Origin of the sequence: Microbacterium sp. BH-3-3-3, from assembly GCF_001792815.1 — a bacterium.
Classification (GTDB): domain Bacteria; phylum Actinomycetota; class Actinomycetes; order Actinomycetales; family Microbacteriaceae; genus Microbacterium.
In genome coordinates this window covers 2,737,264-2,849,288 of the sequence record NZ_CP017674.1, presented here as the reverse complement: position 1 = coordinate 2,849,288, position 112,025 = coordinate 2,737,264, and the positions used below count along the sequence as shown (strand labels likewise).

The 112,025-nt window shown below is 71.0% G+C and carries 109 protein-coding genes and 3 tRNA genes (2 of these 112 only partly in view); 38 read left to right on the top strand and 74 right to left on the bottom strand.

The window, feature by feature from the left end; translation table 11 throughout:
• Together cydD and cydC are read left to right on the top strand one after the other, a co-directional pair.
• Nucleotides 1–1,130 carry the 3' portion of a thiol reductant ABC exporter subunit CydD gene (gene cydD, locus BJP65_RS13130; protein WP_083285849.1) on the top strand. It extends 559 nt beyond the left edge of the window, so only the last 1,130 of its 1,689 coding nucleotides appear in the window; its start codon lies beyond the left edge, outside the window; the stop codon is at nt 1,128–1,130.
• The gene (cydC, locus tag BJP65_RS13125) at nt 1,127–2,851 is read left to right on the top strand and encodes a thiol reductant ABC exporter subunit CydC (RefSeq protein WP_083285848.1); all 1,725 of its coding nucleotides are present in this window, start codon (nt 1,127–1,129) and stop codon (nt 2,849–2,851) included. The genes cydD and cydC overlap by 4 nt, the downstream gene beginning before the upstream one ends.
• A gap of 79 nt (nt 2,852–2,930) precedes the next feature.
• Here cydC and BJP65_RS13120 read toward each other — a convergent pair whose 3' ends face one another.
• The 6 genes from BJP65_RS13120 to BJP65_RS13095 form a co-directional block, all read right to left on the bottom strand.
• A complete protein-coding gene (locus tag BJP65_RS13120) occupies nt 2,931–3,188 on the bottom strand; it encodes a hypothetical protein (RefSeq protein WP_070409431.1) in 258 nt (85 codons plus the stop codon).
• A 13-nt stretch (nt 3,189–3,201) separates the two neighbouring features.
• Complete coding sequence (locus BJP65_RS13115; RefSeq protein WP_181015934.1) at nt 3,202–4,071, bottom strand: DUF2599 domain-containing protein; 870 nt, start codon at nt 4,069–4,071, stop codon at nt 3,202–3,204.
• A gap of 191 nt (nt 4,072–4,262) precedes the next feature.
• Nucleotides 4,263–5,306, bottom strand: a complete 1,044-nt coding sequence (locus BJP65_RS13110; protein WP_070410011.1) for a sulfate/molybdate ABC transporter ATP-binding protein — start codon at nt 5,304–5,306, stop codon at nt 4,263–4,265.
• Complete coding sequence (gene modB / locus BJP65_RS13105) at nt 5,303–6,082, bottom strand: molybdate ABC transporter permease subunit (protein WP_070409429.1); 780 nt, start codon at nt 6,080–6,082, stop codon at nt 5,303–5,305. The genes BJP65_RS13110 and modB overlap by 4 nt, the downstream gene beginning before the upstream one ends.
• On the bottom strand, nt 6,079–6,858 hold the full coding sequence (modA, locus tag BJP65_RS13100; RefSeq protein WP_070409428.1) for a molybdate ABC transporter substrate-binding protein: 780 nt from the start codon (nt 6,856–6,858) through the stop codon (nt 6,079–6,081). The genes modB and modA overlap by 4 nt, the downstream gene beginning before the upstream one ends.
• Before the next feature lie 304 nt (nt 6,859–7,162).
• Nucleotides 7,163–7,558 (bottom strand): molybdopterin-binding protein, encoded by a 396-nt coding sequence (locus BJP65_RS13095; protein WP_055838769.1) that lies wholly within the window; start codon nt 7,556–7,558, stop codon nt 7,163–7,165.
• A gap of 109 nt (nt 7,559–7,667) precedes the next feature.
• On the opposite strand from BJP65_RS13095, the gene moaA reads away from it, so the two are divergent.
• The 5 genes from moaA to BJP65_RS13070 are packed head-to-tail and all read left to right on the top strand — an operon-like array spanning nt 7,668 to nt 11,644.
• Nucleotides 7,668–8,894: a GTP 3',8-cyclase MoaA gene (gene moaA, locus BJP65_RS13090; protein WP_083285847.1), complete on the top strand. Its 1,227-nt coding sequence runs from the start codon at nt 7,668–7,670 to the stop codon at nt 8,892–8,894.
• A complete protein-coding gene (locus BJP65_RS13085; protein ID WP_070409427.1) occupies nt 8,891–9,661 on the top strand; it encodes a HesA/MoeB/ThiF family protein in 771 nt (256 codons plus the stop codon). Before moaA ends, BJP65_RS13085 begins: the two co-directional genes overlap by 4 nt.
• A gap of 29 nt (nt 9,662–9,690) precedes the next feature.
• On the top strand, nt 9,691–10,914 hold the full coding sequence (gene glp, locus BJP65_RS13080; RefSeq protein ID WP_070410009.1) for a gephyrin-like molybdotransferase Glp: 1,224 nt from the start codon (nt 9,691–9,693) through the stop codon (nt 10,912–10,914).
• Nucleotides 10,911–11,411 (top strand): cyclic pyranopterin monophosphate synthase MoaC, encoded by a 501-nt coding sequence (gene moaC / locus BJP65_RS13075; RefSeq protein WP_055938566.1) that lies wholly within the window; start codon nt 10,911–10,913, stop codon nt 11,409–11,411. The genes glp and moaC overlap by 4 nt, the downstream gene beginning before the upstream one ends.
• Nucleotides 11,408–11,644, top strand: a complete 237-nt coding sequence (locus tag BJP65_RS13070) for a MoaD/ThiS family protein (protein WP_055838773.1) — start codon at nt 11,408–11,410, stop codon at nt 11,642–11,644. Before moaC ends, BJP65_RS13070 begins: the two co-directional genes overlap by 4 nt.
• A 36-nt stretch (nt 11,645–11,680) precedes the next feature.
• Here the strand turns inward: BJP65_RS13070 and BJP65_RS13065 are convergent, their stop codons facing one another.
• From BJP65_RS13065 to BJP65_RS13045, 5 genes are all read right to left on the bottom strand, one after another.
• Complete coding sequence (locus tag BJP65_RS13065) at nt 11,681–12,133, bottom strand: helix-turn-helix transcriptional regulator (RefSeq protein WP_070409426.1); 453 nt, start codon at nt 12,131–12,133, stop codon at nt 11,681–11,683.
• Nucleotides 12,134–12,144: 11 nt separating this feature from the next.
• Nucleotides 12,145–12,825, bottom strand: a complete 681-nt coding sequence (locus BJP65_RS13060) for a hypothetical protein (protein ID WP_070409425.1) — start codon at nt 12,823–12,825, stop codon at nt 12,145–12,147.
• Between the two features lie 26 nt (nt 12,826–12,851).
• Nucleotides 12,852–13,280 carry a molybdenum cofactor biosynthesis protein MoaE gene (locus tag BJP65_RS13055; protein WP_055838775.1) on the bottom strand — a complete coding sequence of 143 codons (429 nt, stop codon included), beginning with the start codon at nt 13,278–13,280 and terminating at the stop codon, nt 12,852–12,854.
• The gene (locus BJP65_RS13050; protein ID WP_070409424.1) at nt 13,277–13,759 is read right to left on the bottom strand and encodes a molybdenum cofactor biosynthesis protein B; all 483 of its coding nucleotides are present in this window, start codon (nt 13,757–13,759) and stop codon (nt 13,277–13,279) included. The genes BJP65_RS13055 and BJP65_RS13050 overlap by 4 nt, the downstream gene beginning before the upstream one ends.
• A 78-nt stretch (nt 13,760–13,837) precedes the next feature.
• Entirely contained in the window at nt 13,838–15,436 is a 1,599-nt protein-coding gene (locus BJP65_RS13045; RefSeq protein ID WP_070410008.1) for an SDR family oxidoreductase, read from the bottom strand.
• Nucleotides 15,437–15,637: 201 nt separating this feature from the next.
• On the opposite strand from BJP65_RS13045, the gene BJP65_RS13040 reads away from it, so the two are divergent.
• On the top strand, nt 15,638–17,107 hold the full coding sequence (locus BJP65_RS13040; protein WP_055938575.1) for an MFS transporter: 1,470 nt from the start codon (nt 15,638–15,640) through the stop codon (nt 17,105–17,107).
• A 215-nt stretch (nt 17,108–17,322) separates the two neighbouring features.
• On the opposite strand, the gene BJP65_RS13035 is transcribed toward BJP65_RS13040, so the two are convergent.
• The 3 genes from BJP65_RS13035 to BJP65_RS13025 all read right to left on the bottom strand — a co-directional run bounded on the left by BJP65_RS13035 (nt 17,323) and on the right by BJP65_RS13025 (nt 21,424).
• On the bottom strand, nt 17,323–19,278 hold the full coding sequence (locus BJP65_RS13035) for a helicase HerA-like domain-containing protein (protein ID WP_070409423.1): 1,956 nt from the start codon (nt 19,276–19,278) through the stop codon (nt 17,323–17,325).
• Between the two features lie 10 nt (nt 19,279–19,288).
• Nucleotides 19,289–19,990 carry a phosphatase PAP2 family protein gene (locus tag BJP65_RS13030; protein WP_055938579.1) on the bottom strand — a complete coding sequence of 234 codons (702 nt, stop codon included), beginning with the start codon at nt 19,988–19,990 and terminating at the stop codon, nt 19,289–19,291.
• A gap of 96 nt (nt 19,991–20,086) precedes the next feature.
• Nucleotides 20,087–21,424 carry a multidrug effflux MFS transporter gene (locus BJP65_RS13025; RefSeq protein WP_181015933.1) on the bottom strand — a complete coding sequence of 446 codons (1,338 nt, stop codon included), beginning with the start codon at nt 21,422–21,424 and terminating at the stop codon, nt 20,087–20,089.
• A gap of 232 nt (nt 21,425–21,656) precedes the next feature.
• Here BJP65_RS13025 and BJP65_RS13020 point away from each other — a divergent pair, with 232 nt between their 5' ends.
• Nucleotides 21,657–22,364: a DUF3105 domain-containing protein gene (locus BJP65_RS13020; RefSeq protein ID WP_055838789.1), complete on the top strand. Its 708-nt coding sequence runs from the start codon at nt 21,657–21,659 to the stop codon at nt 22,362–22,364.
• Nucleotides 22,364–23,035 (top strand): DUF305 domain-containing protein, encoded by a 672-nt coding sequence (locus BJP65_RS13015; RefSeq protein WP_070409422.1) that lies wholly within the window; start codon nt 22,364–22,366, stop codon nt 23,033–23,035. Before BJP65_RS13020 ends, BJP65_RS13015 begins: the two co-directional genes overlap by 1 nt.
• Nucleotides 23,036–23,514: 479 nt before the next feature.
• On the opposite strand, the gene BJP65_RS13010 is transcribed toward BJP65_RS13015, so the two are convergent.
• From BJP65_RS13010 to BJP65_RS13000, 3 genes are all read right to left on the bottom strand, one after another.
• Nucleotides 23,515–24,492: a carbohydrate ABC transporter permease gene (locus tag BJP65_RS13010; protein WP_070409421.1), complete on the bottom strand. Its 978-nt coding sequence runs from the start codon at nt 24,490–24,492 to the stop codon at nt 23,515–23,517.
• Entirely contained in the window at nt 24,489–25,685 is a 1,197-nt protein-coding gene (locus BJP65_RS13005) for a carbohydrate ABC transporter permease (RefSeq protein WP_055839543.1), read from the bottom strand. Before BJP65_RS13005 ends, BJP65_RS13010 begins: the two co-directional genes overlap by 4 nt.
• Nucleotides 25,686–25,962: 277 nt before the next feature.
• A complete protein-coding gene (locus tag BJP65_RS13000) occupies nt 25,963–27,294 on the bottom strand; it encodes an ABC transporter substrate-binding protein (RefSeq protein ID WP_055838797.1) in 1,332 nt (443 codons plus the stop codon).
• A gap of 238 nt (nt 27,295–27,532) precedes the next feature.
• Between BJP65_RS13000 and BJP65_RS12995 the strand changes: the two genes are divergently transcribed.
• The gene (locus tag BJP65_RS12995) at nt 27,533–28,543 is read left to right on the top strand and encodes a LacI family DNA-binding transcriptional regulator (RefSeq protein WP_055938591.1); all 1,011 of its coding nucleotides are present in this window, start codon (nt 27,533–27,535) and stop codon (nt 28,541–28,543) included.
• A 51-nt stretch (nt 28,544–28,594) separates the two neighbouring features.
• On the opposite strand, the gene BJP65_RS12990 is transcribed toward BJP65_RS12995, so the two are convergent.
• The 5 genes from BJP65_RS12990 to BJP65_RS12970 form a co-directional block, all read right to left on the bottom strand.
• Nucleotides 28,595–32,764, bottom strand: coding sequence for an ExeM/NucH family extracellular endonuclease (locus tag BJP65_RS12990; RefSeq protein ID WP_258027474.1), 4,170 nt, complete (start codon nt 32,762–32,764; stop codon nt 28,595–28,597).
• Between the two features lie 264 nt (nt 32,765–33,028).
• Nucleotides 33,029–33,415, bottom strand: coding sequence for a 50S ribosomal protein L7/L12 (gene rplL, locus BJP65_RS12985; protein ID WP_055838803.1), 387 nt, complete (start codon nt 33,413–33,415; stop codon nt 33,029–33,031).
• Between the two features lie 38 nt (nt 33,416–33,453).
• A complete protein-coding gene (gene rplJ, locus BJP65_RS12980; protein WP_055838805.1) occupies nt 33,454–33,969 on the bottom strand; it encodes a 50S ribosomal protein L10 in 516 nt (171 codons plus the stop codon).
• Nucleotides 33,970–34,388: 419 nt separating this feature from the next.
• Nucleotides 34,389–35,240 carry a hypothetical protein gene (locus tag BJP65_RS12975; protein WP_156784896.1) on the bottom strand — a complete coding sequence of 284 codons (852 nt, stop codon included), beginning with the start codon at nt 35,238–35,240 and terminating at the stop codon, nt 34,389–34,391.
• Between the two features lie 296 nt (nt 35,241–35,536).
• Complete coding sequence (locus BJP65_RS12970) at nt 35,537–35,938, bottom strand: hypothetical protein (RefSeq protein ID WP_156784895.1); 402 nt, start codon at nt 35,936–35,938, stop codon at nt 35,537–35,539.
• A gap of 103 nt (nt 35,939–36,041) precedes the next feature.
• Between BJP65_RS12970 and BJP65_RS12965 the strand changes: the two genes are divergently transcribed.
• The 4 genes from BJP65_RS12965 (at nt 36,042) to BJP65_RS12950 (ending at nt 40,116) form a co-directional block, all read left to right on the top strand.
• Nucleotides 36,042–36,722: a YqaJ viral recombinase family protein gene (locus tag BJP65_RS12965; protein WP_070409418.1), complete on the top strand. Its 681-nt coding sequence runs from the start codon at nt 36,042–36,044 to the stop codon at nt 36,720–36,722.
• 95 nt (nt 36,723–36,817) lie between these two features.
• Nucleotides 36,818–38,515, top strand: a complete 1,698-nt coding sequence (locus BJP65_RS12960; protein ID WP_070409417.1) for an MDR family MFS transporter — start codon at nt 36,818–36,820, stop codon at nt 38,513–38,515.
• A 4-nt stretch (nt 38,516–38,519) separates the two neighbouring features.
• On the top strand, nt 38,520–38,984 hold the full coding sequence (locus BJP65_RS12955) for a MarR family winged helix-turn-helix transcriptional regulator (protein ID WP_070410006.1): 465 nt from the start codon (nt 38,520–38,522) through the stop codon (nt 38,982–38,984).
• A 112-nt stretch (nt 38,985–39,096) separates the two neighbouring features.
• A complete protein-coding gene (locus BJP65_RS12950; RefSeq protein ID WP_070409416.1) occupies nt 39,097–40,116 on the top strand; it encodes an NADP-dependent oxidoreductase in 1,020 nt (339 codons plus the stop codon).
• Between the two features lie 2 nt (nt 40,117–40,118).
• Here the strand turns inward: BJP65_RS12950 and BJP65_RS12945 are convergent, their stop codons facing one another.
• Entirely contained in the window at nt 40,119–41,006 is an 888-nt protein-coding gene (locus BJP65_RS12945) for a LysR family transcriptional regulator ArgP (protein ID WP_070409415.1), read from the bottom strand.
• A gap of 69 nt (nt 41,007–41,075) precedes the next feature.
• Here BJP65_RS12945 and BJP65_RS12940 point away from each other — a divergent pair, with 69 nt between their 5' ends.
• Complete coding sequence (locus BJP65_RS12940) at nt 41,076–41,741, top strand: LysE/ArgO family amino acid transporter (RefSeq protein ID WP_070409414.1); 666 nt, start codon at nt 41,076–41,078, stop codon at nt 41,739–41,741.
• Between the two features lie 47 nt (nt 41,742–41,788).
• Nucleotides 41,789–42,064, top strand: coding sequence for an acylphosphatase (locus BJP65_RS12935; RefSeq protein WP_070409413.1), 276 nt, complete (start codon nt 41,789–41,791; stop codon nt 42,062–42,064).
• On the opposite strand, the gene BJP65_RS12930 is transcribed toward BJP65_RS12935, so the two are convergent.
• From BJP65_RS12930 to rplK, 6 genes are all read right to left on the bottom strand, one after another.
• Nucleotides 42,061–43,104 carry a nitronate monooxygenase family protein gene (locus BJP65_RS12930; protein WP_070409412.1) on the bottom strand — a complete coding sequence of 348 codons (1,044 nt, stop codon included), beginning with the start codon at nt 43,102–43,104 and terminating at the stop codon, nt 42,061–42,063. The genes BJP65_RS12935 and BJP65_RS12930 overlap by 4 nt on opposite strands.
• Before the next feature lie 9 nt (nt 43,105–43,113).
• Complete coding sequence (locus tag BJP65_RS12925; RefSeq protein WP_070409411.1) at nt 43,114–43,923, bottom strand: amino acid ABC transporter ATP-binding protein; 810 nt, start codon at nt 43,921–43,923, stop codon at nt 43,114–43,116.
• Complete coding sequence (locus BJP65_RS12920) at nt 43,910–44,575, bottom strand: amino acid ABC transporter permease (RefSeq protein WP_055838837.1); 666 nt, start codon at nt 44,573–44,575, stop codon at nt 43,910–43,912. The genes BJP65_RS12925 and BJP65_RS12920 overlap by 14 nt, the downstream gene beginning before the upstream one ends.
• A gap of 129 nt (nt 44,576–44,704) precedes the next feature.
• A complete protein-coding gene (locus tag BJP65_RS12915) occupies nt 44,705–45,511 on the bottom strand; it encodes an amino acid ABC transporter substrate-binding protein (RefSeq protein ID WP_055838840.1) in 807 nt (268 codons plus the stop codon).
• A gap of 175 nt (nt 45,512–45,686) precedes the next feature.
• Nucleotides 45,687–46,379: a 50S ribosomal protein L1 gene (gene rplA, locus BJP65_RS12910; protein WP_055838843.1), complete on the bottom strand. Its 693-nt coding sequence runs from the start codon at nt 46,377–46,379 to the stop codon at nt 45,687–45,689.
• Between the two features lie 11 nt (nt 46,380–46,390).
• A complete protein-coding gene (gene rplK / locus BJP65_RS12905) occupies nt 46,391–46,822 on the bottom strand; it encodes a 50S ribosomal protein L11 (protein WP_055838847.1) in 432 nt (143 codons plus the stop codon).
• A gap of 391 nt (nt 46,823–47,213) precedes the next feature.
• Between rplK and BJP65_RS12900 the strand changes: the two genes are divergently transcribed.
• Complete coding sequence (locus BJP65_RS12900) at nt 47,214–48,173, top strand: hypothetical protein (protein WP_156784894.1); 960 nt, start codon at nt 47,214–47,216, stop codon at nt 48,171–48,173.
• 157 nt (nt 48,174–48,330) lie between these two features.
• Here BJP65_RS12900 and nusG read toward each other — a convergent pair whose 3' ends face one another.
• From nusG to gabT, 8 genes are all read right to left on the bottom strand, one after another.
• A complete protein-coding gene (nusG, locus tag BJP65_RS12895) occupies nt 48,331–49,467 on the bottom strand; it encodes a transcription termination/antitermination protein NusG (RefSeq protein ID WP_055838853.1) in 1,137 nt (378 codons plus the stop codon).
• Nucleotides 49,468–49,527: 60 nt separating this feature from the next.
• Entirely contained in the window at nt 49,528–49,803 is a 276-nt protein-coding gene (secE, locus tag BJP65_RS12890) for a preprotein translocase subunit SecE (protein WP_055838856.1), read from the bottom strand.
• Nucleotides 49,804–49,845: 42 nt separating this feature from the next.
• A tRNA-Trp gene (locus tag BJP65_RS12885) sits at nt 49,846–49,918 on the bottom strand.
• Nucleotides 49,919–50,088: 170 nt separating this feature from the next.
• On the bottom strand, nt 50,089–51,450 hold the full coding sequence (locus BJP65_RS12880) for an NAD-dependent succinate-semialdehyde dehydrogenase (RefSeq protein WP_070409410.1): 1,362 nt from the start codon (nt 51,448–51,450) through the stop codon (nt 50,089–50,091).
• 22 nt (nt 51,451–51,472) lie between these two features.
• Entirely contained in the window at nt 51,473–53,032 is a 1,560-nt protein-coding gene (locus BJP65_RS12875; RefSeq protein WP_055838862.1) for an APC family permease, read from the bottom strand.
• Nucleotides 53,029–53,901, bottom strand: coding sequence for a universal stress protein (locus BJP65_RS12870; protein WP_070409409.1), 873 nt, complete (start codon nt 53,899–53,901; stop codon nt 53,029–53,031). The genes BJP65_RS12875 and BJP65_RS12870 overlap by 4 nt, the downstream gene beginning before the upstream one ends.
• Entirely contained in the window at nt 53,898–55,358 is a 1,461-nt protein-coding gene (locus tag BJP65_RS12865) for an NAD(P)/FAD-dependent oxidoreductase (protein WP_070409408.1), read from the bottom strand. The genes BJP65_RS12870 and BJP65_RS12865 overlap by 4 nt, the downstream gene beginning before the upstream one ends.
• A gap of 96 nt (nt 55,359–55,454) precedes the next feature.
• On the bottom strand, nt 55,455–56,804 hold the full coding sequence (gabT, locus tag BJP65_RS12860; RefSeq protein ID WP_156784893.1) for a 4-aminobutyrate--2-oxoglutarate transaminase: 1,350 nt from the start codon (nt 56,802–56,804) through the stop codon (nt 55,455–55,457).
• Nucleotides 56,805–56,896: 92 nt separating this feature from the next.
• On the opposite strand from gabT, the gene BJP65_RS12855 reads away from it, so the two are divergent.
• A complete protein-coding gene (locus BJP65_RS12855; RefSeq protein ID WP_070409406.1) occupies nt 56,897–58,432 on the top strand; it encodes a PucR family transcriptional regulator in 1,536 nt (511 codons plus the stop codon).
• A 74-nt stretch (nt 58,433–58,506) separates the two neighbouring features.
• Here the strand turns inward: BJP65_RS12855 and BJP65_RS12850 are convergent, their stop codons facing one another.
• Genes BJP65_RS12850 through BJP65_RS12825 form a run of 6 tightly spaced genes read right to left on the bottom strand, consistent with a single transcriptional unit; the run spans nt 58,507 to nt 63,464 of the window.
• A complete protein-coding gene (locus tag BJP65_RS12850) occupies nt 58,507–59,361 on the bottom strand; it encodes a MurR/RpiR family transcriptional regulator (protein WP_070409405.1) in 855 nt (284 codons plus the stop codon).
• Nucleotides 59,348–60,175: a phosphonate ABC transporter, permease protein PhnE gene (gene phnE / locus BJP65_RS12845; RefSeq protein WP_070409404.1), complete on the bottom strand. Its 828-nt coding sequence runs from the start codon at nt 60,173–60,175 to the stop codon at nt 59,348–59,350. The genes BJP65_RS12850 and phnE (BJP65_RS12845) overlap by 14 nt, the downstream gene beginning before the upstream one ends.
• Nucleotides 60,172–60,966, bottom strand: coding sequence for a phosphonate ABC transporter, permease protein PhnE (gene phnE, locus BJP65_RS12840; protein WP_070409403.1), 795 nt, complete (start codon nt 60,964–60,966; stop codon nt 60,172–60,174). The genes phnE (BJP65_RS12845) and phnE (BJP65_RS12840) overlap by 4 nt, the downstream gene beginning before the upstream one ends.
• Nucleotides 60,963–61,781 carry a phosphonate ABC transporter ATP-binding protein gene (gene phnC, locus BJP65_RS12835; RefSeq protein WP_055838883.1) on the bottom strand — a complete coding sequence of 273 codons (819 nt, stop codon included), beginning with the start codon at nt 61,779–61,781 and terminating at the stop codon, nt 60,963–60,965. Before phnC ends, phnE (BJP65_RS12840) begins: the two co-directional genes overlap by 4 nt.
• The gene (phnD, locus tag BJP65_RS12830) at nt 61,778–62,752 is read right to left on the bottom strand and encodes a phosphate/phosphite/phosphonate ABC transporter substrate-binding protein (RefSeq protein ID WP_070409402.1); all 975 of its coding nucleotides are present in this window, start codon (nt 62,750–62,752) and stop codon (nt 61,778–61,780) included. Before phnD ends, phnC begins: the two co-directional genes overlap by 4 nt.
• A 25-nt stretch (nt 62,753–62,777) precedes the next feature.
• A complete protein-coding gene (locus BJP65_RS12825; protein ID WP_070409401.1) occupies nt 62,778–63,464 on the bottom strand; it encodes an HAD family hydrolase in 687 nt (228 codons plus the stop codon).
• Between the two features lie 124 nt (nt 63,465–63,588).
• Between BJP65_RS12825 and BJP65_RS12820 the strand changes: the two genes are divergently transcribed.
• Entirely contained in the window at nt 63,589–64,212 is a 624-nt protein-coding gene (locus BJP65_RS12820; RefSeq protein WP_070409400.1) for an amino acid deaminase, read from the top strand.
• 650 nt (nt 64,213–64,862) lie between these two features.
• A complete protein-coding gene (locus BJP65_RS12815; protein WP_258027473.1) occupies nt 64,863–65,540 on the top strand; it encodes an endonuclease domain-containing protein in 678 nt (225 codons plus the stop codon).
• 214 nt (nt 65,541–65,754) lie between these two features.
• Here BJP65_RS12815 and BJP65_RS12810 read toward each other — a convergent pair whose 3' ends face one another.
• Nucleotides 65,755–67,233 carry an XRE family transcriptional regulator gene (locus BJP65_RS12810; protein WP_070409398.1) on the bottom strand — a complete coding sequence of 493 codons (1,479 nt, stop codon included), beginning with the start codon at nt 67,231–67,233 and terminating at the stop codon, nt 65,755–65,757.
• A 129-nt stretch (nt 67,234–67,362) separates the two neighbouring features.
• Between BJP65_RS12810 and aceA the strand changes: the two genes are divergently transcribed.
• Both aceA and aceB read left to right on the top strand, forming a co-directional pair.
• Entirely contained in the window at nt 67,363–68,679 is a 1,317-nt protein-coding gene (aceA, locus tag BJP65_RS12805; RefSeq protein WP_070409397.1) for an isocitrate lyase, read from the top strand.
• Nucleotides 68,680–68,919: 240 nt separating this feature from the next.
• Nucleotides 68,920–70,533: a malate synthase A gene (gene aceB, locus BJP65_RS12800; protein ID WP_374754286.1), complete on the top strand. Its 1,614-nt coding sequence runs from the start codon at nt 68,920–68,922 to the stop codon at nt 70,531–70,533.
• Nucleotides 70,534–70,620: 87 nt separating this feature from the next.
• On the opposite strand, the gene BJP65_RS12795 is transcribed toward aceB, so the two are convergent.
• Complete coding sequence (locus tag BJP65_RS12795; RefSeq protein ID WP_070409395.1) at nt 70,621–71,916, bottom strand: chloride channel protein; 1,296 nt, start codon at nt 71,914–71,916, stop codon at nt 70,621–70,623.
• Nucleotides 71,917–72,095: 179 nt separating this feature from the next.
• Here BJP65_RS12795 and BJP65_RS12790 point away from each other — a divergent pair, with 179 nt between their 5' ends.
• Entirely contained in the window at nt 72,096–73,295 is a 1,200-nt protein-coding gene (locus tag BJP65_RS12790) for a pyridoxal phosphate-dependent aminotransferase (RefSeq protein WP_055838909.1), read from the top strand.
• Nucleotides 73,296–73,441: 146 nt separating this feature from the next.
• Here the strand turns inward: BJP65_RS12790 and BJP65_RS12785 are convergent, their stop codons facing one another.
• The 4 genes from BJP65_RS12785 to BJP65_RS12770 form a co-directional block, all read right to left on the bottom strand.
• The gene (locus tag BJP65_RS12785; protein WP_070409394.1) at nt 73,442–74,578 is read right to left on the bottom strand and encodes a UDP-N-acetylmuramate dehydrogenase; all 1,137 of its coding nucleotides are present in this window, start codon (nt 74,576–74,578) and stop codon (nt 73,442–73,444) included.
• A complete protein-coding gene (locus BJP65_RS12780) occupies nt 74,578–74,982 on the bottom strand; it encodes a MaoC/PaaZ C-terminal domain-containing protein (protein WP_070409393.1) in 405 nt (134 codons plus the stop codon). Before BJP65_RS12780 ends, BJP65_RS12785 begins: the two co-directional genes overlap by 1 nt.
• Complete coding sequence (locus BJP65_RS12775) at nt 74,979–75,428, bottom strand: MaoC family dehydratase N-terminal domain-containing protein (RefSeq protein ID WP_055838919.1); 450 nt, start codon at nt 75,426–75,428, stop codon at nt 74,979–74,981. Before BJP65_RS12775 ends, BJP65_RS12780 begins: the two co-directional genes overlap by 4 nt.
• Nucleotides 75,429–75,495: 67 nt before the next feature.
• Nucleotides 75,496–76,293, bottom strand: coding sequence for a sulfite exporter TauE/SafE family protein (locus BJP65_RS12770; protein ID WP_055838922.1), 798 nt, complete (start codon nt 76,291–76,293; stop codon nt 75,496–75,498).
• 351 nt (nt 76,294–76,644) lie between these two features.
• Between BJP65_RS12770 and BJP65_RS12765 the strand changes: the two genes are divergently transcribed.
• Nucleotides 76,645–77,280, top strand: a complete 636-nt coding sequence (locus BJP65_RS12765) for an NADPH-dependent F420 reductase (protein ID WP_070410005.1) — start codon at nt 76,645–76,647, stop codon at nt 77,278–77,280.
• A 79-nt stretch (nt 77,281–77,359) separates the two neighbouring features.
• Here the strand turns inward: BJP65_RS12765 and BJP65_RS12760 are convergent, their stop codons facing one another.
• From BJP65_RS12760 to BJP65_RS12735, 6 genes are all read right to left on the bottom strand, one after another.
• On the bottom strand, nt 77,360–78,520 hold the full coding sequence (locus BJP65_RS12760) for a cystathionine gamma-synthase (RefSeq protein WP_055838927.1): 1,161 nt from the start codon (nt 78,518–78,520) through the stop codon (nt 77,360–77,362).
• Complete coding sequence (locus BJP65_RS12755; protein WP_070409392.1) at nt 78,517–79,521, bottom strand: pyridoxal-phosphate dependent enzyme; 1,005 nt, start codon at nt 79,519–79,521, stop codon at nt 78,517–78,519. Before BJP65_RS12755 ends, BJP65_RS12760 begins: the two co-directional genes overlap by 4 nt.
• Nucleotides 79,522–79,649: 128 nt before the next feature.
• A complete protein-coding gene (locus BJP65_RS12750) occupies nt 79,650–80,498 on the bottom strand; it encodes an SDR family oxidoreductase (RefSeq protein ID WP_070409391.1) in 849 nt (282 codons plus the stop codon).
• A gap of 69 nt (nt 80,499–80,567) precedes the next feature.
• A complete protein-coding gene (locus BJP65_RS12745) occupies nt 80,568–80,888 on the bottom strand; it encodes a hypothetical protein (RefSeq protein WP_055838936.1) in 321 nt (106 codons plus the stop codon).
• A complete protein-coding gene (locus tag BJP65_RS12740) occupies nt 80,885–81,457 on the bottom strand; it encodes a hypothetical protein (protein WP_070409390.1) in 573 nt (190 codons plus the stop codon). Before BJP65_RS12740 ends, BJP65_RS12745 begins: the two co-directional genes overlap by 4 nt.
• 4 nt (nt 81,458–81,461) lie before the next feature.
• Entirely contained in the window at nt 81,462–82,004 is a 543-nt protein-coding gene (locus tag BJP65_RS12735; protein ID WP_070409389.1) for an RNA polymerase sigma factor, read from the bottom strand.
• Between the two features lie 122 nt (nt 82,005–82,126).
• On the opposite strand from BJP65_RS12735, the gene BJP65_RS12730 reads away from it, so the two are divergent.
• From BJP65_RS12730 to BJP65_RS12710, 5 genes are all read left to right on the top strand, one after another.
• Nucleotides 82,127–82,555, top strand: coding sequence for an Asp23/Gls24 family envelope stress response protein (locus BJP65_RS12730; protein WP_055838946.1), 429 nt, complete (start codon nt 82,127–82,129; stop codon nt 82,553–82,555).
• Between the two features lie 130 nt (nt 82,556–82,685).
• Nucleotides 82,686–83,528, top strand: coding sequence for an NAD(P)-dependent oxidoreductase (locus BJP65_RS12725; protein ID WP_070409388.1), 843 nt, complete (start codon nt 82,686–82,688; stop codon nt 83,526–83,528).
• Nucleotides 83,529–83,701: 173 nt separating this feature from the next.
• Entirely contained in the window at nt 83,702–83,956 is a 255-nt protein-coding gene (locus BJP65_RS12720) for a hypothetical protein (protein ID WP_055938680.1), read from the top strand.
• Between the two features lie 75 nt (nt 83,957–84,031).
• Nucleotides 84,032–85,441 (top strand): NAD(P)/FAD-dependent oxidoreductase, encoded by a 1,410-nt coding sequence (locus BJP65_RS12715; RefSeq protein WP_258027472.1) that lies wholly within the window; start codon nt 84,032–84,034, stop codon nt 85,439–85,441.
• A 12-nt stretch (nt 85,442–85,453) separates the two neighbouring features.
• On the top strand, nt 85,454–86,083 hold the full coding sequence (locus BJP65_RS12710) for a TetR/AcrR family transcriptional regulator (RefSeq protein WP_070409386.1): 630 nt from the start codon (nt 85,454–85,456) through the stop codon (nt 86,081–86,083).
• A 58-nt stretch (nt 86,084–86,141) separates the two neighbouring features.
• On the opposite strand, the gene BJP65_RS12705 is transcribed toward BJP65_RS12710, so the two are convergent.
• Nucleotides 86,142–87,461: an MFS transporter gene (locus BJP65_RS12705; protein WP_070409385.1), complete on the bottom strand. Its 1,320-nt coding sequence runs from the start codon at nt 87,459–87,461 to the stop codon at nt 86,142–86,144.
• 124 nt (nt 87,462–87,585) lie between these two features.
• Here BJP65_RS12705 and BJP65_RS12700 point away from each other — a divergent pair, with 124 nt between their 5' ends.
• Nucleotides 87,586–87,978, top strand: coding sequence for a PaaI family thioesterase (locus tag BJP65_RS12700; RefSeq protein ID WP_070409384.1), 393 nt, complete (start codon nt 87,586–87,588; stop codon nt 87,976–87,978).
• Nucleotides 87,979–88,062: 84 nt separating this feature from the next.
• Here the strand turns inward: BJP65_RS12700 and BJP65_RS12695 are convergent, their stop codons facing one another.
• On the bottom strand, nt 88,063–88,998 hold the full coding sequence (locus tag BJP65_RS12695) for an aldo/keto reductase (protein WP_070410004.1): 936 nt from the start codon (nt 88,996–88,998) through the stop codon (nt 88,063–88,065).
• Nucleotides 88,999–89,120: 122 nt separating this feature from the next.
• Between BJP65_RS12695 and BJP65_RS12690 the strand changes: the two genes are divergently transcribed.
• The gene (locus tag BJP65_RS12690; protein ID WP_070409383.1) at nt 89,121–89,318 is read left to right on the top strand and encodes a zf-TFIIB domain-containing protein; all 198 of its coding nucleotides are present in this window, start codon (nt 89,121–89,123) and stop codon (nt 89,316–89,318) included.
• A 40-nt stretch (nt 89,319–89,358) separates the two neighbouring features.
• Here BJP65_RS12690 and BJP65_RS12685 read toward each other — a convergent pair whose 3' ends face one another.
• From BJP65_RS12685 to BJP65_RS12670, 4 genes are all read right to left on the bottom strand, one after another.
• On the bottom strand, nt 89,359–90,525 hold the full coding sequence (locus BJP65_RS12685; protein WP_070409382.1) for a thiolase family protein: 1,167 nt from the start codon (nt 90,523–90,525) through the stop codon (nt 89,359–89,361).
• 1 nt (nt 90,526) lies between these two features.
• A complete protein-coding gene (locus BJP65_RS12680; RefSeq protein WP_070409381.1) occupies nt 90,527–91,174 on the bottom strand; it encodes a 3-oxoacid CoA-transferase subunit B in 648 nt (215 codons plus the stop codon).
• Nucleotides 91,171–91,917, bottom strand: coding sequence for a 3-oxoacid CoA-transferase subunit A (locus BJP65_RS12675; RefSeq protein ID WP_070409380.1), 747 nt, complete (start codon nt 91,915–91,917; stop codon nt 91,171–91,173). The genes BJP65_RS12680 and BJP65_RS12675 overlap by 4 nt, the downstream gene beginning before the upstream one ends.
• Nucleotides 91,918–92,079: 162 nt before the next feature.
• Nucleotides 92,080–92,862 carry an IclR family transcriptional regulator C-terminal domain-containing protein gene (locus tag BJP65_RS12670; RefSeq protein WP_070410003.1) on the bottom strand — a complete coding sequence of 261 codons (783 nt, stop codon included), beginning with the start codon at nt 92,860–92,862 and terminating at the stop codon, nt 92,080–92,082.
• Between the two features lie 332 nt (nt 92,863–93,194).
• Between BJP65_RS12670 and BJP65_RS12665 the strand changes: the two genes are divergently transcribed.
• On the top strand, nt 93,195–93,494 hold the full coding sequence (locus tag BJP65_RS12665; RefSeq protein ID WP_070409379.1) for a hypothetical protein: 300 nt from the start codon (nt 93,195–93,197) through the stop codon (nt 93,492–93,494).
• Nucleotides 93,495–93,503: 9 nt separating this feature from the next.
• Here the strand turns inward: BJP65_RS12665 and BJP65_RS12660 are convergent, their stop codons facing one another.
• The 4 genes from BJP65_RS12660 to BJP65_RS16630 form a co-directional block, all read right to left on the bottom strand.
• Nucleotides 93,504–94,403 (bottom strand): MerR family transcriptional regulator, encoded by a 900-nt coding sequence (locus BJP65_RS12660; RefSeq protein ID WP_070409378.1) that lies wholly within the window; start codon nt 94,401–94,403, stop codon nt 93,504–93,506.
• Nucleotides 94,404–94,587: 184 nt separating this feature from the next.
• A complete protein-coding gene (locus BJP65_RS12655) occupies nt 94,588–94,890 on the bottom strand; it encodes a hypothetical protein (protein ID WP_055838980.1) in 303 nt (100 codons plus the stop codon).
• 113 nt (nt 94,891–95,003) lie between these two features.
• Nucleotides 95,004–95,243 carry a hypothetical protein gene (locus BJP65_RS12650; RefSeq protein WP_156784891.1) on the bottom strand — a complete coding sequence of 80 codons (240 nt, stop codon included), beginning with the start codon at nt 95,241–95,243 and terminating at the stop codon, nt 95,004–95,006.
• 77 nt (nt 95,244–95,320) lie between these two features.
• A complete protein-coding gene (locus BJP65_RS16630) occupies nt 95,321–95,671 on the bottom strand; it encodes a hypothetical protein (protein ID WP_156784890.1) in 351 nt (116 codons plus the stop codon).
• Between the two features lie 275 nt (nt 95,672–95,946).
• Here BJP65_RS16630 and BJP65_RS12645 point away from each other — a divergent pair, with 275 nt between their 5' ends.
• Together BJP65_RS12645 and BJP65_RS12640 are read left to right on the top strand one after the other, a co-directional pair.
• On the top strand, nt 95,947–96,519 hold the full coding sequence (locus BJP65_RS12645; protein WP_181015931.1) for a GAF and ANTAR domain-containing protein: 573 nt from the start codon (nt 95,947–95,949) through the stop codon (nt 96,517–96,519).
• Between the two features lie 30 nt (nt 96,520–96,549).
• Complete coding sequence (locus BJP65_RS12640) at nt 96,550–97,380, top strand: GAF and ANTAR domain-containing protein (protein ID WP_070409375.1); 831 nt, start codon at nt 96,550–96,552, stop codon at nt 97,378–97,380.
• A 405-nt stretch (nt 97,381–97,785) separates the two neighbouring features.
• On the opposite strand, the gene BJP65_RS12635 is transcribed toward BJP65_RS12640, so the two are convergent.
• The 4 genes from BJP65_RS12635 to BJP65_RS12620 form a co-directional block, all read right to left on the bottom strand.
• Nucleotides 97,786–97,859, bottom strand: a tRNA-Met gene (locus BJP65_RS12635).
• A gap of 33 nt (nt 97,860–97,892) precedes the next feature.
• Nucleotides 97,893–97,964: transfer RNA gene (locus BJP65_RS12630), tRNA-Thr, on the bottom strand.
• A 67-nt stretch (nt 97,965–98,031) separates the two neighbouring features.
• Nucleotides 98,032–99,450: a M23 family metallopeptidase gene (locus BJP65_RS12625; protein WP_070409374.1), complete on the bottom strand. Its 1,419-nt coding sequence runs from the start codon at nt 99,448–99,450 to the stop codon at nt 98,032–98,034.
• Between the two features lie 252 nt (nt 99,451–99,702).
• On the bottom strand, nt 99,703–100,503 hold the full coding sequence (locus BJP65_RS12620) for an inositol monophosphatase family protein (RefSeq protein WP_055838988.1): 801 nt from the start codon (nt 100,501–100,503) through the stop codon (nt 99,703–99,705).
• A 61-nt stretch (nt 100,504–100,564) separates the two neighbouring features.
• Here BJP65_RS12620 and BJP65_RS12615 point away from each other — a divergent pair, with 61 nt between their 5' ends.
• Nucleotides 100,565–102,148, top strand: coding sequence for an NAD(P)/FAD-dependent oxidoreductase (locus tag BJP65_RS12615; protein WP_070409373.1), 1,584 nt, complete (start codon nt 100,565–100,567; stop codon nt 102,146–102,148).
• Here the strand turns inward: BJP65_RS12615 and BJP65_RS12610 are convergent.
• Nucleotides 102,090–103,727: a PLP-dependent aminotransferase family protein gene (locus BJP65_RS12610; RefSeq protein ID WP_070409372.1), complete on the bottom strand. Its 1,638-nt coding sequence runs from the start codon at nt 103,725–103,727 to the stop codon at nt 102,090–102,092. The two genes, BJP65_RS12615 and BJP65_RS12610, sit on opposite strands and share 59 nt — an antisense overlap.
• An 81-nt stretch (nt 103,728–103,808) precedes the next feature.
• Between BJP65_RS12610 and BJP65_RS12605 the strand changes: the two genes are divergently transcribed.
• Complete coding sequence (locus BJP65_RS12605; RefSeq protein ID WP_070410002.1) at nt 103,809–104,483, top strand: pyridoxamine 5'-phosphate oxidase family protein; 675 nt, start codon at nt 103,809–103,811, stop codon at nt 104,481–104,483.
• Nucleotides 104,484–104,529: 46 nt separating this feature from the next.
• Here BJP65_RS12605 and BJP65_RS12600 read toward each other — a convergent pair whose 3' ends face one another.
• Nucleotides 104,530–107,988: a bifunctional proline dehydrogenase/L-glutamate gamma-semialdehyde dehydrogenase gene (locus tag BJP65_RS12600; protein ID WP_070409371.1), complete on the bottom strand. Its 3,459-nt coding sequence runs from the start codon at nt 107,986–107,988 to the stop codon at nt 104,530–104,532.
• A 99-nt stretch (nt 107,989–108,087) separates the two neighbouring features.
• Here BJP65_RS12600 and BJP65_RS12595 point away from each other — a divergent pair, with 99 nt between their 5' ends.
• A complete protein-coding gene (locus BJP65_RS12595; protein ID WP_070409370.1) occupies nt 108,088–108,975 on the top strand; it encodes a LysR family transcriptional regulator in 888 nt (295 codons plus the stop codon).
• 3 nt (nt 108,976–108,978) lie between these two features.
• Here the strand turns inward: BJP65_RS12595 and aztD are convergent, their stop codons facing one another.
• The 3 genes in view from aztD to BJP65_RS12580 are tightly spaced (at most 32 nt apart) and all read right to left on the bottom strand, a layout consistent with a single transcriptional unit that may run on beyond the window.
• Complete coding sequence (gene aztD / locus BJP65_RS12590; RefSeq protein WP_070409369.1) at nt 108,979–110,211, bottom strand: zinc metallochaperone AztD; 1,233 nt, start codon at nt 110,209–110,211, stop codon at nt 108,979–108,981.
• A gap of 32 nt (nt 110,212–110,243) precedes the next feature.
• Complete coding sequence (aztC, locus tag BJP65_RS12585) at nt 110,244–111,152, bottom strand: zinc ABC transporter substrate-binding protein AztC (protein WP_070409368.1); 909 nt, start codon at nt 111,150–111,152, stop codon at nt 110,244–110,246.
• 1 nt (nt 111,153) lies between these two features.
• Nucleotides 111,154–112,025: the 3' portion of an ABC transporter gene (locus BJP65_RS12580; RefSeq protein ID WP_070409367.1), read on the bottom strand. Its footprint extends 340 nt past the window's final position; 872 of the gene's 1,212 nt are visible here — the last part of the coding sequence; the start codon falls outside the window, past its right edge; the stop codon is at nt 111,154–111,156.

Below are 112,025 nucleotides of genomic sequence, written 5' to 3'. Positions count from 1 at the left end.
AGCAGTACCGCACGCTCGGTCGCCTCGCCGCGCGCTTCGCCGACACCGTCGAGGGGCTCGGCACCCTGAAGGTGTTCGGCCGCCAGCACCGGGCCGCCGACACGATCGAGACGGTCACGCGCGACTACAAGCGCGAGACGATGACGGTGCTGCGCGTGTCGTTCCTCTCGGGCTTCGCGTTGGAGTTCCTGGCATCCATCTCGGTCGCCATCATCGCCGTCACCATCGGCTTCCGCCTGCTCGCGGGCGATCTCAGCCTGCTCGTCGGACTCTTCGTGCTGCTGCTGGCCCCCGAGGCGTACCTGCCGCTACGGCAGGTGGGCGTGCAGTTCCACGCCGCGAGCGAGGGGGTCGCGGCGACCGAGCAGATCTTCGACGCCCTCGACGCCGCGCACGCCGCCGTTGTTCCGGATGCCGCCACCCCGGCGCGCGGGACGACGCTCGCGCTCGAGGGGGTGCGCGTGCACCGCGAGGGGCACCGCTCGCCGCGGGTGTCGCTGTCGGTGGGGCCGCGCGAGGTGGTGGTCGTGTCGGGGCCGAGCGGTGTCGGCAAGTCCAGCCTGATCGCGGCCCTGCTCGGTTTCGCCGACCACGACGGCGAGGTGCGCCTGGACGGGACCGCCGTACCGCACGCCCGCGACAGCGTCTCGTGGGCCGGGCAGCGGCCGGGACTCTTGACGGGGACCGTCGGCGAGAACGTGGCCCTGGGCTCGACCCCCGATCCCGCGGCGATCCGTCTCGCCCTCGACGACGCGGGGGCCACCGACCTCGACCCGGCCACCCCGCTCGGCGCGAACGGCGCGGGACTCTCGGGCGGGCAGGCGCAGCGCGTCGCCGTCGCCCGGGCGCTGTACCGGGCACGGGTCGTGGGGACGCCGTTCATCGTGCTCGACGAGCCCTCGAGCGCCCTGGATGCCACGACCGAGGCGCACCTGTGGGCGATGCTGCGCCACGAGGCCGACGCCGGCCGCGGGGTGCTGCTCGTCTCGCACCGCCGGTCGGCGCGCGCGATCGCCGACCGCGTGGTCGAGGTGGACCCCCCGCGTGAGTCGCCGGGATCTGTCGCTTCCGCGCTCGTCGCGGCGACGAATCCTGGCGACTCGCGCGTGAGTCGGGCGGTGCGGTCGTGAACGACCGGGTGCGGGGGATCCTGCGATCCGCCCTGCCGTCGCCGCGGCGCTTCGCTCCGGCCGTGCTGTCGGGCTTCGGGTCGGCGGCGAGCGCGATCGCGCTGTTGGCGGCGAGCGCGTGGCTGATCGCGCGGGCGGCCGAGCAGCCCCTCGTGATGTACCTGTCGCTGGCGGTCGTGGGCGTGCGGGCCTTCGCGCTGTCGCGCGGAGTGTTCCGCTACCTCGAACGGCTGAGCGGGCACGACGCCGCTCTTCACCAGCTGGCCGGGGTGCGCGCCGAACTCGTGCGCGACCTCGTGCCCCTCGCCCCCGACGGTCTCGGCCGCGCCCGCCGCGGCGGACTGCTCTCCAGCGTCGTCGACGACGTCGAGGAGTTGCAGAACCTGCCGCTGCGCGTCGTGCTCCCGCTGGCGACCGCGGTGCTGACGGCCCTGGCCGCCGTGGTGTTCGTGGCCCTCGTGTCGTGGCCGGCCGCCCTGGTGCTGTTCGCCTGCCTCGCCGCGGCCTTCGCCGTGGCCGTCGCCGTGGGGTGGGTCGCGGGGGCCCGCGCCGAGCGCTCGATCTCGCCGCTCCGCGCCGATGTCGCCGACGCCCTGCACGACCTGCTGACGAACCTGGACGTGCTGACGGCCTACGGGGCAGCGGATGCCGCCCGCGAGCGCATCAGCCGGGCAGACCGGGCGCTGCGCCGTGCCGTCGTGCGCCGGGGTGGGGCGCAGGGACTCACCGCGGGGGCCGTCTCGGTGCTCGCGGGACTCGCCTCGGTGGCTGCCCTGCTGGTGGCTGCCCCCGCGGTGACCGGCGGCACCCTGTCAGGGCCGGGCCTCGCCGTGGTCGTCCTGCTGCCGATGGCGGTGTTCGAGGTGTTCGGTCCCGTGCCGCTGGCACTGGCCTCGTGGCGGCAGGTCCGGCGCGCCGCGGAGCGCATCGCCGAGGCCGTGCCCGACGGCGTGCCCGAGGGCCTTCCCCGCGACGAGCCGGCCGCCACGGGCTCCGCACCGGCGCTGGGTTCGGGCCTCTCCCTCGTCGGCGTCTCGGCGCACTGGCCCGCGCGGGGCGACACCGATGCCGACGCCGGGCGGCTGCACGACGTCTCGCTGCACGTCGCCCCGGGCGAGCGCGTGCTCGTCAGCGGGCCGAGCGGGGCCGGCAAGACGACGCTCGCGCACGTGCTCGTCCGCTTCCTCGACGTCGCGGGGACATACGAGATCGGCGGAGTGGACGTGCGCACCCTGTCGGGCGACGACCTGCGCCGCACGGTGGGTCTCGTCGAGCAGTCCCCTCATCTGTTCGACGAATCCGTACGCCAGAACCTGCTCTTCGCCCGCGACACCGCCACCGACGACGACCTCCGGGCCGCCCTGACCCGCGTCGGCCTCGACGACTGGGTCGCCGAGCGGGGCGGGCTCGACGCGCGTGTCGGCGATCGCGGGGCGCTGGTCTCGGGCGGGCAGGCGCAGCGCCTGGCGCTGGCGCGGGCGCTGCTGCGCGGCTTCCCCGTGCTCGTGCTCGACGAGCCGACCGCGGGCGTCGACCCCGCGGCGTCCGATGCCCTGCTGCACGATCTGCTCGGCGCCGTCGGACGCGACCGCGCGGTGGTGCTGGTGTCGCATGTCGAGGTGCCCACCGGGCTGGTCGACCGCGAGGTGCGCCTGGAGGACGGGCGCCTGGTCCCGGGTGTCAGAGAGCGCGCAGCTCAGCGATCGCCCCGGTTCTCGTGAGCGCCCGACCGACGAACGCAGACAGGCTGGTAGGCATCCGCGCCACCCCGGGGCGTAGACGAGAACAGCTAGCGAACCGCTAGTCCGAGGAACGCGACAGCCGGTTGTAGCGGACGATCGCCACGATCATCACGACGAGCAGCACAACGGCGAGAACCAGCACAGAGATTTCGAAGGCTCCCGGCGGGTGTGGAAGCGCGAGGGTCCTTTCCGCATCAGAGAACCCCAGGTAGTACACGACCGCGGCGGCAACTAGCGCCGCTCCCGCCGTGAGCACGCTGAGGACGGCAGTGATGTGAAGCCGCGACAGCCTCGCTCGATCGTCTTCTTCGGACACAAGTGTCAGTTTGTCAGTTGCAGAGCCCACGGACGAAGCCCCCGAGCCCCTTGTCGCCCTTGCTGGTTTCGAGATTCCATGTGGACTTAAAAGGCGCGTACCCCACGTGGCAGATGTACTGGTTTCGGGCGGAGTTGTTGAGTCGACCACGCTGCGAGCCAATTTGCTTTGACACCAACTCATCGAAGCCGGCATTTCCGACATTGACCCACCACACATTACCGGCCCAGCCGCGGGCGTACTGGGTGGGCGTGACCAATACTCGATTCGACGTCTCCCAGCGATGGCTCTGGACGAGCGCATTCCTCATGTAGGGATCGGCGACAATCGGGTAGGCGTAATTCGCTGCATGGTGATCAACGTGCTGGATGACCATGTCGCCGACAATCTCGTATCGTGTCGCGACTTCGACGCCATTGGCATCCTTCGCCCAGGGCTCCGCGCCAAGGACGCGCGGAGAACCTGCCGCATCGAAGACCCCAAAGCCACCACCCTCGCCTGCGGAAACGAGGACGTCACCCTCGTCGAGTTTGAGGGTGTACTCGAAGCTTTCCGGTGCAGACGAGTCATTCAGGACCGCGTGTATTGCAACCGAACCGTTGGCCTGCGGCACGGGGACGATCGAGCTGCCGTTGTTCTGGTTTAGGACGGCCAGCCCGTCGACTACGGAGGTGTCGCCCGAAGTATCAGGGAGAACAACATCGAGAATGTCTTCACCCGACGCGCTTTCGATGGTCACCTCTCCAGACGCGCCTACTTCGGCAGCCTCATACGTTGAGCGACTTGCCCCATCGAAGATGTCCGGGTTGACGGCGTCGACCGCGAGGACCGCGCCCTGAGCTTGCGACTCATCTTCCGCCGTTGCGGGCGAGACAAAAGCCATTCCTGCGAGGAAAGCAATCCCGAAGACGCCCACAGCCGCGGTACGGAGGCGCGGAAGTTCGCGGTGTCTGATCATTCGAATGCACTTCCTCAGTTCGATGTTCGCGAACTAGAGAGAACCACTTGCAGATATCCTCGGCAACACTCTTCGGAGCTTCTCACCCCTCCCGGACCCAGATTCACCACAGTCGGTCACGACGCCGGAACGAACCGCACCCGCTCGGGCGCGACACTCATCGACACCACGTCGCCCGGGCCCAGCCTGCCCGCGGCCTCCGGCGTGACCTCGACGGCTCCCGCATCGGTGACGACCCGCACGCCCGTCGGCGTCGCCTCCAGGTGGGCGACGGTCGCCCGGAAGCCCTCGCCGAGACGCCCGTCTACCGCGCGGAAGACCGCCGCGAGCGGCGTGCCGTCGACGCCCGCGAGCGCGCGAGACGCGGCATCCGATGCGGTCAATCGCACCCCGCCCCGCACGAACGCTCCCCCCTGGGCCACCCCGACGAGCCGTTCCAGGCCCGCGATCCGTGCCGCGACGTCGGTCGCCGGAGCGGTCAACACCTCGCGCACGGGCCCGGCCTGCGTCACGCGTCCGCGCTCGACGATCACGAGCCGGTCGGCCAGGGCCGCGGCATCGACGGCGTCGTGGGTCACCGCGACGGCCGTCACTCCGGCGAGGTGCTCACGCAGCATCGCGCGGATCTCCGAGGCCGTCACCGCGTCGAGCGCCACGAGCGGCTCATCGAGCAGCACGACCCGCGGTTCGGCGGCGAGCGCCCGAGCAACGGCGACGCGCTGCTGTTCGCCGCCCGACAATTCCACGGGGCGCCGGTCCCCCGCCCCCGGGAGCCCCACGCGAGCCAACCATTCGTCGGCGCCGGAGCGGGCGACGGATGCCGAGACCCCGGCCGCACGTGGGCCGAAGGCGACGTTCTCGCGGGCGGTCAGATGCGGGAACAGCCGCGCGTCCTGCCCCAGCAGCACGATGCCTCGGTGCATCGGCGCCGTGCGGAGCCCCGGGGCTCGATCGAGCACGCGCCCGTCCACCGCGATCTCGCCGCCGTCGAGCGGGATGAGACCCGCGAGCGCACCCAGCAGCGTCGACTTGCCCGCGCCGCTCCGGCCCATCACGGCCACGGTCTCGCCCGCGGCGACGTCGAGCGCGATGTCGACGTCGAAGTCACGGCGGCGCACGCGCACCTCGGCGCGGAGCACCGCGGCATCCCGAGCCGTCATCGCCCCACCCCCGGCCGCCACCCGCGCACGAGCAATAGCACCGCGACCGCCGTGATCAGCAGCAGCAGCGACAGGGCGACCGCGGTGCCCTGCGAGACGCCCGCGCCGTTGAACGCCGTGTATATCGCCAGCGGCATCGTCTGCGTGACCCCGGGGCGGTTCCCGGCGAACAACGCGGTCGCACCGAACTCGCCGATCGCGCGAGCGAAGCACAGCACGATCCCCGCGACGATGCCGGGGGCGGCCAGCGGCAGCGTGATCCGGCGCAGGATCGTCGCGCGGCTCGCCCCGAGAGACGCCGCCGCCCGCTCGAACTCGACACCGGTGCTGCGCAGAGCCCCCTCGACCGCGAGCACGAGGAACGGCAGGGCCACGAACACCTGCGCGAGCACGACGGCGGGGGTGGTGAACGGCAGTCCGAGCGCACCGAACCACCCGTTTCGGCCGAACAGGTACAGCAGGGCGACGCCGCCGACCATGGGCGGCAGCACGAGCGGTACGGTGACCAGCGCTCGCAGCAGCGCCGCCGTGCGCGCGGGGCTCCGCGCGATCACGAGCGCCAGGGGGATGCCGACGATCGCGCACAGCACGGTGGCCACGGCCCCCGTGCCCAGCGACAGGCCGAGCGCCGAAAGCGCGGCCGCCGAGGTCACGTCGCTCCAGAGCGTCGCCCACTGCACCCGGGCGATGAGCGCGGTCAGGGGCACGAGCAGGAACAGCAGCCCGACGACCGCCGGAACGATCAGCCAGCGCGGAACGTAGCCCGCCGCTCTCACGGGGCGCGGAACCCGGCGTCGGCGAGGATCCGCTGACCGTCGTTCGAGAGCACGAAGGCGACGAACGCCGCGGCCGCGTCGGGGTTCGGGGCGTCGGTGAGGGCCGCGATCGGGTAGCGGTTCACCACGGCGTCGGCGCCCTCGGGCACGATGGCCTCGACGTCATCCCGGCCGACGACGTCGGTGGCGTAGACGAGTCCGGCATCGGCTTCGCCGGCGGCGATCTTGGTGAGCACGGCGGTGACGTTCTGCTCGGCGCTGGCGGGCGTCACCGTGACGCCGGCGTTCGACAGCAGCGTCGCCGACGCCGCGCCGCACGGCACCTCGGGGGCGCACAGCACCGTGGTCACGCGCGCGAGGTCGGCGAGGGTCGACACCGCGCCGGGGTTGCCGGTGGGCACCGCGATGACGAGCGTGTTGCCCGCGAACAGCCGCGGGTCGGGAGCCTGGTCCGCCACCTTCGCCATGTTCTTCTCGTCGGCCGAGGCGAAGACGTCGGCGGGCGCACCCTCGCCGATCTGCGTGGCGAGTGTGCTCGAGCCGTCGTAGACGGCGCTCACGGTGACCCCGGGGTGGGCGGCCTCGAAGGCCGTGGCGATCTCGTCGAACGACCGCTGCAGCGAGGCGGCGGCGTACACCTCGACGGTTCCGTCGAGCGTGGCTGCGGACGCGGCGGACCCGGATGCCGCGGGGGCGGGGGATGCCGTCGGGCTCGCGCAGGCGGCGAGCAGGGCGGCAGCGGCGAGGACGACGAGAAGACGGAGGGGGCGGCGCACGGTGTTCCTTTCGGCGGCGCCGGCGGCCCGCGACCTCCATTGTGCCCTCATTTGCGGACAATATGGCCGCAATTCTCCGCACTCGCCCTCCCGGCGCTCCACGCCACCACCGTCGTACCGAGCCAAACTCCTGAGAAATACGGCGTCCAGGCCACCCTCGGGCAGCATCCGCCGCGCCGCGCCCCGAAACTCAGGAGTTCGGCCCGCGTCGACCGCCCGTCGAGGCCGGCGAGTCACGCCCGCTCGGCCGCCCGTCGACCCCGGCCAGCCACGCCCGCGTCGGGCGCTCAGCGAGGCCGCCGCCTCACGCCCGCGGAGCCTCCACGGTCACGACCGTCGCCTTCACCGAGGCCACCGCGAGCGACCCCGGGGCGAGCGCCAGTTCTTCCGCCGCCTCGGCCGACATCAGCGACACCACGCGGTGCGGCCCGCACTGCAGGTCGACCTGCGCCATGACGCCGTCGATCCGCACGCGCGTGACGATGCCGACGAAGCGGTTGCGCGCGCTCGAGGCGACCCCGGTCGGGTCGTCGGGCTCGTCGGCGAGCGCCACGGCCCGCTCCGCGAGGGCCGCCCCCGGGATCTCGACGGGCGAGGCACCCGTCGTCGGCAGCACGCCCTGGTCGATCCAGCGGCGGACGGTGTCGTCGCTGACGCCGAGCAGGCGCGCGGCCGTGGCGATGCGGAAGGTGTTCGGCATGCGACGACCGTATCGCCCACGCCCGCGCGGTTCGTGGAGCTGTCACGCCGGGAAATTCCCCGTAGCCCCGCACCGCCCTCCCCCGCCCCCGCGCGCTTAGGCTCGACTCATGGATGCCGAGCACACCACCACGAGGCCGGGTCCGGTCGTCGTACCGCTCGGCGCCACCGTGACCGCGGGCGCCCCCGCGGGCGAGCTGGGCGCGATCCGCGCCACCGGCGCACCGCGCGCGGGCGAACCACGCACGGGATCGTCGCGCACGGCAGAGCCGCAACGCGAACCCGGCGCCGTCCGCGCGACCGGCGCCCCGCAAGAGGGCGGGTTGCTCGACCGCTTCGGTCGCACCGCCCGCGACCTGCGCGTCTCGGTCATCGACAAGTGCAACCTGCGCTGCACGTACTGCATGCCGGCCGACGGGATGCCCTGGCTCCCCCAGTCGCAGCTCATGACGACCGACGAGATCCGCCGGATCGTCCGCGTCGCCGTGCAGTCGCTGGGCGCCGAAGAGCTGCGCATCACCGGCGGCGAGCCGCTCGTGCGCAAGGATCTCGAGTTCATCATCGCCGGCATCCGCGAAGACAATCCCGACCTGCCGATCGCGCTGACCACGAACGCGGTCGGTCTCGATCGCCGCGCGCAGGCCTTGAAAGACGCGGGCCTCACCCGCCTCAACGTGTCGCTCGACACCCTGCACGCCGAGACCTTCGCCTCTCTCACCCGCCGCCCCCACCTCGACAAGGTGCTCGCGGGCCTGCAGGCCGCCCGCGCCGCGGGCCTGGGCCCGATCAAGATCAACGCCGTGCTGCTGCGCGGCATCAACGACACCGAGGTCGTGCCGCTGGTCGAGTGGGCGGTGTCGAACGGCTTCGAGATGCGTTTCATCGAGGACATGCCCCTCGACGGCGACCGCTCGTGGACCGCGACGAACGTCATTCCCGCCCGTGACATCCGGGCCGCGATCGGCGAGGCCTTCGAGCTGTCGGCCGATCCCCGCGGCCGCGGTGCCGCCCCCGCCGAGCGCTGGGAGGTGCGCCGCCACGGTGAGACCGCCCTGGCCGGTCACGTCGGCATCATCTCGTCGGTCACCGAGCCGTTCTGCAACGCCTGCTCGCGCACGCGCGTCACCGCCGACGGCCGCATCCGCTCGTGCCTGTTCTCGCACGAAGAGACCGACCTGCTGAGCGTGCTGCGCGACGGCGCCGACGACGAGGGCCTCGCGCAGGTGTGGCGCGACGCGATGTGGGCCAAGCCCCGCGCCCACGGTTCCGACACGGTCGGTCTGGCACGACCCGACTTCGTGCAGCCCGAGCGCACGATGAGCGCGATCGGCGGATGAAGCCGCTCGTCGAGCCGGTGGCATCCCTCGCCCCCGAAGAGCTGATCCGCACCGCCCGCCATGCCGTGCTGCTCGGCATCGGCGAGGAGGGGCAGCGTCGTCTGGCGGCCGCCCGCATCGCCGTCGTCGGCGCCGGCGGTCTCGGCTCCCCCGTGCTGCTGTCGCTCGCGGCTGCGGGCGTGGGCGAACTGATCGTCATCGACGACGACGTCGTCGAGCGCACCAACCTGCAGCGTCAGCTGATGCACCGCGTCGACGACATCGGCACCGCCAAGACGGCATCGGCCGCCCGCGCCGTTCGCGACCTCTCCCCCCTCACCGTCGTGCGCGAGCACACCGTACGGCTGACCCCCGACAACGCCCGCGAGCTGTTCGAGGGCGCCGATCTCGTCATCGACGGCAGCGACACCTTCGACACGCGCGAGGCCGTCGCCGCCGCGACCGAGTCCCTCGGCATCCCCCTCGTCTGGGGGGCCGTGCAGGAGTGGGCGGCGCAGGTGACCGTGTTCTGGTCGGCCCCGCCCGAGGGCCACGCGCCCGTGGTGCTCGGCGATCTGTTCCCTCCCGGTTCGGCCGGAGAACCGCCCACGTGCGCGCAGGTCGGCGTGCTCGGCTCGCTCTGCGTGCAGGTCGGCGGGCTGCTCGCGACCGAGGCGATCAAGCTGATCGCCGGCGCCGGAGAACCGCTCCTCGGCCGACTCATCGTGATCGACGCGCTCCGCGCGCGGCACGACATCCTCCCGCTCGTGCCCGCGCGGCACCCGTGACCCGTCTCGCCCAGATCCCGGAGGCCCCGATGACCCCGCTGCTCACCGTCGAACAGCACCGCGACCGCGTACTCGCCGCCGTCGCGCTGCTTCCCGCCGAAGAGGTGCCGCTGGCTGCCGCGGCCGGACGCACCCTCGCCGAGCCCGTGCTCGCCGCCCACGACCTGCCCGGTTTCGACAATTCGTCGATGGACGGCTTCGCCGTGCGCTTCGCCGACGTCGAGGGGGCGGATGCCGAGACCCCGGTGACCCTGAGGGTCGTGGCAGATCTGCCGGCCGGCACCGCCGACGACCCGACGCTCGCGACGGGTGAGGCCGCGCGCATCATGACGGGCGCGGCCGTTCCCGCCGACGCCGACGCCATCGTGCCGTTCGAGGACACGACCGGGGGCCTTGCCGACTCGCTCGGCTCGGTCGAGGTGCGCCGGGGTCCCGCCAGTGCGGGCGCCTTCATCCGTCGCCGCGGCGGCGACACGCGCGCGGGTGACATCGTGCTCTCGCCCGGCGAGCGCCTCGGCGCCTTCGCCCTGGCCGCGGCGGCCGCCGCCGGCGTCGACACCGTGTCGGTCACGCGCCGCCCCCGCGTGGCGATCGTGTCGACCGGCAGCGAACTCGTCGCCCCCGGTGCAGCGCCAGAACGCGGCCAGACCCCCGATTCCAACGCGACGCTGCTGACCGCGCTCGTCACCGAGGCCGACGCCGAGATCGACCTCGTCGACCGCATCGGCGACGACCCCGCCGGCATCGACGCCGTGCTCGCCCGCGCGGCGCGCGCCGATGTCGTCGTGTTCACCGGCGGAGTGAGCGCGGGCGCCTACGAGCCCGTACGGCTGGCACTCGCCGACCGCATCGCCTTCGACAGGATCGCCATGCAGCCCGGCAAGCCGCAGGCCTTCGGCGTCCTCCCCGACGGTCGCCTGGTCTTCGGTCTGCCCGGCAATCCCGTCAGCGTCGCGGTGTCGTTCGAGGTGTTCGTGCGCCCCGCCCTGCTGGTGCTCCAGGGGCGCGCCGACGTCGACCGACGTCTCGCCCGCCTCACGGCATCCGAGAGCTGGGCGACTCCGCCCGGACGCCGCCAGTACCTCCCCGCCGCGGTCGATCTGGTCGCCGGAACCGTACGCCCGGCCACGGCCGGAGGGTCGGGTTCGCACCTCGCGGCCTCGCTCGCGCGCGCCGAGGCCTTCGCGATCGTCCCCGCCGACGTGTCGGCCGTCGCCGTGGGCGACCCGCTCGATGTCATGCTGATTCCATGACCTTCACCCACCTGGATGCCACGGGCCACGCCCGCATGGTCGACGTCACGCTCAAGCAGCCCACCGTGCGCTCGGCGACCGCGCGGGGCTTCGTGCGGTGCGCGCCCGAGGTGGTCGCGGCCCTCCGCGACGGCACCACCCCCAAGGGCGATGTGCTGGCCGTGGCGCGGATCTCCGGCATCCAGGCCGCCAAGTCGACTCCGGCTCTGCTGCCGCTGGCCCACGTCATCGGCGTGCACCGCGCCTCGGTGGAGCTCGAGATCACCGACGACGGCGTCGAGATCGAGGCCACCGTCGGCACCGCCGACCGCACCGGCGTCGAGATGGAGGCGCTCACGAGCGTCTCGGTCGCCGCCCTCGCCATCGTCGACATGGTGAAAGGCATGGACAAGGGCACCTTCATCGAGAACGTGCGCATCGTGTCGAAGACCGGCGGCAAGTCGGGCGACTGGCGGCGTCCGGGCGAGTCGGATGCCGCGGACGGGACGCTCGCATGAGCGTCCGCGTCCGCTACTTCGCCGCCGCCGCCGAGGCGGCCGGCACGGATGCCGAGGACCGCGCCGAGACGACCCTGGTCGCGCTGCGCACGGCGATCGCCGCCGCCCACCCCGCCCTCGTCGGCATCCTGGATCGCTGCGCCGTGCTCGTCGACGGGACGCGCCACGACGACGACGTGGCGCTCACCGGCGCGACCCACGTCGACGTGCTGCCGCCCTTCGCGGGCGGCTGAGCGCGCCCCACGACGCCACGAGCGCCGCGGCCCGGCTCACACCAGCTCGAGGTGCGCGACAAGTGACGGCGTGGTCCGCTCCCGGGCGATCCCCTCGACGGCGACCAACACGTCCATCGACGGCGTCACCGCGCCACTCAGATACGACGTCACGCGCGGTCGCGACGTCGCCAGCCGGGCGGCGAGCTGTGCCTGCGTGAGACGTGTCGCTCGGAAGGCCGCCCGCAGACGCTCCCGCGCCTCCTCCTCCGAAGAGCGGGTGCGGGAGGCGAGCGCCGCGTCGAGCAGTGCCACCGTCGCCTCCGACTCCGCGACCTCGCGCGCGTCGTTGTAGATCGCGCGCAGAGCAGGGTCGTCCGCCACCGCCTCGATGAGCTTTCGCCAGTCGGCCGCGTATCCCCGATCGATCGCGGCCAGCATCCCCTCGAACCCCCACGCCTCGACGGGATCGTCAGGGGTCGCGTCGATGTTGCGGAAACGCAGAGGCATGACGGCTCCGATCAGATCAGGTGGACGGAGAGAGCGCGACACTCGGTGACGACGTCATCCCAGTCACGCCACCGAGTCACCAATCCCTTGTAGGCGGCGAGTCCCGCGATCGCCCGATGGTCTTTCGGGGCCGGTGAGGCGAGCTGACGCGCCAATTGGGCCTGCACGGGACGATCCTCGGGATGCGAGGGGTCGGTGTAGTACTCGTCGATGCCCGCGAGGACGCCGCCGATCTCGGTGTCTCCGAACGCGCCGGAGAGGGCAGCGACGTCGAGGTAGTCGCGCATCTGATTGCGCTTGACGATGAGGAAACCCTTGATGCGGGCGATCTCGGCGACCGTCGGGACCGTGATCCCTCCCCCGGAGGGGAGCGTCACTCGCTGCACCTCCAACGGCCGACGCCGGATGAGCTGCCGCACGCCCGCCTCGATACCGCCCAATTCGCCGAGAATGATCTCGCCCGGGACAGCGCGATTGAGCACGAAGTCACCGTCACGCTCCAACGCATCGAGGACGAGGTCGAACCGGTCCTGCAGGTCCGCGAGCACGTGATCGTGGTCGGCCGACATGCGGTGCCGGGCGTACGAGGCCGCCGCAGACCCGCCGACCAGGACGGCATCCGGAACGAGCTCCTGCAGCCGCACCGCGGAGTCGAGCACCTCCGCCAGCCCCGGGGGCAGATCCATACTCATACCCCAGAGGGTATCAGATCTGATACCTACCCGCCCAGACCCTTCCACTCCGTGGTGCCGTCGGCCTCGACCTGACGCTTCCACACGGGGAGGTCGGTCTTGATCGTCTCGATCACCGTGCGGCACACCTCGAACGCCGCGGCGCGGTGACCGGATGCCACGGCGATGATCACGGCCGCATCGCCCACGCCCAGTCGCCCGACGCGGTGACTGACGGCGACGATCGCGTCGGTGCCGGCCGCGGCGTCCTCGGCGATGCGGTGAAGCGCCTGCTCGGCGTCGGGGTGCGCGCTGTACTCCAGGGCGACCACCGCGTCGGAGGCATCGGGGTCGGTGTCGCGGACGCGCCCGACGAAGGTGGTCACGGCCCCCGACGAGGGGTCCTCGACGGCGTCGAGGTGCACGTCGAGGTCGAGCGGCTGCTCCGACAGGCGGGCGATGCGGACGGCACTCATGCGTGGTCTCCTCCGGCGAGCTGGTCGAGCACGTGCGGGGCGATCTCGGCGATCACCGTGATTCCGGATGCCACGGCGCGCGTGGATCCGGGAAGGTTGACGACGAGCACCCCGGGGTCGACGATCCCCGCCAGCCCGCGCGAGATGACCGACAGGGGGGTGTCGGCGAGGCCCCGGCGACGAAGCTCTTCGGCGATGCCGGGCAGCTCACGATCGAGCACCCGGGCGGTGCCCTCGGGCGTGCGGTCGCGGGGGGCGATGCCCGTGCCGCCCGTGGTGACGATGAGGCCCGGCCCCTCGGCGACGGCGGCGCGCAGCGCGGCCTCGACGCTGTCGGCCCCGTCGGGCACGACGACCGCGTCGGCGCAGGTGAACCCGGCCTCGCGCAGCAGCGACACGGCGAGCGGGCCGCCGCGGTCTTCGCGCAGGCCCGCGGCGGAGCGGTCGGAAACGGTGATCACCCGGGCGACGTGCGGCACGGGATCAGCCTAGGTCAGACGCCCGAGGGGCGGACCCCGACGAGCGCGACGAGACGCGAGACGCGCACGAGAGCATCGTCAGACCGTCTCGACCTCGGGGACCTCGGGCGCGATGCGACCCGCCTCGGCCTTCGGCTCCGGATTATCGCGCTGCACGTGCTCGGCAGCAGCGGTGATGCGCTGGGCCATACCGCTGAAGATGAGGCCGTGGAAGGGCAGCACGGCCAGCCAGTACAGGCGCCCGGCAAGACCGGTCGGAAAGAAGAGCGCGCGCTGGTCGAAGCGCGCTCCGTCGCCCTCGGGGGTCGCGCGCAGTTCGAGCCAGGCTCCCCCGGGCACCTTCATCTCGGCGCGCAGGCGCAGCAGGTGGCCGGGCTCGATGGCCTCGACGCGCCAGAAGTCGAGCGCGTCGCCGACGGTCACGACCGAGCGGCTACGGCGACCGCGGGCGAGGCCCACCCCACCGACCAGGCGGTCCATCCACCCGCGGATCGCCCACAGCAGGGGCGAGGAGTACCAGCCGTTCTCGCCGCCGATGCCCTCGATGACCGACCACAGCTGCGCGGAGTTCGCCGTCGTCGTCATGGTGCGCTCGTCGGTGTACACCAGGCGTCCGGCCCAGTCGGGGTCGCTCGGCAGCGGGTCGCTCGGAACGCCCGAGACCTCGGCATCCTGCCAGCTGGTCTCGATGGCGTCGTCGTTCACGCGTCCGAGGGCGCGGCGGACGGCGTCGCGGTACGGCAGCAGACCCCCCTCGGGACGCGGCACCAGGTCGTCGATCGCCCGGTCCTTCACGACGCAGTCGTTCTGCAACGACTCGACCAGGGGCCGTGCGATGGCCTTCGGGATGGGGGTGACGAGATTGACCCAGTGCGACGCGAGTCGCGGGGTGAGCACGGGCAACGAGGCGATCGCGCGCTGGTGCAAGCCGGCCTCGAGGGCGTAGCCGTTCATCATCTGGCCGTATCGCAGCACGTCGGGGCCGCCGATGTCGACGGCGCGGTTGACGTTCGGCGCGACCCGAGCGGCTCCGAGCAGATAGTGCAGCACGTCGCGCACGGCGATCGGCTGGATGTGGTTGCGCACCCACTTGGGTGCCGGCATGTACGGCAGCACGTCGGTGAGGTGGCGCACCATCTCGAACGAGGCGGAGCCCGAGCCGATGACGACGCCCGCCTGCAGCACGAGCGTGGGCACACCGCTGGCCAGCAGGATGTCGCCCACCTCGACGCGCGAGCGCAGATGCGCCGACAGCGTGGCGTCGTCGGGGTGCAGTCCGCCGAGGTAGACGATGCGCGACACCGAGGCCGCCGCCGCCGCGTCGGCGACCGTCTGCGACGCGCGCCGGTCGGTGGCCTCGAAGTCGCGGCCGCTGCCCATCGAATGGATCAGGTAGTAGAGCACGTCGACGCCCTCGACGGCGCTGCGGACCGCATCGGCGTCGGTCGCGTCGCCGGCGACCGTCTCGACCTCGTCACCCCAGGGGAACGCCTCGACGCGGCGCGGATCGCGCGCCATCACGCGCACGCGGTAGCCGGCCGAGAGCAGTCGGGGAACGAGTCGACCGCCCAGATATCCGGTGGCACCCAACACCAGGGCGCGAGGGGCCGAGCCGTCGGGCCGGGGCTGGGCGACGAGCGCGGTTTCGCGGCCGGTGGGGGCGGAGAGCTCGGTCATGCCCGCCACGGTACGCGCGGCATCCGACATCACCGGGGGCTTGACGGACGCGAGGGTGAGCGCGTGCCGCCGGATCGTTCCGGTCCGCTCGACGCGCACCCCGCCGCGAGTGGGGCGATCGGGTGCTGACCTTCCGCTAACACACGCTCGCGCGCAGCGCCCGGACTGGAAACGAAAGCCGATCCGAGTGAAGCTGGACCGATGAACGAGAAACCCCCCTCGGCATCCGAAGCCGCGCGGCTCGAGGTCGACGACGTGATCGTCATCGACAAGAAGCGCGTCCGCACCGCCATCGGCGGCACCGTCGTCGGCAACTTCATGGAGTGGTTCGACTTCGGTATCTACGGCTACCTCGCCGTCACGCTCACCGTCGTCTTCGCCTCCGACGTCCCCGCCCCCTGGAACCTGCTGGTCACGCTGCTCGGCTTCGCCATCTCCTTCCTCGTCCGCCCCTTCGGCGGTTTCGTGCTCGGCCCGCTGGGCGATCGCATCGGCCGCCAGAAAGTGCTGTTCCTCACGATGGCGATGATGGCCGCGGCCACCGCGCTCATCGGCATCCTCCCCACCTCCGCGCAGATCGGGCTGTGGGCGATCGTCCCCCTGTACCTGCTCAAGATGGTGCAGGGCTTCTCGACCGGCGGCGAGTACGCCGGGGCGACCACCTATGTCTCGGAGTTCTCGCCCGACCGCCGGCGCGGATTCTGGTCGTCGTGGCTCGATGTCGGGTCGTACGTCGGCTTCGCCGCCGGCGCCTCGGCCGTGGCGATCACCACCGCGATCACCACCTCGATCTCGGGTGAGAACGCCATGGTCGACTACGGGTGGCGCATCCCGTTCCTGTTGGCGATCCCGCTCGGAATCGTCGCGATCTACTTCCGTCTGCGCATTCCCGAGACGCCCGCCTTCGAGCACACCGGCTCGGCCGAGATCGATGCGGACGACCCGATGGCCCGCCAGGGTCTGATCGGCATCGTGCGGCACCACTGGAGAGCGCTCCTGATCGGTATCGCCCTCGTCGCCGCCACCAACACCGCCGGATACGCCCTCACCAGCTACATGCCGACCTATCTCGAGAAAGAGGTGGGCGTATCCAACCTGTCGGCCGCGGTGGCGACCGTGCCGGTTCTGCTGGTCATGTCGGCAGCCCTCCCCCTGATCGGTCGCCTGAGCGATCGGATCGGCCGCAAGCCCGTGTACGCCATCGCCGCGGTGTCCGCCCTGGTGCTGCTGGTTCCGGCGTTCCTCATCATGCAGATCGGTGAGCTGTGGGCGGTGATGATCGCCCTGTGCATGGCGGCGGTGCCGGTGGCGTTCTACGTCGCCATCTCGGCATCCGCTCTGCCTGCCCTGTTCCCCACCGCGTCGCGGTTCGGGGCGATGGCCGTCGCCTACAACATCGCCGTGTCGCTGTTCGGCGGCACCACCCCGCTGTTCAGTCAGGCGCTCATCGACCTGACCGGCAACACCCTCATGCCGGCGTTCTACATCATGTTCTTCGCCGCTCTGGGGCTGGTCGCCCTTCTCTCCATGCGCGAGACGGCCCGCCGACCGCTGCTCGGATCGATGCCCACCGTCGAGACCACGGCCGAGGCCGAGGCCCTCGTCGAGCGGCAGGACGACGACCCGCTCATCGACACCTCGACCATGCCGCTGCAGATCCGCCGCTCGTAGCCGCGCCGGAACGGGGAGGGATGCCGGAGGTCACGGCATCCCTCCCCGTTCGTCGTTCGCCCCTCGGCGCAACGGCGCCGCGACACCGTGCAGAAGGTCAGCGATTCGCGTTCGCTCAGCCGGAAACCCCCGAACTCCGCCGACTTTGCGCGAATCACTGAGGTTGTGCCGGGCCGACGACGTCCCGCGCCGCCCGCCATCAGCCCGGGGGGGCCTCAGCGCCGACGCCCGTTGCCGAACAGTCCGCGGATGACCCCCGACACGATGCTCTTCGTCGCCCCGCGCCCCAGCAGATCGTCGAGAGGCGCCGTCGGGGTGCTCGCCCGGCGGCGCGGCGCCGCGGTGGTCTTGAGGATCCGGTCGTACTCGCGCTGCGCCTTCTTCTGCGCGTCGGCGCGTGCCTTGTCGATCGCGGCCTTCTGCTTCGCGAACTCGGCCTGGTCGGCGGCGGCCTTCTTCGCCCGCTCGATGGCCTCCTGCGCGTCGGTCGCGGCCTGCAGGCGTGCGCCGAGGATCTCGCGCGCGGACTCGGGGTCGACGGGGGTGCCGTAGGTCGAGAAGAGGGGCGATGACGAGACCGCCGCGGCCATCGCGTCGGCGCTGATCGGCGCCATCGACGCCCGCGGGGCGAACAGGCGTGTCCAGGCGACCGGGGTGGGCGCCCCGCGCTCGCTCATGACGGTGATGATCGCTTCGCCCGTGCCGAGCTCCTGCAGCACCCGTTCGAGGTCGTAGCCCGAGTCGGGGTACGTGCGCACCGAGGCCCGCAGCGCCGTCGCATCGTCGGGGGTGAAGGCCCGCAGGGCGTGCTGAACACGCGAGCCCAGCTGGGCGAGCACGTCACCGGGAACGTCCTTCGGCGTCTGGGTCACGAAGAAGACCCCGACGCCCTTCGAGCGGATCAGCCGCACCGTCTGGGTGATCGCGGCGAGGAACGCCTTCGACGCGTCGCGGAACAGCAGGTGCGCCTCGTCGAAGAAGAACACGAGTTTGGGCTTGTCGAGATCGCCGACCTCGGGGAGCGTCTCGTACAGCTCTGCGAGCAGGTACATGAGGAACGTCGAGTACAGCTCGGGTCGCGCGGCCACGTTGGGCACTTCGAGCAGGCTCACGATGCCGGCACCCGTGGCATCGGTGCGCAGGAACACGCTCACGTCGAGCTCGGGCTCGCCGAAGAAGGTCTCGGCGCCCGCCGCGGCGAACGCGATGAGCTCGCGCAGGATCACTCCCGCCGTCGCGGCCGACAACCCGCCGATGCCCTTCAGCTCGGCCTTGCCCTCGTCTGCGGTCAGATGGAGCAGCACCGCCCGCAGATCGGACAGGTCGACGAGGGCGAGCCCCTTCTCGTCGGCGTAGTGGAACACCAGTCCCAGGCTCGACTCCTGCGTCGCGTTCAGGCCCAGCACCCGGCTGAGCAGCAGCGGTCCGAAGCCCGAGACCGTCGCCCGCACGGGGATGCCCGCGCCCACGTCGTCGCCGAGCGCGAAGAACTCGGTCGGGAACGCCCGCGCCGACCAGTCCTGACCGAGGGCGGCGGTCCGCGCGGCGAGCTTCTCGCTCGGCGTCCCGGGCGCGGCCAGACCCGAGAGGTCGCCCTTGATGTCGGCGGCGAACACGGGCACCCCGTTCTCGGACAACTGCTCGGCGAGCAACTGCAGGGTGCGCGTCTTGCCCGTGCCGGTGGCGCCGGCGACCAGACCATGGCGGTTCGTCATCGCCAGCGGAATGCGCACGGGAACGGATGCCACCGGCCCGCCATTGATGAGCACGCCGAGGTCGAGGGTCGCACCGTCGGCGGTGTAGCCCGCGGCGACGGCGGCGACCTGGGCGTCGGACAGCGGCCCCGACGCGGCGGATCCGACCGAGGTGTCCGCGGGTGGGGCGGTGCGGGGCGACGCGGAGGGGTCGGACCGCCCGGGCGCCGCAGACCCGGCCGGAGCGGGTGCCGTCGTCGTCGGCACGACCTCGGGCGCCGCCGCGGGCTCCCCAACCGGCCGCGCCGATGCCGCCGCCGCGCGCGCACGGGCAGCCGTCGCCTCGGCCGCGGCCAGGTCGGCGCGCGCACGGGCGAGTCGCAGCTCGGCCTCGGCGGCATCGGCCTCGGCCCTCAGACGGGCGACCTCGGCGTCGGCGTCGGAGAAAGCGGGGGTCTCGTCAGCGGCGGCGCTCATGCGCGTCAGCCTACGACGCGCCCCGCGTCCCGGCATCCGCCCGGCGCGCGCGTCTCATCACGAGTCGGTCGGCGTCGCGGTACCGCAACCGCGAGAACGCGGCGGCCAGGATGAGCGCCGCCCCCGCTCCCACCAGCGCGCCACCCAGGGTGTCCGACAGCCAGTGCGCGTGCAGGTAGGTGCGGCTGAACGCCATCAGCACGATCCAGGCCACGCCCACCACGCGCACCCAGGCGTGGGGGAAGATCACCGCGGCGACGACCGCGATCGTCGCGGCGTTCGCGGTATGACCCGAGGGGAAGGAGCCGTAGTCGCTGAGGATGAGGATGTCTTCGGGACGAGCGCGACCGAAGGTCTGTTTCAGCACCTGCACGAACAGGGCGCTGCCCGCCGACGCGGTCAGGAAGTACAGTGCCGACCATCGCCGCCGCGACAGGAACAGCACGAGCGCCCCTCCGAGCGGAATGATCAGCACGGCGGTGAGGTGACCGCCCACCTGGTCCATCGCGAGCGCGAAGACGAACAGCGGCTGCGACGGAGCCGCCGCGAACAACTGGTTCCACCAGACGTCCACCGCGAACGGGCTCGGACCGCGGAAGTACACCCACGCCCCCAGGCCGCACGCCACAGCCACCAGCACCACTCCGACGACGGCGCGGAACCGCTGCGGGCGCGCATCGAGAACGGGGTCGTCGGTCGCAGCGGCATCCATTGACCCATGATGCCGCTCGCCGAGGCCACGCGGAACACCGACGCCCGCTCTGCTACTGTTCGCGGCCGCCGGTGTCGGCGGGGTGTCGCCGGGCGGTCAGGGCGCGAGGCGCTCGACCGTGCGCGGGCGCACGAGCACCCAGAGCGAGATCACGCCGATGACCGCGCACCCGAGCATCACGGATGCCATGGTCGTGGCGGTGATGCCCGATCCGGTGGCCAGCAGCCCGACGAGGGGCGAGATGATGCCGGCGATGCCGAAGTTGGCCGCGCCGATGATCGACTGCGCCGTCCCCGCGGCCTTGCCGTGCCGGTCGAGGGCGAGCACCTGTGCGCACGGGAAGGTGAAGCCGCACGCGGTCATGAAGAAGAACAGCGGCACGATGGTCCCCCACAGTCCCAGTCCCAGCTGGTCGGTCACCACGATGGCACCGCCGGCGAGCACGAGGACAGCGGTCGAGAAGGCCATGACCCACTGGGGGCCGAACCGGGCCGCGAGACGTGACGCGACCTGCACGCCGACGACCACGCCGACCGAGTTGGCCGCGAACAGCACGCCGTACAGCTGGGCGTTGAAGCCGTAGGTCACCTGGAACAGGAACGACGACGCCGAGAGGTACGAGAACAGACCGCTGAAGGTCATCGCCCCGATGATCAGCACGCCGATGAAGACGCGGTCGCGGAAGACGCTCGCGTACCGCTGCCACACCGTGGTGGCTCCCGGGCCGCCGCGGCGGGCCGCCGGAAGGGTCTCGGGCACGAACAGGATGGCCGACACGAGCATGACCGCGCCGTACACGGCGAGCACGACGAAGATGCCCCGCCAGTTCATCACCAGCAGCAGCGCGGAACCCGCGAGCGGAGCCAGCACGGGTGCGACGCCCGACACCATCGCCATGCGCGAGAGCATGACTACCAGGCGGCGCCCGCCGAAGAGGTCGCGGATGATCGCCGCGGCGACGACACCGCCGGCGGCGGCGCCCGCGCCCATCAGCACGCGCGCGATCGAGAGCGTCTCGAGCGTCGGTGCGAGGGCGGCGAAGATGCTCGCGGCCACGTGCAGGGCGGTCACCGACAGCAGGGGAAGACGGCGTCCGACCTTGTCGCTGAGGGGCCCGACGATCAGCTGGCCGAGGGCGAAGCCGATCATCGTGCCCGTGAGGGTCAGCTGGATCGCCGCCGCCGAGGTCTGGAAATCGGCCTCGAGAACCGGGAACGCCGGCAGGTAGAGATCGATGGTGAACGGGCCGAGGGCCGTCAGTGCGCCGAGCACGATGATGTACAGCACGCGGCGCGACGCGGGGATCGCGTCGCCCGGGTGCAGCACGATCGGTGCGGTGGCGGGGTTCTTGCCCAGCGCGCGGATGGCGCCGGTGGGGGTCTGCGCGGCAGAAGCCGCTGCGGGGATCACGGGGTGGGAAGCAGTATCGAGCACGCGTCAGTTTCGTTTCGCAACACGGACAGCCCGAACGAGTCGGGCTGAGAAAAAAAGGGGGGATCGTCGAACCTCGAATCGATTCGACGTCGTTAATACTAGCGTCCCACCCCGTGCGCCACCATCCCGGCTCGCGGGTTCCTCCCAGGCCACCGGCCCATTCACCCGAATAGGCTGGGATCGTCGGCGCATGCCGATGTGTCCCGCCCCGAAGAGAGACAGAACACAGCGCATGACTTCCCCCTCCGACAAGCGCGCGAGCGGCAACCCCGCGAAGCAGGCCGACATCGACCTCACCGTCAAGCAGCAGCGCGAGCAGAAACGGCAGCAGAAGCTCGCCGAGTACCAGAAGCAGATGGCGCGCCGAAAGCGCGGAAAGCTGGTCTGGTGGGTCGTCGGTTCCACGGCTGCCCTCGCGGTGATCGGCCTGGTCGTGGCATCCTTCGCCTTCGCCCCCGAGCCCCCCACGAGCTACCAGGCCGGCAACAGCACCGGGCGCGAGATCGACGGGGTGCAGACCTTCGAGAACCGCTCCGATCACGTGCAAGATGCGGTCACCTACGACCAGACCCCTCCCGCCGGCGGCCCGCACAACCCGATCTGGCTCAACTGCGGCGTCTACACCGAGCCCCAGCAGAACGAGAACGCCGTGCACTCCATGGAGCACGGCGCCATCTGGGTGACCTACGACCCCGCCCGCGTGGACGAGGCCGGCATCGACGCCCTGAAGGCGGTTCTGCCCTCGAGCTACGCGATCCTCTCGCCGTACCCCGACATGGACACCCCCGTCGCCGTCAGCGCCTGGAACCACCAGCTGAAGCTCGACGATCCGAGCGACCCGCGCATCGGAGAGTTCTTCACCGAGTTCTGGCGCAGCCAGAACGCCCCCGAGCCGAACGCCGCGTGCTCGGGTGGCGTGGAAGGTCCGGGCAAGGCCTGATGACCGACGACGCCCCGGTCGCACGCCCCGCGGTCCGGTGGGCCGTCGTCGCCCTCATCGCCGTGGCGGTCGTCGCCGTGGCCTTCGCGATCGGACGCTTCACGGCGTTCGGCGCGACGGCCGCGCCGGCGCACCCCTCGACGACCTCCGCCGACGCCGGCTTCGCCCGCGACATGCAGGTGCACCACACCCAGGCGGTGCTCATGGCCATGGAGATCTATCGCAAGACCGCCGACGACGAGCTGCGCGCCCTCTCGTACGACATCGCGACCACGCAGTCCGGTCAGCGGGGCGAGATGTACGGCTGGCTCGTCGAGTGGGGTCTGCCCCAAGCCTCGGACCAGCCGCTCATGACGTGGATGGAGAAGTCGGGCGAGCACAGCCACGGCGACACCTCCGCCCTCACGCAGGAGCAGCTGCTCGGCGAGATGGGCATGGCCACCGACGCGCAGCTCGACCGACTCCGCACCCTCGAGGGACAGCCCGCCGACTGCCTGTTCCTCGAGCTGATGATCCGCCACCACCAGGGCGCGATCCCCATGGCGCAGGCCGTCATCGAGCTGGGCGACGAGCCCCGCGTGGCCGAGGTGGCCGGCACGATCGTGAGCGGTCAGTCCGCCGAGATCGACGCGATGCGCGACATCCAGTCACGCCTCGGCTGCAGCGCCTGACGCACGGCCGTCCGTCGGTCTGAGCCGCGCCGCGATCCGCAGCGGACACCGCGTGCGCACGGTGTTCCCGCCGCTCCCGGTCGGCGCCGTTTGCGTCCGCCGCCGCGCCGAGCAGCCGCGCCGCAGCCCCGCGCAGCAGCCCCGCGCAGCAGCCCCGCGCAGCAGCCCCGCGCCGCCGCGTCGGGCAGCCGCCTCGCGCAGCCGTCCCGCGCCGCAGTCCCGCGCGGCCGCGTCGGGCAGCCGCGCCGGGCAGCCGCGCCTCGGGCACACCCGGCCCACCGCGATAAACGCTGTTCCTGCGCGTAAACGCTCCGTCGCCGCGTTTATGCGCAGGAACAGCGTTTATGCGGAGGGCGGCGCACGGCGGGCGGCGGGCGGCGCGGGGCGGGCGGCGGGCGGCGGGCGGCGCGGCATCCGCTCGAAACGCCGAAGGGGCGCGACACCCGAATGGATGCCGCGCCCCTTCGCCGGAGTCGGGCTCAGCCCTTCGTCGCACCCGCCAGCAGGCCGCGCACGAAGAAGCGCTGCAGCAGGAAGAACACCAGCAGCGGCACGAGGATCGAGATGAACGTTCCGGCCGACTGCAGGAACCACTGGTCGCCCCAGGTGCCCGACAGCGAGTTCAGCGACTGCGTCAGAGGCAGAGAGGACGATGGCGCGAAGATCGTCGCCACCAGCAGGTCGTTCCACACCCAGATGAACTCGAGCACCGCGAACGACGCCAGAGCGGGAGCCGCGAGCGGCAGGATCAGGCGGAAGAAGATCTGCCCGTGTCCGGCGCCGTCGACGCGAGCCGCCTCGATGACCTCACCCGGGATCTCGGCGATGAAGTTGTGCAGCAGGAAGATCGCCAGGGGCATCGCGAAGATCACGTGCGCAATCCACACGGTGGCGAAGCTGTGCTCCACCCCGCGAAGGTCGAAGCCCGGGAAGATCGTGACCTCGTTGATCGTCAGTCCGCGCGAGAACAGCGTCAGCAGCGGCACGAGAGCCATCTGCAGCGGCACGATCTGCAACGCGAAGATGAAGATGAAGAAGAAGTTGCGGCCCTTGAAGTCGATCCACGCGAAGGCGTAGGCGATGAGCGACGCGATCGCGAGGGCGAACAGCACCACCGGGATCGTGATCGCCAGCGAGTTCAGGAACGACGACGCCAGCGTCAGGGCGGTACCGCCCGAGGTCAGCGCGAGCCGGTAGTTCTCGAGCGTGAAGCTGGGGTCGGTGAACACCGTCCACCAACCGGTCGACTGCGTGTCGGAGCCGGGGCGGAACGACGTGATGAACAGGCCGAACGTCGGGATCGTCCAGAAGAACGCGATGACGACGGCCGCGATCGTCGCGCCCTTGGACGTGAGGCGCTTCTGCGCCGTCTTCTCGTGCCGGCGCGTGTCGCGCTCGACCTGGCGGGCCGAACGTGAATCGACGATCGGCTCGACGACATCTACTCCGATGGTCATCGCACTTCCCTCTGCTTCCGGATCTGGCGCACGTTGAAGATGATCAGCGGCAGCACGAAGAGGAACAGCACCACGGCCAGCGCCGCGGAGTGGCCGTAGCTCTGGAACCGCTGCTGCTGGTTGACCATCTCGAAGGCGAGGACGGTCGAGTCGTTGCGTCCACCGGTCATGACCGCGACGATGTCGTAGATCTTGAGCGCACCGATGGCGATCGTGGTCAGCACCACGATCAGCGACGAACGGATGCCGGGGACGGTGACGTTGATGAACCGCTCCCAGGCACTCGCGCCGTCGAGCTCTGCCGCTTCCATCTGCTCCGTCGGAACGGCCTTGATCGCCGCCGAGAGGATGACCATGGCGAGGCCGGTCTGGCTCCAGATGAAGACCACGACCAGCAGCAGGGTGTTGATCAGCGGCGCCGCCGACAGCCACGACACCGGCTGACCGCCGAACGCCGTGACGATGGCGTTCAAGATGCCGATCTGGTTGTCCTGGCGGAAGTCGTAGACGAACTTCCAGATGATGCCGGCACCGACGAACGAGATGGCGAACGGCATGAAGATGAGGACCTTGAGGTACTTCTCACCGGCCGCGCGGTCGATGAACACCGCGTATGCGAGGCCGATGGCCGTCGCGATGGTCGGCGCCAGCAGCACCCAGATGAGGGTGTTGATGACCGACCAGAAGCCCTCGGGGTTCGTGAAGGTCCAGATGTAGTTCTCGAACCCGACGAAGTTGTCACCGGTCTTGTCGAAGAACGACTGGAAGAACGTGGTGATAGCGGGGTAGACGAGCCCCAGCAGCAGCAGGATCGACGCCGGGGCGGCGAACAGGATGAGCTGGAACAGGTACCCGGCCCCCTGACGCGACCGGTAGTCCGCGTAGAAGAGCACGGCGCCGAGCAGCACCGCGATGCCGAGCACGTAGATCACGGCGTTCTGGTACGGACGCAGCAGCATGAAGGCGATCACCGGGATGGCGAAGCACGCCACCAGGCGGAGCCAGAAGTAGCCCTTGCCCGCGCGTGGCGCGTACTCGATGAGCAGCAGCAGCAGTCCGACGACGACGCCGAAGGCGAGGAGGACGAGCGGGATCTGCGCGAGCGGGTTGAGTCCGCCCAGCCAGGTGAAGAAGCTGTTGAGCGAGAAGCCCAGGGTGGTGGGTCGCGTCTCTGCCGCGGGACGCGTCACCATGAAGAGGAAGAGCGCCACCGCCAGGATGAGGGCGACGGAGACCACGATGACCGTGGTCCGGTGGTTGTGCGCGGAGCCGCGCGACGGTGTCGCTTTCGTCCGGCCCGCCGGCGAGGCCGCCGGCGCCTTCTCCGCGTTTTTGATATCGGTCATGACTTCCCTCCCGAACACGCCTTCGTGCTCATCGATTGACGCCCGAGCGAGAGGGCGATGATGAAGGACGGGACCGGATGGGCCGCCCGCATCGCGGACGGCCCATCGGTCTCGTCAGGAACGGCTAGTTGTCGTAGCCGGCCTGGATGTTGCTGAGCACCTCGTCGGTGGGCGTGCCGTCGATCCAGCTGACCATGCCCTTCCAGAACGAACCCGAACCGACGGTGGCCGGCATGAGGTCGGACGCGTCGAAACGCAGCGTGGTGTTCGGGTCCTGCAGCGTCTTCATCGCCTCGGTGAGGAACTCGCTGGAGGCGAGCGACGGGTCGGCGCCCTTGTTGGCCGAGATGACGCCGCCGAGCTTGACGCGGGCATCGGCGAACTCGGGGGTCGACATGAACTCGGCGACCTTCTGAACGCTCTCGTCGTCGGAGAAGGCCGCGACGAACTCGCCGCCACCCTCGACCGCCAGCTCGCCTTCCTTCACGCCCGGGAGCAGGAACGCGTACACGTCGCCGTCGGGGGCGATCGTGGGGGTCTCGCCCGCCGCGTTCGTGACCGTGAGGAAGTTCGCCGAGAGGAACGACGCCTGGTGGGTCATCGCGCAGCTGCCGTCGGCCACCTTGGCGGCGACGTCGGCGAACGCGGTCGAGTTGATGCTCTTGACGTCACCGAAACCGGCGTTGACGTACGACGGGTTGAGCAGGATCGAGCCGACGGCGTCGAAGGCGTCCTTGATCTGCGGGTCGGTGAATTTGACCTCGTTCGCCACCCACTGGTCGTACACGTCGGGGCCGGACTGACGCAGGACCATGTCCTCGATCCAGTCCGTTCCGGGCCAGCCCGATGCGGCGTCCGAGGCGAAGCCCGCGCACCAGGGTGCGGAGCCCGACTTCTGCTGGATGGTCTGCGTGAGCGTGAGCAGCTCGTCGAACGTCTTGGGAACCTCGACGCCCCACTCCTTGAACTTCGCCGGCGAGTACCAGACGTAGCCCTTGAGGTTGGCGAGCATGGGAGCGGCGTAGAACGTGCCGTCCTCGGTGCCGTAGGACTTCCAGTCCTCGCCCCAGTACTCGTCGACGTTGCTCGAGACGGCGTCGGACGCCTTCTGGACCTCGCCGGTGCCGATCAGGGTCTTGAGCAGACCCGGCTGCGGAACGATCGCGATGTCGGGGGCGTCGCCACCCGAGACCTTGGTCACGACGTTGCCTTCGAAGCTCTTGTCGCCGGTGTAGACGACCTTGATGCCCGTGTCCGCGGTGAACTGGTCGAAGCTCTGGTTCAGCGCGTCGGCCTCGGTGCCGGTGATGCCGCCGGAGATGCGGACGGTCGTCTCGCCCCCGGATCCGCTCCCGCCGCCGCTGCTGTCGCCTTCGGCGCAGCCCGCGAGAGCAATCGCACCGACCGCCAGCAGCCCGACGGGCGCCAGCAGGCGATACCGCTGTGACATACCCATGTGGTCTCTCCTCTTCGAGTTCAAATGGTGCATCGGAACCTGTCAGGAACCGATTCCAGATCACCGTAGGCGAGAACCCGACGAGACGCAACGCCGAAAGATCACGAACGCATAACTGGCGGAAAAACGCGAAGAACCGGGGGGAAGCATCGCGGGGAACCGGTTCCACAAAAGCGCGTTGTCGGATACTCTTCTTCGACGTCGACACCGATGTCGATCGGACCCCGAGGAACACACGATGAGCGGAATCGCCGATGTGGCACGCCTGGCCGGCGTGTCCAAGTCGACCGCCAGCCGAGCACTGACCGGCGGCGGCTACGTCTCCGACGACACGCGTCGGCGCGTCGCCGACGCCGCGGAGTCGCTCGGCTACGTCCCTTCCACGAGCGCCGTGAGTCTGGCGACCGGCCGCACGAGCACCATCGCCCTGATCGTGCCGAAGGTCAACCGCTGGTACTTCGGCGCGATCGTCGAGGGCGTCGAGCGCACCCTCATCCCCCGCGGGTACGACGTGACCCTGTACGTCGCCGAACCCGGATCGAACGACCGCGAGAGCCTGTACTCCACCTACCTCGCCCGAAAGCGCTTCGACGGCATCATCGCCGTCGCCCTCGAACCCGACGACGCCGATCTGGAACGCCTCGCGAACATCGGCAAACCCGTCGTGAGCATCGGCAACGCCCTCGCCGGGGTTCCCACCCTCGGCCTCGACAACATCGCCATCACGCGCATCATCACGCAGCACCTCATCGCCCTGGGACACACCGACATCGCGTTCGTCGGCAGCACGCCGCCCAGCGATGCCCCCGCGAAAGACGTCGACGAGCGTTCCATCGGCTACCGCAAGGCCATGAACGACCACGGACTCGCCGTCCGCATCCGCAACGTCCCGTCCACGCTGACCATCACCGATGCGTACGCGGCCGCCGCCTCGTTCCTCGCCGACGCCGCCTCCCGCCCCACGGGCGTCGTCGCCGCGTGCGACGAGGTCGCCATCGGCGTCATCATCGCCGCGCGTCGCATGGGCATCTCCGTTCCGACGCAGCTCAGCGTCGTCGGCATCGACGGCCACGACTACGCCGAGATGTTCGCCCTCACCACCGTCGAGCAGTTCCCACTCGACCAGGGCGTCGAGGCGACGCGCATGCTGCTGTCGATGATCGAGGGCACCAGCGAGCCCCCGCGACGCACCGAGGCGGCGACCCGCCTGGTGGTGCGATCCTCCACCGCTCCCCCGCGCCCCGCCTGACAGCACGGGACCCCGGATGCCGTGGCATCCGGGGTCCCGTGCTTCTTCGGCTCAGTCCGCCCGGCGCACTCCGCGACGACGCAGCACCACACCGACGCCCAGGAGCGCGAGGGCCGCCAGCACGCCGCCGCCCATCCACGCCGTGTCCGCACCGGTGCGCGGAAGCGATCCGGGAGCGCCCGGGCCGGCCTCGCCGCCGCCGGAGTCCCCCGGACCCGAGGGGGCGTCATCGGCACCGTCCACGACCCGCACGGGCACCGTGGCCGTCGAGCCCGAGGCCGTGACGAGGCGGATGCCGACCTCGGCGGGGGCGTCCACGGGCACCGTGAGGGTGACCTGGGCGACGCCGTCGCGGACGGGCACCGTCTGGGCTTCTCCCGCACCGACCATCACCGTGGCCTCGGTGGCGGCGGGGCTGCCGAGCGAGGTCAGGTCGAGCCCCGAGACCGTGAACGACGTCTCGGCGCCGCGGACGACCTCGGTCGGCGCACCCGTCACCTCGACCGCGCGGGCACCGAAGTCCGGCGCGAGGCCCGGATGGGCCGACAGGTACGAGATCCAGCCGTCGCGGTCGATGAGACCCGAGTCGCGCGGCTCCGTGCCCTCGTCGAACACGGTGAACGCGTCACCGCCCTGCAGCAGGAAGCTGAACGAGCCGACGCGATACGACGCCGCGGGATCCACCGCGACATCGTCGACCCAGAGGCCCGAGATGCGCTGCCCCGGCGCCCGAGTGGCGTCGTAGGTGTAGCGCAGGTTCTCGGACACGCTCAGCGCCAGCGTCGCGGCACGGCCCGCTTCGTCGCCCCACTGCTGCTCGAGCAGGCGGCGCAGCTGATCGCCGGTGAGGGTGGTGGTGCCCAGGTTGTTCACGAACGGCAGCACCGCGTTCGCCTCGGCGAACGTGATCACGCCGTCGTCGCCGCGCAGCAGTTCGGCGCGCAGGCCGCCCGGGTTGACCACGGTGATGTCGGCCCCGCCGCGGGCGGGGTCGTCGAGCGTGTCGAGCAGCGCGTCGGCGACGAGATTGCCGAGCGCGGACTGCTGCGACCGGTCGTCGCGCTGGCCGCCCGTGTACACGCCGTCGACGTACGCCCCGCCGAGGAAGGCGGTGGTGATGTCGGCCGTGACCGATCCCACCGGGCGGGAACCGACGAGGTCGGCCTCGGCCAGGGCACGGTCGACGATGTCGTCCACCTCGGCCACCCGCGGGTACGTCGCGATGAGGTCGGCGTCGAGGGCGGCGCTGTTCTCGGCGGTCTGCTCGGGGTCGTCCTCGACGACCTCGGCCGCCAGGCGCGGAACGTTGCGAGCCTCGTGGTCGACGACGTCGCCGCTCTCGCGATCGATCGTCAGTACGACCTGGCCGATGTTCTCGCCGTAGTTGCCGGTCTGCAGCACGGGACGCGTCCCGTCACCGCCGGGAACCGGGGCCTCCCACGCGTACTCCTCGTGCGTGTGGCCGGTGAAGATGGCATCCACGTCGGCATCGGTCTCGGTCACGATGCGGGCGAACGCCCCGCCCGCGGCGATCGCGTCGTCGAGGGTGGTCCCCGCCGCGTCGCCCTGGGCCGCGCCCTCGTGGAACTCGGCGACGAGCACGTCGACCTGATCGCGGATCTCGGCGACCACGCGGTTCACCTCGGCCACGGGCTCGCGGAACTCCAGGCCCTCGATCCCTCCGGGGCTGACGAGCGACGCCGTCTCCTCGGTCACCGCGCCGACGACGCCGACGCGCAGTCCGTTCACCTCGACGATCTCGTAGCCGGGCAGCAGCGGTCGACCGTCCCGGTAGACGTTCGCCCCCAGGTACGGGAACGCGGAACGCTCGGTGACCCGGCCGGTCAGGTCGTCGATGCCCTTGTCGAACTCGTGATTGCCGACGGCGGATGCCGCGAGCCCGAGCGCGTTGAGCACGTCGATCGTGGGCGCGTCGTCGGCGTTGGCCGAGGCGAACAGCGACGCGCCGATGTTGTCACCGTTGGAGAGGAACAGCGACCGCTGCTCGCCCTTCTCGGCCCGCAGCTGCTCGATCGTGCCGGCGAACTTCACGGTGTTGGTGTCGATGCGCCCGTGGAAGTCGTTGATGTTGAGCAGGTTCAGCTCGGTCGTCCCCGACAGGTCGAGCCCGACGACCACGGGATCGTGGTCGCTGGAGCGGTAGGGGGACGCGTCGTAGAAGTTGCGCACATTGGCGTTGTACCGGCTGTACTCCAGCGCGAGAGCCTCACCGGCGTTGATGTTCCAGACGTCGGTGCCCGTGACGAGCTCCTGCGCGGCCGGAGACGCCAGCACGTGGTCGAGCGAGCCGGACTGACCGCTGAACGAGTACGTGTATTTGCCGGTCGTGGACCCCAGATCGGCGTACCCCGCGTCGCGGAGCACCTGCATCGGGTCCTCCTGCGTGTACGCGTTGAAGTCGCCGAGCAGGAACACCTCGTCGACGCCGGTGTCCGCGGTGCGCGCGGCGGCGAAGTCGACGAGCGCCTGCGCCTGACGCACGCGGTCGCCGTTGAAGGCGCCCTGGTCGCCGTCGGCGTTGTCGCCCGAGGCTGCGGGATCGCTGTCGCTCTTCGACTTGAAGTGGTTCACGATCGCGAGGAACGACGCGTCGTCGTCGCCGGCGGCCGCGAAGGCCTGGGCCAGCGGCTGTCGCGCGTTGGCGAACGCGGGGTCGTCGAGGATGACGCTGTCGCCGACCGGCACGACCGCCGCACGCTTGTAGATGAAGGCGGTGCGGATGACGTCCTCCGACGCCGGCAGCGCGGTCGGCGACGCGACGAACGCCCAGGCGTCCTCGCCCAGGTCGGCGTTGAGCGCCCCGACGAGGGTCGAGAGCGCCTCGTCACGGTCCTTCCCGAGAGCGGCGGAGTTCTCGATCTCTTCGAGCGAGACCACCTCCGCGTCGAGGGCGTTCAGAGCGGCGACGATCTTCGCCTGCTGGCGCTGGAGGTTCTCGTCGTTGGCTGCTCCGCGCGGGCCCGGCTCGGCGCAGCGGTTGGCCGTGATCGGGTTGCCCTCGCGGTCGGTGTAGACCGAATCGCAGCCGACGTCCTCGGCGGTGGTGGTGAAGTAGTTCAGAACGTTGAAGCTGGCCACCTGTACGGTGCCGCCGACGTCGGCGGGCCGTGCGGTGCGCGTGTTCTCGAAGGTCGCCGGCTGCACGTCGGCGGCGTTGTCGACCGTGAGCTGCCCGGTGGGCTGGAACTTCCACGCGTCGTTACGGAAGTCGAGCACGACCGGCCGGGTGAACGACGCCGGAGCGCCGACGCGCACCGGGTCGGTGAGCGACAGGTACGGCAGCGGCACATCGGTGGCCGAGCGCTGGAAGTTCAGCGACGCTCCGTCGTCGAGGACCACGGCGCGGGCGGCGTTGTCGGCCACGACGTCGTCGAACTCGGCGGTGCCCGGGCGCGCGACCTCGGTGGGGGCGAGGAGCGGAGTGGTGCCCGCGGCCAGGCCCACTTCGGCGTACTGGCCCGTGCTGTAGGTGTTGGTGACGGTGAAGTCGCCCTGTGGTGCCAGCAGCATCCCCTCGAGGCGCTCGCGCTCCTCGTCGGTCCGCGGCCACGCGACGGTCGCCGGGGTGACGGGCTCGGCCGCGTCGGTCAGTACCGTGACGAGGTCGGAGTCCGAGACGATCTGGGTGAGGCCGTTGTACTCGCTCGCGGTTCCGCTGACCTCGACGTGGTCGCCGACCGCGACCTCGGCCACCGCGCGGGAGCCGTAGACGAAGATCGCGTCGGATGCCGTGTGATCGGCGCCCAGGTCGCCGCCGGTGCCCGCGGTCTGCAGGAAGAACCCGTCGTATCCGCCGGTCGGGTACGCGGCGGTCACGACGCCGCGCGTGGTGACGGACTGCCCGTCCCGCGGGGTGGTGTCGCCCTCGCCCTGGATGTCGCGGATGGCGGTGACCTCCGCCGCCGCGGCCACTCCGGCGGCGGGAGGCTCGGCAGCCGCCGTCTCCGGCGTCGTCGGATCCGCCGGCGTGGGGGCGGGTGAGGCGGTCTGCGCGGTGTCCGGCTGCGGCACGACGTCGCCGGGGGCGGCGGTGTCCGACGCGTCGGGGGCAGCCGTCTCGACGACCGGCAGCGAGGGCGCCGCGGGGTCGATCGGGGCCGCCGAAGCAGCCGGGGCGACCAGGGCGGAACCCAGGAGGGCGGCGGCCACCGCCGCGCTCAGCGCGGTCGCGGTGCGGCCCGAGGGACGCTGAGAAGGCATGGGGGACATGGGTCTCCTGCGAATCCGACGGTCATCGTCGGGTGGGGGGATCGACGGGGGGTCTCTTCGACCGTAGACGACCTCATCAGGAATTCCCAGGCTTCATTCGTTGCCATCGTGTGAACGGTGAAGCCGTCGGCGCGAAGTGTTTCCGACCGATCGCGACTCCCCCACCGAGACGACGCGCGGGTGAGACGACGAGAGCCCGGATGCCATGGCATCCGGGCTCTCGTGTGGTCGCGTCGCCGCGACGGTGAAGCGTTATTACTTGAGGGTCACCGAAGCGCCGGCAGCCTCGAGGGCCTCCTTGGCCTTCTCGGCGGTCTCCTTGTTCGCGCCCTCGAGCACGGCCTTGGGAGCACCGTCGACGACGGCCTTGGCCTCGCCGAGGCCGAGCGAGGTGAGCTCGCGGACGACCTTGATGACCTGGATCTTCTTGTCGCCGGCGGCCTCGAGAACGACGTCGAACGAGTCCTTCTCCTCGACCTCTTCGGCGGGGGCAGCGCCACCGGCGGCGGGGCCGGCAGCCGCGACGGGGGCGGCAGCGGTGACGTCGAAGGTCTCCTCGAACGCCTTGACGAACTCGGACAGCTCGATGAGCGTGAGCTCCTTGAACGCCGCGAGAAGCTCTTCGGTGCTGAGCTTAGCCATGTTGTATCTCCTTGATCGGGTTAATCAGCCGGGCCGGGTCAGGCCGCGGTGTCCTGCTTCTCGCGCAGCGCGTCGACCGTGCGAACGGCCTTCGACGGAAGCGCCTGGAAGACGTATGCCGCCTTGGTCATCGTTGCCTTCATCGCACCGGCGAGCTTCGCCAGCAGGACTTCACGGCTTTCGAGATCGGCGAGCTTGTTGACCTCATCCGCGGTCAGAGCGGCGCCATCGAAGTAGCCGCCCTTCACCACGAGCTGAGGGTTAGCCTTGGCGAAGGCACGCAGGCCCTTCGCGACGGCGACGGGGTCGCCGTGCACGAACGCGATGGCAGACGGGCCCTTGAGCTCGTCATCCAGTCCCGTGACCCCCGCGTTTGCCGCGGCGATCTTGGTCAGCGTGTTCTTCACCACGGCGTAATCCGCGTCCTGACGGATGTCGTTGCGCAGCTGCTTGAGCTGGGCAACCGTCAGACCGCGGTACTCGGTCAGCAGAACGGCGGTCGAGTTCTCGAAATGCTTCGTGAGCTCGGCGACCGATGCATCCTTCTGCGCCATGGCCACTCCTTGTGTATACGAGGCGCTCCGCGATGACGGGGCGCCGGCCGAAGACACCGGGGTCTGGGCAAAAAAGAAGAGCTCCGGCGCAGGCGCACGGAGCTCGGATTCCCGATCGGGAGGAGTTCAAGTGACCTGCGTAGGTTCTCTGCTTCTCAGCAGACGCTTCGATCAGAATGCGAGCACTCCGATAACCGACGGTCTTTGGCTTGCCCCCACTGTACCCGACGCCGACTCCCTTCGCCAATCCGCCCGCACGCCGCACGCCACCCGCCCCGCCTCGCTCGCCCTGCCCCGCCCCGCCGGCCCGCCCGCTCGCCCCGCGACGCTCGAGCACCGAGGACGCACTGCTTCGTCGAGGACGCATCCGATCGATGCCGAACCGATGCGTCCTCGACGAGCGAATACGTCCTCGCCGATCATCTCGGCGGCCTCACCCCGAACGCCGCCAGGCGGGCGGCGAGCGCCTCCGGCGAGGCGATGTCGGCGAAGCCGCCGCGACACAATCGCCATTGCGTGACACCGCGGATCCAGTCTTCGCGTCGCTTCTCGTCCAGGACGACGTCTTCGACGGAACGACCTCTGCGGAGGGAGGGGTCCCGATACTTCACCTCACCGTCGAACTCCCAGAACGTCCGCACGTCACGCAGCGCGATGTCGACGAAATACGCGGACCCCCGCGGGCCCTCCACCGCCACCTGCAGGTCGATGTCGCGGAAACCGAGCCGGTGCAGCTGCAGTCGACTCACGCTCTCACCCGGCAACTCCGCCCTTCCATCGGCGAACTCGATGACCCAGGCGGCCTCGCGCACCCCGCGTCGACCCCGCGCGCTCACGACGCGCTCGCGCATGACGTCACGCCAGAGGGTCTGCGCGTCGGAGTCGAACCGCCGGCCGTGCACAGCGACGCGACGAAGAGCCCCATCGGCGCAGCTCAACGCCATCTCCCGCGGCTCGGTGCAGGCGATGTCGAAGACCGTCCGCCCGAGCGAGGTGCAGCGGATCCCGTCGACGACGACGACATCCTGGGGGTCGAGGGCGCCTGTGTGCCGGCGCAGTGCGCGACCACTCGGCGGATGGGCGGAGCGCGGAACCATCGCGTGCACGGGTCCGCCGCGGAAGCGGTAGAGCGGCAGACCGTGCAGAACGGCCGCCGAGAGGTGGGAGACCACCCCGCCGGCATCGCGCGCCCTGCGGACGGCGGCGAGGATCGCGAAGCGGTGGCGGTCGGCTGGCCGCGCTGCTGCCCATTCGTCGCGGGCGATGTACACCCCGGGCTCGATTCGTGACCACGCGCCGCCGTCGCCGGCCTTCCTCAGCTCCGATTCGGACACACCGCGCTCGCGCAGTTCCGATCTGGAGAAGAGCGACCGCCGAGCGTGTTCGATCGGTGATTCCGCCTGCATGCGTCCACACTGCCGACTCCGACATCCGAGCGTCGGTGTCTTTCCACAGGCGCGCGCGGGAGGAGGCCCACCTACCCGCACGAGGACGTGCGCCCCCACCGAACCGCGGCCACCGCGCCCCCGCCGCGGGGAGCCCCGACGGCGGGCCGGACTCCCCCGCGTCAGGACACGCGCGGTTCGGGCAGCAGGGCCCGGGTCATCCGCACGATGCGAGACGGCGTGCGGGCGCCGAGCCAGACGGTGCACACCGGGTCGTCTCCGCAGGCCCACTCGGCGCACCAGGCGTGGATCGCCTGCGCGAGACGCTCTCCGCGCGGCCGCAGCCCATTCTCGAGCGAGCGGTCGAGCCAACTCACCCGCCCCTCGCGAGCGTCGATGACGCCCACCTGATCCGACCCGCACACCTCGACCAGCACCGTCAGGTGCGCGGCGGGCGAGAGGGCGGCGGCGATACGCCGCATCTCGGGGAGGTTCCGTGCGTCACCACCGAGCAGCACAGCACCCTCGAGATCACACCAGCGGCCCCCGTCGGGGCGGCGCAGCGAAACGGCATCCGAACTCATGACGATCAACTTAGGTCACCCTTACTTCGAGGACAAGACCCCGGATGCCGACGCGCCGGGGTTCGCATCCGATCCACGGGCGCACGGGGTTAGGGTCGAACGCATGTCCCCCGAGCTCGTCGCCTCTCGCAGCGCCGACCTCGACGCCCGCATCGTCGCCGATTCGCGGGATCGGGTCGCCTGGATCCGGGCCCGCTCGCGCGGGATCACGGCCACCGACGTCGCCGCGTTGACGAGCCACAACGCCATCTCGCGTGCCGCGGATGCCAAGCTCATGGGTTCGAACTTCTCGGGCAACGCCTTCACCGCGCACGGCCGTCGGCGAGAACCCGAGATCGCCGCGTGGGTCGCGGCGACCCACGGCATCCGCCCCTCGTCGGCGCTCTACCACGCGGTCGTCGAGAAGCGTCACCTGGCCACCCCCGACGGCGTCGTCGTCGACGGCGAGGGGCGCATCGTGCTCGCCGAGATCAAGACGACGAACAAGGCGTGGCGCTCGATCCCCCGTACGTACATGCGCCAGATCTGGTGGCAGCAGCACGTGCTCGGCGCGGAACGCACGCTCGTCGCCTGGGAGCAGCACGACGCCTTCGTCCCCGTCGGCGACGAACCGCGCTGCCAGTGGATCGACCGCGACGAACGCGAGATCGCGAAGCTCGTGGGCCTGGCGACCTCGCTCATCGACGAGCTCTACCACCGCACCATGCAGACGCGTCAGCCGCGCCCCGAACCCGTGCGGGCGGAACCGACCGAGAGGTACCGCGCCCTGGCGCTCCTCGATTAATAGTGGACGCAAGTCAAGCATTAGGCGTATCGTTGACGTTAGTCAACTAACGCGCCATCGTCGTCGCGGCATCCGTCCCCTCCGTGGAGTTCCGCATGACCACCTCCCCCACCACAGACACGCCCGCCCAGCGGCGCGTGCTCCCCGCCCTCATCGGGCTGCTGCTCGGCACGTTCGTGTCGATGCTCGCCTCGACCGTCGTCTCGACGTCGCTGCCGGTCATCGTGCACGACCTGTCGGGCGACCAGAACGCCTACACCTGGGTCATCACCGCGACCCTGCTCACGACCGCGATCTCGACCCCCATCTGGGGCAAGCTCGCCGACCTGTTCAACCGCAAGCTGCTCATCCAGATCGCCATCGCGATCTTCGTGCTCGCCACGGCCGCCGCCGGCTTCGCGCAGGACACGAACATGCTGATCGCCTTCCGCGCCGTGCAGGGGCTGGGTGCCGGCGGTCTCGCCGCCCTCAGCCAGGTCATCATGGCCGACATCATCAGCCCGCGCGAGCGCGGCCGGTACATGGGCCTGTTCGGGGCGGTCATGGCCGTGGCCACGGTCGGCGGGCCGCTGCTCGGCGGCGTCATCACCGACGCCTTCGGCTGGCGCTGGAACTTCTTCGTCGCCCTGCCCTTCGCCGTCGTGGCCCTGCTCATCCAGCAGCGCACCCTGCACCTGCCGGCTCGAGCGAAGCGCAAGGTGAAGATCGACTACCTGGGCATCGTGCTGCTGTCGACCGCGGTCTCGCTCATCCTCATCTGGGTGACCAACGCCGGAAAGACCTTTGACTGGGCCAGCGTCGAGACCGCCGTCATGGTCGGTGGAGCCGTGCTCGCCGCCGTTCTGTTCGTCGTCGTCGAGCTGCGTTCCTCCGAGCCCCTCGTGCCGCTCACCCTGTTCCGCGACGCCACCTTCACCCTGGCGACGATCGCGTCGATCGCGACGGGACTGGCGATGTTCGGCACCTCCGTCTTCCTGAGCCAGTACATGCAGATGGCGCGGGGAGCCACGCCCACCGAGGCCGGCGTCATGACCATCCCGATGATCGCGGGCCTGCTGATCTCGTCGATCGTCGTGGGCGCGCTCATCTCGCGTCACGGGCACTGGAAGCCGTTCCTCATCGCCGGTGGTGTGCTGCTGATCGCCGGGTCGTTCCTGCTGTCGACGATCCACTACGACACGAACTTCGCGCTGGTCTCGGTCTACATGGCCCTGCTCGGCGCCGGTGTCGGCATGACGATGCAGAACCTCGTGCTCATCGTGCAGAACACGGCCAACCCCACCCAGATGGGCGCGGCGAGCTCGGGCGTGACGTTCTTCCGCAGCCTCGGCGGCACCATCGGTGTGTCGGTCATGGGAGCCGCCCTCGCGAGCATGGCGGCGAGCCTGTTCACCGACCGAGCCGACGAGCTGAAGACCGCGATCAGGGGTCTCGGCGCCGACGGCGCCGCGGTGGCCCAGTCCCTGCAGTCGGGCACCATCCCGCAGGTGTCGGCCCTCCCCGACACCGTCCGCGTCATCGTCGAGGACATCTACGCGCAGTCGATCGCGCACTCGTTCCTCATCGCCGTTCCGGTGGCGGTGGTCAGCCTCATCGCCATCCTGTTCCTCCCCAACCGCCCCCTCACCCGCATGACGACGACCGAGCGCGTCGCCGCGAGCGAGGCCGACTTCGCCACCGTCTCGGTTCCGGCCGGCATGGCGACGCTCGCCGCGACGGGATCCATCACGACCCCGGATGCCGCTGCCTCGCGCCGCGCACGCCGTGGCGCCGAGATGGGAGAGGATGACTGACGTGATGAGCGAATCGAACGATGACCGCCGCGAGGCCGTCCAGGCCCTGGAGTCGTCGTTCTCGGAGCTCATGACCGTGTTCCGCCGCTTCGTCTCCGAAGCGGCGGAACGCGTGAGTCCCGGGATGCTCCCGGCCACCTTCAAGGCCCTCTCGGTGGTCAGCCGGTTCGGCCCGCTCACGCTCTCGGCTCTCGCCGAGCGTCTCTCGGCCGACAAGGGCTTCCTCAGCCGCTCGATCAGCGAGCTGGAGGAGCTGGGCCTGGTGACCCGCACGCCCGATCCGAACGATCGCCGCTCGCGCCTCATCGCGGTGACCGAGGTCGGGCACACTCGGCTCGCCGACGCCCGCGCTCCGCACGAGAGTCGCCTGTTCGAGGCGATGGCCGATTGGTCGGTGGCCGACATCCGGCACCTGTCGACGCTTCTGCACGCGCTCGCGGTCGGCGAGTCCCCCGCACAGGATCTCTAGCCTTCGCGACACGGTGACCCGGGTGTAACACCGCGGAGACAATGGCGCGCTTGACTGGTCGCGTCGCGGCGGAGTCGCCGTGCATGCGACCGCACGCGAGAGAGAGCGCCCGATGAGATCCCGATCGACGCGTCCCGAGACCGCCATCGAACCCGCACCGGCGGTCCCCGAGACGATGCGGGCGGCGGTGTTCGACGCTCCGGGCCCGGCCGACGCGCTGCACCTCGCCGACGTCGCCGTCCCCTCTCCCGTGTTGAGCGAGGTGCTGGTGCGGGTCGTGGCCGCCGGCATCAACCCGATCGACGCCAAGACCCGCGCCGGACGCGGTCTGTCGGGCGCGATCGACTCCTGGCCCGCCGTGCTGGGTCTCGACGTCAGCGGGGTGGTGGTGCGCGCGCCGTTCGATGCGCACCCGTTCCCCGTCGGCACCGAGGTCTACGGCATGGCCGCCGCCCCCCGCACCCCGGGGGCGTACGCCGAGTACGTCGTCGTGCCCACCCTGTCTCTGGCGCGCAAGCCCGCCGCCCTCTCGCACGTCGAGGCCGCGGGTGTGCCCGTCGCCGCCCTGACCGCCTGGGGGCTGGTCGTCGAGACCGCGCTCGCCCACCAGGGCCAGCGCATCCTCGTGCACGCCGGCAGCGGAGGGGTGGGGCACTTCGCGGTGCAGTTCGCCGCGTACTTCGGCGCGCACGTCATCGCGACGGGCTCCGGCCGCAACCTCGAGTGGCTCCGCGAGCTCGGCGCCGCCGAGGTGGTCGATTACACCTCGACCCGCTTCGAAGACGTCGTCTCGCCGGTCGATGTCGTGATCGACCTCATCGGCAACGTCGCCGACGACACCGGCACGCGCTCGCTCGAGGTGCTGCGCCCCGGTGGACTGCTGATCGAGGTGCCCACCGGAGCCTGGCCGGACTTCCGCGAGGCGGCCTCGGCCCGCGGCATCCGATCGACCGACTACAAGACCATCCCCGACGGCGCCGCCCTCGCCACCATCGGTCGCCTGCTCGACTCGGGCGCCGTCCGCGTGTTCATCGACCGGGTCTTCGACCTCGACGACGTCGCCGCCGCACACACGGAACTCGAACGCGGGCACACCCGCGGCAAGATCGTGCTGCACGTCAGCGACGACTGAGCTCACCCCGCCGCCAGCACGCGCCGCCCCTCGGCCACGACCTCGTCGGCCACGTCGTCGAGCAGGTCCGAGGTGAGGTTCCACTGCTGCCAGTACAGCGGCACGTCGAGGGGGTCGTCGCCGAGGTGGACGAGCGATCCGTCGGCCAGCCCCGCCGCCGACTGGAAGCTGGGCAGCAACCCCCACCCGAGCCCCAGCTCGACCGCGGTGGCGAAGTCCTGCGATGCCGGAACCCGATGCCGCGGGGGCGCTGCCGCCGCCACGCCCCGGCGCGCCAGCCACTGCGTCTGCAGGTCGTCGCGACGGTCGAAGTCGACGACGGGCGCCGCGGCGAGCGCCTCGGCATCCACGCCCTCGGGGAACCAGCGGCGCGAGAACCCCGCCGTCGCCACCGCCTCGTACCGCAGCACCCCCAGTGGTCGCACCCGACACCCGGCGAGCGGGGTCTCGCGCGACGTGACCGCCGCCATGACCGTGCCCGATTCGAGCAGGCCCACCGTGAAGTCCTGGTCGTCGCGGTGCAGGTCGAACACCACCGCGCGTCGCTCGGCCACCCGGGCCAGCGGCGGCAGGAACCAGGTGCCCATCGAGTCGGCGTTCACCGCCAGGGGAAGGGATGCCACGACCCCGCCCTCCGCGCCGATCGCCGCCAGAGCGTCGTGCTCGAGCAGCGCGAGTTGGCGTGCGAGGCGCACGACGGCGTCGCCCGCCTCGGTCGTGCGCACCGGCTTGGATCGCACCAGGACGACGCGTCCGAGCTGGTCTTCGAGGGCCCGCACGCGCTGACTCACCGCGGAGGGGGTCACGTGCAGACGCCGTGCCGCCGCATCGAGGGTCCCCTCCTCGACGACGACAGCGAGGGTGCGAGCGAGATCGAGTGGGATCGACATGAAGCGATGCTAATGGTCCATCAGAATCTTGAGCTGGTCTTCTCGAGAAAGTCGCCTTAGCGTCGAGACGTGCTCACCCCCCTTCTCGCCGGCCTCGGTCTCGGCTTCTCGCTCATCGTCGCCATCGGGGCGCAGAACCTCTTCGTGCTGCGCCAGGGCGTCCGACGCGAACATCTGGTCGCGGTGGTCGCGGTGTGCGCGGTATCGGATGCCGTGCTGATCCTGCTCGGCGTCTCCGGCGTCGGCCTCGTGCTGCAGGCGGTCCCCTGGCTCATCGTCGTGGTGCGGTGGGCGGGCGCGGCGTTCCTCGTCGGATACGGCCTGCTGGCAGCCCGGCGGGCGCTGCGTCCGAGCGGCGAGACCCTGCGCGTCGACGCCGCCCCGGCGGCATCCGCCTCGCCCGCTGACACCGGGCGCACGGCCGTGAAGGCGCGTCCCGCACGCACGACGCTCGCCGCGACCGTGCTCACCTGCCTCGCCCTCACCTGGCTCAATCCGCACGTCTACCTCGACACGGTGTTCCTTCTCGGCTCGGTCGCGACCACGCACGGCGACGGGCGGTGGGCGTTCGCGCTCGGCGCGTGCCTCGCCAGCCTTGCGTGGTTCTCACTCCTCGGCTTCGGTGCGCGGTACCTCGGCCGGTGGCTCGACACGCCCCGCGCCTGGCGCATCCTCGACGCGATCATCGCGGTCGTGATGTTCGCCATCGCGATCTCGCTCGTGCTGCCGCACTGAGCCGGCGCGCGTGGACCGACGGGCACCGCGTGCACGAGAATGGCCCGATGCGAACGGTGACGATCAGGGTGCACGGCCGCGTGCAGGGTGTCGGCTTCCGCTATGCGCTCCAGGCCGAGGCCGAGCGGCTCGGGGCCCGCGGCTGGGCCCGCAACCGCCGCGACGGCTCGGTCGAAGCCCTCGTCGAGGGTGACGACGCGACGGTCGACGCCGTCCTGGCGTGGGCCCAGGCGGGTCCCCCGTCGGCCCGGGTCGACGGGGTCGACGTGCACGAGGGCGGCGGCGCGGCTCCGCGCGGGTTCGAGATCCGCGCGACGGCTTAGACCGGCACGCCCGCCCGCAGCTCCGCCAGCACGTCGACGGCGTCGTCGAGACGCGCGAGGCCCGCGGCCTGTCCCGCCCACAGCGACACCAGGTCGGCGTCTCCCGACGCCGCAGCCGCCGCGCGGAACGCACCGGTGAGCCAGTTCTGCGCGGGGAACGGGGCGATCATGCCGCCGGCCTCGAGCTCGCGCATCGCCCGGTTCGGGATGCCGCGCGCCAGTCGCCCGCTCATCGCCCGCGTCAGCACCGTGTCGGTGTCGGCCGCGGCGGCGATCGCCGCGCGATGCCCCGCGGTCGCGGCGGACTGCCTCGTGCGCAGGAACGCCGTGCCGACCTGCACGCCGTCGGCCCCCAGCGCGAACGCCGCGGCGACTCCGCGGCGATCGGCCACGCCGCCGGCCGCGATGACGGGGACACTCACCGCGTCGACGACCTGCGGCACCAGCGCGAACGTGCCCACGAGCGAGTGCGCCGGGTCGGCGAGGAACGACACACGGTGCCCTGCGGCCTCGGCCCCCGTCGCGACGATGGCGTCGACCCCCGCGCCCTCGAGCGCCACCGCCTCGGCGACCGAGGTGGCGGTGCCGATCACGCGGATGCCGAGAGCTCGCGCGCGGGCGAGGGTCTCGGCATCCGGGATCCCGTACACGACGCTCAGCACATCGGGGCGCGCATCGAAGACGGCCTCGAGCTGGTCGGTGATGGGCGTGAGGTACGCGGCGGGAACGACGGGCGGGGCGATGCCCGCGGCGGCGAAGAGCTGCTCGGCGGCCCGCAGGAACGGTGCGATGTCGACGTCGGTCGGAGTCACCTCGTCGCCGCGCGGCAGCCACAGGTTCACCGCCACGGGACGCGGCGTGGCCGCCCGAAGGGCGGCGATCGTGTCGCGGATGCGCTCGGGCGTGTATCCGTAGAGGCCGAACGAGCCGAGGCCTCCCCCGTCGCTGACCGCCGCCGTCAACGCGATCGACGACAGCCCGCCGAAGGGGCCGAGAACGACGGGCGAATCGATGCCGAGCAGGTTCTCGAGGCGGCGCATGGATCCACGCTACTCCGGGAGTTCCGACGTCCCGGTCGGATCGGGGCCGTCGAGGGGGTGCAGCAGGCGGTTCAGGAAGCGACGCGTGCGCTCCTTCTTCGGCGCGCGGAGCAGATCCGCGGGGGCGCCCCGCTCGACGATCACGCCCTCGTCGAAGAACAGGACCTCGTCGGCGACCTCGCGCGCGAAACCGAGCTCGTGCGTGACGATGACCATCGTCCAGCCCTCGTTCGCGAGTTCCCGCAGCACCGTCAGCACCTCGCCGACGAGTTCGGGGTCGAGAGCACTCGTCGGCTCGTCGAAGAGCAGCAGCTGCGGTTGCAGCGCCAGGGCTCGGACGATGCCGACGCGCTGCTGCTGGCCGCCCGAGAGCTCCGACGGGTAGGCGTCGCGCTTCTCGGCGAGGCCGACACGGGCCAAGAGAGTCTCGGCGCGGGCGATCGCGTCGGCCTTCGGCACGCCGTGCGCCTGGATGGGCCCCTCGGTGACGTTCTGCAGCACCGTGAGGTGCGGAAAGAGGTTATGGTGCTGGAACACCATCGCCGATCGGTCGCGCAGAGCCGTGCGATCGGCCTTGGACACCTTGGGCGCCGAGAAATCGACGACCGGACCGCCGTCGAACGCCACCACTCCGGCATCCGGGGTCTCGAGACCGTTCAGGCAGCGCAGCACCGTCGTCTTGCCCGACCCCGAGGGACCGATCAGCACCAGCACGTCACCGCGCCGCACCGACAGGTCGACGCCGTCGAGCACGCGGTTGTCGCCGAAGCTCTTCTCGAGGCCCGTGACCTGCAACAACGGGGCGTCAGTGGGCGACATGGCGGTCCAATCTCTTCTCGAGAGCGTTCTGCCCGAACGACAGCACCAGGCAGAACAGCCAGTAGATGAGCGCGGCCTCGAGGTACACCGCCATGAACTCGTACGAGAACGCGGCGATGTTCTGGGCCTGGCGGAACAGCTCCGACACGAGGATGAGCGACGCCAGCGAGCTGTCCTTCACGAGCGAGATGAACGTGTTCGACAGCGGAGGGACCGACACCCGCGCGGCCTGCGGGAGGATGATGCGGGTCAGCGTCTTGCGGTGCGAGAGGCCGACGGTGTGCGCCGCCTCCCACTGCCCGCGCGGGACCGACAGGATCGCGGCGCGGATCACCTCGGCCGCGTAGCCGCCGACGTTCAGCGAGAAGGCGATGACGGCCGCGGGGAACGGGTCGATGACGACACCGATCGCGGGAAGGCCGTAGAAGATCACGAACAGCTGCACCAGCAGCGGCGTGCCGCGGATGACCGAGATGTAGAACCGCGCGAAGCCCGAGAACACGACGTTGCGCGACAGACGCAGCAAGGCCATCGCGAGTGCCAGAGCGAGCCCGATCGCGAACGAGGCCAGTGACAGGGGGATGGTGCCCGTGAGGCCCGCCAGCAGCATGGGCCAGAACGAGTCGAGCATCAGCGTCCAGATGTCGTTCATGGGCCTCCTTTCTCCGGTGGGCTCGGGGCCCGACTCCTCGCGCGCGCGTTCGCACACGCCGACGCGGACCGTCCGCCTCCCACGCTAGAGGGGGAAGGCGGACGATCCGCGGGGGTTTACAGCCGGGTGTTACTGGGTGACGTCGGCGCCGAAGTACTTCTGGCTGATCTCGGCGAGCGTGCCGTCGGCGCGCAGCTCCTCGAGGGCGCCGTCGACGGCCTCGGCGAGCTTGTCCTGACCCTTCTTGAACGCGAAGGCGCTCTCGGAGGTGTCGTCGGTCTCGGCGGCGATCTTCAGACCCGTCGGGCTGTTGGTCTTCTCGTAGTCGAGGTAGGTCAGCTGGTCGTTGATCGTGGCCTCGACGCGACCCTGCTTCAGCAGCGCGACGGCCTGCGCCCAACCCTCGACGGCCTCGACCTGCGCGCCGCTGTCGGTGGCGAGCTCGTACCAGTTGCTCGTGAGCGACTGGGCGGTGGTCTTGCCCGAGAGGTCGGCGAAGCTCGAGATCGCGCTGTCGTCCTCGTTCGTGACGATCACGCCACGCGACACCGTGTACGGCGCGCTGAAGGTGTACTTCTCCTGGCGCTCGGGGTTGATCGACACCTGGTTGGCGATGACGTCGAAACGACCGGCATCCAGGCCCGCGAAGATCGCGTCCCACTGGGTCTCTTGGAACTTGACCTGCAGACCCAGCTTGTCGGCGACGGCCTTCGCGATCTCGACGTCGAAACCGGTCAGATCGCCCGCGCCCTCGTGGAACGAGAACGGGCGGTAGGTGCCCTCGGTGGCGACGGTGAGGGTGCCGTCCGAGATGAGGCCGAGATCGGCTCCCGCTCCAGGCGTCGCCTCGGACGACGCACCGCCGCTGCAGGCGGTCAGCGCGAGGGCGCTGAGCCCCAGGGTGGCGGCGAGGACGGTCAAACGACGACGGGGCATAGCTGTTCCTGACATGGGTGATGTGGGGACAAGTGATGGGGGGGAGGGCACACGGAGCGCCTCTCACGACAACACGTTCACCCGCCGGACTCTTCCCGGATGACGCCGTGTTGCACGTCCGTGCACGCGAAAGCCCCGCCGGCACGAGGCGCAGCGGGGCTTTCGGTGACGGATGTCAGGCGAGGACGTTGACGTCCAGCGGGATGCCGGGGCCGAACGTGGTCGACACCGCACCCTTCTGGATGTAGCGGCCCTTCGAGCTCGACGGCTTGAGGCGGACGATCTCCTCGAGCGCGGCGGCGATGTTCTCGTCGAGCTGCTCGGCCGAGAACGACGCCTTGCCGACGACGAAGTGCACGTTGGCGTGCTTGTCGACGCGGAACTCGATCTTTCCGCCCTTGATCTCCTCGACGGCCTTGGCCGGGTTGGGGGTCACGGTGCCGGTCTTGGGGTTCGGCATGAGGCCGCGGGGTCCGAGGACCTTACCGAGGCGTCCGACCTGGCCCATGAGCTCGGGCGTGGCGACGGCCGCGTCGAACGACGTGTAGCCGGCGGCGACCTTCTCGATGAGCTCGGTGCCACCGACCTCGTCGGCGCCGGCGGCGAGAGCCGCTTCGGCCGCGGGGCCGTTGGCGAAGACGATGACGCGCGCGGTCTTACCCGTGCCGTGGGGCAGGATGACCGTGCCGCGGACCATCTGGTCTGCCTTACGGGGGTCGACCGAGAGCTTCAGCGCGACCTCGACGGTCGAGTCGAACTTCTTCGAGCCGGTCTCCTTCGCGAGGGCGACGGCCTCGGTCGGGGTGTAGAACGTGTCGGCCGCGATCTTCTCAGCAGCGGCGCGGAATGCCTTGGACTTGGTAGCCATTGTTATCTCCCTCAGTCCTCGACCGTGATGCCCATGGAACGGGCGGTGCCGGCGATGATCTTCGAGGCGGCCTCGATGTCGTTCGCGTTCAGGTCGGGCTGCTTCGTGGTGGCGATCTCGCGAACCTGGTCCTTGGTGAGCTTGCCCACCTTGACCGTGTGAGGCGTCGACGAGCCCTTGGCCAGGCCGGCCGCCTTCTTGATGAGCTCCGCCGCGGGCGGGGTCTTCAGGACGAACGTGAAGCTGCGGTCTTCGTAGACCGTGATCTCAACGGGGATGACGTTGCCGCGCTGGGCTTCGGTCGCCGCGTTGTAGGCCTTGCAGAACTCCATGATGTTGACGCCGTGCTGACCGAGCGCCGGACCGATGGGCGGCGCGGGGTTGGCCGCGCCCGCCTTGATCTGGAGCTTGATCAGGCCGGTCACCTTTTTCTTGGGTGCCATATCCTTTTCCTCTCTCGAGCGGGGGCCTCGCGGCTCCCTCTCTCCCGCGCATCCGGCGGTTCCGGACAGCGGTCATCGTCGCGCTGACGCACGAGCAACCTTCACATCATACGCCATGGCGCCGGCATCCCGCGTCTTCTCCTCGCCCGCGCAGTCGCCCGCGCGGTCGCGTCTCTCGGGTCGCCGCCCCGCCGCGGTCTCGGTGGCCCCATCCGTGCGATGCGCCGTCTCGGGCCCCCGCCCGGTCCGCACCCCCTGCATAAACGCTCATCCTGCGCATAAACGGTCAGGCAGCGCGTTTATGCGCAGGATCGGCGTTTATGCGTCGGGAGGGGCGGCAGTTGTCCACAGGCCGCACATCGCCTACCGGCCGACCTGCCACCCTCGCCGAATGGATGCCATCCCCCGATCGCTGCGTGGATCACCGGTGCACCTCTTCCGTGCGTCGAGCCTGGTGGGCACCGCGCCGTACCCGTCGCGCGATGCGAGCCTGCACAAAGTACGGCCCGGCGTCTACGCCGCCCGGGACGCATGGAACGCGCTCGCCCCCTGGGACCGGTACCTCGCCCGCGTGCACGCCTTCGCGTTGGTTCGCCCCGATGCCGTGTTCTCGCACGAGTCGGCCGCATCGGTGCTCGGGCTGCCGACGTTCGGCCACCCTCGCAACATCCACATCTTCGATACGCGGCGTTCGCGTTCGGTGGCGTACGGCGATGTCACCGCGCACACGAGCGCCGACGCGCGATCGGTGCAGCGGGTCGGCGGCATCCATCTCACGACCGTCGAAGACCTGGTCGTCGATCTCGCGCGCGTTCTGCCGCCGGCGTTCGGCCTCGCCGTCGCGGATGCGGCCCTCCGCGACTCCTCGCTCTCGCGCGACGAGGTGATCGATCACGCCGCGGCGCAACGGAACACGTTCCGGATGAAGCGCGTGGAATGGGTGCTGACTCGGGCCACCCCGCTCTCGGAGTCCGCGGGAGAATCCCTGAGCCGAGCGGTCATCGAGTGGTGCGGATTCCCCGCGCCGACGCTCCAGATGACGCATCGTCTCGAGGGGCGGACGTATCGCTCGGACTTCAGTTGGCCGGAGCAGAAGGTCATCGGCGAATCAGATGGGTGGCTCAAGTACGGCGGCGGCGATCCCGTCGCGGCCGCCGAGGCCGTTCGCGCCGAGAAGCGCCGCGAAGACAGCTTTCGGCGTGCCGGTTGGCGTGTCGCCCGGTGGGATTACGCGGGGGCGCTCGGCGCAGACGGACTACGCGCGGCTCTCGCCGCTGCCGGGCTCGCGCCGTCGCGCCGCGCCGACCCCGCTGCCCTGGCGTCGGTGGGGCGAAACCCGCGCTCGCGGTGATCCTCCGCCGGGCATAAACGCCGATCGTGCGCATAAACGGTCAGGCAGCGCGTTTAGGCGCAGGATCAGCGTTTATGCGAGAGGTGCGACGGTGCGCGGAACGACGAACGCCCCGCCGGCCGGAGCCGAGCGGGGCGTTCGTGCGACGCCGGAGGCGTCAGAGCATCTTGGTGACCTGGTCGAACGACAGTTCGACCGGGGTCTCGCGCTCGAAGAGCGACACGAGCACGGTGAGCTTGCCGCTCTCGGGCTTGATCTCGCTGATCGTGCCGGGCAGGCCCGCGAACGAGCCTTCCTTGATCGTGATGGTCTCGCCGGTCTCGAAGTCGACCTCGGCGGGGATGACGCGCGCCGTGGTGGGCGAACCCTTGGCGGCACCCGACTTCGAGGGAGCGGCTTCCTTGACCTCGACGAGGCTCTTCAGCATGTTGAAGGCCTCTTCGAAACGCAGGGGGGTCGGGTTGTGGGCGTTGCCCACGAAGCCGGTGACACCGGGCGTGTGGCGCACGACCGACCAGGTGTCTTCGTTGAGGTCCATGCGCACCAGCACGTAGCCGGGGATGCGCACGCGCGTGACCATCTTGCGCTGGCCGTTCTTGATCTCGACGACGTCCTCCATGGGGACCTCGACCTGGTAGATGTCGTCCTCGACCTCGAGCGTCGACTTGCGCTGCTCGATGTTGGCCTTCACCTTGCGCTCGAACCCGGCGTAGGAGTGGATGACGAACCACTTGCCGGGGAGCGAGCGGAGCTCGGCGCGGAAAGCGTCGTACGGGTCGACGTCGTCGTCTTCGGCATCGGCATCATCGAGATCGATGGGGGCCTCGGCGGCGTCGGCGGGCGACTCGGAGGCCTCGACCTCGTCGACCACACCGGCGGCGGTGGCGACCTCGTCGACGAAGTCCTCGTCGAGCACGGGGGCGTCGGGCTCGCCGTTGACGTCGGGACCGTCGTAAGGGGTGACCTCGTCGGCAGCCTCGGCGGCCTCTTCGGCCTGCTCCTCGGCGAGAGCGTCGTTGAGCACCTCGGCGGCGGCCTCGGCCTCGCTGGTCTCGTCGATCTCGAGAGCGTCGTTCACGATCGCGTCCGCCTCCGGGTCGGTGATGTCGATGTCGCCGAGGTCGGCGTCATCGGTGTCGGTCTCGTCGTCGACGATGTGGATGGCAGCGTGCTCGGCCGAGTCGGAGGCGTGCTCCTGCGAGGCCAGCACGTTGCCCTCCTGGGCTTCGTCATCCTCGCTCGACTGCTCGGCCGCGGTGGCCCAATCGGCGTCGTCGACATATCTTTCAGACACTGTGATCTCTTCCGTTCAGAGGCGGCCGCTCTTGGCGCCGCGCGTCCGCCCAGACGCCGGTCAGGCGCCGGCGGTACCGGGGACGCCGAAGACGGCGGTGGTGATCCACACGAACAGCACGTCGAGGCCGTAGACGATCGCCATCATGACGACGACGAACCCGAGGACGACGGCGGTGAACTTGAGCAGTTCCTGCCGCGTCGGGGTGACGACCTTGCGGAGTTCCGCGAAGACCTGACGGATGAAGAGAGCGATCCGCGCGAAGAAGTTGAGCTTCTTCTCGCGGGGCGCGCCGCGATCAGCGACGACTTCGCCCTTCGTCTCGTCCTGCGTCATCGAACCACCTAGGTCTCTGTCTGTGCCAGCGTGCGCTGTGCGCAGGGCGGACAGGAATCGAACCTGCAACCTGCGGTTTTGGAGACCGCTGCTCTGCCAATTGAGCTACCGCCCTAAGATCCCGAGGGATCCAGGATTCGAAACCGACATGCGAACGCCTGGAATCTCTCGGGGAGGATGCCGAGTGCCCGGGGGCACGGCGAAAGAATGCAGATTTCGACTGCACTCCCCAGTCTATGTCATGTCCCCCGACGAGGCGAACCGGGCCGGGGGACGCGACATCGGTCAGGCCGTGCGGATGAGCTTCTTGTTCACGAACTCGTCGGCCGCGAGAAGGCCCATCTCGCGGGAGGTGCCGCTGCGCTTCACGCCGCCGAACGGCAGCTCCGGCGAGTCGGCGAGCACGACGTTCACGTAGACCATTCCGGCCTCGATCTGATCGGCGATGCGCTGGGCCTGCTCGGCATCCGTGGTGAACACGTACGAGCCCAGGCCGTATCCGGTGTCGTTGGCGATCGCCACGGCCTCGTCTTCGCCCGAGACCCGGTAGACGGTGCCGACGGGTCCGAAGAACTCCTCGCCGTAGGCGTCCATCTCGGGCGTCACACCGGTGAGGACGGTGCCCGGGTAGAAGGCACCGTCGCGGGTGCCGCCGACCTCGACGGTCGCGCCCTGGGCGATCGCTCGCTGCACCTGCTCGTCGAGGCGTTCCGCCGCGGCCAGCGACGACAGCGGACCGAGCACGGTGTCGTCGGCGAACGGGTCGCCGACCTTGGCCTCGCCGAGCGCGGCCGAGAACTTCTCGACGAACGCGTCGTACAGGTCGTCGACGACGAGGAACCGCTTCGCTCCGTTGCACGACTGCCCGTTGTTGTCGAGGCGCGCGTCGACGGCGGCCTGCACGGCGGCGTCGAGGTCGTCGGTGGAGAGCAGGATGAACGGGTCGGAGCCACCGAGCTCCAGCGCGACCTTCTTGAGGTGGCGGCCGGCCAGCTCGGCCACGGCCGAGCCCGCGCGCTCGGAGCCCGTCACCGAAACTCCCTGCACGCGACGGTCGGCGATGATCGTCGCCGCCTGGTCGTTGGTCGCGCGGATGTTGACGTAGGCGCCCTCGGGGAAGCCCGCGTCGGTGTAGATCGACTGCAGGGCTTCGGCCGACTCGGGGCACTGGGGAGCGTGCTTGAGCAGGATGGTGTTCCCGACCGCGAGGTTCGGGGCGGCGAAACGGGCGACCTGGTAGTACGGGAAGTTCCACGGCATGATGCCGAGCAGCACGCCGAGACCCGAGCGCCGGATGACCGCGGAGCCCTCGCCGAGGATGTCGATGGGGGTGTCGCCGGTGATCTTGTCGATGTTGTCGGCGTAGTACTCGGTGATGTCGGCCGCGAAGTCGACCTCGCCGAGCGCCGCCTCGAGGGGCTTGCCCATCTCGCGCACGATGATCGCGGCGAGGTCGTCGCGGCGGTCGCGGTGCAGCTGCGCCGCGCGGCGAAGGGCCTCGGCGCGCTCGGCCGGGGCCGTGCGCGACCACGCGCGGTAACCGTCGTGGGCGGAGGCGATCGCGCTCTGCACTCCTTCGTCGGACAGCGTGTCGTACTCGGCGAGGGTCTCACCGGTGGCGGGATTGACGACGGCGTAGTCGCTCATGGTGCTCCTTTTCGTTTCGTTGTCAGGACGTGCGGCGACGGCGGGCGCTGGCGGGCGCCTCGCGTCCCAGGGTCTCACCGCGGAAGAAGGCGGGGCTGGCGATGCGCTGGGCGATCATCAGAACCACGCCGACCACGATGATCACGACGGTGATGACGAAGACCAGTCCGACGCCGGCGATCTGCGAGCCCGAGCCGTAGTCGGGGCTCGCGCTGTCGATGAGGGTCGTGACGAACAGCACCGCGAGGATTCCCCCGCCCACGAGCGGGGCCAGCAGCGTCAGCAGGACGTTGCGCACCGAGTCGAACCACTGCTTGCGGAAGTACCAGACGCACGCGAAGGCGGTGAGCCCGTAATAGAAGCAGATCATCGCGCCGAGGGCCGTGATGGTGTCGGTCAGCACGTTCTCGCTGAGCACGCGCATGATCGCGTAGAACGCCGAGGCGACGACCGCCGAGACGATCGTGGCGTAGCCCGGGGTGAAGAACCGCGGGCTCACCTTCGCGAACTTCTTCGGCAAAGCGTCGTAGTGCGCCATGGCCAGCAGGGTCCGCGCGGGCCCCACGAAGGTGGCCTGGAGCGAGGATGCCGAGCTGGTGAGGACCGCGAGGGACACGAGGAACGCGAGGGGCCCGAGGATGGGTCCCGACAGGTGGAAGAAGACGTTCTCCTGGATGTCGGGGTTGCCCAGGCCCAGCTCCCCCGTGCCGTTTCCCGCGAACATCAGCAGGGCGACGGCGATGACCAGGTACAGCGCCACGATGAGGAAGACCGTGACGGTGGCGGCGCGGCCCGGGGTGCGGTCGGGGTCCTTCGTCTCTTCGTTCATGGTGAGGATGACGTCCCATCCCCAGAAGATGAAGATCGACAGCGACAGACCGGCGGCGAAGGCGCTGAACGAGGGCACCTCGAAGGGGTTGAACCACGACAGCTGCACGGGGCTGGGGTCGACGGCGTTGCCGTTCATCGTCTCCACGACCGCCGCGCCCGCGAAGACGAGCAGCACGAGGATCTGGAAGCCGACGAGGCCGTACTGCAGGCGCTGGGTGGTCTGCAGGTCGCGGTACGACACCACCGTGGCCAGGAACATGAACACCAGGCACACCGCGATGTTGATCGGGACGACGCGGGTGAGCTCCGCGATCTCGGCGTTGCCGCTGAGCTGCGCGATCAGCAGGAAGAGGAAGTCCACCGCGATGCCGGCGAGGTTGGAGAGCACGATGACGGTGGCGGCCACCAGACCCCACCCGGCCATCCAGCCCACCCAGGGGCCGAAGGCCCGCGCCGCCCAGGTGAACGAGGTGCCGGCATCCGGCATCCGGGAGTTCAGTTCGCGGTAGCCGAGGGCCACCAGCAGCATCGGGATGAAGCCGACGAGGATGATCGCGGGAACCTGGAACCCGACCGCCGAGACCGTCGGACCGAGTGCCCCGGTGAGCGTGTACGCCGGGGCGATGGTGGAGATGCCGATGACGACGGCGCCGATCATCCCGATCGAGCCGACGCGCAGGCCCTTGTTGGAGATGCCGGTGGTGACGGGGCTGTCGGGTGCAGGGCTCGCGCCGTTGCGAGAGGTGGTCATGAGGCCTCCGAGGTGCGGGGCACCACGATCATGGGAACGGGAAGGGCCCGCAGGATGCGTCCTGCGGTGGAGCCGAGGAACAGGCGCCGGGGCTGGGCGAGCCGGCTGGAACCGACCAGGGCGATCTCGCCCGGCATCCACTCGATGCGCCCGACGGCGTCTTCGATGTCGGAGCCGGCGCCCACCACCGCGTGAGCCTCGATCTCGGGCGGGAGCGCGGCGCGAACGGTCTCGAGCACCTCCTCGGCGTGGGCCTGTCCGGTCAGACGGGTCAGCCCGGCGTCGACGCGGGCGGGGAGGTCGACGCCCGCGAGCGAGAGCAGCCGGAGCGGTGCATGCGCGCGGGCCGACAGGGATGCCGAGGACTCGAGCAGCACGTCGGCACCCGGCCGCGTGCCGATCGCCGCGGTGATGCGCGGAAGACCCGCGTCGACGGCGATGTCGCGCGCGCCCTCGGGGGCCAGGGCCACCGGGACGGGAGCGGCGTGCACGAGCTCTTCGGCGGTGGTGCCGAGGCGGTGCCGACCGCGCGGTCCCCCACCTCCGGTGCCGACGACGATGAGGCCCGCGTCGAACTCCTCGGCGGCGGCGACGAGTCCGGCTGCCACCCCGTGCGCGGGACGCACGTGCCCCCGGATGCCGGATCCCCCGACCCGCGCGAGACCGTCGCGCAGCCAGCCGCGTGCCGTGTCGGCGACGAGCCGGTCGTAACCGGCGTCGGCGGGGATCGAGACGTTGTTCTCGGCCGCGGGCAGCACGATCACCGCGTGGACGGGCGCGTCGAGGGCGTTCCCGAGCCGCGCCGCGAGGGCGAGGGCGTCGGCACCCGCCTCGGTGGCGGTGTAGCCGACGACGATCGCGGAACTCATCCGCGCGTCCGCTCGAGGATCTCCTGCGCCGCGCGGTGACCCTGGCGGATCGCGCCGTCGACGTGCTGGTAGCCCGCGCCGGCCATGTCGCTGCACGCGACGTGGATCGCGCCGACGGGCTCCCGCAGGTCGGCGCCGTAGCGGTGGAGACCGCCGAGGTCGAAGCTCGCGGCGTAGGCGCCGCGCGTCCACTCCTCGGTGCCCCAGTCGCTCTCGTAGTAGACGACCGTGTTCTTCGCCTCGGGCCCGTAGTAGTGCGAGAGCGACTCGAGGATGCGCTCCTTGCGCTCCTCGGCGCTCAGACGGAACAGGTCGTCGGCGTTCTGGTCGGACACGAAGCCCACCAGCGTGCCGCGCTCGTCACCGTGGTTGGTGTTGTCGTAGGCCTCGTGCACCAGCTCGTAGGGGCTGAAGGCGGTGCCCGACTGACCCTGCGCGCGCCAGAACGGCGTCTCGTAGACGGCGTGCACCTTGATGACGAAGCCCATCGAGATGTGCTGGTGCATCTGGTGCTGGAGCCGGGGCAGGGGCGGCTCGAAGGAGATGCGGGGGTAGAGCACGGGCGCGAGCGCCAGGATGGCGAAGCGAGCGCGCACGGTGAGGCCGTCGGCGATCACGGTGACTCCCGCGGCGGAGGCCTTCGCGGCCTCGACGCGAGCGGTCAGAGCGCGCAGCTCGTCGACCCGCTGCCCCGTCGCCGAGTCCGCAGCGCGGTCGGGCCTGGCCGAATCGGCACCCCAGATGATGCGGCGCACCGGCTGGTTGAGGAAGACGTCGTCGCCGAGACGCTCGGCGAGCAGTTCGGGCACCGCCTGCAGGCCACCGGCGACGCGCTTGTCGAGGATGAAGTCGGCGTCGACGAGGTTCGAGTACGAGCCCGCCGATGCCGCCATGAGCAGCGACTGCAGCAGCGAGAAGGTGTGGGTCGGCTTGGTGAGCATCGCCGAGCCGGTGGCGAAGGCGAGGTTGCGGACGGCCTCGTCGTCGTCGGTCTGCTGACGCAGCCATGCGTCCCACGAGACCGTGTCCCACTCGGCGGCGTTCGGGTGCTCCCAGGGACGGTCGGGGTCGATCTCGGCGACCATGGCGTCCAGGCGCGCGGTGATCTCGTCGATGATCTTCTCGGTCTCGGGGGCCACCGGGAACATCTCGCCGGTGAAGCGCTTCGCTTCGCCGTCGGCTCCGACGTACACGCTGTCGCCCTCGCGGTAGCGGCTGTAGGTCGTGAGTCCCAGCTCCTCGACGGTGTCGATGAGCGCCTGCTGGTCGGGCGAGACCCACTGACCGCCGAGCTCGAGCATCGCGCCCTCGACCACGTCGGTCCACAGTCGCCCGCCCACGCGGTCGCGCGCCTCGAGGACGGCGACCGAGAGGCCGGCCTTGCGCAGGTCGTTGGCGGCGGTGAGACCGGCGGCGCCGGCTCCGATGACGACGACGTCTCGGGTGATCTCGTCCATGGAAGCTTCCTTACTTGTCGTTCGCTCGGGAATGTCGTGGGTGGTCCCGACGGCGGCGGGTGTGCGCATGCTCCTCCGCCACCGCCGGGACGAGTGTCAGTTGCGCAACAGGGCGGCCGCGACGACGTCGAGGCCTTCGTTCAGCAGCTCGTCGCCGATCGACAGCGGCGGCAGGAACCGGATGACGTTGCCGTAAGTACCGCACGTGAGCACGATCACTCCCTCGGCGATCGCGGCCTTCGCCACGGCCGAGGTGAGGGCGGCGTCGGGGGCTCCGGTGGTGGGGTCGACGAACTCGGCTGCGATCATCGCGCCGTGGCCGCGTACGTCGCCGACACGCGGGTCGTTCGCCTGCAGCTCGTGCAGACGGCGCGTGAGCAGCTCGCCGATCTGCTGCGCGCGCTCGAGGAACCCCTCGTTCTCGAAGGCGTCGATGGAGGCCAGGGCCGCGGCGCAGGCGATCGGGTTGCCGCCGTAGGTGCCTCCGAGACCGCCCGTGTGGGTGGCATCCATGATCTCGGCGCGACCGGTGACGGCCGCCAGCGGCAGCCCGCCGGCGATGCCCTTGGCGGTGGTGACGAGGTCGGGGACGATGCCGAACAGCTCGCTCGCGAACATCGCGCCGGTGCGGGCGAAGCCCGACTGCACCTCGTCGGCGATGAAGACGACGCCGTTGTCGCGGCACCAGTCGACGATCGCGTTGAGGAATCCGTCGGCGGGGACGATGAAGCCGCCCTCGCCCTGGATGGGCTCGATGATGACGGCGGCGAGATTCTCGGCGCCGACCTGCTTCTCGATGAGCGAGATGGCCTTGGCCGCGGCCTCGGGGCCCGTCAATCCGTCGCGGAAGGGGTACGACAGGGGCGCGCGGTAGACCTCGGCGGCGAAGGGGCCGAAGCCGCTCTTGTACGGCATGTTCTTGGCCGTGAGCGCCATCGTGAGGTTGGTGCGGCCGTGGTACGCGTGATCGAAGGCGACGACGGCCTGGCGGCCGGTGTGCTTGCGCGCGATCTTGACCGCGTTCTCGACGGCCTCGGCGCCGGAGTTGAACAGCGCGCTCTTCTTCTCGTGGTCGCCGGGGGTGAGCCGGTTGAGCGCCTCGGCGACGGCGACGTACGAGTCGTACGGCGACACCATGAAGCACGTGTGGGTGAAGGCGGCGACCTGATCCTGGACGGCCTTGACGACGGCGGGGTGGGCGTTGCCGACGCTGGTGACCGCGATGCCCGCACCGAGGTCGATCAGCGAGTTGCCGTCGGCGTCGACGACGACTCCGCCGCCCGCGGCGACCGCGTGGATGGGGACGGTGTGGCCGACACCGGATGCCACGGCCGCGGCCTTGCGGTCGAGGAGCTCCTGCGAGCGGGGGCCGGGGATGGCGGTGACGAGGCGGCGCTCCTGGACGAGGGACGGACCGCCGACGGTGGGGAGGGTGTCGAGGCTCATGGCGGCGATGCTACGGACGCGGCGTCTCGGCCCGCACTCTCCCCCCTGTACAGTCGCAGGCACTGTCGTATACGTCTTGTACAGGAGGACTCATGGTCGACACCGCCGTCGCCCCACCGAGCCTGCGCGCCCTCCTGGCTCGAGCCGACCTGGGCCTGGGCCTGATCGTCGACGAGGCCGCCCTTCCCACCGGCAGCGTGGACCGCCCCGTGCGATGGGTGCACTCCAGCGACCTCGCCGATCCCACTCCGTTCCTCAGCGAGGGGCTGGTGCTGCTGACCACCGGCACCCAGTTCGCCGACGCGACCCCCGCCGACTACGAGGCCTACGTCGGGCGACTGCTCGCCCGCGGGGTGCGGGCGCTGGGATTCGGCACCGAGGTCGTGCGCGACGGCATCCCCGCGGGGCTGACCGCCGCGTGCCTGGCCGCGGGGATGCCCCTGTTCGAGGTGCCCTACCGCACGCCGTTCATCGCCGTGGCCCGCGCCGGAGCCGAGGCGATCGCCGCCGACGCCTACGCCCGCCGCAGCTGGTCGCTCGCCGCCCAGCGGGCCGTCTCGCTGGCGGCGCTGCGCCCCGACGGTCTGGCCGCCACCCTCGCCGAGCTCTCGCGACAGCTCGACTGCTGGGTCGGCCTCTTCGACGCGGCCGGGGCCGTGCGCACCGAGTACCCCGTCGACGCCCTCGCCCCTGCGGCGCTCGACGCGGTGACGGCGGAGGTGACGACGATGCTGCACCGCGGCACGCGCGCCGCGTCGACGCTGCGGATCGACGGGACCGCGGTGAGCCTGCAGACCCTCGGCCGGGGCGGGCATCTGCGCGGCGCTCTCGCGATCGCCGCCGACGACCTCGACCACGAGGCCCGCAGCGTGGTGACGGCCGTGGTGGCGATGGCCGCCCTCGTCCTCGAGCAGCAGGATGGGCTGAGCCGCGCGATCGGTACCTTCCGCGCGGGACTCGTGCAGTCGCTGTGCACCGACGACCCCGCTCTCGCCCGCCGCGCGTCGCGGGATCTGTTCGGCCCCCTTCCCACGGCCCCCGTGGTGGTGGCGCTCACCCCCGCCACGGCCGCGCGCTCCGGTGCGCTGGCCGAGTGGCTCGAGATGCGTGCCTCGGAACGGCGGGGGGAGCTGTTCTTCGGCCGGGGCGACGACGGGTTCGTCGTGGTCGTGCCCGCCGCGGCCCGAGGACTGCTCGACGAGATCGCGGACCGCTTCGAGATCGTCGTCGGATGCTCCACCCCGACCGGGTACGAGGCGTTCTCGAGCGCTCTCGCGCAGGCGCGGACCGCGCGCGAGCGGCTCTCGACCCCCGGGGTCGCCGACTTCGCCGACACGGCGCGGGCGGGACTTCTCGCCGCGCTCGGCTCCGAAGCCGCCCGGAGCGTCGCCGCGGGGGTGCTGACGCCCCTGCGAGCGCACGACGAGGCGCAGGGCTCCGCACTGCTCGAGACCGTCGACGCCTGGCTCACCCACGACTGCTCGCACGAGGCGACCGCCCAGGCTCTCGGCATCCATCGCCACACCGTGCGCGCGCGCATCGCGCAGGCCGAACGGGTGCTCGGGCGCGACCTGTCGTCGTTCGCGGCGCGGGCGGAGACCTGGACGGCGTTGCGTCTGGCCGAGTAGCGGCGCCGACGGCCGGTACACCGGCGCCCGGATCGCGGGGTCACGTCGGCCGGACGAATGCCCCGCACCGGCGGTCAGCCGGCGTCGCCGAGGTTGTCGGAGAGGATCTCGAGCACGCGCTCGCGCGAGAGATCGGCCTCGCCCGCCCGCGCGCGCGCCACGGCGTCGACGAAGGCCTCGGCGAAGACCGCGTGCGCGATGCGCGAGGTGTGTTCGAGCTCGTCGCGAAAGGTTCCGCCCGAGGCGAGCACCAGCGACAGATCGGCGCGCTCCGTGAGGGGAGACGCCATGAACGAGGTCACCGCGATCACTCGAGCGCCCGCGGCTCGCGCCGCCTGAGCCGCGCGGAGGCTCGCCTCGTTTGCCCCCGACCCGCTGATCACGACGCACACGTCGTCGGCCGAGAGGTGCCGCGCGGCGATCTGCTGACCGATCGGGTCGCCGAGGGTCTCGGCGGGGCGACCCACCGCGGTCAGGCGCATCGCGAGATCGGTCGCGACCGGAGCCGACAGGCCGCTCGCCACCACCAGCAGCCGTCGCGCACCCACGACCGCCTCGACAGCGGCGTCGACCCCGTCGGCATCCAGCAGGCTCGTGGCCGCGCGCAGATCGTCGGCGATGCGATCGATGGCCGAGCGGATGCCGCCCAGTGCGCCGTCGCCCGCGTCGGTCGTCGGCGCCGGTCGACGCCCGCGCTCGGCGGCCAGGGCCACGCGCAGCTGCGGATACCCGCGGTACCCGAACGTCTGGCAGGCGCGCACGACCGTGGACCGTCCCACCCCCACGCGGTCGGCGAGCTGCTGCGCGGTCAGCTCGATCACGGCATCCGGATCGTCGACGATGAGGTCGGCGACGCGGCGTTCGCTGGGCTGCAGGGAGTTGCGCACCGCGGCGATCCGCGCGGTCGTGGGCACCTCAGCTGCGGACACGAGGACCCTCCATGATGCGGCGGCGAATGCGGGCCGAGACCGCGTCGATCGCGACGGTGACGATGACCACGACGATCAGGAGCATGCCGACCGTCGACCACTCACGGTACTGGGTGTACGAGGTGAGCATGTCGCCGATGCCGCCCACTCCGATGAGCCCGAGCACGGCCGAAGCGCGCACGTTGATCTCGAAGCGGTAGAGCCAGAAGGACAGGAAGGTGGGAGCAGCCTGGGGCCACACACCCCACCGCAGCACCTGCGCGGTGGATCCCCCCGCCGCGCGGGCGGCCTCGATCGGCCCCGGGGCGACGTTCTCGACGGCTTCGTAGCCCCACTTGCCCAGGGTTCCGACCCCGCCGATCGCGAGGGCGAGAGCGCCGGTGAGAGGGGTGAGACCCGTGACCGAGAGGATGATGATCGCGAAGACGAGCTCGGGGACGGCCCGCACGAGCGAGAAGACGAAGCGCAGCACGGCGCGCACCGGCGCCGGACCGAAACCGCGCGCCGAGATCAGCGACAGCGGCGTCGCGATCAGGATGCCGAGGACGGTGCCGATCCACGCCATCTCGACGCTGCGCCAGGTCTGCCAGAGGGCCTCGGGGAGCTTGGCCCAGTTCGGCGAGACGAACATGAGGCCGAGGTAGCGCGCGATCTCGGCGGGCAGTTCACCGAGCCGCGACCAGGTGATGTCGGCGGACCAGAACGCGGCGACGACGATGACGCCGACCACCAGCCACGACAGGGTGCGCAGGGGCCGCCGACGGCGGGGCGGTAGGTCGAGGGCCGCGGGGCGGGCGGGGGCGAGGGCGGTCATACGAGTCTCCGGCGGATCGCGTCGCTGACGGCGTCGAGCACGACGACGATCACGAGGATCTCGACGATGACGAGCGACAGCTGGTCGTAGCGGTAGAAGGTGCGCACGGCGTCGATGAGCAGGCCGATGCCGCCCGCGCCGACCAGGCCCAGCACGGTGGAGGCGCGGACGTTGAGCTCGAAGACGTAGAGCGTCTGCGACACGAACGCGGGCCAGGTGTCGGCCAGGGCGATCGCGCGGTTGATCTGCGTCTGCGTCGCCCCCGCGGCCCGTCCCGCCTCGAGCGGGCCGATGTCGCTCGCATCGATCGACTCCGACACGAGCTTGACGATGATGCCGACGTTGAACAGCACCAGCGCCAGGATGCCGGGAAGAGCCCCGACTCCGACCATCGCGACGAGCACGGCGGCGTACACGAGCTCCGGCACGGCGCGGATGACGTTCAGGATGCCGCGCACCAGCGACCGCGTCCACCCCGTGGGGTTGGTGGGTCGAGCGGCCCAGAAGCTCAGGGGCAGCGACACCGCGGCCCCGACCGCCGTGCCGATGACGGCCATCTGCAGCGTCTCGAGGATGGGGCCGACCGTCCGCGGGAAGAACGACCAGTCGGGCGTGAGCAGTTCGCCCACCCGCAGAGCACCCTGCTGCCAGTTGCGGGCGATGGCCCCGACGTCGAGGCCCACCCCGACCACCGGCAGGCACATGAAGACGGTCACCGCGACGACGACGCCCGCGGCGGTCCACGGCATCCATCGGCCCTTCGGGCGGGTGGGGACGCTCCACGCCGTCATCGCTCGAGCCTGTCGGCGGCGGTCACCGAGCGACCGTAGATCTGGGCGAAATCGGCGTCGGTGGCGGATGCCGCCGGCCCGTCGTAGACGATCTCCCCGGCGCGCATGCCGATCATGCGCGTGCCGTACTCGCGGGCGAGGTCGAGCAGGTGCAGGTTGACCAGCACCGTGATGCCGAGGTCGACGTTGATGCGACGCAGGTCGTCCATGACGCCGCGGGCCGTGGGCGGGTCGAGGCTCGCGACCGGTTCGTCGGCGAGCACGATGCGGGGCTGCTGGGTGAGCGCGCGGGCGATCGCGACGCGCTGCTGCTGGCCGCCCGACAGCGCCGAGGCGCGGTCCCACACCTTGGGCAGCAGGCCGACCCGGTCGAGGGCCTCGAAGGCGAGGCGTCGGTCGTCTTCGCGATACGCGCCGAGGAGCGTGCGCCACAGCGGGGTGTGCGCGAGGCGCCCGACCAGCACGTTGTTGAGCACGCTCGTGCGCCCGGCGAGGTTGAAGCTCTGGAACACCATGCCGATGTGCCCACGGAGTTCGCGCAGGCGCCGACCGGAGGCCCCGTCGACGCGGCGACCGCCGACCTCGACGACGCCGGAGGTCGCGGGCACCAGACCGTTGATCGTGCGGATGAGCGTGGACTTGCCCGAGCCCGAGAGACCCACGACGGCGATGAGCTCACCGGGCGCGATGTCGACGCTCACGTCGCGCAGCCCCATGGTGCCGTTGGGGTAGCGCACCGAGACGCCGTCGAGACGGATGCCCCAGGGCGCCGAGGCCTGCGCCTCGACGCCCGGGGTGAGCGAACCGGTCGTCACTGGAGTCCGAGCTGCTGAGCGGCGCGGGCGACGACGTCGAGCGAGGCGGGGTCTGCCGGAGCGAGCTTGGTGATCGAGTAGACGGCCTTCAGAGCCGCCGAGCCCTCGTCGGTGGTGGAGTACTCGGCGAGCGCCGACGAGATCTTCTGCTGCAGCTCGGGCGAGAGGTCCTTCGAGACGGCTACGCCGTCGTTGGGGATCTCGGCGGTGAGGCCGAAGACGACGACCTTCTGGCCCACGTCGGGCTTGTCCTTCTTCACCAGGGTGCGGGCGTCCCAGAAGCTGAACCCGACCTCGGCGTCGCCGTTGTAGACCGCGAGCACCGAGGCGTCGTTGGCCGTGACGGGCACCTGCTGGAAGCCGCTGTCGATGTCGACACCGGCCTCTTTCAGCGCGAGCATCGGGTAGATGTAGCCGGCGGGCGAGCCCGGGCCGAGGACGGCGACCTTGGCTCCGGCGATCTTGGTGATGCTGTCGAGACCGGCGGGTCCCTGCAGTGCGTCGGCGCCGTTGCAGAACGACATGCCGTCGCGCTCGATCACGGGGGTGTCGCAGTACTTGTCGGGGTCGTTCGTCATGAACTGGCCCGGGTAGGTGATGTTGCCGTTGCGCTCGGTCTGCAGCACGACCGAGGCACCGTATCGGTCGTTCGCCTGCCACAGCTGCAGCGAGGGCAGGAAGCCGATCTGGGCCTGCCCCGCTCCCATCGCCTCGACGGCGGCCTGGTAGTCCTTCGACACGACGCCGCTGACCGGGATGCCGAGCTTCTCGGTGAGCATGTCGGTGAGGGGCTTCGCGGTGTCGACGAGGTTGGCCTGGTCCTGCGAGGGGACGAGGGCGAGCACCAACGAGCTGGGGTCGGCGGCGGGTTCGGAGGCGGCGCCCGCGGTACCGGAGCAGCCGGCCAGGGCGATCGAGGCGAGAGCGGCGGTGGCGAAGGCCGCGGCGAGACGGATGCGACGAGTGTTCATGATTCCTCTGCGATTCGGGTGGGGTTCAGGCGTGGGAGGGGAGGTGATCGGCGGGGGGAGCGTCGACGTGGGCGGCGCCGACCCACCCGGCGAGCGCGGGCAGCAGCTCGTCGAGGGTGTCGGCACGGAAGGTGGGGTCCGCGGCCGGATCGGCGTAGCCGCCGACCAGGGCGGTGGCGAGACCGCGGGCGTGGGCGGGGGCGAGGTCGTTGCGCCAGACGTCACCGATGGCGAGGACCGGGGTGCCGGCGGCGAGCTGATCGAGAAGCAGTTCGAGACCGGCGGGCTTCGCGGCGTCCGTGACGATGCGGTCGAACAGGCCGTTGAGGCCCACGGCGGCCAGCGCGTCGTCGAGTCGCGTCGCCGGGGCGTTCGTGACGAGCAGGCGCTCGGCATCCACCTCGGCGAGGAACCCGGCCAGATCGGCGGCGGTCGACACGGGCGCATCGGGGCCCGCCAGTTGGGCGCGGCTCGTCGAGTAGGCCGAGGCCAGCGCGGCGTCGTCGACCCCCGCGTCGAGTGCGAGGCGTCGGACCGCGTCGTACCCGTCGATGACGTCGGCCGAGGGCGCGGCGAGGTGGGCCGAGACGGTGGAGACGAATTCGGCGGCGGATGCCGTGTGCACGGCGACCGCGCGGGCGTAGGCCAACAGGGGGCCGTCGCCGAGGGCGACGGTACCGTCGAAGTCGAAGATGAGGACGGGGCGGGGCACGGGGGAACTCCTGTCGTGGACGTTGCGTCCATGGTGCACCTCAAATATGGACGCTATGTCCACGCCGTGTAAACGCTGGATGAACGGCTCCTGTGCGCCCCGGCTCACGGCTTAGCGTGAAGCGGTGACCTCCTCCCCCGCTCTCGACACCGCCGCGGCGCTCGGTGCCCTCGACCCCTCGTCGGCGATCTCGTCTCTGCCGTGGCTCGCGGCATCCCTCGCCGACGACGCCGCCGCGGGCCGGTTCGCCGCATGGGGCCGCTCGACGGTGGTCGACGAGAACGTCGGGGAGGCGGTGCTCTCCCGGGCGCTGTTCGACGAGCTGCACGGGCGGGCGGGGCTCGAGGCCTCGTGGCCCGTGGGCAACGCCGGCCTGCTGCACGTCTACGGCTACCTGCTGTCGACCACGCCCACCCCCTACGGCCTCAAGCGCGAGCGGTGGCTCACCGACGACCTGGCTCTCGCCTGCGGACTGTCCCGCGGGGCTTTCTCGCCCTGGGCGGGGTCGGGCACCCTGCTCTCACGCGTCACCGCCGCCGCGGCATCCCTCCTCTCCCGCGCCGACGCGATCGACGAGGCCGTCGAGGGCCGCTCGACCCGCATCGCCCTCGGCGACCCGCTCCCCGACGGCGCCGCCGCCCTGGCCTACGCGGTCGACGGTCTCATCGTCACGATGTTCCCCGTCGCCGACCCCGCCGCCCTGCGGTCGGGACTCGGCGCCCCGCGGCTGCGCTGGAACGCCGCCTGAGGGGCGCGGCCGGACACAACGGCGGGGGGATTTCCGACACGCCGGGGACTCGGCATCCGTCGACGGCGCGTCGCGGAGACGACCCGCCGTTGTGCACGGGATGCCGGTGCACAGCCGTCCGGATGTCGGCCCACCGGCGCCCGGACCGAGCCCACGGCCGTGGGGGCACAACGGCGGAGGGACCTCCGACACGCCGGGGCATTGGCATCCGTCGACGACGGGTTGCGGAGACGATCCGCCGTTGTGCACGGAGATGCCGATTCACCGGCGCCCGAGTCGAGCCCACGGCCGCGGGGGCACAGCGGCGGGGGAATTTCCGACACGCCGGGGCATCGGCATACGTCGACGGCGCGTCGAGGAGGCGCCCCGCCGTTGTGCACGGGATGCCGAGGGGCGATGCACCGGTGACGGCGGGGTGGCGGCTCCTCCCCAAGAGAGGACTGTCCACAGGTTCCGGGTTCGGGGCTGGCGCGGGTGCACTCCGGCGGCATCCTGTCGTGATGTGCGCACCGGGTCAGGGAATCGAGACGTTCTCCGGCCTGCGCGCACGGGGACGATCGCGCCGAAGCATCGCCTCGGCCGTCGAGGCGGGAGAACTACGGCATCTGCGCCGCGGGGTCTATGCGGAGCGCGGGGCCTGCGCGCCCGTCGTGACCGCGGCACTCCACGGAGGGCGAGCGGCGTGCGTCACCGCGGCGAGGCACCTCGGGCTGTGGACTCTCGCCGCGGAACAACCGATCCACGTCTGGATGCGCGGAGGAGGCCACGCGTACGCCCACGACGAGTGCACCTGTCGTCTGCACTGGGACGATGCCGCCCCCGGACACGCTTTCGCTCTGCCGTCGGTCCCGCGCATCCTGCGCCAGATCCTGCGGTGCCGGGGAGTCGAGGAGTTCTTCGTCTCAGTGGAGTCCGCCCTCCGCCTCGGCATGCTGACGTCGTCGGGGAAGACGTGGCTGCGGAGCCACACGAACGACCTCGCGCGCGACGCGCTCGACTTCGCGCGGTCCGACGCCGACAGCGGCCTCGAGTCGATCGTCCGGTGGCGACTGCGGCACAGAAACCTTCCGGTGCGCACTCAGATGCACATCATCTCGGTCGGCCGCGTCGACCTGCTCATCGGCGACGCCCTCATCGTCGAGATCGACGGAGCGGGTAACCACGAGGGCACCGCGAACAGGCACCGCGACCTGCGGCGCGACGCTCATGCGGCCGCGTGGGGCTTCGTCTCCCTGCGGTTCGACTACGCCCTCGTGGTCCACGACTGGCCCACGGTGGAACGGGCGATCATGGCCTACGTGGAACGCGGCCTCCACCTGGCCCGCTGACGTCCCGGTCCTTCCGGGCACTGGGCTTGTCCGCGCCCCGGCGCCCCGACCCCGAGCACAACGGCGGGACAATTACCGACACGCCGACCCACCGGCATCCCACCCCGGCGCGTCGCCCAATACCCCCGCCGTTGCGCACACGGGCGCACCGCGCGCGGCACGGGCACACCGCACAAGGCACAGGCACACCGCCCCCCTAGCCGCGAAACCCACCTCACCCCCGCGGCGCGTGCGCCTCCAGGAACTCGTACAACTCCGTCGTGTCGACGCCGGGGAAGGCCCCGGTCGGCAGGGTCGCCAGCAGCGTCCGCGGGGTGCGCACGTTCGGCCAGGCCTTGTCGCGCCACGCAGCCTCGAGGTCGGCGGGCGCGCGGCGGCAGCACGTCTCGACCGCGTGCCGCGAGACCCCGCGGTTGGGGGTGTCGCGGCCCCGGAACCAGCGCGTGTCGTCGAAGCGCACGCCCACGCTGACCGAGTGCGCGCCCTCGCTCGACTGCTCCACGCGCGCGGTGCACCAATACGTCCCGTTGCCGGTGTCGGTGTACTGGTAGTACGGATTGAAGAGGTCGTCCTCATCGAACACCACGCGGCTCGTCCACCGTCGGCAGCACATCTGGCCCTCGATCGAGCCCAGCCGGTCGGTGGGGAAGTTCACGTCGTCGTTCTCGTAGGCCTTCGTGATCGTGCCCGACTCGTGCACCTTCAAGAAGTGCACCCGGATGCCGAGGTGCACCGTCGCGAGGTTGGTGAAGCGGTGCGCGGCGGTCTCGTACGACACCGAGTAGGCGTCGCGCAGGTCTTCGATGCTGATCGTGCGCCGCTCCTTCGCCTCGCGCAGCGCCGGTACGACGTGCGCCTCGGGCATGAGCAGCGCCCCGGTGAGGTAGTTCGTCTCGACGCGCTGGCGGAGGAACTCGTCGTAGCTCGTCGGCTCGCCGTGGCCGAGCATGCGGCTCGACAGTGCCTGCAGCACCGCCGCCCGCGGGTCGCCCTTCGCGACGGTGGTCGAGAGGTAGAGCCGCCCGTTCTTGGCATCCGCGATGCTCCGCGTCGACGACGGCAGGTCGGGCACGTAGTGCAGCGAGAAGCCGAGGTGCGCGGCGATGTCGCTCGCGCCGCGCTGCGTGAGGGGTCCGCCGGGGTGCTCGATCGCCGTCAGCATCTCGGATGCCGTGCGCTCGAGGTCGGGGAAGTGGTTGTCCTGCGTGCGCATGAGGCGGCGGAGCGCCACGTTGGCCCGACGCGCCTCCTCCGGGGTCGCGGAGCGCTCCTCGCGGAGCCGCTCGATCTCGCCCCGCAGCGCGAGCATCGCCGACAGCACCTCGTCGGGCACCGACCGGCCGACACGGAACGGCTCGATCCCGAGCGCCTGAAAGGTCTGCCCGCGCATCGCGCGCTCGACCGAGATCTCGAGCGCCGCGCGGGCATCGAGCGGCTCGGCATCCAGGATCTGATCGAGCGTGCACCCGAGCGCCCGCGCGATCGCCTGCAGCAGGGTGAGCTTCGCCTCGCGGCGGCCGTTCTCGATCATCGACATCTGGCTCGGGGCGCGGCCGACCGCGGCGGCCAGGTCGTCGAGCGTCATGCCGCGAGCGGTGCGCAGCTGGCGGATGCGTCGGCCGATGGTGAGGGTGTCCACCTCGTCATCGTCGAACGGGAGGGGTGTCGAAGAAGCGGAGACGCCGGTGTCCATGCGCCATGTTCTCACTGGAACAGAAGATCGCGCGATCTTCACACGAGAAACTTCGATTGGCGGGGTTGTTCTTCGCGGACAGTGGTCTCCACGGGGCACCGCAGCCCCGGCATCCGAAGGAGAACGCTCATGACGATCCAGGCCACCCCCGCCCCGCAGCCCCTGCGCCCCGGCGACCAGACCGAGACCGCCGACGAGATCCGCACCGCGTGGGAGAACGATCCTCGCTGGGACGGCATCGAGCGCACGTTCTCGGCGGACGACGTCGTCCGCCTCCGCGGAAGCGTCCGCGAGGAGTCCACCCTCGCCCGCCGCGGAGCCGAGAACCTCTGGAACCTCATCCACACCGAGGAGTACGTCCGCGCCCTCGGCGCCTACACCGGCGGACAGGCCGTGCAGCAGGTGCGCGCCGGCCTCAAGGCCATCTACCTGTCGGGCTGGCAGGTCGCCGCCGATGGCAACCTCGCGGGCCAGACCTACCCCGACCAGAGCCTCTACCCCGCCAACAGCGTGCCCGCGGTCGTGCGGCGCATCAACAACGCGCTGCTGCGACAGGACCAGATCGAGCGCGCCGAGGGGGAGATCACCCAGGACTGGCTCGCGCCGATCGTCGCCGACGCCGAGGCCGGCTTCGGCGGCCCGCTGAACGCCTACGAGCTCGCGCAGTCGCTGATCCAGGCGGGGGCTGCCGGCATCCACTGGGAGGACCAGCTCGCCAGCGAGAAGAAGTGCGGTCACCTCGGCGGCAAGGTGCTCGTGCCGATCCAGCAGCACATCCGCACCCTGAACGCCGCGCGCCTGGCCGCCGATGTCGCCGGAGTGTCGACCGTGATCATCGCGCGCACCGACGCCCTGGCCGCCGACCTGCTCACCAGCGACGTCGACCCGCGCGACGCGGAGTTCCTCACCGGCGAGCGCACGAGCGAGGGCTTCTACCGGGTGCGACCGGGGCTCGAGTCGGTCATCGCGCGCGGCCTCGCCTTCGCGCCCTACGCCGACCTCCTCTGGGTCGAGACGGGCGAGCCCGACATCGAGCTCGCGCGTCGCTTCGCCGAGGCGATCCACGCCCGCTACCCGGGCAAGAAGCTCGCCTACAACTGCTCGCCGAGCTTCAACTGGAAGCGCCACCTCGACGACGAGCAGATCGCCACGTTCCAGGCCGACCTGGCCGCTCTCGGCTACGCCTTCCAGTTCATCACGCTGGCCGGCTTCCACGCCGTGAACCACTCGATGTTCGACCTCGCCCGCGGCTACGCCGAACGCGCCATGAGCGCGTACGTCGAGCTGCAGGAGGCCGAGTTCGCCGCCGAAGCCCACGGGTACACGGCTACGCGCCATCAGCGCGAAGCCGGGACCGGCTACTTCGACGTCGTCTCCACCGCGCTCAACCCCGACAGCGCCACCCTCGCCCTCGCGGGCTCCACCGAGACCGCCCAGTTCCACTGACCCCCACCCCTTCGCCTCCCGTCCCCGCTCCCGTCTCCGTCCCCGCCCCATCCCCGTTGAGTGTCCAAGACCCGCCGTAACCGCCGCGTCCTTTGCGGCGTGTCCTGGACACTCAACGGCTTCACCCACCCGAGAGGGACGGTGGAGAAGGACAGCGGAGAGGGACGACGGGGGAACGCACAGAAAGCCAGGACCATGACCCTCCTCACCTCTCCCCCGCCCATGACCGAAGAATCCCGGATGCCGAACCCTCCGGCATCCGCCCCGCACCTGCGCCTCGAGCGGCCCCTCGACGGACGCGACGGCGAGATCCTCACCCCCGCCGCCCTCGCCTTCCTCACCGAGCTGCACGACCGCTTCGCGCGCCGTCGTCACGACAGGCTCGCGGCGCGCCTGCGTCGCCGCTTCGAGATCGGCACGGGCGACGACCCCCACTTCCGCGCCGACACCGCGCACATCCGCGACGACCCGTCGTGGCGCGTGGCCGGGGCGGGACCGGGGCTCGAAGACCGCCGCGTCGAGATCACCGGCCCCACCGACCCGAAGATGACGATCAACGCGCTGAACTCCGGCGCCCGCGTCTGGCTCGCCGACCAGGAGGACGCCACGAGCCCCACCTGGCGGAACGTCCTCGGCGGGCAGCTCTCGCTGTTCGACGCGATCCGCGGACAGCTGTCGTTCACCAGTGCCGAGGGCAAGCGCTACGAGGTCACCGCCGCCCGAACGCCGACGATCGTGATGCGCCCGCGCGGGTGGCACCTGCCCGAGAAGCACGTGACGTTCATCGACCGCTCCGGCCGCGAGCTGCCGGCATCCGGTTCCCTCGTCGACTACGGCCTGTACGTGTTCCACAACGCCCACGCGCTGATCGCCGCGGGCCGGGGACCGTACTTCTACCTGCCGAAGATCGAGTCGGCGGAGGAGGCCCGGCTCTGGGACGACGTGTTCACGTTCACCGAGCAGCGACTGGGCCTCGCGCACGGCACCATCCGCGCCACGGTGCTCATCGAGACCCTGCCGGCGGCGTTCGAGATGGAGGAGATCCTGTTCGCGCTCCGCGACCACTGCGCGGGCCTGAACGCCGGGCGATGGGACTACATCTTCTCGATCATCAAGACCTACCGCGGCCGCGGGGCGCGCTTCGTGCTCCCGGGGCGGAGCGACGTGACCATGACGGTGCCGTTCATGCGCGCCTACACCGAGCTGCTCGTGCAGACCTGCCACAAGCGGGGCGCGTACGCGATCGGCGGCATGAGCGCGTTCATCCCCAACCGGCGTCGCCCCGAGGTGACCGAGGCCGCGTTCGAGAAGGTCGCCGCCGACAAGCGTCGCGAAGCCGGAGACGGCTTCGACGGCACGTGGGTGGCGCACCCCGACCTCATCCCGGTGGCGCGCGCCGAGTTCGACGCCGCGTTCGGCGACGGATCGAATCAGCTGCACCGCCTGCGCGAGGACGTGGAGGTCGAGCCCGCCGATCTGCTCGACCTGCGCATCGGCCTGCCCATCACCACGGCGGGGGTGCGGGGCAACGTCTCGGTGGCCATCCGCTACATCGAGGCGTGGCTGCGGGGCCTCGGGGCCGTCGCGATCGACGACCTCATGGAAGACGCCGCCACCGCCGAGATCTCACGCTCGCAGATCTGGCAGTGGATCCACCAGGACCGCGTGACCGACGACGGCACGGCGATCACCCGGTCGTTCATCGAGCAGCTGGTGACCGAGGTGCTCGACGATGCGCACCGCCTCGACGGCGACCGCTTCGACGACGCCGCCGAGGTGTTCCGCGAGGTGGCGCTGCGGGCGGAGTTCCCGGCGTTCCTCACCCTGCCGGCGTACGCGAAGTACCTCGACTGACGCCCGGGTTCATGCGCCCCTTCCGCCCACGCGGGAGGGGCGCATCGCCGTGCACCGGTGGAGACGGACGCGGCGCGACGCGCGGGTTCAGGGACGCGCCGGGTCGATCGGCGCGAAGCGGCGCAGCCCCGCCCGCGACGACAGGCGCGACGCGGCGAGCGACCCCGCGACCGCGAGGAAGATCGGCAGCAGCAGGGTGAAACCCGTGTCGGTGAACTCGATCACCAGCGCGATCGCGGTGAAGGGGGCGCGCATGTTGGATGCCAGGAACGCCGCCGCCGCGACGATCGCCAGCGCCGTGCCGTCGGCTCCGGGCCAGACGAACGCCCACCCGGCCGCGGCCGCGGCCCCCAGCGCCGCCCCGATCGCCACGGAGGGCTGAAGGGTGCCGCCGATCGCGCCCGAGCCGAGCGACACGGTCGTGGCGACGTACTTGAGCAGAGCGAGCAGCAGCAGGATCAGCGCGGGCTGCGACAGGTCGAACCCCGCCGTGGCGAGCGCGCGACCGTTACCGAGGATCAGCGGGAAGAACGCCCCCACCGCGCCGACCGCGGCGAAGGTCAGGGGCAGGACGACCAGCAGCTTCCAGCCGGTGGGACGGAAGCGCGCGAGCTTCTTCGTGACCGTCGCGAAGCTCGTCGCCCCCCACCCCATCAGCGGGCCGATGAGCAGGGCCGCGACCACGAGCGAGGGGTTCACTTCGACGGATGCCACGTGGTAAAGCGACTCGTCGCCCACGAGCGGACGAGCCACGAAGGTCGCGATCGCACTGACCGACAGGGCGACGACCGCCGCTCCGACGCTGAACTGCGCGAGCAGGATCTCGAGCGTGAACAGCGCCCCCGCCAGCGGCACGTTGTAGACGGCGGCGAGGCCCGCACCGGCGGCGGCGGCGATGAGGATACGGGCCCACCGGGCATCGAGACCGAACCAGCGGACCACCTTCGAGCCCGCCATCGCCGAGAGCTCACGGGGGGCGACCTCTTTGCCGATCGAGGCGCCCAGGGCCACCGAGGTCACCTGGATGACCGTGTCGGCGAGCGTTTCCCACCACGGCATGTGCGCGCCGTCGACGCCCTGCTCGACGGTGGCGAGCCGGCGTCCGAAGCGACGGAGCAGGTACCACCCGAGCGCCGCCACGACCCCGGCCCCGCCGACCGTGACGATCGGCAGCCACCACACGGCGGGCATCGCCAGACCGTCGAGGAACGGTCCCTCTTCGTGGCCCCAGACGAGGTGCTCGATCGTGTGCACGATCCACACGAGAAGGAGCACGGCGAGACCGGTGGCGACGCCGACGATGAGGCTGGCCAGGCCCAGCTTCAGCAGGGCCCCGATCGCGCGACGGTGGATACGCGGGGGCGCCAGGGGTTCTGCTGTCACGCCCGCCACGCTAGCCCACGCGCGCACCCGCGCCGGACCGTGCGCGGGGTCGGCCTGTGCGCGGGCGTCGGCGGCTCGGCATCCGGACTCCGGCGATGCGGCCCCGCTCCCGGCGGAGACGACCTTCGCGGGCCGTCACACCTCTCGTCGGGCGCGGGCGCGAACAGTAGGCTCGGACCGTGACTTCCCGCGCCCCGCTCTCTCGCAAGCTGTCCGCCATCGCCGAGTCCGCGACCCTCAAGGTCGACGCGAAGGCCAAGGCCCTCCAGGCCGCCGGCCGACCGGTCATCTCGTATGCCGCGGGCGAGCCCGACTTCGCCACCCCCTCGTTCATCGTCGATGCCGCGGCCGAGGCGCTGCAGAACCCCGCGAACTACCGCTACACCCCCGCCGCCGGGCTCCCGGTGCTGCGCGAGGCCATCGCGGCCAAGACGCTGCGCGACTCGGGGCTGCAGGTCGCCCCCACGCAGGTCGTCGTGACCAACGGCGGCAAGCAGGCCGTGTACCAGGCGTTTCAGACCGTGGTGAACCCCGGCGACGAGGTGCTGCTGCCCGCGCCGTACTGGACCACGTACCCCGAGGCCATCGCGCTGGCCGACGGCACGCCCGTCGAGGTGTTCGCCGGAGCCGACCAGGACTACAAGGTCACGGTCGCCCAGCTCGAGGCCGCCCGCACCGACAAGACGACGGTGCTCGTCTTCGTGTCGCCGTCGAACCCGACCGGTTCGGTCTACACGCCCGAAGAGACCGCCGAGATCGGCCGCTGGGCTCTCGAGCACGGCATCTGGGTGATCACCGACGAGATCTACCAGAACCTCACGTACGAGGGCGTCCGCGCGGTCTCGATCGTCGAGGCCGTGCCCGAGCTCGCCGAGCAGACGATCCTGCTCAACGGCGTCGCCAAGACCTACGCCATGACCGGGTGGCGCGTGGGCTGGATGGTCGGACCGGCCGATGCCATCAAGCTCGCCGCCAACCTGCAGTCGCACCTGTCGAGCAACGTCAACAACGTCGCCCAGCGCGCGGCCGCCGCGGCCCTCAACGGTCCTCAGGACGAGGTCGAGCAGTTCCGCGCGGCGTTCGACCGTCGTCGTCGGCTGATCGTGTCGGAGCTGTCGAAGATCGACGGCGTCGAGGTGCCCAACCCGCTCGGCGCGTTCTACGTCTACCCCGACGTGCAGGGACTGCTGAACCGCGAGTGGGGCGGGGTCACCCCGACCACCTCGCTCGAGCTGGCCGACCTCATCCTCGAGCAGGCCGAGGTGGCCGTGGTGCCCGGCGAGGCCTTCGGCCCCAGCGGCTACCTGCGCCTGTCGTACGCGCTCGGCGACGAGCAGCTGCTCGAGGGCGTCCAGCGCCTCCAGCGCCTGTTCTCCTGACGTCCGCGCGCCGTCGGGCGTGACGAGCGGAGGAGCAGGGACCGGCGGAGGATCGCACCGCGCGATCCGTCCTCCCCTCGTCCCCGCTCCTCCCTCCGTCACTCACCCCGGGGCCAGCCGATACCGACCTCGCGCCACCGAGCCGGCTACAGCTCGACGTTCACCAGCACCGGCTCGGGCTGCAGCAGCAGTCCGAACTCGGACTGCACGCGGCCCTGCACGAAACGGGCGAGCTCCGCGATCTCGGCGGCCGTCGCCTCGCCGCGGTTCGTGAGCGCCAGGGTGTGCTTGGTCGACAGCCCGGCGCGCGAGCGCGGGAAGCGGAAGCCGCGGCCGAGACCTGCGTTCTCGATCAGCCACGCGGCGCTCACCTTGACCTCGTGCCGCTCCACGGGCGGCGGGGGCAGGATGCCGTCGAACGCGGCGAGCGGGATCACGGTCACCGGGTCGAGCACCGGGGTCATCGGCCACCGGGGGCACGCCGCGGGGAGGGCCCGCGCGAAGGACTGCGACACGATCGCGTTCTGGAAGAACGAGCCCGCGCTCCAGGTGTCGGGGTCTTCGGCGTCGAGCACCATGCCCTTGCGGGCACGGGTCGCGAGCACGTGATCGCGGATCCAGCGCAACGACACCGCGTCGCGCTCCTCGAGCCCCAGGGCGTTGCGCAACTGCTCGCCGGTGATCGGTCGCTCACCGTCGCCGACGCGCTCGAGCTCGAGGGTGACCGACAGGATCACCGCGGAACGATCCGGCACCGAGCCGTAGTGCTGCTTCAGCACCGAGGTGCGGAACCCGAGCTCCAGCTCGGACGCGGGAACGACCGACACCTCACCCGTCGCCTCGTCGATCAGCTCGACCTCGACGAGGGTCTGCACGATCTCCTGACCGTAGGCACCGATGTTCTGCACGGGGGCGGCACCGACCGTGCCGGGGATGCCCGACATCGCCTCGATGCCCGCGAGACCCCGCTCCACGGTCTCGGCGACCAGCGCGTCCCAGTCATGGCCCGCCTGCACGCGCACGCGCACCGTGTCGGGACCCGAACCGGGGAGCTCCTCGACGCCGGTGGTGCGCACGCGGATGACGGTGCCCTCGAACGCGTCGTCGCCGACGAACAGGTTCGACCCGCCGCCGATCACGAACCACGCCTCACGATCGGCCCACACCGCACGCAGGCTGGCGATGAGCTCTTCTGCGGTGGTCGCCTCGATCATGCGGGCGGGGGCACCGCCGGTGCGCAGCGTCGTGAGCTGCGACAGGGGGATCGGAACGACGTCGGGCATCAGGACACCCGCACCCGCACCTGCGCCTTGCCGAGCACGGTGGTCTCGGCGAACGTCACGGTGAGGTCGATGCGGGCGATCTCGTCGTCGACGGCGCCCACCTTGGCGCTGATGTGCAGGTCGGCGCCGGTCTCGGGGTCGACGACGACGGGACGCGTGAAGCGCACGCCGTAGTCGGCGATGCGTCCGCTGTCGCCCAGAGCCTCGGCGAGCGTGCCGACGGCGATCCCCATCGTGAGCATGCCGTGCGCGAGCACGCCCGGGAGCCCGACGGCGGTGGCGACATCGTCTCGGTAGTGGATGGGGTTGAAGTCGCCCGACGCCCCCGCGTAGCGCACGAGCGACTCGCGCGTGAGGTGGACCGAGCGTTCGGCGATGACCTCGCCGACGGTGAAGCCGCTCATGCTCCGGCCTCCCCGGCGAGAAGGATGCTGGTCGTGGTCACCACGTGAGCGCCCGCGGCATCCACGATCTCGGCCTCGCTGGTGATCATGGCGTTGCCCCCCATCGAACGGATGCCGGTGACCGACAGCGTCGCGACGAGCTCGTCGCCCGCGACGATCGGGCGCGTGTAGCGGAATCGCTGTTCCGCGTGCACGAGGCGCGACAGCTCGATGCCGGAGTCGGGGTCGCCGAGCAGCTGCTGGAGAGTGAGGTCCTGCACGACCATCGCGAACGTCGGCGGCGCGACCACGTCGGCGTAGCCGAGCGCGCGCGCGGCGTCGGGGTCGGAGTGCTGCGGGGCGTCGGCGAAAACGGCACGCGCGAACTCGCGCACCTTCTCACGGCCGACCAGATAGGGAGCGGTCGGCGCGAAGGCTCGACCGACGAGTTCGGGGTTCACGGGCACGGGGCAAGTCTACGGCGGGGCGTCGGCCGCGCTCGGCGAACGTCCCGCTCGGAGCGGTCGATCGAGGTCAGCGCTGGTGACGCCCGCGCACGGCCTTGACCGCGATCTGCGAGGCGATGAAGACGAGGAAGATCGAGAACAGCACGTTGGCGACGAAGGGGTCGACGGCCTTCGCGATCTGCGCCCCCACGGCGGTCGTCGCGCACGCGGCGGCACCGACGCACACGGCGGCGACGAGATCGACGTTGCGACGGCGCAGGTTGCCGACGGTGCCCGAGATCGCGGTCGGGATCATCATGAGCAGCGAGGTGCCCTTCGCGATCAAGTCGCTCGTGCCGAACAGCAGCAGCAGCGCGGGGACGACGATGATGCCGCCCCCCACCCCGAGCAGTCCGGCCAGGATGCCGGTGACCACACCCAGGACGACGAGTCCGGGCCCGGTGACCCAGGTGAGCACCAGCTCGGCGTCGCGCGAGGGGATGACGAAGTACAGGCTGACGATCACGGCGAGGAGGAACACCACGAACGACCATCGCAGGGCCGTCTGCGACAGCTTCGGCAGGAGCCACGTGCCGATCTGCGCACCGACCACGGCGCCCGCGGCGAGGATCAGCGCCGGCAGCCACGCGACGTGCCCGTCGACCGCGTAGGTGATCACGCCGACCGAGGCGGTCGGCACGATCGCCGCGAGGGAGGTGCCGGCGGCGAGGCGTTGGTCGAAGCCGAGCAGCAGCACGAGCAGGGGCACGATGACCGTGCCGCCGCCGACACCGAACAGGCCCGACATGAGGCCCGCGAGAAGACCGACCCCGATGCACACGGCGAAGAAACGGGCGGTGTGCGGTGGGCGCGTGGCGGTGGTCACGGATGCGGCTCCTCGAACGGGACGGGAGAGAGGGGACCCTCGCCGACGCACCAGTCTTCCACCTCGTGGTCAGGACTCCGACGACCGTCACCGGGAAAGAAAGCGGCCCCCGGTGGTCCGAAGCCGCGTCCACCGGGGGCCGTCGCCCTCGCAGGTCCAGCAGGACGGTGACCCGAACACCGGCCGGCGACCTCATTCGCGAGGGTGCGACAAGAAGGACGTTATTGGGCCTGATGTCGGCACGCGGACCCGTTGACACGGATATCTAGAGCTGCTAATTATTTAGTCCGCTGATGGTCAGGCGACCGTCGCCCGGGAATGCGTGCGGCGCTCGAGCAGTTGCCGGTCAGCATGACAACAGTAGGAATCATCGGAGCAGGACACATCGGCTCGGCCCTCGCGAAGGGGTTCGCGAAGAACGGCTACGACGTCGTCATCGCCAACTCGCGCGGTCCCGAGACCCTCACCGACCTCGTCGCCGCCGTTGGCGACCGCGCGCGCGCCGCGACCGCCCAGGAAGCGGCCGAAGCCGGCGACATCGTCGTGGTGACCGTCCCGCTGAAGGCGTACACCGACGTGCCCGTCGCTCCCCTGGCCGGCAAGACCGTGCTCGACACCAACAACTACTACTTCGAGCGCGACGGCCACATCGCGGCTCTCGACGACAAGCAGACGACGACCTCGCAGATGCTTCAGGAGCACCTTCCCCAGTCGACCGTCGTGAAGGCGTTCAACCACATCCGCGCGGCCGACATCCTCACCGACGGCTCCCCCGCCGGCACCGAGGGGCGCCGCGCCCTCGCCACCTCGGGTGACTCCGACGAGGCGGTCGCGCTCGTGACCCGCATCTACGACGAGTTCGGCTTCGACACCGTCAACGTCGGACCGCTCAGCGAGAGCTGGCGCGTCGAGCGCGACCAGCCGGCGTACGTCGTGCGACAGAACGCCGAAGAGCTGACGCAGAACCTGGCCCGCGCCGAGCGCTGAGCCCGCCACCCACCGGCGTGAGGTGCCGATGTCCGTCGCTTCGACGACGTACATCGGCGCCTCACGCGGCGCACGGGGGTCAGAGCGCGGCGAGCGCTCGATCCACGTCGGCCACGAGGTCCTCGACCGACTCGATGCCGACCGACAACCGCACGATCGTGTCGGGCACGGCGAGTTCGGTTCCGCGCACCGAGGCGTGGGTCATGGCATCCGGGTAGTTCACCAGCGACTCGACCCCGCCCAGCGACTCCGCGAGCGTGAACAGACGCGTGGACTCGGCGAAGCGGCGAGCAGCCGCACCGTCGGCCAGTGCCAGTGACACGATGCCCCCGAAGCCGCTCATCTGCCGCGCCGCGAGCTCGTGCCCGGGGTGCGACGGGAGTCCGGGGTAGTACACCTTCGCGACGCGGTCGTGGCCGGCGAGGTGCTCGGCCACCGCCTGCGCGTTGGAGCTGTGACGCTGCATACGCACGGCGAGGGTCTTGATGCCGCGGGTGGTCAGGTACGCGTCGAACGGGCCCGAGACCGCGCCGGCGGCGAACTGCAGGAACTGCACCTTCTCGGCCAGGGCGGCATCGGCGAAGGCGAGGGCCCCGCCCACGACGTCGCTGTGCCCGCCGAGGTACTTGGTCGCGGAGTGCACCACGACGTCGGCGCCGAGCGAGAGCGGGCGCTGCAGCGCGGGCGAGGCGAAGGTGTTGTCGACGACGACGATCGCGCCGGCCGCGTGGCCGAGGCGGGCGAGACCCGCGATGTCGGTGATGCGCAGCATCGGGTTGCTGGGGGTCTCGACCCAGACCATGCGGGGCGCGCGTTCCTCGATCGCCGCCGCCACGGCATCCAGGTCGCTCATGTCGACCACGCGCAGCTTCACGCCCCACGGCCCGAGCACGCGGGCGAGCAGTCGGTACGTGCCGCCGTAGACGTCGTTGCCGAGCAGCACCTCGTCGCCGGGCACGAGGGCCGCGCGCAGCAGGGCGTCTTCGCCGGCGAGACCCGAAGCGAACGACAGCGCGCGGGTCGCGCCCTCGAGGGCCGCGATCTGCGTCTCGAGCGCCGTTCGCGTGGGGTTGCCGCTGCGGCCGTATTCGTAGCCGCCGCGGAGTCCGCCGATGCCGTCCTGGGCGAAAGTGGTCGAGACGTGGAGGGGCGGGATGACCGCGCCGGTGGTCTCGTCGGGCGCCTGGCCCGCGTGGACGGCGAGACTGTCGAAGCCGCGGGCGGCGTCGTGGGTGCTCATGCGGAGTGCTCCTCGGTGGGGGTCGGAAGAAGGGATGCCACGGGTGCAACGTCGTAACCGCGCTCGATCATCCAGTCGTCGTCGAAGATCTTGCTGAGGTACCCGCGTCCGTGGTCGGGGAGGATCACGACGACCACGGCATCGGCGGGGAGATCGCGCGCGACGCGGAGGGCGCCGACCACGGCCATGCCGCTGGAGCCGCCGACGAGAAGTCCCTCTTCTCGGGCGAGGCGCCGCGTCATCGCGAACGACTCGGCGTCGGAGACGCGCTCGTACGCGTCGACCAGGGTGGGGTCGAAGGCCGTCGGCCAGAAGTCCTCGCCGACCCCCTCGACGTCGTAGCCGTGGATGTCGCCGCCCGAGTAGATCGAGCCCACCGGGTCGACCCCGACGATCCGCACGCCGTCGCCGGCGACCTCGCGCAGGTACCGACCCGACCCGCTGATCGTGCCGCCGGTGCCGACTCCGGCGACGAAGTGGGTCAGCTGCCCGTCGGTGTCGCGCCAGATCTCGGGACCGGTGGTCTCGTAGTGGCTGCGCGGGCCGTTCGGGTTGCCGTACTGGTTGGGCTTGAAGGCGCCCGGGATCTCGCGGACCAGACGGTCGGAGACGCTGTAGTACGAGCGGGGGTCCTCCGGCTCGACGTTCGTGGGCGTGACCACGACCTCGGCGCCGTACGCCCGCAGCACGGCGCGCTTGTCTTCGGCGACCTTGTCGGGAACCACGAACACGCAGCGATACCCGCGCTGCTGGGCGACCAGTGCCAGGCCGACCCCGGTGTTGCCGCTGGTCGGTTCGACGATCACCCCGCCCGGGCGGAGCGAGCCGTCGCGCTCGCCGGCGTCGACGATGTTCGCCGCGATGCGGTCTTTCGCCGAACCGCCGGGATTGAAGTACTCGATCTTCGCCAGCACGGTGGCGGCGATGCCCTCGGTGACGCGGGTCAGACGGACGAGGGGGGTGTTGCCGACGAGGTCGGCGACGCTCTGGGCGTAACGCACGGTGGGGTCCTGGTGGGTCGATGCGCCCGGGGGCGCGGCTGACGGGGTCGTCGAAAAGAGAACGCGAGGGCGTTCAGCGACAACAGCGACAGGTCAGCACGCGGCCAGCATAGCCGACCCGCACGTCGTCAGGAGACGGCGCCGAGGAACTCCTCGAAACTCTGCGCCGGCCGGCCGGTGACCCGCTCGACGTCGCCGGACACCCCGGCCTGGTCGCCGCCGGCGATCGAGGTGTACGTGCTCACCCAGGCATCGACCTGCCAGCGGGGCGCACCGAACGCGGCTCGCGAGGCGTACGCCTCGTCGATCGTCTCGTCGACGAAGCGCACCGGGTGCCCACGGACCGCCGAGATCTTCTCGGCCACCTCGGCCATCGTCAGCGCCTCGGGGCCGGTCAGGTCGTACGAGACATCGGCGTGGGCGGCGGGATCGAGCAGCACCGACACCGCGGTGGCCGCGACGTCGGCGCGCGAGACGAGCGAGCACCGCCCCTCGCCCGCGGGACCCCGGATGACCCCGTCGTCGCCGGCGAAGAGCTCCATCATGTCCATGTAGAAGTTGTCGCGCAGGAACGTCCACCGCATGCCGGAGGCGCGGATGATGTCTTCGGTCGCCGCGTGGTCCCGCCCGAGGGTGAACACGGCGTCGGGAGCGGCGGCGAAGAACGAGGTGTAGACGATCGAGCCGACCCCCGCGGCCGCGGCGGCCTCGACGAAGGTGCGGTGGTGCTCGACCCGGTCGGCGGTCTCGGAGGCCGAGACCATGAAGAGCGTGTCGACGCCCTGCAGCGCCGCGCGGGCGGCATCCGCATCGGAATACCGGGCCACGTGCACCTCGGCGCCCTCCAGGGCGGGGGCGCGCGAGGCGTCGCGCACCAGCAGACGTTGCGGAATGCCACGGGCGGCGAGGTCGCGGGCGACGCGACCTCCCACGGCTCCGGTGGATCCGGTGACGGCGATGAGGGGCGGCGTGGACATACGGCCTCCGGGAGGTGTGAGCGGTCCCCCCAGCGTAGGCCGCTCCGCCGACACGCGGCCGCGAACGTCCTACGAAGCGGGCGCCACGAGTCGCGCGACGCGCACGCGGACGGTCGAGGGCACCTCGTCGCGCGCGGCCCCCCGCGCCGCGATCGCGACGGCGGATGCCACGGCTCCGGCGTCATCGTCGGCGGAGACGCCGACGCAGACGGTGATGGCCCGGGCTCCACCGGCCTGTTCGACCTCGGCGAGAGACCCCTCGACGTCGGCGACGTGCTCGTAGGCCCGCGTCACCACGGGACGTGCGGAATAGCTCTCTCGCACGCCCTCGACGGCCGTGACGGCGAGGTCGATGCGCGGCGCGAGTTCCGCGGCGGAGATCCCGGTCATTCGTCTTCTCCCTCGTCGAGGTGCACGTCGCCGACGGTGACGTCTACACGACCGACCCGCAGGTCGCCGTGCCGTTCGATGGCCGAGCGGATGCCGTCGCGCATCTCGTCGACGGCCTCGGTCATCGCGCGCCCGAACCGCACGCTCACGGTGACCCGCACGTCGAGAGGCGCCCCGGGCTCGACGTGGTCGAGACGCACGCGGCCCACCAGGAGCCCCTCGATGCCGTCGCCCACCGAGCGGATGAGCTCGTAGATCGCGCCCTCGGTGACCACCAGTTCGACGCCCTCGTCGGACTGCGCCAAGGGGATGTCGCGGCCGGCACGGAACTCCCGCATCACCTCGCGCATGATGCCGTCGTACCAGGACTCCGCGAGCGGTTCCGCGGCCTGCTCGTCGACGATCGCGCGCGAGAGCTGCCCCATGCGCTGCATGGAGGCCAGGATGGCCTGGCACTCCGCGTTCCGTTCGATGGCGTTGATCCGCGGCACTCGGCCGCGATCCAGGTACGCGGAGAGGTCCTCGAGCGAATAGCCCGAGCCCCCGATGTCGTCGCTGTGCTCGTTCATCCGGTCACCTCCACTCCTGCATGCGGTCCAACACGGTCTTGCGCGCCCGGGCGAGTCGGCCGCGCACGGTTGCCGCGGGCTCCCCCACCTCGATGGCGATCTCGTCGTAGCTGTGGCCGCCGATCTCGCGCAGCACCCACACGACGCGCAGTTCTTCGGGGAGATCCGCCAGCACCTTCTTCAGCGCGTCCATCTGCGACGATGCCACAACTGCGCGCTCCGGGTCGTCTGCCGCCGACACCATCTCTTCGTCGATCTGCTCCGAGATCTTGCGTGAACGCATGCGGTCGGTCACCTTGCGCGACACGATCGTGGTCAGCCAGCTACGCACCTTCTCGGGCTCGGTGAGGTCGGGCAGGCGCCGCCATGCGGTGATCAGTGCTTCTTGCACGCAATCGTCGGCGTCGGCCCGGGAGCGCGTCAGGCGCGTCGCGAACGCGACGAGGAAGGGCGCATGGCGACGCACGAGAACCCCGAAGGCGAGCTGGTCGCCGTCGGCCGCGCGTGACGCGAGGAACGCGTCGGTGGCGGAAGACAAAGAGGGCATCGCGGTTCCTGTCAGCAGACTTTCAGCCTCGTGCTCGTGACGTTTCACGAGTCGAGCCCGTCCCCATAGCGAAACACCCCGGACCCGATTCGGTCCGTGATCTTGACGAAAGGATGTTCCTCATGGCAAGCACCGACACCCCCACGCCCGCCACCCGCACCGACGCCCGCCGCGACGGCGGTACCACCGTCATCGTCGACCCCGTCGTCGCCAAGGTCGCCGGCATCGCCGCGGCGCAGGTTCCGGGCGTCCACGCCCTCGGCGGTGGCGCTGCCCGTGTCATCGGCAACATCCGCCAGGCCGTCGGCGCGAAGGACTACGCGCAGGGAGTGAGCGTCGAGGTGGGCGAGACCGAGGTCGCCGCCGACATCTCGATCCAGGTCGACTACCCCGAGCGCATCCAGCGCGTGGCCGCGAACGTGCGTTCTGCCGTGCAGCAGGCCATCACCGAGATCGTCGGCATGAAGGCGGTCGAGGTCAACGTGACCGTCGTCGACGTGTTCATCCCCGGCGACGACGAGGACGAGCAGGAAGAGGCGCGCGTCAACTGACGCCACCACGGGCCCGCGAGCGCATCGCTCGCGGGCCCTACGCATCGTCGCGCGTCTCGGCCACCCCCGTGTCGATGTCGGCGGATGCCGTTACCTTGGGCGACACCGTCTCCCGATACGAAGGATCCCCATGCGCATCGCCCTCACCGGTTCATCCGGAAAACTCGGTACCGTCGTCGCCCGTGAACTGCGTGCCGCCGGCCACGAGGTCATCGGTCTCGACGTGCGCGGCGAGCGCGGTCCCGGCTTCGTGCAGGTCGAGCTGACCGACTACGGCCAGGTCATCGACGCCCTCGCGGGGGTGAACGACCAGCACGACGGCTTCGACGCGCTCGTGCACCTCGGCGCGATCCCCGCCCCCGGCATCCGCTCCGACATCGCGACGTTCCACAACAACATGACGAGCACGTTCAACGTGTTCTGGGCGGCCGTGCGGCTCGGCATCCAGAGAATCGTCTACGCCTCCAGCGAGACCGTGCTGGGACTCCCCTTCGACGTCCCGCCGCCCTATGTCCCCGTCGACGAGCAGTACCCGGCGCGTCCCGAGTCGGTGTACTCGCTGGTCAAGACGCTCGAAGAGCACCTGGCGACCGAGCTCGTGCGGTGGCACCCCGAGCTCTCGATCACCGCGCTGCGTTTCTCGAACGTCATGGTCCCCGACGACTACGCCGAGTTCCCCTTCGACGCCGACGCCCGCACCCGCAAGTGGAATCTGTGGGGGTACATCGACGCCCGCGACGGCGCACAGGCCGTGCAGCGCGCGCTCGAGAACGCGCCCGCCGGCTTCGACACGTTCATCATCGCCGCGGCCGACACCGTCATGACCCGCCCCAACGGCGAACTCGTCGACGAGGTCTTCCCCGGCGTCGAGACGCGCGGCGACCTGGGCGAGAACACGACGCTGCTGTCGATCGACAAGGCCCGGCGAGTGCTCGGGTACGACCCGCAGCACTCCTGGCGCGACCACCGCTGAGGCGAGTCGCCCGCTGCGCCACGCCTCGAGCGGGCGCCGCGGGCGATCTCGGGCCAGCGGCGCAGCGCACCGGAGGGTGGGATGCCGCCGCCCGACATCGGCCACGTGAGCACGACGGTCTGGGACTGCGCGAGTCTGGCCCCCGCCCGGCGGGCGCGTGTCAGACTCGCACCATGGACGCCGACGAGCCGATCATCCCCCTTCCGACGGCGCACGAGAAAGAAGTGAACTTCCTCGCCCGGAGCGGCGCGGTGGTCACCCTGCGGCTCATGGACACCGGCCGCTTCGAGGTCAAGCTCGACACCCGTGGCGACTACACCGCCGTCCTGCTGCATGACGGCGAGACGTTCGAACTGCACCCGGCTCCGGGCGTGCGCGCGATCGGCGGAACGGGCCTGACCGCCACCGATCTGTACGAAAGGTTCTGAGCCCGCGCGCAACCCCCACCGTCGTCCGGGTCGATCGCACTTGACTGGTGCTCTCACTCACCGACGGGGGATGCCGTGGACCACGAGCTCGACTCTTACGACATCGCCGTGATCGGCGCCGGTCCCGCGGGAACCGCGGCGGCGCTGCGTGCGGCCGAACTGGGCGCCTCGGTCGTCGTGCTCGAGGCCGGGCGCGTGGGCGGCACGTGCGTCAACACCGGGTGCGTCCCCACCCGCGTGCTCGCCAAGGCCGCGCGGCTCATGCGCGAGACGCGCGCGGCCGACGACTACGGCATCGTCGTCGACGAGCCGCGCGTGGATTGGCCCGCCGTGGTGGCGCGCGTGCACGAGAGGGTGGATGCCGTGCGCTCCATCAAACGCGAGGCCGAACGCTTCGCCGCCGCCGGTGTCGACCTCGTGCACGAGGGGCGCGCGCGCTTCGCCGACGAGCACACGCTCGTGCTCGACAGCGGTCGCCGCATCCGCGCCGAGAACATCCTCGTGTGCGTCGGCGGGCACTCCCGTCGGCTGCCGATCCCCGGCGCGGAGCTGGCCACGGTACCGGAAGACGTGCTCTCGCTCGCCGAGCTCCCCCGCCGGGTCGCCGTCATCGGCGCCGGCAACACCGGGGCGCAGCTGGTGACGGTGTTCCGATCCTTCGGCTCGGACGTCACGCTGCTCGACGTCGCTCCGCGCGTGCTGGTCGCCTCGGATGCGCGCATCTCCGAGGCCATCGCGGCCTCGCTCACCGACCACGGCGTCGACGTGCGAACGGGGATCGACACGGTCGAGCGGATCGACCGTACCGACGAGGGGTCCCTCACGCTCACCTGGCGCGAAGCCGACGGATCGCACTCGCTGGAGGTCGACGTCGTCATCATGGCCACCGGCTGGCCGGCCGACGTGGAAGACCTCGGGCTCGAGAACGCCGGCGTCGACGTCGAGCGCTCGGCGATCCCGGTCGATCGGTACTTCCGCACGATCGTGCCGCACATCCTCGCCGTCGGCGATGCCAACGGCCGCGACATGCTCGTGCAGGCGGCGCAGTTCGAGGGCGAGGCCGCGGCCGAGAACGCCGTGCTCGGCGCCAACCGGCGCACCCCCCACCACCTGTTGCCGGCGGGCGGGTTCACCGACCCCGACTACGCCGGCGTCGGCTTCACCGAGGAGCAGGCGCGCGACCGCGACCCCTCGTGCGTCGTGGCGACCGTGGACTTCGCCGACCTCGACCGCGCGGTGATCGACGACCGCGAGCGCGGCTTCCTCATGCTGATCGCCGACCGTCGTCGCGAGCTGATCCTGGGGGCGCACGCGGTGGGCGAGAACGCCGTCGAGGTCATCCAGTCGGTCACGACCGCGATGGCGGCGGGGATCGACGTCGCCACCCTCGCGGGCGTGCGTTTCGCCTACCCCACCTATAGCGCCGTGATCGGAAACGCCGCTCGCGCCCTGTTGCACGCGGACTCCCCCGCCCTGCTGGAGTGACACACTGAAACCGTGACCGCGCCCGAGCCCGTGACGACCCCTACGACCGCCGACGCCCCCGCGCGTCGCGGCCGCCCGGGTTACGACCGTGAGGGTCTTCTCGCCGTCGCGGTGCAGCTGTTCAACGAGCAGGGGTACGACGCCACGAGCGTCGCCGACATCGCACGCCGCCTGGGCCTGACGAAATCGGCGCTGTACCACCACTTCTCGTCGAAGCAGGAGCTGCTGGCGGTCGCCCTCGACGCCGCTCTCGGTGCGCTGGAGGCCGTGCTCGAGCAGTCCGGCGCCCGCGAGGGCGCGGCATCCGATCGCCTGCGCTTCGTTCTGACGGGGGCCACCGACGTGCTGGTCGCGCAGTTGCCCGCGGTCACCCTGCTGCTGCGGGTGCGCGGCAACGGCGACGTCGAGCGGGCCGCCCTCGAGCGCCGCCGCGTCTTCGACCACCGCGTCACCGATCTCGTCGCCGCCGCGCAAGCCGAGGGCGGGGTGCGCGACGACGTCGATGCCGCGGTCGCCGCCCGGCTGCTGTTCGGCATGATCAACTCGGTCGTGGAGTGGTACCGACCCGGCGGAAGCGTCGACGGCGACCGTCTCGGCGCCGACATCGTACGCATCGCCCTCGACGGCCTGCGCACGGACTGAGACCGCACGCCGGAGGGGCCCCGCACCGCGCGCGAGGCCCCTCGATCGGCATCCGGGGTCAGGCCCGTAGGTCGACGCCCTTGGTCTCTTTGATGAGCGAGACCGCGGCGAGCGAGACGAGGGCCGCCACCGCGATGTAGAGGCCGATGGTCCACGACGCTCCGGTGGAGCGCAACAGCGCCTCGGCGATCATCGGGGCGAAGGCGCCGCCCATGATCGCCCCCAGGGCGTACCCGATCGAGACGCCCGAGTACCGCACGTTCGCGGGGAACATCTCGGCGTACAGCGCCGCCTGGGGACCGTACGACAGGCCGAGGCCGAGCGTCATGACGAACAGGGCGACGAAGTACCAGACGATGTTCCCGGTGTCGATGAGGAACCACATCGGCACCGCCCAGACCGCGAGGATCAGGTAGCCGATCTGGAAGGTGCGCACGCGTCCGAGGCGGTCCGAGAGCCGGCCGCCCCACAGGGTGAAGACGAGCCAGCCGAAGGATGCCAGGGTCGTCGCCAACAGGACGGTGGGGCGTTCGAGTCCGAGCGCCGTGACCGCGTAGGTCGCGAAGAAGGCGATCAGCAGGTAGCCGGCGGCGTTGTTGCCGATGAAGACGAAAGCGGTCAGGGCGACCTGGCGCCAGTTCTTGCGGAACAGCTGGCCGAGAGGGGCCGACGATTCCTTGCGGCGACGCACGAGGTCTTCGAAGACGGGGCTCTCCTCGACCGAGCGGCGGATGACGTAGCCCACGACGATCAGCACGATCGAGAAGAGGAACGGCACGCGCCAACCCCAGGCGAGGAAGGCTTCGGCCGACATCGACGAGGTGAGGATCCACAGGGTGGCCGTGGCGAGGATCATGCCGATCGGGACGCCGATCTGCGGATAGGCGCCGAAGTAGCCGCGACGGTTCACCGGCGCGTGCTCGACCGAGAGCAGAGCCGCGCCGCCCCACTCGCCACCGGCCGAGAAGCCCTGCAGCACACGCAGCAGGATGAGCAGGATGGGGGCGCCGATGCCGATGGCCGCATACGTGGGCAGCACTCCGATGAGGGCCGTCGACACACCCATCATGATGAGGGTCAGCACGAGCATCTTCTTGCGCCCCAGGCGGTCGCCGAGGTAGCCCGCGACGACCGCGCCGAGGGGGCGGAAGAGGAACGAGATGCCGATCGTCGCCCACGACAGCACCTGCGCGAGTCCGGGATCGGACTGCGCGAGGGGCGCCAGGAACAGGGGCGCGAGCACGAGGCCCGCCGCCTGGGCGTAGATGAAGAAGTCGTACCACTCGATCGAGGTGCCCACGAGGGTGCCGGCGAGGACGCGCCGTTCCTCGCGTTTCAACCCGGTGGCGGGGACGGTTGCGGCGGTCTGCGAGGCCATGAGAACTCCATCGTTCTGTGGGGCAGGGGCGGGAAGACTCGATCAGCACTATTACCAACCGAGCGTTCAGTAATAGTGTCAGAGGTGCGCGACCCGAGCAAGGGCGACGCGGAAGGAGACAACGATGACCCCCTGGACCATCGTCCCCGGCGCGCTCGACGAGCGCCTCGGCATCACGATCACCGCGCAGTCGGCGGAACGGGTGGCGGCCGACATGCCCGTCCGCGGCAACACCCAATCACTCGGGCGTCTGCACGGGGGCGCCACCGCCGCCCTGGCCGAGGCCGTCGGCTCGTGGGCCGCGATGATCCACGCGAGCACCCTGGGCAAGGTGTGCGTCGGCGTCGACCTGAACATCACGCATCACCGCGGGGTGCGGTCCGGTTCCCTCCACGCGGTCGCCACGCCCGCGCACCGGGGTCGTCGGGTCGCGACGTACGACATCCGCGTGACCGACGACGACGATCGACTCGTCGCCACGGCCCGCATCACCAACATGATCGTCGACGCCGACTGAGCCCGGCCCTCCGCCGCGCACGACCCGCGCCGCGCCGCGCCCTCGCCGTCCGACGCCCCGGGGAGCGACCGGAGCACGCCGTGATCAGCGCCAGGGGCGCTCCGACCGGCGTCGCCAGTACTCGTCGGGCTCGACCGCCCATCTTCGGCGCGTGGCCTCGTCGATAACGACCGGGCGCGCGTCGACGCCGCGGCGGAGCTGCCCCGGCGTGCTCGCCCCGCTCAGCACGATGTCGGCCCACGGCTGTGCCCGTGCCACGCCGAGCGCGAAGGCATCGGGAGAGACTCCGGATGCCGCCGCCACGCGGTCGGGGTCGGCGGGAGTCGCCGCGAGCTCGCCGTTGGCCAGGGCCTCCTTCACCACCACGGTCCATCCCGCATCGTGGGCGCGCGCCAGGGCGGGAGCCGCCGACGGCTCGAACAGGTTCCACGTGGCCTGCACGGCCGAGAACGGCGAATCGGGCAGATCCCTGGCCGCATCGACGACGCGTGACTGATGCGGACCGCTCGTCGACAGCCCCACGCGCACGCCGCTGCCCGCCAGCCCGCGCAGTCGGCCGAGCAGGACGGCGTCGCTCAACGCCGGGCTCTCGGGCGTCACGGAGTGGACGAGGTACAGATCGGGCGCCGATCCCAGCGCCTCCAGGGTCTCGGGCCATTGCCGGTCGAACATCGCGACGGAGTGCTCTTTGCGCTCGTGCACGGCGGCATCCATTCGCCACCCGCCGACGTAGGCGTAGCCCCACTTCGATCCGACGGTGAGCTCGGCACGCCGCTCGGGATGCCGCGCGAGCCACGCGCCGAGGAACCGCTCGGCGTAGCCGTACGACCGCGCCGCATCGACGACGCGGATGCCGAGGGCCCACGCCTCGTCGAGCAGCGCGTGCGCGCGCTGCTGCAGGGCCTCGACGGAGCGGTCGGCCGGGTCGCCCAAGTCGTCGTCGCGCCCGGTGGTGATGTAGGCCGGGCGGCCGACGGCGGCGAGACCGAGGCCGAGTCGCGCGGCGGGGAGGTCGTCCATGAGACGACCGTAGCGGCGACCACCGACACCCCGGTGGACGAGGAACAAGCCGAAGGGCGACAGAGTTGTGATTCCTAGACGCCGGGCGACGCCCGCGACCCACGGTGACGAGCGGAACGGTCATGACCTACAGAGACCCCTACGACGAGGGCGCGCAGCCGATCTGCCCCTCGTGCGGCGTGACGATGCATCCGCTGCTCGAAGAGGGCGGCGGGGCCGACGAGTGCCGGGAGTGCGGTTTTCAGCTGGAGTGGTCCGAGCCCGGTTCCCCACGCGACGACGGCGATCGCCCGCGGGATCGCTGGGCCGACGAGTCGTGACGGCCTGAACCGCCCTCGACCCCGAGCGAGGCGCGGGGCCCTACCGCTCCAGCACCACCGCGAGGCCCTGACCCACGCCGATGCAGATCGCCGTCACCGCGACACCGCCGCCGCGGCGCTTCAGTTCGTGCGCGGCGCGGGCGATGAGGCGTCCGCCCGAAGCGCCGAGCGGGTGCCCGATGGCGATCGCGCCGCCGGTCTCGTTGAGTAGCTCCGGGTCGAGCTCGGTCCAGAGCTTCGCGCACGCGAGCGACTGCGACGCGAACGCCTCGTTCAGCTCGACGAAGGTCACGTCGGCCCACGTGCGGCCCGCGCGGGCGAGCGCGCGGTTGGCCGCTTCGACGGGCGCGATGCCGAAGACGTCGGGATCGTTGCCGAACGCGGCGCGGCCCGCGATTCGCGCCAGGGGCTCGGCATCCAGTGCCCCTTCCGCGCCCAACAGCACGGCCGAAGCGCCGTCGTTGATGGGCGAGGAGTTGCCCGCCGTCACCGTGCCGTCCTTCTGGAACGCCGGGCGGAGCCCGGCGAGCACGTCGGCGGTGGAGTCGTCGCGGATGCCCTCGTCGCGGGCGAGCGCGTGACCCTCGACCTGCACGATCTCGTCGTCGAAGCGCCCCTCGGCCCAGGCGGCCGCCGCGAGACGGTGGCTGCGGGCGGCGAAGGCGTCCTGCTGCTGGCGCGAGATGTCGTAGATCTCGGCGAGCTTCTCGGCGCTCTCGCCGTTCGAGATCGTCCAGTCCGTGCGCAGGCGCGGGTTGGTCATGCGCCAGCCGATCGAGGTGTTCCACATCGTCTGATTCGCGGCGGGGAAGGGCCGCGGGCTCTTCTCGACCACGAAGGGCGCGCGGGTCATCGACTCGACGCCGCCCGCGAGGATCACCTCGGCATCACCGGCCTCGATCGCGCGCGAGCCCTGGATCACGGCATCCAGAGACGAACCGCACAGGCGGTTGATGGTCGTGCCGGGCACCGACGAGGGGAAGCCCGCGAGCAGCGCGCCGAAGCGCGCCACGTTGCGGTTGTCTTCGCCGGCCTGATTGGCGTCCCCGAAGACGATGTCCTCGATGCGGGCCGGGTCGATCCCCGTGCGTTCGACGACGGATGCCATGACGGTCGCCGCGAGATCGTCGGGGCGCACGTCGGCGAAGGCCTTGCCGTGGCGCGCGAAGGGGGTGCGGACGGCGTCGTAGACGAACGAAGCGGGCATGTCAGGCGTCCTGTTCGATGAGGGTGAGACCGAGCAGGGTCTCGATCTCGGCGTGCGTGTTGTCGCCGAAGAGCTCCCGTACGCGGAAGCCCTCGGCGGTGACGTCGAAGACGCCGTGGTCGGTGTAGACGCGCGAGACGCAGCCCACGCCGGTGAGCGGATAGGTGCACGCGGCGACGAGCTTGGGATCGCCGGACTTGGTGAGCAGGTCGGTCATCACGAAGACGTCCTTCGCGCCGATGGCGAGATCCATCGCCCCGCCGACCGCGGGGATCGCCCCGGGCTCACCCGTCGACCAGTTGGCGAGGTCTCCCCCCGCCGACACCTGGAAGGCACCGAGCACGCAGACGTCGAGGTGGCCGCCGCGCATCATCGCGAACGAGTCGGCGTGGTGGAAGTACGCCGCCCCCGCGAGGGCGGTCACGGGCTGCTTGCCCGCGTTGATGAGGTCGGGGTCGACGCGTCCACGCTCGGGCGCGGGGCCCATTCCGAGCATGCCGTTCTCGGTGTGCAGCACGATCTCGAGACCCGCGGGCAGGTAGTCGGCCACGAGGGTGGGCGCCCCGATGCCGAGGTTCACCACGGCGCCTTCGGGGATGTCGGATGCCACCCGCGCGGCGAGATCCGTGCGGGAGATGCGGGTGGTCACTGTGCTGCCCCTTCTTCGGCCAGAGCCCGGCCCTCGATGTCGACGCCACCGACGAAAGCTCCCTCGCGGAGCCACCGACGCTCACCCACCGAGACCACGCGGTCGACGTAGAGGCCCGGGGTGACGACGGTCTCGGGGTCGAGGGTGCCGAGTTCGACGATCTCGTCGACCTGCACGATGGTCGTGGTGGCGGCCGCCGCCATGATCGGTCCGAAGTTGCGCGCCGTCTCGCGGTAGACGAGGTTGCCCCACCGGTCGGCGGCGCGGGCGCTGATCAGCGCGGCATCCGCGTGGATGGGGTACTCGAGCACGTAGTCGCGGTCGCCGATGCGCCGCGTCTCTTTGCCCTCAGCCAGCTGCGTGCCGAAGCCGGTGGGGGTGAAGAACCCGCCGATGCCGGCGCCCGCGGCGCGGATGCGCTCGGCGAGATTGCCCTGCGGCACGAGCTCCAGCTCGACCTTCCCCTCACGGTAGAGCCGGTCGAACACCCACGAATCGCTCTGGCGGGGGAACGAGCAGATCATCTTGCGCACCTGCCCCGCGGCGAGCAACGCGGCCAGGCCCGTGTCGCCGTTGCCGGCGTTGTTGTTGACGACGGTGAGGTCGCTCGCGCCGTGCGCGATGAGCGCGTCGATCAGTTCGACGGGTTGACCTGCGCGACCGAAACCGCCGATCATCACGGTCGCACCGTCGGAGATGCCGGCGACGGCGGTCGCGAGGTCGGGAACGGTTTTGTCGATCATGCGGAGAACCTCCCGTTGTTCGCCTGGCGCACACTCGTACGTCTTGCGAACACAATACTCCCGCCGCGCGCGGGCGACAAGGGTCGATCGAGCACGGCACCTCGCACGAATCCATGGCATCCGGACCCGCGCTCGGTCGCGCCGCGGGACAGCGGCGCCCGGTCAGACGAGTCGGATGTCCGCGTCGATCTCGGCGGCGGCGGCGCGCAGGGCTGGCAGGCAGGCATCGCGCCATGCGTCGGCGTCGCCGCGGGCGCTCGCCGAGATGTTCACCGCCGCCACCACGGCTCCCGAGCGGTCGTGCAGCGGAGCGGCCAGCGACCGCAAGCCCTCCTCGAGCTCTCCGTCGACGAGCGCCCACCCCTGGGTGCGCACCGCGTCGAGTTCGGCGACGATCGCGTCGACGTCGGTGCGGGTGCGCGGGGTGAGGCGTTCGGGATGCGACGCCGCGACGACCTCGCGCGCACGCTCGGCGGGGATCGCCGCCAGCAGCACGCGCCCCATGCTGGTGGCGTACGCGGGAAACCGCGTCCCGATCGTGATGCCGACGCTCATGATCCGCCGGGTGGGGACGCGGGCGACGTAGACGATCTCGGCGCCGTCGAGCACGGCGGCCGAGACGCTCTCACCGACCTCGCGAGACAGGTGTTCCAGGTGCGGCTGGGCGAGAGCGGGCAGCGACAGGGCCGAGAGGTAGCTGAAACCCAGCTCCAGCACGCGCGGGGTGAGCGAGAAGACGCGACCGTCGGCGCGCACGTACCCGAGGGTCTCGAGCGTCTGCAGGAAACGTCGGGCCGCCGCGCGGGTGAGGTCCGCCCGACGGGCCACCTCGCTGAGGGTCAGGGCCGGGTGCTCGGCGTCGAAGGTACGGATGACCTCGAGGCCGCGGGCCAGCGACTGGACGAACTCGCCCGTCGCACCCTCGCCGTCGCCCGTCGCGCTCACGCGGCTCACTTTATCGGGGCGTCGACCTCGCGCTCGCCGGACGCACGTGCGAGGGGCGGTTGCGTTCGCCGAACGGACGAAGCACCTGTGCGCCTCCCTGACCGGGCGCCTCACGCCGTCATAGCGGGCGACCACGCTCTTCAGGTGGAACGCACGTCGAAGGGCACTCTCGATACACAGGCCACGAAACGCAGTCTGGCGCATGGCCGCGCCCACACGGGCATACCGTCAGCCCAGGGGCGCACACGCCACTGCCTCTCCGGGACCCGCATGCAGATCATTCGCGGCGGACGTGAGTTCACGACCGGCCCGGGCCGAAGAGGAGTACGCAGATGATCGACCCTTCCCCGCCCTCGTCGACGCCGTTGGAACGTCAGCTCGTCGAGATGATCACTCGAAATCTGCTCACTCGCGAACCCCGATCGGTCATGGACGAGCTGAGAGCCGCCGCGGGTGACGACGTCGAAACCCTGGCGAAGGTGTGCGGCGAGGTGGCCGGTTTCTGCCGCGATGAGCGGACCTCGACGATGTGCGACGCGCTCACGACCGAGATACAGGGCGCAGCCGTGTGGGGAGAGAAGGGCCGGCAACGGCGCGCCCGCGCAACGAAGTACAGCGCCGCGGACGAGTGACCGTTCGCGTCAAGGAACCGGCACCTCCGACGACCCGAGGCGCACCGCCAGTTCCATGCAGCGGAGGCGTGCCGGAGAGAAGTCGTAGGGCATCGCCCAGATGATGTCGGCCGCGCTCTGCGCGCGCGCCTGCCTCGCGGGGTGAGGGTCGGGCACCGTGTCGACGCCCTCGGGCGGGTGCGACTCGTCCCAGGCCTCGAAGAGGGCATCGTCTTCCTCGAACTGGCCGGACTCTTCGACGACGCGCATCAGCGCGGTCTCGAAAGCGTGCCGCTCGGCGGCGATCTGCGCCACCCGGGGGTCATCGACGGCGACCAGGTCGTCGAGCGCTTCCTCGGCGGCAGAGACGCGGTCGGACTCGGCGCGCAGATCGGGGTGCAAGGCCAGGGCGACGAAACGGCCCGCCTGAACGGCGGCGCCGAGCGGACCGAAGATCCGCTCGGTGACCAGCAGCACGTCGAGGTCGTCTTGGCGGAGCGAGCCCTCGGGAGCGCCCTCGAGGCGGCGCGAGACGATGTCGTCGAGCAGCCCACGCCGGCTGCCGCGCGTGCGCATCCGCTGCACCGCAGCCCTCTTCCGCTGCAACTCGGCTTCTTGCGCGGCAAGGGCCTCGTCCAGGCGTGCGAGGACGCTCTCGACCGCCTCGTCACCGCCGTCCTCGCCCGGCGCCGCGTCGGCGAACGCGTCGCGGATGTCGTCGAGGGCGATTCCGGCGTCGGTCATCCGCCGGATCCAGAGCAGCCGGATGACGTCTTCGTACCCGTATCGGCGGCGACCGTCGGCGCCCCGCTCGCGCTCCGGCAGCAGATCGACCTGGTGGTAGTGCCGGATCGCCCGGGGAGTGATGCCGACGAACGCCGCGGCGTCGCCGATCAGGACCTGACGGGGCGGGACGGGGAACGGGCGCATGGGGGACCTCTCGGAGTGAGCTGCGATGGACAGGCTTCGAGCAGATCACATGACGTTGCGAGAGGTGCAAACGGACCACAGGGCGGATCCCGACCCCGCCCGCACGCGGCGCGCCGTCTTGCCGGAACGTCTCCCGCCGGCGGATGCCGGGGTCGAAGTGCGTCGCCAGGGTCGGCCTGCTGCGTTAGATGAGGTCCACGTAGCCGCTGGCGTACGGATCGATGTCGCCCACATGCGCAGTCGGACGGGTCGCGTCGATGATGTCGGCATCCACCCGCACCGTCTTCGCCGAGATCGTCACCGGGGTCGTGGAGCTGAAGAAGATGCTGAGCCGCTGGCCTCCGTCGACGGACACGTCGACGAACCCTCCCCCGGCTCGAACGACTTCGGTGATATCCCGTTTCAGATTGCCGACCGTCTCGAGGGGCGCAAGCGCATGCGTGACACCCTCAACGCTGATGTGCAGCCGTTCGATGGTGTGGGACATACCCCGAAACCTAGGCCCGTCGTCGGCGTTCGAGACCGGGGTTGCGCTATCGCGAAACGGCGCGGCTCGCGCGAGCGCGCTGCCCTCCGGGCAGATTCACTGAGCACGGGACGTCATCGCAGGAAGACCATGCCGGTGAGAGCGAGAAGCACCAGCAGAGACGAACCCCCGACGGCGAGGAGGTTGCGGGAGAACGTCGCCGGGGAGCTGCGACGTGCGCCGCTCGCCTCGACCGTGCGCGCCTGGGCGCCGGCGAGCGTGTGGTGTCGTCCGATCGGTGTCGCCGTCGCGTCGAAGGAGATGAAATCGCCATCGGGCGTGTCGACGACGTGTCCGAGAACGCGCTCATCCATGACGAGCACGTAATGGCCGGGCTCCTCGACGCGCCACCCCGCGACGGCGGCACCGCCCAGCCTGCTGATCGAGCACCTCAACGCGATCCCGATGACGCCGTGACGAACGGGGCGGCCGTCGGTGTCGCGATCGGATTCACGCGGTCGAGGGTGAGACCGGTCGGCGAGGCGGCGTCCGCCATCAGTCGGTCCAGTATCGCCGGATCGAGGCGGATCTCCCGCGCCGCGCCGATGACGAACATCAACGGTATCGAGGGGTGAAACCAGAGAGAGGAATGGTCCCCCGCGGTATCGCGGGGGTGACACCACGAGGCCAGAAATTTCTCGCGTCGACGGAGTTTCGCGACCGCGACGACTTGCAGATACGCAAGCGGAAGATCTGAGAGGAATATCGGCTCGCGAGCCGAACCATAAAACAAATGCCCCACGACGTGCCCCGATCCGCGCGAAAAAGAAAGTCGGCCGGGGACTGGGGACAACTGCGCACACAATACGGCGACCGGCTCCGAAAGATCAAGGGCCGCGTCGAACCGCTCGCAGAAAGTCGACGCAAAGGAGTGGGCGGGAGGCCGTACAGTGAGATCGAGGCGTTCCCGAGACCTAGGTCCTGCCGTTTGCCCAGGTCAGGAGCATCATGTCGACGTCTGCACCCTCGTCTGCGTCCCTGTGCATGTGGTTCGTGTCGACTCTTCCCGTCCAGCACGTGGCCATCTCGACGCTGAGCGATCCGTTCGAGTTGGGCATTGTCTGCGCGAGCGACGATGTCGCCACCGAACTCGAGCAGACACAGCTCGATCTGGGATTCGGGCCCGGCTGGCAGGCGAAGACGGCGCGAGTTCCGACGCTCCTCCCTGACGTGGAGCACGCTCACCCCGCTGCGTGGTCCGCTCTTCTGACCGCGGCTCATGCTCACCGGATTCGAGCCGTGTACGCGTTCCCGATGACGGTGGGAGCAATAGATGTGGGGGTTGTCGATCTCTATGCGACGACCGCGCACGCCTTGAATACGCGGCAGGTCGAGAATGCCTGGGCGATGGCGGGTGTCGCTGCCGTTCGCGTCGTCGATCGGATTCTCACCGAACTGAATTTTCCTCCCAGCCCGCAGGGTCTGCCAGGGCGATTCATTCATCAAGCGACGGGGATGGTGATGGCACAGTTGCGGGTGCCCTCGACCGATGCGCTTGTCGTGATACGCGCCCACGCTTTTTCCACGGGCACGTCGATTCCCGACGTCGCGGAGGCCATCATCCGACGTGACATCGATTTTTCGGTCTGACTGCGGAGCAAAGGAAAGTACATTTCCGGTATGACGAAGACGACGCGAGAGAGAGAACTGGTCGATACGTTCGTCGAACTCGCCGACACGATGGTCAGCGGCTACGACGTCGTCGACCTTCTGCACCGACTGGTCACCCGGTGCGCCCAGACCCTGAACGTGGCGGGAGTCGGCATCCTGATCCCGGATGCCGACGGAAACCTCGAGGTGGTGGCGTCGACCAGCGAGCGAAGTCAGCTCATCAGCCTTCTGCAGTTGAGTGAAGACCAGGGGCCGTGCGTAGACGCGTACCACTCCGGAGAGCCGGTCACCGTCGTCGACATCGCCGGCATCCAGGAGCGGTGGCCGCGGTTCGCTCGCGCAGCCGGCGAACTCGGGTATCGATGGATGCACGCGATCCCGTTGAGGCTCCGTGACGAGGTCATCGGCTCCCTGAACCTCTTCGGCGATCACGCCGCAGCGTTGAGCGCCGATGACGCGTTGGCGGCTCGCGGACTGGCGGACATCGCCACCATCGGCATTCTGCACGAGAGGGCGTTTCGCGAAGCCGACCTCGCGCGTCGGCAGCTGCAACGTGCGCTGGACAGTCGGATCGTCATCGAACAAGCGAAGGGGATCCTGTCGCACGTTCATCACATCGATATGGATGCCGCCTTCCACCAGCTGCGTGAACGCGCTCGAAGCACTCAGCAGAAGCTGTCGGATGTCGCTCGACGAGTGATCGAGGACGCGACGGAGGGCCGCAGTGCTCCGGGTGGAGTGGCGGACGATGCCCGCCCGTCTCTCATCGACAGGGGCTCCCCCGAAGTACGGGGGCCGGAGGCACGGGGTCGTCAGGACGGCGACGAGAAGACGTTCTGACGCTCGCGCGTTCCTCGCCCTGCACCTCGACCGACCGCGCAAGACGGGGGATTCGCGCTGTCGCGCGCGACGGTTACTGCCACCGGCTCATCGCTGCGTTCTCCCAAAAAAGAAAGCTTTGTCCCCCATTTGGGGGACAAAGACGTGTAGCGTCTGGAATGTCCCCGCCGTCAGGCACACAACCGCCCCCCTTACTGGCGGCGGGGAATAATCCTCCGAAACGCCTCGACCCCGGCATCGAGAATCACCTCGCGCCGGCGTGAAGGTCGAGAACGTCGCCGAGAATGACCTCCGCGTCGGCATGGAGGTCGAGAGCGTTTGTGAGTATGCGGGGTCTGCGCGGGGTTGACCGTACCCGCGAACACGACAAAGCCCCCGAGGATCATACGATTCCGGGGGCTGACGTAGCGGGAGCGGGGCTTGAACCCGCGACCTCACGATTATGAGTCGTGCGCTCTCACCAACTGAGCTACCCCGCCGCACAGCATTCCGATGACGATGAGAATGCCTTGAGCCCCGAGTCAGGATTGAACTGACGACCCCTTCCTTACCATGGAAGTGCTCTGCCACTGAGCTATCGGGGCGTACCCGGATCACTCCGGGCAACTAGAAGAGAATATCAGACCGCGACACTCTCACACGAATCGATGATCACCCTCCGGCGTGCTGACGCAGCCAGACGATCGGGTCGATCGGCGTGGTGCCGTTCTGCAGGATCTCGACGTGGGTGTGCGCACCGAACGACCGACCCGTGTTGCCGGTGCGTCCGAGGAACTGGCCGACCTTCACGTGCTGACCCTGCGTGACCTGGAGCGAGCCGTACTGCATGTGTCCGTAGCGGCTCGAGACCAGTTGTCCGTCGATCTCGTGATCGATGAGCACGGTGACGCCGAAGGCGCCGCCCTGCTCGGTCGCGATGCGCACGGTGCCGTCGGCGATCGCCTGCACGGGCGAGCCCTCACCGGGAACGAAGTCGGCGCCCTCGTGCATGGTCCCGTCGCGCATGCCGAAGCCGTACGTGATCGGCACACCGACGGCGAAGGGCCACTGGATGGGCGCCGTCGGGTCGTTGACGTAGAAGTTCGAGGGGTTCGTGATGCCCGAGTCGGCCGCCATCTTGGCGTACGTCGTCGCGCTGTATCCATCGGCACGGTCGACCACGGCGGCCTGCGCCTGCGCGGGAGCGACGTACGCCTGGATCGCGTCCGTGGCGTCGCCGCCCTGCACGTCGCCACCGAGCGCGAGGCGCGTCGTGGCGGTCGCGGGGGCGGTGACACTGTCGGTGCCGTTCGCCGAGGCGAGCGCGCTGACCGGCATGGTCATGCCCACGGTCAGCAGGCCGACGACGCCCATGACGCCCACCGAGAACGATGCGGTCGCGATGCGGCGCACGTTCCGACGCGTGCGGGGAGCGGCGGCCGCGGCGGGCAGCCCCTCGACGACGGGCTCGGATGCCGTGGCGACGGGCGCGGGCCGCTGAACGGCGGTCTCACCGGTGAACGCGAAGAGACGGGCGGCCGAGGCGAACTCGTCGGCGGAGTCGTCATCGGTGGCCGTCGGGGTCGCGGGCACGCCATGGCCCTCGGGCGACGCGGCATCCGGCATCTCGACGGCGGGCGATGCGTCATCGGCCTGGGTGCTGTCGATGATGACCGCGGCCTGCGGACGACGACGCGCGCGTCGCGTCACGGGCAGGGTGATGGGAGAGGTGGGCAGCGCCACGGGGGTGGTGGCGACGTCGGTGTCGGCGCTCTGCAGGATGACGGCGACATCGGCGTCGGCGGTGCGGCGCTCGTCGACGACGGTGACCTCGAGGGCGTCGGCGTCGGCAGCGGCATCGGGCGCCGAGACCTCGGGGAGCGTGGGCTCGATCGTCGCGGCGATGACCGTCTCGATGACGGCGGCGGCGACGGTCTCGAGCATCTCGGACTGCGCGGCGACCTCGGCGTCGACCGGGGCGGGCTCCGACGACATCTGTGCGGTGGGGGCCGCGTCGTCGATCGCCGTCGCGGCGACCTCGCTGCGCGAGTCGTCGCTCTGCGCGGTGTCACCCACCGTGAGGCGGCGCATCTCGGCGCGGGTCAGCCGGGGAGCGGTTTCGGAGGCGGGAACAGCGAGGGGGCGACGAGACCGCCGAGTATGGGCAGGCTCAGTCGAAAAGGCTTCTGACGGCAACGCGCGATGGCTCTCGTGTCGTGTCGCAAGCGCGACGGCTTCGGGCTGTGGGGCTTGGCCGTTTCCGCGGGTTCGGGTCGCGGAAAATAACGAACAGGTAACCACACTACCTCGGGCGGTCTGGGAAAGCCATGAGCGCCCCGGGCGTCACCCCTCGATGTCGAGCAGCGGCTCGAGGCGCGCGTAGAACGCCGCGCCCGCCGCGATGACCATTCCGTTCCCCGGACGACCACCCGGCGCGCCACCCACGACCCCGCCCGCTTCCTCGACGAGGAGGGCTCCCGCCGCGTGATCCCAGGGCTGCGTTCCGCGCTCGTAGTAGGCGTCCATGCGGCCCGCGGCGACCGAGGCCAGGTCGAGCGAGGCCGCGCCGATACGGCGCACATCGCGCGCGATGGGCATGACGCGCGACAGCTGCGCCAGCGCCGGACCGTGCGTCGCGGGGTTGTACCCGAAGCCCGTGGCCACCAGACCGCCCGCCTCTCCCACGTGGGCCGAGACCGAGAGACGCTGATCGCCGAGCCAGGCTCCCCCGCCGCGCGAGGCGCGGAAAAGCTCACCCGTCACCGGGTTGAAGACGACGCCGGCGATCGCCGTCCACGTCGCGGTGTCGGCGGTGCCCTCGACCGCGGCGATGCTCACGGCCCAGGCGGGAATGCCGTAGGCGTAGTTGACGGTGCCGTCGATCGGATCGACCACCCAGGTGATGCCGCTCGTCCCCACGTCGGCGCCGGACTCCTCGCCGAAGAAGCCGTCGTCGGGACGCACCCGCGCGAGTTCCGCGCGGATGAAGGCTTCGACCTCGCGATCGGCGGCGGTGACGATGTCGGCGGCGGCCGACTTGGTGGCGGCCACCGTCACCCCCTCGATGCGGCGACGGTGCGCGAGTTCGCCCGCCTCCCGAACGATCCGCGTGGCGATGTCGAGCAGTTCCGCAGCGAGAGTCATGGCATCCACGCTACTGCGCCACCCCCTCCGCAGAAGTCGTCGCCGTCGTTAGCGTGGATGCATGACCGCTTCGGATACTCGCCGGTACGACGTCGTCATCGTGGGAGGAGGGCACAACGCCCTCGTCGCCGCGGCCTATCTCGCCCGCGCCGGGCGCCGCGTGGTGGTGATCGAGCGATCGGATGCCGTGGGCGGGGCCGCCGTGTCGGAGCGCCCGTGGGCCGGGGTCGATGCCCGCCTCTCGCGCTACTCGTACCTCGTCAGCCTGCTGCCGCAGAAGATCATCGACGACCTGGAACTGCGCATCGACCTGCGTCGGCGTCGCTACTCGTCGTACACACCCGACCCGCACGACCCGACCCGTGGCATCCTCGTCGACACCCAGGATGCCGCGGCGACCGCCGCCTCGTTCGTGCGCACCCTGGGCGAGACCGGGGAGGCCGAGCGGTTCGCCGCGTTCGGCGAACGCCTGGCCCCGCTGGGGCGCGCGGTCTTCCCCACCATGACCGGTCCCCTGCCGACGGCCGACGAGGTGCGCGAGAGCGTGGGCGACGATGAGCTGTGGACGGCGCTGACCGAGCGTCCGCTCGGCGACCTGCTGCGCAGCGCGCTCGACAGCGATCTCGCCCGCGGCATCGCTCTCACCGACGGCCTCATCGGAACCTTCGCCTCGTCGGACGACCCCTCGCTGGCGCAGAACCGCTGCTTCCTGTACCACGTCATCGGCGGCGAGACCGGGCACTGGGACGTGCCGGTGGGCGGCATGGGCGCCGTCGCCGCCGAACTAGAACGCGCGGCGCGCGACGCCGGTGCCGAGATCGTCACGGGCACCGACGTCATCTCGATCTCGCCCGACGGCGACGTGCACACGATGACCGACCGCTCCGAGGTGTACCACGGCACGCTCGTGCTGAGCGGAGTCGGTCGCGCGGTGCTCGACGACCTGCTCACCGCGGGGGGATCCCCGGCGAGCGCAGCCGAGGCGCCCGAGGGCGCGCAGGTCAAGGTCAACATGCTCCTGTCGCGGTTGCCGCGGCTGCGCGACTCCTCGGTCACCCCCGAGGCCGCCTTCTCGGGCACCTTCCACGTGAACGAGACGATGACCCAGTTGGATGCCGCGTACGTCGCGGCATCCGGGGGGCTCATCCCCGAGCCGCTTCCCGTCGAGATCTACTGCCACTCGCTGACCGACCCGTCGATCCTCGGCGACGACCTGCGGGCGAGCGGGGCGCAGACCCTGACGATGTTCGGCCTGCAGGTGCCCCACCGCCTGATCGACGACACCGATCCCGTCGCCGCGGGAGCGCGCCTGCTGGCCGCGGCGCAGCAGTCGCTCGACTCGGTGCTGGCCGAGCCGCTGCGCGACTGCATCTTTCGGGCGCCCGACGGGCGGCTCTGCATCGAGGCACGCACGACAAGCGACCTCGAGCGGTCGCTGAATATGGTGGGCGGCGACATCTTCCACGGCGGGCTGTCGTGGCCCTGGCTCGCGGCGCCGGCCACGACGCCGGCGGCGCGGTGGGGCGTGTCGACCCCGCACTCGCGCGTGCTGCTCTGCGGCTCGAGTGCGCAGCGCGGCGGCGCCGTCAGCGGGATCGGCGGGCAGAACGCGGCGATGGCGGCGCTCGAGATCCTGGAGGGGTGAGGTACGCGGTGCGGTCGGCGACGGCTTGCCCCTCCGGTCGACGACGCGCCGTGGGAGCGCCCTCACGCGCGGAGCCCTCAGCTCGGCTGGGTTCGGGCGTCGGGGTCGGCGCGTGGCCCCGGCGCGCGTGCGTCCGCAGAACGGTGAGCATCACGCCGACCGCCTCGACGAGCGCGACCGTCGTGGGCTCGGCGTATCCGAAGACGATCCCCGCCGGGGCCTCGGAGCGCGCGGAGACGACGCCGGGATCGCTCGCCGCTGAATCGGCGGACCCAGCGGAGTCACCACCCACCGCGTAGCCCGCGAGCGGCGCGACGCGGATGCCGCGCGCGAGCAGCTCCGAGACGACGGCGTTCTCGGCGCCTTCTCCGCCGCCCGTCAGCAGCGCCACGGCGTGCAGTCCGCCGTCGGTGGCGGCCAGCTCGACGCCGGGCACACCCGCGAAGGCCTCGAGCAGCAGGCGGCGCCGATGGCGGTACTCGCGCCGCCGCCGCGCGGTGTGGCGGGCGAGGGCTCCTTCGGCCAGGTACAGCGCGAGCGCGTGCTGCTGCACGAGCGAAACGGGAGAGTCGAGGTCGTCGCGCGCCGCGCGGATGCGTTCCCCCACCGCGCCGGTCGCGACGATCCACCCGCACCGCACGGCCGGGGTGAGCACCTTCGACAGGCTTCCGATCAGCACGACCCGCGCCGGATCGAGCAGGTGCAGCGGCGGAAGCGGCGCGCGCCCGTGGGGGAACTCGCTGTCGTAGTCGTCTTCGACGACGACCACGTCGTCCCGCGCGGCCCAGGCGAGCAGGCGGGCGCGGTCCTCGGCATCCAGACGACTCCCGAGGGGGTAGTGGTGGTTCGGGGTCACGATGACGGCGTCGAGATCGCGCTGCCGCTCGAGCGCGTCGAGGTCGAGCCCCGAGCCGAGACGGACCGGCACGGGGACGGCCTCGATCCCCAGACGGCGCAGGATCATGCGCACGCGGGGGTAGCCCGGGTCTTCGATACCGACGCGCAGGCGCTGCCGGTCACCGCGCGGCGCGAGCGCGATCAGCGTCAGCAGCATCGCGTCGCTGCTGCCCGCCGTGATCAGCACGTCGCCGACCGAGACGTCGACGCCGCGCGTACGCCCGAGGTGCCGCGCGATCTCGGCCCTCAGCGCCATGGCGCCCGCGGGGTCGGCGACGTCGGCGACGGGATCGGTGGCGCTCGCCCGCCGCCAGGCGGAGCGCCACGCGGCATCGGCGAGGCCGGTCGTGCCCGGGCGCCCGGGCCGCAGGTCGAGCACCGCGGGTTCCACGACGAGGCGGTCGGGCGAATCGGCCGCCGCGACGGGCGCGCGCACGGCGATGTCGGCGACGACCGTTCCACCCCCGGGCCGCGTGAGCAGGTATCCCTCGCCCGCGAGGATCTCGTAGGCCGCGACCACCGTTCCCCGCGCGACCCCCAGGTCGGCCGACAGTGCCCGCGTCGAGGGGACCGCCTCGCCACCGGCGACGCGCCCCGCGAGCACCGCCGCACGCAGACCGTGCGCGAGTTGCTCGTGCAGGGGCACGGCGGAGGATCGATCGAGGACGCCGAGGGAGATCACGGCGACAGTCTCGCACTGGTCCAGACGAAAGTGCGAGAAGCGGACTATGTGATGGACCACGCGAGCGAATGGAATCGGACCATGACCGATCTTCCCCTCACCGCGCGCACGCGGGTGCGCCGCCTTCCGCACTACCAGGTCACCGACCGCACCGCGCTCTACGACGTGATCGACGGTGCCCTGGCCGCCACCATCGCCCTCGTGCGCGACGACCGCCCGGTCGCGCTGCCGATCGGCATCGCCCGAGACGGCGACGACCTCCTGCTGCACGGATCCACCGGCAGCGACTTCTTCCGGCGCATCGCCGACGGCACCCCCGTCTGCATCACCGTGACGCACCTCTTGGGCCTGAAGTACGCGCGGTCGCTCTTCGACAGCTCGATGCGGTACCGGTGCGCGGTCGTGTACGGGGTGGCATCCGTCGTGCCACCCGAAGAGAAAGAGGCGGCCCTGCTCGTGCTGTCGGAGCATCTGATGCCCGGCCGCAGCGAAGACGTCCGCCCCATGACGGCCCGTGAGCTCGCCGCCACCATGGTGCTGCGCATCCCCCTCGTCGAGGCCAGCGTGAAGGACAACGCGGGCTCGCTCGTCGAGGAGGACGACGACGGAGAGGACCGCGCCGTCTGGGCCGGCACCCTCCCCTTGCGCTGGGTCGCCGACGAGCCGAAGACGTCTGCGCAGACGCACCCCGGAACACGCGTTCCGGACTCGGTGCGCCGCGCCGCCGCGCGGGTGGCCACGACCGGAACCGCGTGATGAGCACCCACGCGGGCCCCGCAACAGCCGCGGGGCCCGCGTGCGCTCAGCGCGTGACGAGCGGCGGCACGACGTACCGGCGCGGCGTTCCGAAGCGGTGCGCCGTGATCGACACGGCCTGCTCGCGCAGGAACGGCAGCAGCTCGACGCGCCCGGCGCGGGTGACCTCGCCCGCGTAGATCGCGACCGAGGGCGAGCCGCCCACGGCGTCGGCCGTCGCGACGGTCGAGCCGCCGAGCAGGCGCACCCGCCCACCGGTGCGCGCCAGGCGCGCGGCGCGGCGCTTCCACTCGTCGGCATCCTCGACGCTCGCGCGCACTCCCACGCCCTCGAGCCACGCGCGCACGGCGGGCGACAGCGCGCGGGCCGTGCTCACGGTCACCGGGGCGCCGGCGCGCACACCGGCGGCGACGACGCGGACGAGCGCCGTCTCGGTCGCGTCATCGAATCGCACGGTGACCGGCACCGTGCCGTAGCGCAGCACGTTCTGCTCCGACTCCAGGCCCGTCACATCGCGGGCCAGTGAGAACTCCGCAGCCCAGGCGGCGGCGTCGCTCGCGAGAGCGGATGCCAGCCAGTCGCGGTCGGCCGAGGGGACGGCCGCGAGCGCCGGGGCGGCCAGCGCATCGCCCGAGCGGGGCGCCGAGGTCTCGGCATCCGCCCACGAACCGAATCCGAACAGGTACGACGGCCCACCGGCCTTGGTGCCCGCGCCGACGGCCGACTTCTTCCATCCGCCGAACGGCTGGCGCTGCACGATGGCGCCGGTGGTGCCGCGGTTGACGTAGACGTTGCCGGCCTCGATGCGCGAGAGCCACCGCTGGATCTCGGCCTCGTCCAGCGCGTGCAGGCCCGAGGTGAGCCCGTACTCGATGGCGTTGACGATCTCGATGGCCTCATCGAGGGTCTCGGCGGTCATGATGCCCAGCACGGGTCCGAAGTACTCGGTGCGGTGGAACTCGCTGCCCGCCTGCACGCCCTCGCGAATGCCGGGGCGCCACAGCGACCCCTCGTCGTCGAGACGCTGCGGTTCGACGACCCAGCGCTGGCCGGGCTCGAGCGTGGTGAGCGCCCGCAGCAGCTTGCCGTTCGCCGGCTCGATGAGCGGTCCCACGCGCGAGGCCTCATCCCACGGCATCCCCACCTCGAGCGAGGTCACCGCGTCGACCAGCTGGTCGCGGAAGCGCCGCGAGCGCGCGACCGAGCCGACGAGCACGACGAGCGAGGCCGCCGAGCACTTCTGCCCCGCGTGGCCGAAGGCCGACATCGCGACGTCTTTCGCGGCGAGGTCGAGGTCGGCGCTGGGCGTCACGATCACGGCGTTCTTGCCGCTCGTCTCGGCGAGGAGCGCAAGGTCGGGACGGAACGAGCGGAACAGCTCGGCCGTCTCGTACGCGCCGGTCAGCACGACCCGCTCGACGGCGGAGTGCGTGAGCAGCTGCGTGCCGAGATCGCGTTCCGACAGCTGCACGAGCTTCAGCACCTCGCGGGGTACGCCGGCCTCCCACAGCGCCTCGACCATGACCGCGCCCGAGCGCTGGGCGAGGGCGGCGGGTTTGATGACCACGGCGGACCCTGCGGCGAGCGCGGCCAGGGTCGATCCCGCGGGGATCGCGACGGGGAAGTTCCACGGAGGGGTGACCACGGTCACGCCCACGGGCGTGAAGCGGGCTCCGTCGACGTCGTCGAGGGTGCGGGCCTGCTCGGCGTAGTAGTGCGCGAAGTCGATGGCCTCCGACACCTCGGGGTCGCTCTGCTCCAACACCTTGCCGCACTCGACGCCCATGACCTCGAGCAGATCGGCGCGATGCTTCTCGAGCGCGTCGCCCGCCCGGTGCAGGATCGCGGCGCGCGCCTCGGCGCCGAGCTCGCGCCACGCGGTGGCGGCGGTCGCGGCGTCGTGGATCAGCGCGTCGAGGGCGGCGGCGTCGGTGACGGTGTGCGCGGCGATCGTGTCGCTGCCCAGGGTCGAGTCCTGCATCCGCGCGACGATCCCGGCGCCCCAGCCGCGGTTGGCCTCGATCGCGGGGTCGGAGTCGGGGGTGTTGTGGAAGCCCGTGGCGGGCGCCGCGGGCGCCGGCGCGGTGCGGTCCTGCACGCGGTTCGACGCCGGTACGCCCTCGGGCATGTCGGCGAGAGAGGCCAGGAAGCGGTCGCGCTCGCGATCGAACAGCGCCGCGTGGGTGTCGAGGTCGAAGACGGCCGACATGAAGTTCTCGCTCGACGCGCCCTCTTCGAGGCGGCGGATCAGGTATGCGATCGCGACGTCGAACTCCTGCGGGTGCACGACGGGCGTGTAGAGCAGGATCGAGCCGACCGTGCGGCGCACGACGGCCTGCTGCGCGGTGGCCATGCCGAGCAGCATCTCGACGTCGATCCCACCGGTCACCCCGCGCCGCTCCGCGAGCAGCCAGGCGAGGGCCACGTCGAAGAGGTTGTGTCCGGCCACGCCGATGCGCACGTGCTGCGCGTGCTCGGGACGCAGCGCGTAGTCGAGCACCGCCTTGTACGAGGCATCCGTCGCCTGCTTCGACGGCCAGGTGGCGAGCGGCCAATCGTGCACGTCGGCGTCGACGCGTTCCATGGGGAGGTTCGCGCCCTTCACGACGCGCACCTTGATCGTCGCGCCCCCGGATGCCACGCGCCGGGCGGTCCATTCCTGCAGGCGGATCATGGCGGCGAGGGCATCGGGCAGGTACGCCTGCAGCACGATGCCGGCCTCGACGTCGTGGAACTCGGGCTCGGCGAGCAGGGTCTCGAAGACCGCGAGGGTGAGGTCGAGGTCTTTGAACTCCTCCATGTCGAGGTTGACGAAGGTGCCGGTCTCTTTCGCGACCCGGTAGAGGGGGCGAAGCGCCGCCACCGCGTCGGCGACGGCGGCGTCGAACGCCCACGGCGTGTGCGGGGCGACGGTCGACGACACCTTGATCGAGACGTAGTCGACGTCGTCGCGGGCGAGGAGCTTGCGCGTTCCGGCCAGGCGGCGCGCGGCCTCTTTCTTCCCGAGGATGGCCTCGCCGAGCAGATTCACGTTGAGACGGATGCCGTCGCCCCGGCCGCGGATCGAGGTGATGGCATCGCCGAGCTTGCGGTCGCTCGCATCGACGATGAGGTGACGCACCATCGAGCGGAGGGCCGTGCGCGCCGCCGGCACGACGACGCGGGGAAGGATCGGCGCGGTCAACGCGCCGAGCCGGATCGCGGCCTTGAGGTGCAGGGGGAGGAACCCGGGGATCAGCGGGGTCAGGGCGGCGAGGTTGCGCGCCGCCACGCTCAGGTCTTCGGGGCGCACGACTCCGTCGACGAACCCGACCGTGAAGTCGAGCCCGTGCGGATCGCGCAGCACGCCGGCCAGGCGCTGGGCGGCGGCGTCGACGGGCTCGTCGCGACTCTCGGCGAGCCAGCGGCGCACGAGGGCGATCGCGTCGTCGGCGAGCTCGGCGGGTGAGACGAGAGTCTCGGGCGTGGTGCCGGACGTGGTGCGGGGGGCATCGGTGAGCGACATGGCGGTCCTTCCTCGGATGTGATCAGCATGGGACCCGCATCCATTCGAGAAAAGCGATGATTAATGATGGGTTATGTTCGATGTCATCGAAGGGATGCCATGTTCGATCTCCGCCGTCTGCGCCTGCTGCACGAGCTGTCGCTCCGGGGCACGCTCGCGGCCGTCGCCGAGGCCCTGTCGTACAGTCCGTCGACCATTTCGCAGCAGCTCGCCCTGCTGGAGCGCGAGGCCGGCGTCGCCCTGCTCGAACCCGACGGTCGGCGCCTGCGCCTCACCGCGCAGGGCGCGGCCCTCGCCGCGCACGCGGCCCGCATGCTCGCCGCCGACGAAGCAGCCCGCGCCGAGCTCGAGCACCTGCGTCCCTCGCTAGCTCCCGTACGCGTGGCCGTCATGCAGTCCGCCGCGCACGGGCTCCTCCCCCACACCCTCGACGCCCTGGCCGAGGCCGAGCCCCAGCTGCGCGTCGAGGTCGCCGAGCTCGCCCCCGAAGAGGGACTGTTCGAGGTGGCCGCCCGCGGCTTCGACCTCGCCGTCGCCGAGCAGTATCCGGGGCACACGCGCGAGCACCGCGACGGCATCGAGCGGAGCCTGCTGGGACGGGATGCCATCCGCCTCGCGGTGGCGCGCACCGATCCCGCCGAGCGACTCGACGACCTCCGCGACCGCGCCTGGGTGATGGAGCCCGAGGGCACGGCCGCGCGTCAATGGGCGACGCAGCAGTGTCGAGCGGTGGGGTTCGAGCCCGACGTGCGCTTCGAGATGGCCGATCTGACCGCGCACGCGCGGCTCGTGGCATCCGGTCACGCGGTGGGGATGATCCCCGACCTCGTCTTCGCCGGCGAGGATCCGCCCGTGCGCCTGGTCGGCCTACCCGGCGAACCCCGGCGCGAGGTGTTCACCGCCGTCCGCCGCGGAACGGCCGACCGCCCCGGCGTACGCGCGGTGCGGGGAGCACTGCAGGTGGCGTACGACCGGGGCGGCCGGTGATGCTCAGCGCGTGAGCGCCATCTCGTTGGGCGTGACGTCGAGGGTCGCCGTGGCGGTGACCTCGCCGGTGGTGAGGTCGACCGCGTGCACGGCGTTCTTCGCCGGCTCGGTGACGTAGGCGATGTCGCCCGACACCTTGATCGCGGGGTGGGCGTCCTGCCACTCGACCGGCCCCTCCCACGCGTCGATCACGGGGAACGCCTCGGTGAAGGCCCCCTTCTCGAGGTCGAAAACGTGGATCGCGCCGTCCGACGCCAGGATGTAGCCCCGATCCTCGGGGCCGCGGGCCAGGTCGCGGAAGGTGTACTCGGCGCCGGCGGGCATGTCGACGACGCTTTGCGTCTTGGCGGCGGTGTCGATCAGCGAGACGCGCTGCAGCAGGTAGCCCTCGGCGTCGCGGTCGTCCTTGTAGTCACCGAGCACCAGCGGGCTGGTCTCGCTGACGAAGAGGTTGCCGGTGCGACCGTAGGGCTGGTCGGGGGCGTCGACCTTCGTGATCTCGCCGTCGTCGTAGATCAGGGCGCCGTTCTCGCAGCCGAAGACGACGACCTCGTCTTTCGCGGTGCCCTCGCCGTGCACGCCGGGGCAGGTCGCGTCCTGGGCGATCGTCGCACCCGAGGCGTCGGTCACGGCGATGCCCGTGCGGCCGTTGGCGTTGCCGACCGTGGTGACGAACGACCCGTCTTCGAGCATGATCGACACCCCGTGGTGCGCCTCGACGCCCGGGATGGTCTCGACGGCGGGGAGCGCATCGGTCGAGGCGAGCAGGGCGTCGGTGTCGAAGATCGTCGAGTCGCTCGTGCCGTCGGCGTAGAGCACGGTCTTGCCGCCGTGCGTCACGACGTGACCGGGCTTGGATGCCGGGAACACGAGGTCGGTGAGCCGGGGCTGCTCCGAGGCGGTGCCGGCATCGAGCACCTGGAAGCCCTCGCTCGTGGTCACCATGACGTGACGGCCGTCACCGGCGGAGTTGAGCCGCGTGAACTCCTCGGACGAGAAGTCGCCGATCGTCTCGAGGCTCTCGCCGTCGAGCACGACGATGCCGCCGGGGTACGACAGGGCGACGCGGGTACCGGTGTCGCTCGTCGACGACGGGGCCGAGCTCGTGGCGGGAGCGGCCGAACCGGCGCCGGCGCCGCCGGCGCACGCCGACAGGGCGACGGTCGCGCCGACCGCGAGCGTGAGCAGGCCCGCACGACGGAGGGCGTCCCCGCGGCGGTGGGAAGAGGTGCGCATGTGATTCTCCTTCTGGGTGGGTGGCCGGTCGCTCACGGCGACAGGCCGGTGGCGATGCGCTCCGTGTTGACGCGCATCATGGTCAGGTAGTCGGGGGCGCCGCCGTCGGCGTCGGTGAGCGATTCGGTGAACAGCTCGGTCACCTCGACGTGGCGGTCGGCCTCGTCGGCGAGCGCGCGCACCAGGCGGTCGGGCGACGACGACTCGGCGAAGATCGTGGGCACTCCGGCCTCGTCGATCGCCGACACCAGGTCGGCGAGGTCGCTCGTGCTCGGCGCCGCCAGCGTGGTGCCGCCGGGGATCACGGCCCCCACCAGGCGGAACCCGAAGCGCTCGGCGAGGTAGCCGAAGACGTGGTGGTTGGTCACGAGTGCCCGACGCTCGGCGGGGATCGCGGCGAACGCGGCCGTCATCTCGGCATCCAGGTCCTCGATCTCGGCGCGATACGCCGTCGACCGCTCGGCGACCGCGGCGGCGTCGATTCCGTCGATGCGCGAGAGCACCGGGGTCAGCGCGTCGACGACCGCGGCCATCTGGGCGGGATCGGTCCAGAAGTGCGGATCGTCGGCACCACCCGCATCGGTCGAGGTGTACGGCAGCACGGTGACCGCGTCGCCGGCGACGAAGGTAGCCACCCCGTCGGCGGAGGCCGCGTCGAGATGCTGCTGCAGACCCTCTTCGAGGCCGATGCCGTTGGCCACCAGCAGGTCGGCCGAGCGCAGACGCGCGGCTTCCGACGCCGAGATCTCGAACGAGTGCGGATCGGCGCCCGGGCGCATCAGGGTGAGCACCTCCACGTCGTCGCCGACCAGATGCGACACGACGTCGCCGAGGATGTTCGTCGTCACCACCACGAGCGGGCGATCGGATTCCGCTCCCCCGGCGCACCCGGTGAGGGCGAGCAGGGCGGCGGTCAGGGCGACGCCCAGAGCTCTCTTCATGTCAGCGTCCCGTCTCGGCGAAGAACAGCGGCGCGCGCTCGGGCGCGAACTCCCGGGCGACGCGGGCGTCGTCGGCGAAGTCGATCTCCCACATGCGGTTCTCGGTGGGGCCGTTCAGATACGCCCGCTGCTGGTCGGCGACCAGGCTGACGGTCTGGCCCGCGGCGAGGCTCGCTCCCACCAGGGCGGGGGATGCCGCGCGCTGCGCGCCCGTCTCACCATCGAGCACGAGCACCCGCCCGTCCGGGGTGAGGGCGAGGAGGTTCGCGTCTTTGTCGTCGACCGCCGTGACCTGCACGACCGGCTCGGGGGTGGGCAGCAGCGTCCACGTGCGCTCGCGGGTGTCGAGGATCCACACCCCGGCGTCCCCGGCGACCGCGGCGACCTTCGGGCGTCCCTCGCGGTTGGCGAAGACCGTCGCCCGCGGCGCGGTCGTTCCCGCGGGGTAGGCGATGCGTTCGACGACGGGTGCGTCGTCGTCGACGCTGATGAGGAGGGCGCCGTCCTGGCATCCGATCACCGCTCCGACGCGGGTGGTGATCGTCCCCGCGGGTTGGATGCACGCGGCCGGTTCGCCGACCTCGGCGCCGTCGGCGTCGTGCAGGTTCACCTCGTCGTCCGCGGCCACCGCGGCGAACGATCCGGCGGGCACGACGAGGCCGGCACCGGGAGACGTCGAGAGGCGGAACCGCTCGACGACCTCACCTCTCGACAACGCCTCGGTGTCGAGCAGCACCGCCTCACCCGATCCGGGGAAGAACAGGCCCGTCCCGCCCGTGGTCGACGAGTTCGAGGTCGCCACGACAGCGGTTCCCTCACCCTCGACGTCGCCCAGCAGGCGGGCGTCGGCGCGGTAGTAGTGGAAGTGGTCGA

Excerpts from the sequence above, each read along its gene's own strand:
- BJP65_RS12915 (WP_055838840.1), bottom strand. The coding sequence starts at position 45,511 with ATGCCCCGTCGTCGTTTGACCGTCCTCGCCGCCACCCTGGGGCTCAGC.
- BJP65_RS12705 (WP_070409385.1), bottom strand. The coding sequence starts at position 87,461 with ATGGCCTCGCAGACCGCCGCAACCGTCCCCGCCACCGGGTTGAAACGC.
- BJP65_RS12780 (WP_070409393.1), bottom strand. The coding sequence starts at position 74,982 with ATGAGCGGCTTCACCGTCGGCGAGGTCATCGCCGAACGCTCGGTCCAC.
- BJP65_RS12945 (WP_070409415.1), bottom strand. The coding sequence starts at position 41,006 with ATGTCGATCCCACTCGATCTCGCTCGCACCCTCGCTGTCGTCGTCGAG.
- BJP65_RS12950 (WP_070409416.1), top strand. The coding sequence starts at position 39,097 with ATGAGATCCCGATCGACGCGTCCCGAGACCGCCATCGAACCCGCACCG.
- BJP65_RS13020 (WP_055838789.1), top strand. The coding sequence starts at position 21,657 with ATGACTTCCCCCTCCGACAAGCGCGCGAGCGGCAACCCCGCGAAGCAG.
- BJP65_RS13030 (WP_055938579.1), bottom strand. The coding sequence starts at position 19,990 with ATGGATGCCGCTGCGACCGACGACCCCGTTCTCGATGCGCGCCCGCAG.
- BJP65_RS13055 (WP_055838775.1), bottom strand. The coding sequence starts at position 13,280 with ATGAGTGCCGTCCGCATCGCCCGCCTGTCGGAGCAGCCGCTCGACCTC.
- BJP65_RS12615 (WP_070409373.1), top strand. The coding sequence starts at position 100,565 with ATGACCGCTTCGGATACTCGCCGGTACGACGTCGTCATCGTGGGAGGA.
- BJP65_RS12740 (WP_070409390.1), bottom strand. The coding sequence starts at position 81,457 with ATGAACGAGCACAGCGACGACATCGGGGGCTCGGGCTATTCGCTCGAG.
- aceA (WP_070409397.1), top strand. The coding sequence starts at position 67,363 with ATGACGATCCAGGCCACCCCCGCCCCGCAGCCCCTGCGCCCCGGCGAC.
- BJP65_RS12870 (WP_070409409.1), bottom strand. The coding sequence starts at position 53,901 with ATGAGTTCCGCGATCGTCGTCGGCTACACCGCCACCGAGGCGGGTGCC.
- BJP65_RS13045 (WP_070410008.1), bottom strand. The coding sequence starts at position 15,436 with ATGACCGAGCTCTCCGCCCCCACCGGCCGCGAAACCGCGCTCGTCGCC.
- BJP65_RS12730 (WP_055838946.1), top strand. The coding sequence starts at position 82,127 with ATGGCAAGCACCGACACCCCCACGCCCGCCACCCGCACCGACGCCCGC.
- BJP65_RS12970 (WP_156784895.1), bottom strand. The coding sequence starts at position 35,938 with ATGAGTTCGGATGCCGTTTCGCTGCGCCGCCCCGACGGGGGCCGCTGG.
- phnE (WP_070409404.1), bottom strand. The coding sequence starts at position 60,175 with ATGACCGCCCTCGCCCCCGCCCGCCCCGCGGCCCTCGACCTACCGCCC.
- aztD (WP_070409369.1), bottom strand. The coding sequence starts at position 110,211 with ATGCGCACCTCTTCCCACCGCCGCGGGGACGCCCTCCGTCGTGCGGGC.
- moaC (WP_055938566.1), top strand. The coding sequence starts at position 10,911 with ATGACCTTCACCCACCTGGATGCCACGGGCCACGCCCGCATGGTCGAC.
- BJP65_RS12735 (WP_070409389.1), bottom strand. The coding sequence starts at position 82,004 with ATGCCCTCTTTGTCTTCCGCCACCGACGCGTTCCTCGCGTCACGCGCG.
- BJP65_RS13095 (WP_055838769.1), bottom strand. The coding sequence starts at position 7,558 with ATGCCGAACACCTTCCGCATCGCCACGGCCGCGCGCCTGCTCGGCGTC.
- BJP65_RS12750 (WP_070409391.1), bottom strand. The coding sequence starts at position 80,498 with ATGTCCACGCCGCCCCTCATCGCCGTCACCGGATCCACCGGAGCCGTG.
- BJP65_RS12955 (WP_070410006.1), top strand. The coding sequence starts at position 38,520 with ATGAGCGAATCGAACGATGACCGCCGCGAGGCCGTCCAGGCCCTGGAG.
- BJP65_RS13035 (WP_070409423.1), bottom strand. The coding sequence starts at position 19,278 with ATGAGCGCCGCCGCTGACGAGACCCCCGCTTTCTCCGACGCCGACGCC.
- BJP65_RS12920 (WP_055838837.1), bottom strand. The coding sequence starts at position 44,575 with ATGAACGACATCTGGACGCTGATGCTCGACTCGTTCTGGCCCATGCTG.
- phnD (WP_070409402.1), bottom strand. The coding sequence starts at position 62,752 with ATGAACACTCGTCGCATCCGTCTCGCCGCGGCCTTCGCCACCGCCGCT.
- BJP65_RS13065 (WP_070409426.1), bottom strand. The coding sequence starts at position 12,133 with ATGCCTCTGCGTTTCCGCAACATCGACGCGACCCCTGACGATCCCGTC.
- BJP65_RS12960 (WP_070409417.1), top strand. The coding sequence starts at position 36,818 with ATGACCACCTCCCCCACCACAGACACGCCCGCCCAGCGGCGCGTGCTC.
- glp (WP_070410009.1), top strand. The coding sequence starts at position 9,691 with ATGACCCCGCTGCTCACCGTCGAACAGCACCGCGACCGCGTACTCGCC.
- BJP65_RS12965 (WP_070409418.1), top strand. The coding sequence starts at position 36,042 with ATGTCCCCCGAGCTCGTCGCCTCTCGCAGCGCCGACCTCGACGCCCGC.
- BJP65_RS13085 (WP_070409427.1), top strand. The coding sequence starts at position 8,891 with ATGAAGCCGCTCGTCGAGCCGGTGGCATCCCTCGCCCCCGAAGAGCTG.
- BJP65_RS12865 (WP_070409408.1), bottom strand. The coding sequence starts at position 55,358 with ATGGACGAGATCACCCGAGACGTCGTCGTCATCGGAGCCGGCGCCGCC.
- BJP65_RS12640 (WP_070409375.1), top strand. The coding sequence starts at position 96,550 with ATGACGAAGACGACGCGAGAGAGAGAACTGGTCGATACGTTCGTCGAA.
- aztC (WP_070409368.1), bottom strand. The coding sequence starts at position 111,152 with ATGAAGAGAGCTCTGGGCGTCGCCCTGACCGCCGCCCTGCTCGCCCTC.
- moaA (WP_083285847.1), top strand. The coding sequence starts at position 7,668 with ATGGATGCCGAGCACACCACCACGAGGCCGGGTCCGGTCGTCGTACCG.
- BJP65_RS12930 (WP_070409412.1), bottom strand. The coding sequence starts at position 43,104 with ATGCGCCGCCTCGAGAACCTGCTCGGCATCGATTCGCCCGTCGTTCTC.
- BJP65_RS12625 (WP_070409374.1), bottom strand. The coding sequence starts at position 99,450 with ATGCGCCGCCTCACGGTGGGTGACACCGCGCAGAGCGACGACTCGCGC.
- BJP65_RS13040 (WP_055938575.1), top strand. The coding sequence starts at position 15,638 with ATGAACGAGAAACCCCCCTCGGCATCCGAAGCCGCGCGGCTCGAGGTC.
- secE (WP_055838856.1), bottom strand. The coding sequence starts at position 49,803 with ATGACGCAGGACGAGACGAAGGGCGAAGTCGTCGCTGATCGCGGCGCG.
- gabT (WP_156784893.1), bottom strand. The coding sequence starts at position 56,804 with ATGAGCCTCGACACCCTCCCCACCGTCGGCGGTCCGTCCCTCGTCCAG.
- BJP65_RS12995 (WP_055938591.1), top strand. The coding sequence starts at position 27,533 with ATGAGCGGAATCGCCGATGTGGCACGCCTGGCCGGCGTGTCCAAGTCG.
- BJP65_RS13115 (WP_181015934.1), bottom strand. The coding sequence starts at position 4,071 with ATGGCTTTTGTCTCGCCCGCAACGGCGGAAGATGAGTCGCAAGCTCAG.
- BJP65_RS12695 (WP_070410004.1), bottom strand. The coding sequence starts at position 88,998 with ATGGACGACCTCCCCGCCGCGCGACTCGGCCTCGGTCTCGCCGCCGTC.
- BJP65_RS12900 (WP_156784894.1), top strand. The coding sequence starts at position 47,214 with ATGGATGCCATCCCCCGATCGCTGCGTGGATCACCGGTGCACCTCTTC.
- BJP65_RS12875 (WP_055838862.1), bottom strand. The coding sequence starts at position 53,032 with ATGACCACCTCTCGCAACGGCGCGAGCCCTGCACCCGACAGCCCCGTC.
- BJP65_RS13015 (WP_070409422.1), top strand. The coding sequence starts at position 22,364 with ATGACCGACGACGCCCCGGTCGCACGCCCCGCGGTCCGGTGGGCCGTC.
- BJP65_RS12605 (WP_070410002.1), top strand. The coding sequence starts at position 103,809 with ATGACCGATCTTCCCCTCACCGCGCGCACGCGGGTGCGCCGCCTTCCG.
- BJP65_RS12725 (WP_070409388.1), top strand. The coding sequence starts at position 82,686 with ATGCGCATCGCCCTCACCGGTTCATCCGGAAAACTCGGTACCGTCGTC.
- BJP65_RS13010 (WP_070409421.1), bottom strand. The coding sequence starts at position 24,492 with ATGACCATCGGAGTAGATGTCGTCGAGCCGATCGTCGATTCACGTTCG.
- aceB (WP_374754286.1), top strand. The coding sequence starts at position 68,920 with ATGCCGAACCCTCCGGCATCCGCCCCGCACCTGCGCCTCGAGCGGCCC.
- BJP65_RS12685 (WP_070409382.1), bottom strand. The coding sequence starts at position 90,525 with ATGCCCGCTTCGTTCGTCTACGACGCCGTCCGCACCCCCTTCGCGCGC.
- rplA (WP_055838843.1), bottom strand. The coding sequence starts at position 46,379 with ATGGCTACCAAGTCCAAGGCATTCCGCGCCGCTGCTGAGAAGATCGCG.
- rplJ (WP_055838805.1), bottom strand. The coding sequence starts at position 33,969 with ATGGCGCAGAAGGATGCATCGGTCGCCGAGCTCACGAAGCATTTCGAG.
- rplL (WP_055838803.1), bottom strand. The coding sequence starts at position 33,415 with ATGGCTAAGCTCAGCACCGAAGAGCTTCTCGCGGCGTTCAAGGAGCTC.
- BJP65_RS12765 (WP_070410005.1), top strand. The coding sequence starts at position 76,645 with ATGACAACAGTAGGAATCATCGGAGCAGGACACATCGGCTCGGCCCTC.
- BJP65_RS13070 (WP_055838773.1), top strand. The coding sequence starts at position 11,408 with ATGAGCGTCCGCGTCCGCTACTTCGCCGCCGCCGCCGAGGCGGCCGGC.
- BJP65_RS13000 (WP_055838797.1), bottom strand. The coding sequence starts at position 27,294 with ATGGGTATGTCACAGCGGTATCGCCTGCTGGCGCCCGTCGGGCTGCTG.
- BJP65_RS13005 (WP_055839543.1), bottom strand. The coding sequence starts at position 25,685 with ATGGTGACGCGTCCCGCGGCAGAGACGCGACCCACCACCCTGGGCTTC.
- BJP65_RS12595 (WP_070409370.1), top strand. The coding sequence starts at position 108,088 with ATGTTCGATCTCCGCCGTCTGCGCCTGCTGCACGAGCTGTCGCTCCGG.
- BJP65_RS12810 (WP_070409398.1), bottom strand. The coding sequence starts at position 67,233 with ATGGACACCGGCGTCTCCGCTTCTTCGACACCCCTCCCGTTCGACGAT.
- BJP65_RS12880 (WP_070409410.1), bottom strand. The coding sequence starts at position 51,450 with ATGAGCGACTACGCCGTCGTCAATCCCGCCACCGGTGAGACCCTCGCC.
- BJP65_RS12700 (WP_070409384.1), top strand. The coding sequence starts at position 87,586 with ATGACCCCCTGGACCATCGTCCCCGGCGCGCTCGACGAGCGCCTCGGC.
- BJP65_RS13110 (WP_070410011.1), bottom strand. The coding sequence starts at position 5,306 with ATGACGGCTCGGGATGCCGCGGTGCTCCGCGCCGAGGTGCGCGTGCGC.
- BJP65_RS12925 (WP_070409411.1), bottom strand. The coding sequence starts at position 43,923 with ATGTCGCCCACTGACGCCCCGTTGTTGCAGGTCACGGGCCTCGAGAAG.
- BJP65_RS13060 (WP_070409425.1), bottom strand. The coding sequence starts at position 12,825 with ATGAGTATGGATCTGCCCCCGGGGCTGGCGGAGGTGCTCGACTCCGCG.
- BJP65_RS12600 (WP_070409371.1), bottom strand. The coding sequence starts at position 107,988 with ATGTCGCTCACCGATGCCCCCCGCACCACGTCCGGCACCACGCCCGAG.
- BJP65_RS12655 (WP_055838980.1), bottom strand. The coding sequence starts at position 94,890 with ATGTCCCACACCATCGAACGGCTGCACATCAGCGTTGAGGGTGTCACG.
- phnE (WP_070409403.1), bottom strand. The coding sequence starts at position 60,966 with ATGACGGCGTGGAGCGTCCCCACCCGCCCGAAGGGCCGATGGATGCCG.
- BJP65_RS12720 (WP_055938680.1), top strand. The coding sequence starts at position 83,702 with ATGGACGCCGACGAGCCGATCATCCCCCTTCCGACGGCGCACGAGAAA.
- BJP65_RS12935 (WP_070409413.1), top strand. The coding sequence starts at position 41,789 with ATGCGAACGGTGACGATCAGGGTGCACGGCCGCGTGCAGGGTGTCGGC.
- BJP65_RS12620 (WP_055838988.1), bottom strand. The coding sequence starts at position 100,503 with ATGACTCTCGCTGCGGAACTGCTCGACATCGCCACGCGGATCGTTCGG.
- BJP65_RS12760 (WP_055838927.1), bottom strand. The coding sequence starts at position 78,520 with ATGAGCACCCACGACGCCGCCCGCGGCTTCGACAGTCTCGCCGTCCAC.
- BJP65_RS12990 (WP_258027474.1), bottom strand. The coding sequence starts at position 32,764 with ATGCCTTCTCAGCGTCCCTCGGGCCGCACCGCGACCGCGCTGAGCGCG.
- BJP65_RS12855 (WP_070409406.1), top strand. The coding sequence starts at position 56,897 with ATGGTCGACACCGCCGTCGCCCCACCGAGCCTGCGCGCCCTCCTGGCT.
- BJP65_RS12745 (WP_055838936.1), bottom strand. The coding sequence starts at position 80,888 with ATGACCGGGATCTCCGCCGCGGAACTCGCGCCGCGCATCGACCTCGCC.
- BJP65_RS12675 (WP_070409380.1), bottom strand. The coding sequence starts at position 91,917 with ATGATCGACAAAACCGTTCCCGACCTCGCGACCGCCGTCGCCGGCATC.
- rplK (WP_055838847.1), bottom strand. The coding sequence starts at position 46,822 with ATGGCACCCAAGAAAAAGGTGACCGGCCTGATCAAGCTCCAGATCAAG.
- BJP65_RS12650 (WP_156784891.1), bottom strand. The coding sequence starts at position 95,243 with ATGGATGAGCGCGTTCTCGGACACGTCGTCGACACGCCCGATGGCGAT.
- BJP65_RS12785 (WP_070409394.1), bottom strand. The coding sequence starts at position 74,578 with ATGCCCGACGTCGTTCCGATCCCCCTGTCGCAGCTCACGACGCTGCGC.
- BJP65_RS12690 (WP_070409383.1), top strand. The coding sequence starts at position 89,121 with ATGACCTACAGAGACCCCTACGACGAGGGCGCGCAGCCGATCTGCCCC.
- BJP65_RS12665 (WP_070409379.1), top strand. The coding sequence starts at position 93,195 with ATGATCGACCCTTCCCCGCCCTCGTCGACGCCGTTGGAACGTCAGCTC.
- BJP65_RS12660 (WP_070409378.1), bottom strand. The coding sequence starts at position 94,403 with ATGCGCCCGTTCCCCGTCCCGCCCCGTCAGGTCCTGATCGGCGACGCC.